The 115,343-nt window shown below is 40.7% G+C and carries 100 protein-coding genes and 2 tRNA genes (1 of these 102 running past the window's edge); 76 read left to right on the top strand and 26 right to left on the bottom strand.

All coding sequences use genetic code 11. The features are described from left to right. The 8 genes from cobU to L2735_RS07665 all read left to right on the top strand — a co-directional run. Window positions 1-28, top strand: partial view of a bifunctional adenosylcobinamide kinase/adenosylcobinamide-phosphate guanylyltransferase gene (gene cobU, locus L2735_RS07700; protein ID WP_248984142.1) — the final stretch only. It extends 524 nt beyond the left edge of the window; only the last 28 of its 552 coding nucleotides appear in the window; the start codon falls outside the window, past its left edge; the stop codon is at window positions 26-28. A gap of 200 nt (window positions 29-228) precedes the next feature. Further along, a complete protein-coding gene (locus L2735_RS07695) occupies window positions 229-1,746 on the top strand; it encodes a cobyric acid synthase (protein ID WP_248984180.1) in 1,518 nt (505 codons plus the stop codon). Beyond that, window positions 1,743-2,390, top strand: coding sequence for a cob(I)yrinic acid a,c-diamide adenosyltransferase (gene cobO, locus L2735_RS07690; protein ID WP_248984141.1), 648 nt, complete (start codon window positions 1,743-1,745; stop codon window positions 2,388-2,390). The genes L2735_RS07695 and cobO overlap by 4 nt, the downstream gene beginning before the upstream one ends. Before the next feature lie 199 nt (window positions 2,391-2,589). After that, window positions 2,590-2,727, top strand: coding sequence for a hypothetical protein (locus L2735_RS07685; RefSeq protein ID WP_248984140.1), 138 nt, complete (start codon window positions 2,590-2,592; stop codon window positions 2,725-2,727). A gap of 59 nt (window positions 2,728-2,786) precedes the next feature. Beyond that, a complete protein-coding gene (locus tag L2735_RS07680) occupies window positions 2,787-3,422 on the top strand; it encodes a Type 1 glutamine amidotransferase-like domain-containing protein (protein WP_248984139.1) in 636 nt (211 codons plus the stop codon). A gap of 338 nt (window positions 3,423-3,760) precedes the next feature. Further along, window positions 3,761-4,159: a VOC family protein gene (locus L2735_RS07675; protein ID WP_248984138.1), complete on the top strand. Its 399-nt coding sequence runs from the start codon at window positions 3,761-3,763 to the stop codon at window positions 4,157-4,159. After that, the gene (gene ybaK / locus L2735_RS07670) at window positions 4,156-4,623 is read left to right on the top strand and encodes a Cys-tRNA(Pro) deacylase (RefSeq protein ID WP_248984137.1); all 468 of its coding nucleotides are present in this window, start codon (window positions 4,156-4,158) and stop codon (window positions 4,621-4,623) included. Before L2735_RS07675 ends, ybaK begins: the two co-directional genes overlap by 4 nt. Window positions 4,624-4,933: 310 nt before the next feature. Then, complete coding sequence (locus L2735_RS07665) at window positions 4,934-5,215, top strand: hypothetical protein (protein WP_248984136.1); 282 nt, start codon at window positions 4,934-4,936, stop codon at window positions 5,213-5,215. A gap of 164 nt (window positions 5,216-5,379) precedes the next feature. On the opposite strand, the gene L2735_RS07660 is transcribed toward L2735_RS07665, so the two are convergent. The 11 genes from L2735_RS07660 to L2735_RS07610 all read right to left on the bottom strand — a co-directional run bounded on the left by L2735_RS07660 (window position 5,380) and on the right by L2735_RS07610 (window position 15,999). Beyond that, window positions 5,380-6,435, bottom strand: a complete 1,056-nt coding sequence (locus L2735_RS07660) for a DUF4339 domain-containing protein (protein WP_248984135.1) — start codon at window positions 6,433-6,435, stop codon at window positions 5,380-5,382. Window positions 6,436-6,516: 81 nt separating this feature from the next. After that, window positions 6,517-6,936, bottom strand: coding sequence for a GYF domain-containing protein (locus tag L2735_RS07655; RefSeq protein ID WP_102526131.1), 420 nt, complete (start codon window positions 6,934-6,936; stop codon window positions 6,517-6,519). Between the two features lie 262 nt (window positions 6,937-7,198). Then, entirely contained in the window at window positions 7,199-8,905 is a 1,707-nt protein-coding gene (locus tag L2735_RS07650) for an RluA family pseudouridine synthase (RefSeq protein WP_248984134.1), read from the bottom strand. Between the two features lie 251 nt (window positions 8,906-9,156). Continuing rightward, on the bottom strand, window positions 9,157-9,537 hold the full coding sequence (locus L2735_RS07645) for a VOC family protein (protein WP_248984133.1): 381 nt from the start codon (window positions 9,535-9,537) through the stop codon (window positions 9,157-9,159). Between the two features lie 180 nt (window positions 9,538-9,717). Then, window positions 9,718-10,557, bottom strand: a complete 840-nt coding sequence (bla, locus tag L2735_RS07640; RefSeq protein ID WP_248984132.1) for a subclass B1 metallo-beta-lactamase — start codon at window positions 10,555-10,557, stop codon at window positions 9,718-9,720. Between the two features lie 151 nt (window positions 10,558-10,708). Continuing rightward, window positions 10,709-12,016, bottom strand: a complete 1,308-nt coding sequence (locus L2735_RS07635; RefSeq protein WP_248984131.1) for an ABC1 kinase family protein — start codon at window positions 12,014-12,016, stop codon at window positions 10,709-10,711. 315 nt (window positions 12,017-12,331) lie between these two features. Continuing rightward, window positions 12,332-13,231, bottom strand: coding sequence for a cold adaptation protein AtcC (gene atcC / locus L2735_RS07630; protein ID WP_248984130.1), 900 nt, complete (start codon window positions 13,229-13,231; stop codon window positions 12,332-12,334). Window positions 13,232-13,243: 12 nt separating this feature from the next. Beyond that, window positions 13,244-14,005, bottom strand: a complete 762-nt coding sequence (gene atcB, locus L2735_RS07625) for a cold adaptation protein AtcB (RefSeq protein ID WP_248984129.1) — start codon at window positions 14,003-14,005, stop codon at window positions 13,244-13,246. After that, window positions 14,005-14,538, bottom strand: coding sequence for a cold adaptation protein AtcA (gene atcA, locus L2735_RS07620; protein ID WP_248984128.1), 534 nt, complete (start codon window positions 14,536-14,538; stop codon window positions 14,005-14,007). The genes atcB and atcA overlap by 1 nt, the downstream gene beginning before the upstream one ends. Window positions 14,539-14,545: 7 nt before the next feature. After that, a complete protein-coding gene (atcJ, locus tag L2735_RS07615; protein ID WP_248984127.1) occupies window positions 14,546-14,830 on the bottom strand; it encodes a cold adaptation protein ActJcold adaptation protein ActJ in 285 nt (94 codons plus the stop codon). A gap of 626 nt (window positions 14,831-15,456) precedes the next feature. Further along, window positions 15,457-15,999, bottom strand: coding sequence for a hydrolase (locus L2735_RS07610; protein WP_248984126.1), 543 nt, complete (start codon window positions 15,997-15,999; stop codon window positions 15,457-15,459). Between the two features lie 178 nt (window positions 16,000-16,177). Between L2735_RS07610 and L2735_RS07605 the strand changes: the two genes are divergently transcribed. From L2735_RS07605 to L2735_RS07560, 10 genes are all read left to right on the top strand, one after another. Then, a complete protein-coding gene (locus tag L2735_RS07605) occupies window positions 16,178-17,215 on the top strand; it encodes a T6SS phospholipase effector Tle1-like catalytic domain-containing protein (RefSeq protein WP_248984125.1) in 1,038 nt (345 codons plus the stop codon). A gap of 191 nt (window positions 17,216-17,406) precedes the next feature. After that, entirely contained in the window at window positions 17,407-18,231 is an 825-nt protein-coding gene (locus tag L2735_RS07600) for a cobalamin-binding protein (protein WP_248984179.1), read from the top strand. A 342-nt stretch (window positions 18,232-18,573) separates the two neighbouring features. After that, window positions 18,574-19,833 (top strand): efflux RND transporter periplasmic adaptor subunit, encoded by a 1,260-nt coding sequence (locus tag L2735_RS07595; RefSeq protein ID WP_248984124.1) that lies wholly within the window; start codon window positions 18,574-18,576, stop codon window positions 19,831-19,833. A gap of 46 nt (window positions 19,834-19,879) precedes the next feature. Then, a complete protein-coding gene (locus tag L2735_RS07590) occupies window positions 19,880-20,113 on the top strand; it encodes a hypothetical protein (RefSeq protein ID WP_248984123.1) in 234 nt (77 codons plus the stop codon). Between the two features lie 107 nt (window positions 20,114-20,220). Then, entirely contained in the window at window positions 20,221-20,970 is a 750-nt protein-coding gene (locus tag L2735_RS07585; RefSeq protein WP_248984122.1) for an ABC transporter ATP-binding protein, read from the top strand. A 20-nt stretch (window positions 20,971-20,990) separates the two neighbouring features. Continuing rightward, window positions 20,991-22,304, top strand: a complete 1,314-nt coding sequence (locus L2735_RS07580; protein ID WP_248984121.1) for an ABC transporter permease — start codon at window positions 20,991-20,993, stop codon at window positions 22,302-22,304. A 22-nt stretch (window positions 22,305-22,326) separates the two neighbouring features. Further along, window positions 22,327-23,535, top strand: coding sequence for an FtsX-like permease family protein (locus tag L2735_RS07575; RefSeq protein ID WP_248984120.1), 1,209 nt, complete (start codon window positions 22,327-22,329; stop codon window positions 23,533-23,535). Window positions 23,536-23,717: 182 nt separating this feature from the next. Further along, a complete protein-coding gene (locus L2735_RS07570) occupies window positions 23,718-25,178 on the top strand; it encodes a sigma-54-dependent transcriptional regulator (protein ID WP_248984119.1) in 1,461 nt (486 codons plus the stop codon). A gap of 83 nt (window positions 25,179-25,261) precedes the next feature. Next, window positions 25,262-26,602: an ATP-binding protein gene (locus L2735_RS07565; RefSeq protein WP_248984118.1), complete on the top strand. Its 1,341-nt coding sequence runs from the start codon at window positions 25,262-25,264 to the stop codon at window positions 26,600-26,602. 262 nt (window positions 26,603-26,864) lie between these two features. Further along, window positions 26,865-27,248 (top strand): MAPEG family protein, encoded by a 384-nt coding sequence (locus tag L2735_RS07560; protein WP_248984117.1) that lies wholly within the window; start codon window positions 26,865-26,867, stop codon window positions 27,246-27,248. A gap of 147 nt (window positions 27,249-27,395) precedes the next feature. Here the strand turns inward: L2735_RS07560 and L2735_RS07555 are convergent, their stop codons facing one another. From L2735_RS07555 to L2735_RS07540, 4 genes are all read right to left on the bottom strand, one after another. Next, window positions 27,396-28,484 carry an alkene reductase gene (locus L2735_RS07555; protein ID WP_248984116.1) on the bottom strand — a complete coding sequence of 363 codons (1,089 nt, stop codon included), beginning with the start codon at window positions 28,482-28,484 and terminating at the stop codon, window positions 27,396-27,398. Between the two features lie 86 nt (window positions 28,485-28,570). Next, on the bottom strand, window positions 28,571-29,665 hold the full coding sequence (locus tag L2735_RS07550; RefSeq protein WP_248984115.1) for an alkene reductase: 1,095 nt from the start codon (window positions 29,663-29,665) through the stop codon (window positions 28,571-28,573). 199 nt (window positions 29,666-29,864) lie between these two features. After that, complete coding sequence (locus L2735_RS07545; RefSeq protein ID WP_428848299.1) at window positions 29,865-30,569, bottom strand: TetR/AcrR family transcriptional regulator; 705 nt, start codon at window positions 30,567-30,569, stop codon at window positions 29,865-29,867. 172 nt (window positions 30,570-30,741) lie between these two features. Then, window positions 30,742-32,166 (bottom strand): coniferyl aldehyde dehydrogenase, encoded by a 1,425-nt coding sequence (locus L2735_RS07540; protein WP_248984114.1) that lies wholly within the window; start codon window positions 32,164-32,166, stop codon window positions 30,742-30,744. A gap of 489 nt (window positions 32,167-32,655) precedes the next feature. Here L2735_RS07540 and L2735_RS07535 point away from each other — a divergent pair, with 489 nt between their 5' ends. Further along, a complete protein-coding gene (locus L2735_RS07535) occupies window positions 32,656-33,087 on the top strand; it encodes a universal stress protein (protein WP_248984113.1) in 432 nt (143 codons plus the stop codon). Window positions 33,088-33,221: 134 nt separating this feature from the next. Here L2735_RS07535 and L2735_RS07530 read toward each other — a convergent pair whose 3' ends face one another. After that, the gene (locus tag L2735_RS07530; RefSeq protein ID WP_248984112.1) at window positions 33,222-34,823 is read right to left on the bottom strand and encodes a PH domain-containing protein; all 1,602 of its coding nucleotides are present in this window, start codon (window positions 34,821-34,823) and stop codon (window positions 33,222-33,224) included. Continuing rightward, window positions 34,816-35,625, bottom strand: coding sequence for a PH domain-containing protein (locus L2735_RS07525; RefSeq protein ID WP_248984111.1), 810 nt, complete (start codon window positions 35,623-35,625; stop codon window positions 34,816-34,818). Before L2735_RS07525 ends, L2735_RS07530 begins: the two co-directional genes overlap by 8 nt. 220 nt (window positions 35,626-35,845) lie before the next feature. Between L2735_RS07525 and L2735_RS07520 the strand changes: the two genes are divergently transcribed. Beyond that, window positions 35,846-36,187 (top strand): winged helix-turn-helix domain-containing protein, encoded by a 342-nt coding sequence (locus L2735_RS07520; RefSeq protein ID WP_248984110.1) that lies wholly within the window; start codon window positions 35,846-35,848, stop codon window positions 36,185-36,187. Between the two features lie 47 nt (window positions 36,188-36,234). Here L2735_RS07520 and L2735_RS07515 read toward each other — a convergent pair whose 3' ends face one another. Next, window positions 36,235-37,950, bottom strand: a complete 1,716-nt coding sequence (locus L2735_RS07515) for a sensor domain-containing diguanylate cyclase (RefSeq protein ID WP_248984109.1) — start codon at window positions 37,948-37,950, stop codon at window positions 36,235-36,237. A 225-nt stretch (window positions 37,951-38,175) separates the two neighbouring features. Between L2735_RS07515 and L2735_RS07510 the strand changes: the two genes are divergently transcribed. The 15 genes from L2735_RS07510 to dinB all read left to right on the top strand — a co-directional run bounded on the left by L2735_RS07510 (window position 38,176) and on the right by dinB (window position 52,864). Continuing rightward, complete coding sequence (locus tag L2735_RS07510) at window positions 38,176-38,814, top strand: alpha-ketoglutarate-dependent dioxygenase AlkB family protein (protein WP_248984108.1); 639 nt, start codon at window positions 38,176-38,178, stop codon at window positions 38,812-38,814. A gap of 152 nt (window positions 38,815-38,966) precedes the next feature. Then, on the top strand, window positions 38,967-39,266 hold the full coding sequence (locus tag L2735_RS07505) for a BolA family protein (RefSeq protein WP_153914452.1): 300 nt from the start codon (window positions 38,967-38,969) through the stop codon (window positions 39,264-39,266). Window positions 39,267-39,560: 294 nt separating this feature from the next. Then, window positions 39,561-40,070: an S-ribosylhomocysteine lyase gene (gene luxS / locus L2735_RS07500; protein ID WP_248984107.1), complete on the top strand. Its 510-nt coding sequence runs from the start codon at window positions 39,561-39,563 to the stop codon at window positions 40,068-40,070. A gap of 196 nt (window positions 40,071-40,266) precedes the next feature. After that, window positions 40,267-42,342: a TonB-dependent receptor gene (locus L2735_RS07495; protein ID WP_248984106.1), complete on the top strand. Its 2,076-nt coding sequence runs from the start codon at window positions 40,267-40,269 to the stop codon at window positions 42,340-42,342. A 430-nt stretch (window positions 42,343-42,772) separates the two neighbouring features. Next, window positions 42,773-44,107, top strand: a complete 1,335-nt coding sequence (locus L2735_RS07490; protein WP_248984105.1) for a Na(+)-translocating NADH-quinone reductase subunit A — start codon at window positions 42,773-42,775, stop codon at window positions 44,105-44,107. Further along, the gene (locus L2735_RS07485; RefSeq protein WP_220751768.1) at window positions 44,107-45,309 is read left to right on the top strand and encodes an NADH:ubiquinone reductase (Na(+)-transporting) subunit B; all 1,203 of its coding nucleotides are present in this window, start codon (window positions 44,107-44,109) and stop codon (window positions 45,307-45,309) included. The genes L2735_RS07490 and L2735_RS07485 overlap by 1 nt, the downstream gene beginning before the upstream one ends. Continuing rightward, window positions 45,299-46,093 carry a Na(+)-translocating NADH-quinone reductase subunit C gene (locus tag L2735_RS07480; RefSeq protein WP_248984104.1) on the top strand — a complete coding sequence of 265 codons (795 nt, stop codon included), beginning with the start codon at window positions 45,299-45,301 and terminating at the stop codon, window positions 46,091-46,093. The genes L2735_RS07485 and L2735_RS07480 overlap by 11 nt, the downstream gene beginning before the upstream one ends. Next, complete coding sequence (locus L2735_RS07475; protein WP_055023682.1) at window positions 46,093-46,725, top strand: NADH:ubiquinone reductase (Na(+)-transporting) subunit D; 633 nt, start codon at window positions 46,093-46,095, stop codon at window positions 46,723-46,725. The genes L2735_RS07480 and L2735_RS07475 overlap by 1 nt, the downstream gene beginning before the upstream one ends. A gap of 5 nt (window positions 46,726-46,730) precedes the next feature. Beyond that, the gene (gene nqrE, locus L2735_RS07470; protein WP_153916808.1) at window positions 46,731-47,339 is read left to right on the top strand and encodes an NADH:ubiquinone reductase (Na(+)-transporting) subunit E; all 609 of its coding nucleotides are present in this window, start codon (window positions 46,731-46,733) and stop codon (window positions 47,337-47,339) included. A gap of 46 nt (window positions 47,340-47,385) precedes the next feature. Continuing rightward, window positions 47,386-48,633, top strand: a complete 1,248-nt coding sequence (nqrF, locus tag L2735_RS07465) for an NADH:ubiquinone reductase (Na(+)-transporting) subunit F (RefSeq protein ID WP_153916807.1) — start codon at window positions 47,386-47,388, stop codon at window positions 48,631-48,633. A gap of 134 nt (window positions 48,634-48,767) precedes the next feature. Next, window positions 48,768-49,781, top strand: coding sequence for an FAD:protein FMN transferase (locus L2735_RS07460; RefSeq protein WP_248984103.1), 1,014 nt, complete (start codon window positions 48,768-48,770; stop codon window positions 49,779-49,781). 72 nt (window positions 49,782-49,853) lie between these two features. Next, on the top strand, window positions 49,854-50,075 hold the full coding sequence (gene nqrM, locus L2735_RS07455; protein WP_076542875.1) for a (Na+)-NQR maturation NqrM: 222 nt from the start codon (window positions 49,854-49,856) through the stop codon (window positions 50,073-50,075). 413 nt (window positions 50,076-50,488) lie between these two features. Further along, window positions 50,489-50,959: a bacterioferritin gene (bfr, locus tag L2735_RS07450; protein ID WP_248984102.1), complete on the top strand. Its 471-nt coding sequence runs from the start codon at window positions 50,489-50,491 to the stop codon at window positions 50,957-50,959. A gap of 12 nt (window positions 50,960-50,971) precedes the next feature. Beyond that, a complete protein-coding gene (bfr, locus tag L2735_RS07445; protein ID WP_248984101.1) occupies window positions 50,972-51,439 on the top strand; it encodes a bacterioferritin in 468 nt (155 codons plus the stop codon). Window positions 51,440-51,787: 348 nt separating this feature from the next. Beyond that, window positions 51,788-52,864 carry a DNA polymerase IV gene (gene dinB, locus L2735_RS07440; RefSeq protein ID WP_248984100.1) on the top strand — a complete coding sequence of 359 codons (1,077 nt, stop codon included), beginning with the start codon at window positions 51,788-51,790 and terminating at the stop codon, window positions 52,862-52,864. A 122-nt stretch (window positions 52,865-52,986) separates the two neighbouring features. Here the strand turns inward: dinB and L2735_RS07435 are convergent, their stop codons facing one another. Next, window positions 52,987-54,447, bottom strand: a complete 1,461-nt coding sequence (locus tag L2735_RS07435) for an aminoacyl-histidine dipeptidase (RefSeq protein ID WP_248984099.1) — start codon at window positions 54,445-54,447, stop codon at window positions 52,987-52,989. Window positions 54,448-54,760: 313 nt separating this feature from the next. Here L2735_RS07435 and L2735_RS07430 point away from each other — a divergent pair, with 313 nt between their 5' ends. The 4 genes from L2735_RS07430 (at window position 54,761) to L2735_RS07415 (ending at window position 61,072) form a co-directional block, all read left to right on the top strand. Further along, window positions 54,761-56,299 carry a M17 family metallopeptidase gene (locus L2735_RS07430; protein ID WP_248984098.1) on the top strand — a complete coding sequence of 513 codons (1,539 nt, stop codon included), beginning with the start codon at window positions 54,761-54,763 and terminating at the stop codon, window positions 56,297-56,299. An 841-nt stretch (window positions 56,300-57,140) separates the two neighbouring features. Then, window positions 57,141-58,430, top strand: a complete 1,290-nt coding sequence (locus L2735_RS07425; RefSeq protein WP_248984097.1) for an NCS2 family permease — start codon at window positions 57,141-57,143, stop codon at window positions 58,428-58,430. A 245-nt stretch (window positions 58,431-58,675) separates the two neighbouring features. Beyond that, entirely contained in the window at window positions 58,676-59,788 is a 1,113-nt protein-coding gene (gene proB, locus L2735_RS07420) for a glutamate 5-kinase (protein ID WP_248984096.1), read from the top strand. Window positions 59,789-59,803: 15 nt separating this feature from the next. Beyond that, window positions 59,804-61,072: a glutamate-5-semialdehyde dehydrogenase gene (locus L2735_RS07415; RefSeq protein WP_248984095.1), complete on the top strand. Its 1,269-nt coding sequence runs from the start codon at window positions 59,804-59,806 to the stop codon at window positions 61,070-61,072. Window positions 61,073-61,207: 135 nt separating this feature from the next. On the opposite strand, the gene L2735_RS07410 is transcribed toward L2735_RS07415, so the two are convergent. Continuing rightward, on the bottom strand, window positions 61,208-61,534 hold the full coding sequence (locus tag L2735_RS07410) for a hypothetical protein (RefSeq protein ID WP_248984094.1): 327 nt from the start codon (window positions 61,532-61,534) through the stop codon (window positions 61,208-61,210). Between the two features lie 179 nt (window positions 61,535-61,713). Next, a complete protein-coding gene (locus L2735_RS07405) occupies window positions 61,714-62,652 on the bottom strand; it encodes a DMT family transporter (protein WP_248984093.1) in 939 nt (312 codons plus the stop codon). A 273-nt stretch (window positions 62,653-62,925) separates the two neighbouring features. Between L2735_RS07405 and dnaK the strand changes: the two genes are divergently transcribed. The 9 genes from dnaK to greA all read left to right on the top strand — a co-directional run bounded on the left by dnaK (window position 62,926) and on the right by greA (window position 75,726). Continuing rightward, window positions 62,926-64,845, top strand: coding sequence for a molecular chaperone DnaK (gene dnaK, locus L2735_RS07400; protein ID WP_248984092.1), 1,920 nt, complete (start codon window positions 62,926-62,928; stop codon window positions 64,843-64,845). Window positions 64,846-64,932: 87 nt separating this feature from the next. Further along, window positions 64,933-66,066, top strand: coding sequence for a molecular chaperone DnaJ (gene dnaJ / locus L2735_RS07395; protein ID WP_248984091.1), 1,134 nt, complete (start codon window positions 64,933-64,935; stop codon window positions 66,064-66,066). Between the two features lie 207 nt (window positions 66,067-66,273). After that, window positions 66,274-67,527 carry a DEAD/DEAH box helicase gene (locus L2735_RS07390; protein ID WP_248984090.1) on the top strand — a complete coding sequence of 418 codons (1,254 nt, stop codon included), beginning with the start codon at window positions 66,274-66,276 and terminating at the stop codon, window positions 67,525-67,527. A 480-nt stretch (window positions 67,528-68,007) separates the two neighbouring features. Continuing rightward, complete coding sequence (locus tag L2735_RS07380) at window positions 68,008-68,811, top strand: M48 family metallopeptidase (RefSeq protein ID WP_248984089.1); 804 nt, start codon at window positions 68,008-68,010, stop codon at window positions 68,809-68,811. 101 nt (window positions 68,812-68,912) lie between these two features. Further along, a complete protein-coding gene (gene bamJ, locus L2735_RS07375; RefSeq protein WP_248984088.1) occupies window positions 68,913-69,527 on the top strand; it encodes a BamJ family beta-barrel-assembly machinery protein in 615 nt (204 codons plus the stop codon). 52 nt (window positions 69,528-69,579) lie between these two features. Beyond that, window positions 69,580-70,392 carry a 4-hydroxy-tetrahydrodipicolinate reductase gene (gene dapB, locus L2735_RS07370; RefSeq protein WP_220751735.1) on the top strand — a complete coding sequence of 271 codons (813 nt, stop codon included), beginning with the start codon at window positions 69,580-69,582 and terminating at the stop codon, window positions 70,390-70,392. Between the two features lie 181 nt (window positions 70,393-70,573). Next, a complete protein-coding gene (gene carA, locus L2735_RS07365; RefSeq protein ID WP_248984087.1) occupies window positions 70,574-71,731 on the top strand; it encodes a glutamine-hydrolyzing carbamoyl-phosphate synthase small subunit in 1,158 nt (385 codons plus the stop codon). 27 nt (window positions 71,732-71,758) lie between these two features. Next, window positions 71,759-74,983 carry a carbamoyl-phosphate synthase large subunit gene (carB, locus tag L2735_RS07360; RefSeq protein ID WP_248984086.1) on the top strand — a complete coding sequence of 1,075 codons (3,225 nt, stop codon included), beginning with the start codon at window positions 71,759-71,761 and terminating at the stop codon, window positions 74,981-74,983. Between the two features lie 266 nt (window positions 74,984-75,249). Beyond that, window positions 75,250-75,726, top strand: coding sequence for a transcription elongation factor GreA (gene greA / locus L2735_RS07355; RefSeq protein ID WP_248984085.1), 477 nt, complete (start codon window positions 75,250-75,252; stop codon window positions 75,724-75,726). Between the two features lie 153 nt (window positions 75,727-75,879). Here the strand turns inward: greA and yhbY are convergent, their stop codons facing one another. Further along, a complete protein-coding gene (gene yhbY / locus L2735_RS07350; protein ID WP_153915154.1) occupies window positions 75,880-76,179 on the bottom strand; it encodes a ribosome assembly RNA-binding protein YhbY in 300 nt (99 codons plus the stop codon). A 90-nt stretch (window positions 76,180-76,269) separates the two neighbouring features. Here yhbY and rlmE point away from each other — a divergent pair, with 90 nt between their 5' ends. From rlmE to rpsO, 14 genes are all read left to right on the top strand, one after another. Then, complete coding sequence (gene rlmE, locus L2735_RS07345) at window positions 76,270-76,899, top strand: 23S rRNA (uridine(2552)-2'-O)-methyltransferase RlmE (protein WP_102526889.1); 630 nt, start codon at window positions 76,270-76,272, stop codon at window positions 76,897-76,899. A gap of 54 nt (window positions 76,900-76,953) precedes the next feature. Then, on the top strand, window positions 76,954-78,912 hold the full coding sequence (gene ftsH, locus L2735_RS07340) for an ATP-dependent zinc metalloprotease FtsH (protein WP_248984084.1): 1,959 nt from the start codon (window positions 76,954-76,956) through the stop codon (window positions 78,910-78,912). A 124-nt stretch (window positions 78,913-79,036) separates the two neighbouring features. Next, window positions 79,037-79,876 carry a dihydropteroate synthase gene (gene folP / locus L2735_RS07335; RefSeq protein ID WP_248984083.1) on the top strand — a complete coding sequence of 280 codons (840 nt, stop codon included), beginning with the start codon at window positions 79,037-79,039 and terminating at the stop codon, window positions 79,874-79,876. Between the two features lie 68 nt (window positions 79,877-79,944). Beyond that, a complete protein-coding gene (gene glmM, locus L2735_RS07330; RefSeq protein ID WP_283104572.1) occupies window positions 79,945-81,390 on the top strand; it encodes a phosphoglucosamine mutase in 1,446 nt (481 codons plus the stop codon). Window positions 81,391-81,567: 177 nt separating this feature from the next. Continuing rightward, entirely contained in the window at window positions 81,568-82,350 is a 783-nt protein-coding gene (gene tpiA, locus L2735_RS07325) for a triose-phosphate isomerase (protein WP_153915162.1), read from the top strand. A 4-nt stretch (window positions 82,351-82,354) separates the two neighbouring features. Beyond that, a complete protein-coding gene (gene secG / locus L2735_RS07320; RefSeq protein WP_153915164.1) occupies window positions 82,355-82,687 on the top strand; it encodes a preprotein translocase subunit SecG in 333 nt (110 codons plus the stop codon). A 101-nt stretch (window positions 82,688-82,788) separates the two neighbouring features. Then, window positions 82,789-82,873, top strand: a tRNA-Leu gene (locus L2735_RS07315). A gap of 82 nt (window positions 82,874-82,955) precedes the next feature. Continuing rightward, window positions 82,956-83,032: transfer RNA gene (locus tag L2735_RS07310), tRNA-Met, on the top strand. A gap of 170 nt (window positions 83,033-83,202) precedes the next feature. Continuing rightward, the gene (gene rimP, locus L2735_RS07305) at window positions 83,203-83,658 is read left to right on the top strand and encodes a ribosome maturation factor RimP (protein WP_248984082.1); all 456 of its coding nucleotides are present in this window, start codon (window positions 83,203-83,205) and stop codon (window positions 83,656-83,658) included. A 27-nt stretch (window positions 83,659-83,685) separates the two neighbouring features. Then, window positions 83,686-85,185: a transcription termination factor NusA gene (gene nusA, locus L2735_RS07300; RefSeq protein ID WP_248984081.1), complete on the top strand. Its 1,500-nt coding sequence runs from the start codon at window positions 83,686-83,688 to the stop codon at window positions 85,183-85,185. Between the two features lie 25 nt (window positions 85,186-85,210). Continuing rightward, window positions 85,211-87,859, top strand: a complete 2,649-nt coding sequence (gene infB / locus L2735_RS07295) for a translation initiation factor IF-2 (RefSeq protein ID WP_248984080.1) — start codon at window positions 85,211-85,213, stop codon at window positions 87,857-87,859. 61 nt (window positions 87,860-87,920) lie between these two features. Next, a complete protein-coding gene (gene rbfA / locus L2735_RS07290) occupies window positions 87,921-88,361 on the top strand; it encodes a 30S ribosome-binding factor RbfA (protein ID WP_248984079.1) in 441 nt (146 codons plus the stop codon). Further along, window positions 88,361-89,305, top strand: a complete 945-nt coding sequence (gene truB, locus L2735_RS07285; RefSeq protein WP_248984078.1) for a tRNA pseudouridine(55) synthase TruB — start codon at window positions 88,361-88,363, stop codon at window positions 89,303-89,305. Before rbfA ends, truB begins: the two co-directional genes overlap by 1 nt. 126 nt (window positions 89,306-89,431) lie before the next feature. Then, window positions 89,432-89,701: a 30S ribosomal protein S15 gene (gene rpsO, locus L2735_RS07280; protein WP_055023715.1), complete on the top strand. Its 270-nt coding sequence runs from the start codon at window positions 89,432-89,434 to the stop codon at window positions 89,699-89,701. A gap of 140 nt (window positions 89,702-89,841) precedes the next feature. Here rpsO and L2735_RS07275 read toward each other — a convergent pair whose 3' ends face one another. Next, window positions 89,842-91,878, bottom strand: coding sequence for a putative bifunctional diguanylate cyclase/phosphodiesterase (locus L2735_RS07275; RefSeq protein ID WP_248984077.1), 2,037 nt, complete (start codon window positions 91,876-91,878; stop codon window positions 89,842-89,844). Window positions 91,879-92,267: 389 nt separating this feature from the next. Here L2735_RS07275 and pnp point away from each other — a divergent pair, with 389 nt between their 5' ends. The 10 genes from pnp to deoD all read left to right on the top strand — a co-directional run bounded on the left by pnp (window position 92,268) and on the right by deoD (window position 105,873). After that, window positions 92,268-94,370 carry a polyribonucleotide nucleotidyltransferase gene (gene pnp, locus L2735_RS07270; RefSeq protein ID WP_248984076.1) on the top strand — a complete coding sequence of 701 codons (2,103 nt, stop codon included), beginning with the start codon at window positions 92,268-92,270 and terminating at the stop codon, window positions 94,368-94,370. Window positions 94,371-94,822: 452 nt separating this feature from the next. Further along, entirely contained in the window at window positions 94,823-95,734 is a 912-nt protein-coding gene (nlpI, locus tag L2735_RS07265) for a lipoprotein NlpI (protein WP_248984075.1), read from the top strand. Between the two features lie 188 nt (window positions 95,735-95,922). Beyond that, window positions 95,923-97,506: a peptide chain release factor 3 gene (prfC, locus tag L2735_RS07260; RefSeq protein WP_248984074.1), complete on the top strand. Its 1,584-nt coding sequence runs from the start codon at window positions 95,923-95,925 to the stop codon at window positions 97,504-97,506. Window positions 97,507-97,635: 129 nt separating this feature from the next. Beyond that, window positions 97,636-98,397 carry a TatD family hydrolase gene (locus tag L2735_RS07255; RefSeq protein ID WP_248984073.1) on the top strand — a complete coding sequence of 254 codons (762 nt, stop codon included), beginning with the start codon at window positions 97,636-97,638 and terminating at the stop codon, window positions 98,395-98,397. 180 nt (window positions 98,398-98,577) lie between these two features. Further along, a complete protein-coding gene (locus tag L2735_RS07250; protein WP_248984072.1) occupies window positions 98,578-99,840 on the top strand; it encodes a NupC/NupG family nucleoside CNT transporter in 1,263 nt (420 codons plus the stop codon). 361 nt (window positions 99,841-100,201) lie between these two features. Then, on the top strand, window positions 100,202-101,074 hold the full coding sequence (locus L2735_RS07245; RefSeq protein ID WP_248984071.1) for a nucleoside-specific channel-forming Tsx family protein: 873 nt from the start codon (window positions 100,202-100,204) through the stop codon (window positions 101,072-101,074). Window positions 101,075-101,519: 445 nt separating this feature from the next. Next, a complete protein-coding gene (deoC, locus tag L2735_RS07240) occupies window positions 101,520-102,293 on the top strand; it encodes a deoxyribose-phosphate aldolase (RefSeq protein WP_248984070.1) in 774 nt (257 codons plus the stop codon). A 185-nt stretch (window positions 102,294-102,478) separates the two neighbouring features. Then, entirely contained in the window at window positions 102,479-103,810 is a 1,332-nt protein-coding gene (deoA, locus tag L2735_RS07235; RefSeq protein WP_248984069.1) for a thymidine phosphorylase, read from the top strand. An 11-nt stretch (window positions 103,811-103,821) separates the two neighbouring features. Then, window positions 103,822-105,036, top strand: a complete 1,215-nt coding sequence (locus tag L2735_RS07230) for a phosphopentomutase (protein ID WP_248984068.1) — start codon at window positions 103,822-103,824, stop codon at window positions 105,034-105,036. Between the two features lie 126 nt (window positions 105,037-105,162). Continuing rightward, window positions 105,163-105,873, top strand: coding sequence for a purine-nucleoside phosphorylase (gene deoD / locus L2735_RS07225; protein ID WP_248984067.1), 711 nt, complete (start codon window positions 105,163-105,165; stop codon window positions 105,871-105,873). A gap of 126 nt (window positions 105,874-105,999) precedes the next feature. On the opposite strand, the gene L2735_RS07220 is transcribed toward deoD, so the two are convergent. After that, window positions 106,000-106,818 (bottom strand): AhpA/YtjB family protein, encoded by an 819-nt coding sequence (locus tag L2735_RS07220; protein ID WP_248984066.1) that lies wholly within the window; start codon window positions 106,816-106,818, stop codon window positions 106,000-106,002. Between the two features lie 87 nt (window positions 106,819-106,905). Between L2735_RS07220 and serB the strand changes: the two genes are divergently transcribed. Both serB and L2735_RS07210 read left to right on the top strand, forming a co-directional pair. Then, window positions 106,906-107,892, top strand: a complete 987-nt coding sequence (gene serB, locus L2735_RS07215) for a phosphoserine phosphatase SerB (protein ID WP_248984065.1) — start codon at window positions 106,906-106,908, stop codon at window positions 107,890-107,892. Window positions 107,893-108,406: 514 nt separating this feature from the next. Then, window positions 108,407-109,309 (top strand): alpha/beta fold hydrolase, encoded by a 903-nt coding sequence (locus L2735_RS07210; protein ID WP_248984064.1) that lies wholly within the window; start codon window positions 108,407-108,409, stop codon window positions 109,307-109,309. Between the two features lie 175 nt (window positions 109,310-109,484). Here the strand turns inward: L2735_RS07210 and L2735_RS07205 are convergent, their stop codons facing one another. Next, the gene (locus L2735_RS07205) at window positions 109,485-111,875 is read right to left on the bottom strand and encodes a PilZ domain-containing protein (RefSeq protein ID WP_248984063.1); all 2,391 of its coding nucleotides are present in this window, start codon (window positions 111,873-111,875) and stop codon (window positions 109,485-109,487) included. 210 nt (window positions 111,876-112,085) lie between these two features. Here L2735_RS07205 and radA point away from each other — a divergent pair, with 210 nt between their 5' ends. Both radA and L2735_RS07195 read left to right on the top strand, forming a co-directional pair. Next, entirely contained in the window at window positions 112,086-113,459 is a 1,374-nt protein-coding gene (gene radA / locus L2735_RS07200; RefSeq protein ID WP_248984062.1) for a DNA repair protein RadA, read from the top strand. A gap of 236 nt (window positions 113,460-113,695) precedes the next feature. Then, on the top strand, window positions 113,696-114,556 hold the full coding sequence (locus L2735_RS07195; RefSeq protein WP_248984061.1) for a type 2 periplasmic-binding domain-containing protein: 861 nt from the start codon (window positions 113,696-113,698) through the stop codon (window positions 114,554-114,556). A gap of 75 nt (window positions 114,557-114,631) precedes the next feature. Here the strand turns inward: L2735_RS07195 and L2735_RS07190 are convergent, their stop codons facing one another. Further along, window positions 114,632-114,991 (bottom strand): PilZ domain-containing protein, encoded by a 360-nt coding sequence (locus L2735_RS07190; protein ID WP_248984176.1) that lies wholly within the window; start codon window positions 114,989-114,991, stop codon window positions 114,632-114,634. Window positions 114,992-115,343 lie beyond the last annotated feature (352 nt).

Below are 115,343 nucleotides of genomic sequence, written 5' to 3'. Positions count from 1 at the left end.
AGGCATTCCGTTATCGTTAAAAGGTTAATCTTTTACTCATCATTTGAACACTTCATTATTTCACTGATATAGATACAGAATTTCACTGATAAAGATACAGCAACATTTTAAGGACGATTGGCATTAATGAGCAATCAAGATAGATCTGATGATATTAATAGTGAGCTTGACTCTGTGCTGGCATTTGCAGAGCAACATCATTATCAAGCAGGTAAAGCCAAAACCTTGATGGTTCAGGGTACGACATCAGATGCAGGTAAAAGCACCTTAGTGGCTGGCTTATGCCGAGTTTTTGCAAGGCAAGGTAACAAGGTCGCCCCTTTTAAACCGCAAAATATGGCACTTAACAGTGCGGTGACTATCGACGGCGGCGAAATTGGTCGAGCGCAAGCATTGCAAGCAGTGGCCTGTAAGCTAGAGCCTCATACAGACTTTAACCCAGTGTTACTCAAACCAAGCTCTGATACAGGGTCGCAAATCATCATTCATGGCAAAGCGTTAACCTCACTTGAGGCACAAGCGTTTTTCGGGCCAGAAAGCCGTAACTATAAGTCTGTGGCAATGAACGCGGTGCTGCAGTCGTTTGAACGGCTAACTTCTCAGTATGAAATGGTGGTGGTTGAAGGAGCAGGGAGCCCTGCAGAAATTAATCTACGTGAAGGTGATATTGCCAATATGGGCTTTGCTGAAGCGGTAGATTGCCCAGTGATTATTATTGCCGACATTGATAAAGGTGGCGTATTTGCTCATTTGGTCGGCACGTTAGCTCTACTCAGTGTATCTGAGCAAAACCGCGTAAAAGGCTTTGTGATTAATCGTTTTCGCGGTGATATCAGCCTATTACAGTCAGGTATTGATTGGCTTGAAAGCTACACTAACAAGCCAGTTATAGGCGTTTTACCTTACCTGCATGATTTACACCTTGATGCTGAAGATGCGCTGGTGGATAACCCGCAAACTGCTAATCATAGTCTCAGCGAGAAACTTAAAGTGTTAGTACTGGTGTTTCCGCGGATCAGTAATCACACTGACTTTGACCCACTTCGTCTTAATCCTAATGTCGAATTTAATTATGTCAGTATGCAAACCCAATCTGGCAGTTCAGATTTCCCTATAGCCGACCTGATCATTTTACCAGGCAGTAAAAATGTCCGCGCCGATTTGGCGTTTATGCGTGAGCAAGGCTGGGATATCGAGGTCAATCGTCACCTTAGGTATGGTGGTAAAGTGATTGGCGTTTGCGGCGGATATCAAATGCTAGGTACTGAAATTAATGACCCCAATGGTATCGAAGACGTTGCTGGTAGCAGCAAAGGTTTAGGCCTGATTGAAATGACAACCGAGCTGACCGAGCACAAAACCTTGCAGCAAGTACAAGGACAGTTAACGCTGAATGAGCAACAAGCGACAGTTAACGGTTATGAGATTCATTGTGGTCAAAGTCGGCATTTACAAAAGCAAACACAAGGCCAGCCGTTATCTTTGTCTTTTGTTTTTCAGAATAATAAACCGACACACGAGAGTTTCGATGAAGGTTGCTTAACAGCCGACAATCAAATTCTGGGAACCTATGTCCACGGACTTTTCGACAGCCCTAATGCTTGTCAGTTGATATTAACCTGGGCAGGGTTAGAGCATGCTCAAACCGTGGATATCAATCAAATTAGAGAGCAGCAACTTGAACGATTAGCAGATGTGCTAGAAGCGCATCTAGATATGGAAAAACTAACAGGAAGTCTCGCATGACACAGTCAGAATCAGTGAATGGTACATCGTTGAATGATACATCAGTGAATGATACAAAAGCCGAGCGTCATAAAGCGCGCCAACAAAAAGTAAAAGAAGGCGTTGATGCAAAAATTGCCGCAGCCACTAAAGAGAAAGGCATTTTGTTGGTACTGACGGGTAACGGCAAAGGCAAATCCACTTCTGGTTTTGGCGCAGTAACACGCTGTGCAGGCCATGGACAAAAAGCCGCTGTAGTGCAGTTTATTAAAGGCGGCTGGGAGTGCGGTGAACGTAATTTACTTGAGAAAGTCGGCGTTGAATTCTTTGTTATGGGCACAGGTTTTACCTGGGAAACTCAAGACAGAGAAAAGGATGTCGCCGCTGCTGAATCTGCTTGGGAAGATGCTGAAAAGCTGCTTAAAGACGAGTCGATTAATTTAGTGCTATTGGATGAGCTTACTTATATGGTGACCTATAAGTACATCGAGTTAGAACGTGTTTTAGAGGCCCTTAAAAACCGTCCACCAATGCAACATGTGATCATCACCGGCCGAGCTTGTCATCGCGAAATCATCGAAATGGCAGATACGGTTAGCGAAGTACAACCGATAAAGCACGCTTTTAATGACGGCGTTAAAGCACAAATTGGATTTGATTATTGATTTGGTTTTTGTGTTTAGTGCCTAGGTTTAGTGCCTAGGTTTAGTGCATAGATTTAGCGCATAGCGTTAACTAACTTTTATCTGATATCTAGTAAAGAAGTACACTTCATCGAGTCAGCGATTTTAACGCTGACTCATTTTTGCCCCGAAATAGGTTTGTAAAATCACACGCTGTGTTCAGTTCTGCTAGTCCACTACAATGTTTCAGCAGCAAGAACCTGCACACATGAAGGTGATGGCTGAAATGTCGATCTTGAAGCAGCAACCCGGGGCGATGCAATCTTATATGGATGAAAAGCGTAAACAGTTTGATGCATTGCCTGACGATGAGCATTAGCTGTAAAGTAAGGGCTATTGATTGCGAACGATAGCTAAAGATAAGGACATCAAGTTTCAATGAACCTCGTGTTACTAAGTAATACCACTTCTGTAGCCTCCATAGACGCCATTTCTCTGCTAATTGAGAATTTATCTGCTGACATTTTGAAGCAGCCTGCGGTGTATATTGCCTCTGAGCCTGATCCACAAAGACAATATTTTGAGCCGATTAAGCAAATGTATCAAGCACTTGGATTTGAACAAGTGGAGTATATGGAGCTTGAGCAAGGGTTTGATGCTAATTCTAATCGATTGCTTAAACAAAGCGGCATGGTGCATTTATCGGGTGGCGATACTTATCGGTTTTTATATTGGCTTAAACAACGCGGAATAGATAAAACGCTGCGGTGTCTTGCTGATGAAGGTAAGCCCATTGTGGGTGTCAGTGCTGGAGCGATGATCATGACGCCTAGCATCGACTCTGCTGTCTTGTGTGGTGATCAAAACCAAGTTGGTTTAGCTGATACGGTTGGATTGAATTTGGTTAGCTTTTTAGTGGTGCCTCATGTGAGCTTCCCATTAAAAAATGAAGCTAAACTTAAGATGTTTCAACAGCAAAGCCAGTATGAGTTATTGCTATTAAGTGATGCGGATGCGGTAACAGTGTTAGGTAATAAGCAGCGAATATTCGGCAGCCCGCAATTGCTAAAATAACCCTCTATTTTGTAATAAAACCATCAGTTAACGCTATATTAAAGAAGAAAAACGGGGCTGATTAGCTGTACTGTTATGTATTCAGTTAATTAAGGCGACAGCTTGATTTAGCTTTAGAACTTAGTATTAAAATTTAGGTTTAGAGTTTAGAGTTTAGAGTTTAGAGTTTAGAGTTTAGAGCTTGAAATTAGAATTTAGGTTTAGAACCTAAAGTTAGAACTCATGCTAGAACGTTAGCGTATACTCGAAAGCAGCTTGGGCTTTACTGTTGCTAAACACTTCAATACCCTGTTTTATATTGTGCCTTTCAAACATCATGACAGCATTAAGGGATTTTTATGGCTAAGTTGGATCGCTTCGATCATATTCATATTTATGTGAAAAATAGAAGAGCGGCTGAGATCTGGTACCAACAGGTGTTGGGGTTCACTGCAGTTGAATCATTAGCTTTTTGGGCTGTGGGCAATGGACCATTAGTACTGAGTCATCAAGAGCTGCATTTAGCTTTATTTGAGTCGCAAGTTGAAAAGCGAACCACTGTCGCTTTTGGTGTTGATGGTGATAACTTCTTTTTGTGGCAGCAAAAACTCGCAGCGAATGAAGTCGCTTTTACGGTAAGTGATCATGAGGTCACCTGGTCAATCTATTTTAGCGATCCCGATGGAAACCCGTTTGAAATAACCAGTCTTGATTATGAAGCTATTAACGTAAAAATGAATCAAAAGGTCTTGTCATGACGCCAGCAATAAACCTAGCTAAACAGCGTCAAATTGCTCATGAAGTACTTGCTTATGAGCATGATGCAAGTGCTGACTCATATGGTGAGGAGGCCGTTTCTAAGCTTGGTTTACCGCCCGCAGAGGTGTTTAAAACCTTGGTTGTGATGGCTGATAATAAAGAGCTGGTTGTCGCTGTGATCCCTGTAAGTAAAAAGCTTAATCTTAAGCTTATGGCAAAAGCAGTCGCAGCTAAAAAATCTGCTATGGCAGATAAAGTATTAGTTGAGAAAACGACCGGTTATGTCTTAGGTGGAGTCAGCCCGCTAGGGCAAAAAAAGCCCTTACGTACTGTCATTGATAGTTCTGCCAAAGTATTGACCACAATGTATGTGAGTGCGGGGAAGAGAGGGCTTGATATCGGTTTATCGCCCAGCGACCTTTGCACGCTGACGAAAGCCAGCTTTGCTGACATTGCAGTGTAATGGCTTATACTTTCTAGCTTGGTAAATATCGTTTTTTATCTTTTACTATGGCTATCTCATTGTTGCTAAACCCGATAAGATGCTATCAGCCTCATCGATTATGAATGGTGTTTAAGATTGGTGATTAAGATTGGTGTTTAAGAGTAATGCGTTATTTAGGGTCTAGCACCTAGGTTATTACGCTCAGTTACTAACGCTCAGTTACTTGCACCTAGTTACTTGCACCTAGTTACTTACACCTAGTTACTTATACTTAGTTCTTGCACCAAATAGTGTAAACCATATTAAAGCTGTATCTCAGGAATGAAAAATGAATCTAGATAAGTCAAAGAAGAGAATTGCTAAAAAAGTGAAAGCTGGTTTTAAAGGTTACCCGCTAATTAATATTATTTACCAAGGCTCAACAGCTGATATTGCAGAAGAAGTCGTGGTTGAATTTGTATTGGAAGAGGGGGGAGAAGCTCAGCAGCAAAAATTTAAAAGCACAGCGGATGCCCGCACTGATGAGGTGATTCAAACAACCTTGATTAAAGTGATCGATAGAGCAGATGCTAAAACTGTGACTGAGTCAGAGTCGGTGGTGGTTCTTTAACTGCCCCAATGATAGAAAGGCATAAAAAAAGGCTTATCGAAAGATAAGCCTTTTTATTTAATCTATACATCAGTTTGAGCTATCAAACACAGATTTCTGCACGAGTACGATTATTACAACGTCTTAAGACGCTACTATGAAGAGATTATTAAGAGGCCCGTTTCTTAAGAAGCAATGTAATGAGTGCGTCTTCTACGACGTCTCATACGACCTTCTTTTTCCTCTTCAGTTTCTTCTGCTGTTCCATCATTTGCTGAATCAGCAGACTTTTCAGTGTTAGCTGAATTTTTCGCTTCGGTACTCGCCGCCAGTTGATCTAAATCATCCGGCGTTTCGGACTTTTTTTCATTTCTCTTGGTGTCCCCCTTGAAGACTGACTTGATGATGCTAGTAACACCTGTTAGGCCTGCATCAGCTTGTTTGTCTTCAGAGATATCTTCAGAGAACTCGATTTTATCAATTTTGGGCTTTGGTTTATTCGGCGCTACAGCGATTGGGTCAAGACTCTTAGTCGCGCTTACTGTTTTAGTTGCTGTAAGCTCAGCGGCTGCATTTGCAGCGTTGTCTTCTTCAGCAGACTTAAGCATGCTTTCTGCAAGCGCTTTTTGGATCTGATTACTGATTTCAGAAACATTATCAGGTGAGATGTTGTCATTATCTGCTTTAACAGGCGTTGGCGCCGCGACTGAAGCAACGATTGGTGCGCTAATGCTGTTAGTGTTTTCAGCATTTTGCTTTGCAACACGTTGATTGAAATCTGCGGTGACTTCATTCACTTCGGTTTTGGCAATCGATAACGCGGAAATTAATTCATCAAAAGAGCCTTTGAATGAATTGTATTTGTTCTCAAAAGAATTAATGTTTGATTTTACTTCATCTGTTAAATTTATCGTTAGCTTTTTGTATGTGTTTATTTCTTGTTCGAATTCAACCAGCACACCTTTAGTTGATAGTACGCTTTCTTCCATGCTAGCGACTTTAACTTGTAGTACTTTCTCTTTCGCCGCAAACTCTTCAATAAGCGCTTGAGGGATAAGTGCTGGTGATACCATCGCTGGTACAATGTGGGCAAATTCTTTAATGCAACTTACCGGCTTCCATTGTGTGAATGAAGGATGCCAACCGTAACAGTCACCATCTTTCAAGAGAAATTCTTTTGCTTCAACTTCGTTTAACGGCCCTGTTACTTGACCATTTTTGGAAAAATACCATTTTTTCATAGTCGTATTCTTTTTATTTAGTTAACAACAATTGTTATATGCTACTCAGATAATTGAGTTTTTAAGTCGGGTAAAACTTAATTAACCTACACCTGAAAGTGTTTTCTGCAGTGCAGCATATTGTTCATTAACGCTACGAAGCGTCGCTTCTACTTTTTCATTCAATTCTTTAGTCGTTACTTTATAACGGCTAGAGTCACGTCCAATATCAGACATTGAAGAATTTATCGTTTTAAGTGTGTTATCAATTCGACCAAGAGCAGAATTAAGTTCACGCTCTTTAGCAGTAAAACGTTCGATTAACTGCTGTGGGATCTCCGCAGGAGGCGGTGGCGGAGATACGATAATATCAAATTCTTCCACATGGCTTACTGGTACCCATTGTGCGTAAGAAGGGTGCCAAGCATAAACATCGGGATTTGATGCAATAAATTTATTGGAATCAGCTAAGCCTAAAGGTCCACTGATTTCACCATTATTTGAGAAATACCACTCTTTCATAGTCCACTCTTATCCTTAATAGTGTAGTAAGCTAATGTTTTTATGAATACAATCAACAGCTTTAGGTGATTTCAAAAATACAACGAAGGAAAACGTCAGCTCGCAGGGTTATTGTTTAAAAAACCGTATATCGTACGAACTGGTTACATTAACTCATAATGATTAACATATCTACTTGGGAATAGTTAATTTTATAAGTTTTTTCGCAGAGCAAGGGTAGCCATTTTTTTGACCATTTAAATAGTTGTTTTAAACGGCTGTATTATTCGAAGTCGGCGTTGACTTCAAACGTCATAGGCTGATTGGTGTGTGGGTGGTTAAAGGCTAAACGTTGGGCATGTAAATATAGACGATTTTCTGTTTTACCATACAAATCATCACCTAAAATTGGCATATGTAATCCGTCATGATGAGCACAATGAACTCTCAATTGATGAGTTCGGCCCGTTTTAGGATAAAGATGCACTAAACTGTAGCTGCTTTCGCTAGCCACTTTTTGCCAATATGTTTCAGCATGCTTACCGTATTCGTAGCAAACAAGTTGTTTAGGTCTGTCATCTAAGTCTACCCTTAGAGGTAAGCTAATCGTGCCACTCTCTTGGGTAAGAACACCGTCGATTTTAGCAATATACCGCTTTGTCACTGTTCGATTGATAAATTGCTGAACTAAGTGTTTATTCACTTCTTTTGACAAAGCAATGACCATGAGCCCAGATGTAGACATATCTAATCGGTGAACAATAAGCGGGCCGGTCGCATCTGGAAATTTTTTCTTCATGCGGCTGAAAACTGAATCGGTAATATTCTTACCCGGCACTGAGAGGAACTCTGCGGGTTTATTAACGATAACAATATACGGATCTTGATAAACAATAGGTAAATCTACGCCTTGTGCTGGGTTGGTTAACAGCGGGTTTTCATCGACCTCCATCCCTTCGAGCATATGGCCTAATATTGGACGGCACTTGCCATGACAAGCTGGATAATAGTTTTGATGCTGTTTAATTTCAGACTTAGGTGACACCCCCCACCAAAACTCAGCCATAACAATAGGGGTTAGTGCATTCTTAAAGGCGTATTGAAGTAACTTAGGCGCTGCGCATTCCCCCGCTGCTGCTGGTGGCTGATGATTAGGCGCATCATGAAAAATGTCGTTTAGATCGCGACATTCCCCTTTAATATTTAAAAAATCATACTGTGAGAATAATTTATTTTGGAGTGCATTCGACAACTGTTTACGTTGCTGTTTAACACTTTGTACTTGATTGGCTATCTCATCAAATAGTTGCTTAGCGTGTTCTACTTTTGCACCCCATTCTCGCTTCAACGTGCTTAGTTGGTGCTTATCTTCAACGCTCTGCCGACTCATCTCAATAGAGATGGTTGTTTGCTCTTCCTCTGACAGGCCTGCTAAATTATTTCGCTGCGCTTTACGGCTTTTTCTATTTTCAATCATCAGCTTACGATGTTCTGCAATTGCTTGCTCTGCAGCGTCAGTAACGGTAGTTAACGCTTGCTTAAGCTTCGCTAGTTCAGGGTGAGATTCTAATAACTTAAGCTTATGACTTAACTGATTTATTTCTTCGTATTCAAGTTTGAAAAAGCTGTCTTTGCTAAGCATGTCAAACACGGGAGGCACAAAATTAGGCAATATATTTTGGTCAGCGATTTTTCCAGAAAAAGCAGATAAATAGCCGATTTCACCTTGAGTATTTTTAACGACCAATACGCCAAACATTTTGCCAATGGGCTTAAGTTTTTGCGCCTGTTTGCAAGGTTTGGTTTGCTGTTCTAAACCAAAGTTGTGCTGCCAATCGGTTTGTTGGAGCAGATGTTGCTGTAGTTGCTCTGCAGCAAGCACAGCTAAAGGGTGAGGCTGATAATAGAAAGGGAAGGTAAACTTTTCCGGTAAGGGGATATCAGCAATCGATTCATTAAAAGGCGTAAAAAGTGGACCGAATTGTGACATGAAAGAAAGCCTTAAACTGTTTAGCTGAAACCGGAACTGAATCTAGATACGGGGGTTAATATAAAATGCTAACGGAAAATGACGCTTGAGTATGGCAAACTCATTCGTTATCGACTTTGTTTTCATCTTAAGTTTTTGTGGGCTAAGTTTACCTTGATTGGCGCTAAATGGCATGTAATTGAATTAAAAAAGCTGAGCGAACCCAGCTTATTTTGAATCGTTTTTTCTATCTATTACTGATTATTTATTGATTACTTAGGACGATAAAGTACACAAATCTTATTATCGGCAGGATCACGTAAATAGCCTAAAAATAATGGTCCCATTGGCGACTCACGGTAACCTGGTAATTCTTCACATGTGACGCCACCATTAGCGAGTCCTGCAGCATGCCAAGCCAATGCTTGTTCTTCACTTTTAGCAGCAAAGCCTACTGTGGTGCCATTTCCGTGACTGGCACTCTCGCCATTTATTGGTTTTGTTAACGCAAAAATACCCGTATCTGTGATGTAAAAACAGCGACCTTTAGGGTCTATATTGCCAGGTGCATGACCTAGTGTGGCTAATGTTGCATCATAAAACTTCTTTGATGTTTCGATGTCATTAGCACCGATCATAATATGGCTGAACATAGTTAACTCTCCGTGTGGGTATTTAAAATAAACCAAAATATAGCTGGGATATTTTAGCTAGAAATATGATTATTCACGTCTTAGTAGGACAGTGGATTGTCATTTTTTATTGCATAAGTTGTTTAGTTTCCATGGTGATTTGGGCTATTTGGGCTATTTGGGCTATTTGGGCTATTTGGGCTATTTGGACTGTGTGGCTGTTTTAGCTGCGTGTTGTTCCAGTAACCAAATAGTGTGGCTTAGTAGCTGTTGATCGCCCATTTTTCCGTGTCCTGGAAGTACTTGAACACTTTGACTAAATTGAGTTTGTAAATTGCTAATCGACTTTGGCCAAGCGTCTAAATCAGCTTCGCCGTAATAACCCAAACTCTTGCTGCCAAGGCTTTTGACTAAGCAGCCTCCATAAAGCAATTTTGATTGAGGAAACCACACTACGAGATTATCGACAGTATGCCCAGCTCCAACAAAGTGGACTTCAATTTTGTCTTCAACAAAGTCGAATTGCCCCTCTTTAAAGCTGTGGTTTGCTGTCGCTTTACCCGCTTGTTCAAGCAGTTTATTGGTGTGTTCAGAAGCGTAGGTAGCAACGCCAATGCGATTTAAATAATCTATTCCAGCAGTGCGATCGTCATGGGAGTGAGTTGAAACGCTAGCCTCTAATGAAAAGCCTTGCTGTTTAATCCATTCAACTAATTTTTCAGTATCAGTTTCGCTCCATGGTGTATCAATTAAATAGGCTTTGTTAGCATCAACGAGAATGAGGCCATTGGAGCCAACAAAACCATATTGTTGGGTTTGCATAAAAGATTCATGGACAAATAAAGTCTCTGATAATGGCGTAATGGTTAACTCACCCTTAACTGGCTGTTCCTGTGTTTGGACTAAATCTGAACTTGTACTTGAATCAGAAATTGAATTAGCGTTTGCTTGAGCAGGAATTAAAGAAGCGACAGCCGCGATGCTAATACAAACTAACTTAGTCAATAACTGAGTGGACTTTTTAATGAAGAAAGTGGACATATAAGAGTCTCGAATGATTAACCGCTGGCGAGCATAAGCATAGCAATAGCTTATTTTACTGAATTTCTATACTGCCATAACTCAGCCAGATTTAAACAATAACTGAGAAAGTTCAGGTTAATCTTTGTTGAGAAAGATAATCTTAGTGGCATTATTGATGGCTTAGAAAGAGCTTTTTAACGTCTACTTTGGCGTTTATTCGTGAAGCGAGAAGGTATATACCAGCTAGTTTTCGGTGCACAAAAATCGCATCTGTAGGTGGGGTGTGCCACTCATCTGGTTTAGTGCTCATCGATTTAGCTGCATCGGTAATGCGCTTTGCAAGATTACTGCTAGCAAAGTCATATTCAGCTTCACTTCTCAGCGGCTCACATGCTTGATAGAAAATATCGACGATGAGTTGTTGCTGTTCAGGAGTAATGTCTTTTTGAAAGAAGCCAATCTCGGAAGCGGCTTGTGTCATCAATGCTTTATCGCTAGTCATCGCCCCTTGCATCAATTTACGATAACCTGCCGAAAGTGTGTCAGAGATAGAACGAGTTGCGCCGAAGTCTAAAAGCACGATTTTGTCATTGCTTGCTTGATACATAAAGTTGGCGAAATTAGGGTCGGTCTGCACTAACTTAAATTCAAATAGTTCATCTAAAAATAAAGCTAACAATTGGGTTGCGACATTATCTCGGGTTTGTTGGTCGAGGCGAGCGACAGTTTCAATGGCTTCACCTTCAATAAACTCCATCACTAAAATACTATCAGTACTTAACGAGTCGTAAACTTTGGGGACGATGAATCTGTCATCGTTTGCTACCCATTGCTGATATTGCTTTAGTAGATTTGCTTCATATTCGTAGTCTGCTTCATGATGAAGCTGGGCTTTTGCTTCGTTGAGCAACTTATCAAACTGTACGTGGTCTGGGACAAGTTGAGCCACTTTTAGTAAGGTTGCGACATTATCAATATCGCTATCGATACTGTCTTTAATGCCAGGGTATTGAATTTTAACTGCCAGCTTTTCACCTGAGTCTAAATAAGCAAGATGTACTTGACCGATGGAGGCCGCAGCAAAAGGGCGCAGTTCAAATTGTGCAAAAGGGGCTAGCCAGTCCTGACCACATTGTTGCTTGAGGATCTCGACTAGTTGTTTGTGGGGCATTGCTTTAGCATCATCACGTAGCCTTGCCATAATTTCACTTAACTCGGCAGGAAGTAAGTCGCCAGTATCCATTGAAATCATTTGACCGACTTTCATTGCTGCGCCGCGAAGCTGGGCCAGTTTTTCAGCCACTTGAGAAATATTTTTAGGCGTCAGAACCAGCTCTTGAAGTTTTGGTGATTGGCCTTTACTGAGCTGCTTTGCGCCTTCAACCAATACATTTCCAGCTAATCGAGAGGCGAGACCACCCATTTTACTCAGTCTTGAAAAACGACTACTAGGTACTTTGGCTACTTCTTTACTCATAGTGACAACTCATTTTGAAGGAAAGTGAGGTACTGCTGAAGGCTCATTCTTCATCCATCTGCTTCAATAATACGGCTTATTAAGAATACGTGTTTAATTAGATTTAGATCAACCTGATAGTGAGTGAGATGTTTTCTGCAAAATGCGTAATAAAAAAGGACAACGAAGTTAGCTTCGTTGTCCTTAATATTTGACTCAGTCATTATCTGACTTCTGAAGTTAGCATTTGATAGCTAGAATTTAGTTCTTAAAACTCAATCTTTAAAACCCAGTCTTTAAAACTAGTCTCTAAATTCAGTTTCTAAAATTAAGCCTTTAAAACTCAATAGTATCTTGCCAACCTAGCAGCACACTCTGTAAACCATGTTTTTGCTCAAAGCGTTCTAGTTTTTCAGGGCTAGCATCATCAAGCGCTAGTTCGCGATACTTCTTAGCAAACTTAAGTGTACGCAATAATTCTTGATAGAAATGCTTACCTAGGTCTTCACGAATTGTTTGTGCCAGCGTTTCAGGTAAATGACTTAATGCACGTTCAGTATGGATGGTGATTGCATCTATACTGAACCAGTTTTCATCAAGTTCAATTTTGCGTAAGCGCTTTTTCATGTCTTCACGGACTCTGGCATCATCAAACATAATGCGGTACAACACAGCTTCTGCTAACACACTTTCAAGCCCAAGGCTGAATAATGGGTCAAGCTCGACTTTAGCGTAAAAAGTCTCCAGTAGAACTTTAGTGGCTTCTTGATTGTGATGATCTTTCAACGCTGTTTGGTAGTCTTGCCATCCTAGCCATTCTTCCGCATCCGGTGGCGTCGAGATTTTTTCTAACAACAATGGATTAATATCACCGTACAAGGAGTTTTCATTGCCATGCATATGCTTGCTGACTATCGTCAACATGCTCCAGCCCTTTTGAAAACACTTAAGCACGCCATCAGGCTGTTGCAAAAGAGCCACTGAGCCAGCCGGCTCTTGACCTGTTAGCGCAATTAATCCCAAGCTGACAACACCAATTACATCGTGGGCTGCGTGCTCAAGCAAATGCATTTTATGCTTGTTATAAAACTTATCTGCCAGTTTTAAACTCATTAAAATCGCTTTGGATTTTATTTGAGTGACATGTTCGTCGGTTAAAAGTTCTTCTATACGTCCATATTCAAGTACACGACTGAAATAGGGACCTTGGTTATTATCACGTAATGCTAATTGCATTAACTCGATTCCTTAATCAAGAAAAGTAAACATGTCATCGACTTCAGCGTATTCATCAGCCACTTCGTTTTTCTCTTTGGCCTGCAGTACAAGCTCATTAACGAACTTACCAATGATTTGCTCCCAACCAGAGCTTTCATTGCGGAGTAAATTCTTAATCGATGAAGCCACATCTGGTGTCAGCTGTTTAATCAGAGCGTATAAACTGCGTGGGTCGTCCATAGCTAAACTGTGAGCTTCTTCATCTGCTTGCCAGTTGCTATAACCTACGGTTTCACCATCATCTTCGTCATCAAAACTTTCGTAAATAGTATTGCCATCTTGCTCACCTGAAGGGGCGAGAATGAGCTCAATAAACGGAATTGAAAGGTAGAATAAGCCCGCTGGATCTTCAGCAATACATTCTAAAATAGCGGCTTGTTTTTCTTCAGTTCCTTGAATACGAATCAGGTAAGTCAAAAACTCAAAAGTATGATGCATCAATTCATCAGCATTGGTTTTGATTTGCTCTTCCCAATACAGTGGCTGCTGGCAGACGATGTCACGAATTTGCTCTGGCGACATCAACTCAGACATGATCGATGGGCAAGAGATATCGTGATGACTGTTAATTTGCGTCAAGGTCACAATATCCATGTGTTCGATAACATCAACAAGTTGATCGTCAGACATGGTATTAGCAATAATTTCGAAGCGCTTGCTAGCTTGTTGCGGCTCTACATCTGCAAGATCTTTAATCTCTGCAGCGGTAAGTTCAATAAGGTTGTTGCTCATTAGCGCTCCTCGTCATCATATTGATCGTAATAACCTTCTTCATCACTGTCGTCGTAATCACCATCGTCATTATATGGGTCATAACCGTCATCGCTCGCATCTGAATCAGAACTGCTGAATGACTTGCTTGGGGCGACGACGTTATCTTGAGTATTAAGCAAGTAAACGACGGCGCAGCTTTCTATCAGTAATTCTTCTGAATATTTGCGCACAGCAAGAACTAAAGGTACATCGTCATTATTAAATTGAATCGTAACTTTAAACTCATCCCACGACGGCATCGTCGAAGTATCTATCCATGTCGCCCACTTGGTTTTAGCGGCATCTGAAAAGCGAACGCGATTGAATAGGGCAACAGGCAAGTATTCTGGCACAGCTGCAAGCATCGACGGGTCGGCTAACAAAATCGCTTTCATTGAGTCAGTGAATTTAGCTAATGCTTCTGGGCTATCGGGATCGTTATACGACTCGATATTGTCATAGGCATTATTTTTTAACTCATTAATACGTGAGATATTAAGTGGTTTGCTCATGGGGTTCTCAAGAATAAAATTGGTCCCACAGCTCGGTCATTGCCGCTGTAGGATTGGTTACGATGACATTATTAAAATCTTTAATAAAGGCCGTTCTTAATTTCTTATCAGACAAAACATCATAGGCATCTTTTACTCGATGCAACTGCTGGGCTGCGAGATGTTTTTCTTCTTCTGAAGCATTAATCAGTTTATCGGGATGAAACTTATTTGATAAACGTTTATAGGCCTTCTTTATTTCGTCTTCTTTGGCACTGGCTTTAACGCCGAGGACTGTGAAGTGGTTAATCATATTTTTACCTATGGCATATGAACTTGGATAGACTGATGCTAATCCACTAAATTATGATTATTTGGTTGTAAATAATAACAGAAATACAATCATTTCCATAAAACTATCAACTAGTTTAGCTCATTACAAAATCCAGATGTTCAAATTGAACAAAAATAATACAAATTTAATAAAGCCACTGTCCACTTTAGGTGACACTGGCTTTATTAAAGCTCACTTTTTCACTAAAAATAAAAAAGAGCACCCAAGGCGCTCTTAGTTAAAAAATGTGCTTTTAGCTAAAAAGGTGTTCTTAGTAAAAACTAGGAGAGTAACTCCTCATCGTTTACTTCGGTATTAGCTTTTTTCTTTCTCGATTAAGGCTAAAAGTACTGGCACTAATTGATTAATTGCGCCAATACATAGACTTAATATTGCGATATGTTCCCATCCCATGACGTGCTCCTTTTAAATGACTGTAATGATCAAAGTCTTCAAACCGATGTGTTATGTCGATGGAATAAGTCTATTAAACTTGCCTTTTTGCGGTAAGTGAATATTGTCATTAGAGTCGATGACAATTGTCATGGTATGTTAAGTTATTAAATTAATTGATTTATTAATTGATTTATTAATTACTTTATTAATTACTTTATTAACTTTAGAAGAGACTTGAAACGCTCTCCACTGGCTTGATGTTGAAGCTCGAACAAACAAGACTCAGTGTTGGTTATCCTCGCGCCTAATTGGGTCATCATTTGGATCCCTAGCTGCTTATTTTCGCTGGTGCGTGACGATACAGCGTCGGCAACTAAGTGAACGTTATAACGATTAGCCAGTAAGTCTTGGCAGGTTTGATAAACACACACATGGGTTTCAATACCTGCAAGAATGATATTGCAGCGATTAAGTCTGGCCAGTTGCTGCTGAAAATCAGGGCTTTGCCAAGCACTGAAAAAAGATTTTGGGATGACCTGAGTCGTTTTACTTAACAGTTCTGCTAACTCAGCAGTGGTTCCGCCTAATTTATCAGGGAGCTGCTCCACCCATAAAATAGGCATATCAAATAACTGAGCTCCTTGAATCAAAATGCCGAGTTGCTTATGTAATTCAGGTGATTGTTGCATGACTTGAGCAAGCTTGCCTTGGACATCAATGATCACTAACACCGATTGTTCAGTTGTTAACATGGGCATTCCTTTTACTGCTTTAGCATTTAGTTATTCAGGATTAATCAGTAAACGATACTTTTGCAGGAATGACTATTGTCTAAAAGTCGAACAAAATGATTTTGGTAACATGTTGCCCATGTTGAAAGTGAACCTTATATAGCATTAGTTATCAGTTGTAAGCGACCAAGGAATAAAAATGAATAAACGGATTATTATTTGTGCTGATGGCACTTGGAATCGCCCTGAAGAAGACATTAATGAAGATCAGGCAACTAACGTGCTGAGACTCGCCAGAGCGATTAGCCCTGTAGCGACAGATGGTAAGCCACAGCAAGTATTTTACGACTGGGGAGTGGGTTCGTACTACGACAAAGTCATCGGCGGCGCGACAGGAAGAGGGCTGCATAAGAATATTCTAGATGGCTACCGTTATATAGTGCAGAACTATCAACCAGGCGATGAAATATATTTATTTGGCTTTAGCCGTGGTTCATACACTATGCGCTGCCTTTGTGGACTGATTAACAACTGCGGAATCGTAAAGCGTCCTGATGCAAAACTCATTCAACAAGCTTTTGAGCATTATAAAACCCAAGCTAAAAGCTATGCGCCAGAAGGTGCGAAGTCATTGGCGTTTAGGCAAGAATTTTCTCACCCATCACGTGACATTGAGTTCGTCGGAGTGTGGGATACTGTTGGCGCAATGGGGATCCCCAGCTCATTCTTAGGCTTATTTGAAGATAAAGATGAGTTCTATGACACTAAAATTGGCAGTAATGTCAAAGTGGCCCGTCATGCATTAGCTATTGATGAACATCGACAAGATTTTGAACCAACAATTTGGCAGCCAAGAGATACTATGGATATGAAGCAGGTCTGGTTTGCTGGTGCACACAGTAATATTGGTGGTAGTTATCAACCCGATAACCAAGGGCAGATGTTATCGGATAACGCGTTATTGTGGATGCTAGGCGAGGCTCAAGCTAAAAAGCTAACCATTGAGTCGCACTTGATTGATCAAGTATCAGCCGCGCCTTTAGCTAAATTGCATAATTCCCGCCGCAATTTTTATCGTATTAAACGCAAACTATATCGAGATATGGCGCCAATGGGCGAGCCAATGCTGATCCATCAATCAGTGAAACAACGTTGGGATAGTGATGAGAAATATCGTCCTAAAAACCTTCAAGATTTGGTGAATAAGTTTGGCTGGCCAACAGAGTTGGTTTTATAAGTCATTAAATTAAATCATTAAGTTAACTCATTAAACTAACTCATTAAGCTAAGGTAAAATTGTTAGAATAAGCACAATATGGTTTACAGTGTATTGTGCTCCTAATGATGAGCTTGCTACTCATATTCAAACTCAAATTTATAAAAGGTATTTCAGTGACTCACTCCGTTATTCGCTCTGTTTTATTAACTATCACTTTTACCCTATTTCTCACTTCATATTGTTCCCCTGTATCTGCTGAACCGACAGTTCCTGCAAAGCGAGTCATTGCTTTATCTCCTCATGCGGTTGAAATGCTTTATGCCATTGGCGCTGGCGAGACGATTGTTGCTACCACGGATCATGCAGACTTTCCTGAACAAGCTAAGAGTATCCCAAGTATTGGGGGTTATTATGGTATTCAAATGGAGAGAGTGATTGAGCTCAACCCTGATTTGATTGTGGTGTGGCAAAGCGGTAATAAAATGGAAGATATTAGCCAATTAACTCAGCTAGGTTTTAAGGTATTCAATAGCGACCCAAAAAGCTTAGATGATGTGGCAAAAGAGCTTGAGCAGCTAGGTGAGCTAACAGGTAACGAATTACAAGCCAAACAAGTTGCAGATGATTATCGCCAGCAATTATCTAGCATCCGCATGGAAAACCAGCAAAAATCTGCTGTAAAAGTGTTTTATCAGCTCTGGTCGACGCCATTAATGACAGTATCTAAAGGCAGTTGGATTGAGCATATTATCAGTGCTTGTCATGGGGATAATGTTTTTATTGATGCTGCCAGCGAGTATCCACAAATCAGTGTTGAAAATGTCCTGCTTACTGGTGCAGAAGTCATCTTACAAAGCCAAGATGAAGGTAATGTGATTGGTGTCGATTGGTCGAAGTGGCCAGAGTTGCCAGCGGTTAAAAATGAGCATATATATCAGTTAAATGCCGACTTACTGCATCGAGCATCACCGCGTGCGATTCTAGGTGTGCAAGCACTTTGCGAGTTGCTGGATAAGGTAAGGGCCACGCAGTAATCGCTACACAGTCATCACTAACCCAGCGTACACATTTTTACTCTAAACCCACTCAAAGTGTCCACTCGGACACTTTTTACTTTAAACCCATTCAAAGTGTCCATTCGGACACTTTTACAGGGTGTCCGCGGACACATTTCAATTGTTTATTACTTCCATAATTAACTTAAGTTTATGAAATTATTTGTATTTAATTAATTGGCACAGCCTGTGCTATATCAAGGTAACAATACAGATACAGCATGCTAGATGGGTTTAAACGGACATTATTTGCAACTAGGCAACCTTGTAAATATAAAACCCTATAAACAAAAAGCAGCTAGTGAGTTTCAAGGAACTGAGATGATTAAAGATACCAGCGGACAAGATACGGTCATTAAAGCAAGTGCATCTAAAAAACTGCGTATGCCCATCATTATTGGCACAGTTGGCTTGTTAATGAGCGCGTTAGTGTGGGCAAGTCTTGGCCATGATTCTTCGATTCGTTCTATTGAAGGTAAAGACTTACGTTTAGCTACTATCACCCGTGGCACCTTAGTCAGAGATATTGCTACAACGGGTAAAATTGTTGCCGCCAATGCGCCAATTTTATACAGCACTGAACAAGGTGTCGTGACACTACTCAGCCAACCTGGTGATGAAGTTGAACAAGACCAAGTGGTTGCCCAAATTGATAGCCCAAGATTACGTAGCAGCTTTCAGCAAGAGCAGTCAGTTTTTGCGGCAATGGAGAGTGATTTAGAGCGCGCCAAACTGGATGCTCGACGTGAACAATTGCGAGTGAGCCAAGTATTAGATATGGCCAAAGTTGATTTAGAAGCGGCAGACAGAGAGAGTCGCCGCGGCGATCAATTGATTCAAAACAGTCTTATTAGTCGAATTGATTTTGAAAAAGGCAAAGATGATCTCCATAAAGCCAAACTATTACACAAGCATGCCATTCAAGAAGTGGATTTGATGCGCGATACCTTAACTTTTGAGCTTAAAAACCGCGCATTAGAAGTTGATAGACAAGCCTTAGTCGTTACAGAGCTGGCACGTCAAATTGCGGCACTCGATATCAAGGCTCCCGTTAAAGGCATTATTGGTAATTGGTTAGTTGAACAAAAAGCGCGGATTGGTGCCAGCCTCCCCATCTTAACTGTGGTTGATTTAAGTGCCTTTGAAGCTGAGCTTGCCGTACCGGAATCTTATGCTGATGACTTAGGAATTGGAATGGATGTTGAACTGAGCTTTGGCAGCATCAATGTCATGGGGCATTTAGCGTCAATTTCACCAGAAGTGAGAAATCGCGAGGTGACAGCGCGAGTTCGTTTTAGCGCAGATAACACATTATCACTTCGTCAGAACCAACGTTTATCTGCACGTGTGTTACTGGAAAATCGCCCTAATGTATTAATGATAAAACGCGGTGACTTTTTAAATCGTGGGGGCTCAACAGCATTTGTAATGAATGATGATATGGCGATTAAAACCCCAGTTATCCTAGGTGCGAGAAGTATGAGCCAAGTGGAAGTGGTCGATGGCGGGAAAGAAGGCGATGTGTGGGTAGTTTCAGGCACGGAAGCTTTCAGAAACGATGAACAGATTCAAATTAGATAGATATTAACCCTAGTGGATTACGACTGAATTAAGTAAGGACACCACAATGAAATTACCTCAAACAAAACCAATGACTGGCTTTATCGCATTGATGTTACTGAGCCTAGCCGTGAGTTACCGAATTGATGAAACCTTTAATTGGTTGTCGTTTAGCTTTCAAATTATTGACCTCACAGACCAGCTGTCTGAACAAGTTAGCTACGGCTTAAGCAGTGACATGGTGCAAGTGTTATTTGAGTTAGATTTTGCCACTGCCATACACATTATTGTGCATTTCTAGTGCTGTAAGTAACCATTTAAATAACCAATTTACCGAATAAACAATTTACCGAATAACGAATGATAACTAGCGCTAGAGCATCAGCTAGTTAAACAAGGAAAGAACACATGTTATCAATGAAAAATATTAGCAAAGTATTTAAAACGGATTTAGTTGAAACCCATGCGTTACGTGATTTTAATCTGGAGGTTGAGGAAGGTGAGTTTGTTGCCGTCACTGGCCCGTCTGGCTCAGGTAAAACCACTTTTTTGAATATTGCCGGTTTGCTTGAAGGCTTTACCTCGGGTGAATTTAGCCTTGATGGAGTGAACGTATCTAACTTGAATGACAACCTGAGTGCAAAAGTAAGAAACGAGAAAATCGGTTTCATTTTCCAGGGCTTTAATCTTATCCCTGATTTAAACCTTGCTGAAAATGTTGAAGTACCACTGCGTTATCGTGGCTTTAATCGCGCTGAGCGTCAACGTCGAGTCGAATCTGCACTTGAGCAAGTGGGTCTAGCCGCAAGAATGAAGCATTTGCCAACTCAATTATCTGGTGGACAGCAGCAACGTGTAGCCATTGCCAGAGCGCTAGCGGGTGAACCACGCTTTTTACTGGCCGATGAGCCAACCGGTAATTTAGACAGCTTAATGGCGCGCCAAGTGATGGAGCTACTAGAGAATATTAACCAAACCGGTACCACGATTATTATGGTGACTCATGATGCAGAGCTTGCACGCCGCGCGCAGCGCAATATTCAAATTGTTGATGGTCAGGTGTGTGATTTTTCAATGTACCAAAAAGCCGACCAATCGCTCGTATCTGACTTAACACAAGCAGCAGGTTTACAAAAAGCCGCGAGTAGCGACTGTTAATTCAAGCAGGAGATAAGCTTATGTTTTTATATTATTGCGATCTTGCTTGGCGCAGCATCAAAAAGACGCCGATGTTATCTATGTTAATGGTATTGGCAATTTCGATTGGTATTGGCATTACTATTACGACTTTGAATGTGTATAAAACCATGTCCTATAACCCGGCTGGTGAACGAAGCGATAACATCAATTCAATCCAATTATGGAGTCAGGGTTTAGATACATGGGATGACTTTCAATCTAATATTACCTATACCGATGTGATTAACTTACGTAATAACAATGAACTGGGATTAAAAGCCGCGACATTTCGAACGGGCTTAGCAATGCAGTCAGATGATCCTAATATCGATCCGATCCTAGAAAGCGTGCGCGTCACCGACAGTGATTTTTTTAGCATCTTCGACGTGCCATTTTTGTACGGTAACGCTTGGGATAAAACAGTAGATAGCCAACCTGCTTATCAAGTCGTTATTGGTGAAAAGCTCAATCAAACCTTTTTTGATGGTCAAAACAGTGTGGGTAAAACGATTTACCTAAACCGTAAGCCTTATCAAATTGTAGGGGTGATTAAAGAGTGGAACCCGCAACCTAAATACTACGACCCGCTTAATGGCGCGTTTAACGATGCTGAAGAAATCTTTATTCCTTTCTTATTGGCAGAGCAAGAAGAGTTTGATGTGTGGGGCAACACCAGTGGCTGGAAATTTGAGCCGATGTTGACTTACCAAGACCGCTTAAATTCTGAAAAAACTTGGCTGCAGTTTTGGACTTTCCTTGAAAACGAAGACCAAAAGTCACAACTGGAATCTTGGTTAAGCCGTTATGTCGAGCAGCAAAGAAACTTTGGCCGCTTTACTGATACCGCCAAAACACCTGCTGAATCATTCCAAATCAGTAACATTGAATTATGGCTTGAAAATAATGATGTGGTCCCTGAGGACAACAAGGTGTTAGTGGGCTTGAGTGTGCTGTTTCTCAGTGTGTGTTTGGTCAATATTTTAGGATTATTGCTCACTAAGTTTTTAAAGCGAGCGCCAGAAGTCGGGGTACGCCGCGCGATTGGCGCTAGCCGTGCACAGATATTCAGTCAATATATGGTTGAAGTGGGCATTATTGGTTTTATTGGCGGCATTGTTGGCCTGTTATGGGCTTGGGGGGCACTGTCTATGTTACATGCTGAATTCAATATGAAAGAAAGCGTGACCGGGCTTGATGCCAGTATGTGGATCATCACACCACTTATTGCCATTTCTACCGCCATTATTGCCGGAATTTACCCTGCATGGGTCGTATGCCGTACTAAACCAAGTGTGTACTTAAAAGCGCAATAATGAACCCAGAAAGGAATTCGACATGTTACATATCAAACCTATTTTATCGAGTTTAATGCGCAGCAAAAGCGGCCCAGTATTACTGCTATTGCAGATTATTTTATCAGTGGCGATTGTAGCGAATGCGAGCTTTATTATTCACGAGCGCCTTACCATGATGCAGCGTGAGTCGGGTTTAATTGAAGAGCAGATTTTAAGCTTTAATGTGTACAACTTTGACCCAGCAATCGACAATGTGCAGCAAAATGTTATCGACCAACAGATATTACGTGGCTTGCCAAATGTGATTGCGGCAAGCTCCACCAATATGATGCCACTGAGTGGCAGTGGTTGGATGGACCGTTATGTGGACGGTCCTGATCAAGATACCGCTGAAAGTACACCTGGGTTTGCCTTGTATTTAGGTAACGAACATTTACTTGAAACCATGGGCGCAAAACTGGTTGAAGGGCGTAACTTCCGCCCAGAAGAAATTAACACTCAGTTAGATCAAAACGGCATGGTGGCGATGGTGTCTCAACCACTAGCAACCGCTTTTTGGGGAGATGAATCGCCAATCGGCAAGACCATGTATCAAGGTAAGCAAACTATCGAAATTATTGGTGTGATAGATAAGCTCCAAGGTGCATGGGTGAATCATTCAAACTTTGAATACAGTGTGATTCAAAATATCGATTTTGGTGGTGGCTTTAAAAACAAAACCTATATTGTTCGAGCATTGCCTGAACATATTCCGGCTTTGGAAGAGACCATTGTTAAAGCCTTCCTCGCAGAAAATCCTAATCGGGTGGTTGATGGCTTTTCATCGCTGATTGATATGAAAAAAGAGACTTATAACAATCACCGCTTAATGGCGACATTGCTCAGTATGATGGTGATTCTATTACTACTGATTACTGCGCTAGGTTTGACAGGAATGGTGATGTTTAACATTCAGCGCCGCACTAAACAGATAGGTACGCGACGTGCATTAGGGGCGAAAAAGCGCGATATAGTGAACTACTTTATGGTGGAAAACTATCTGATTTGTATTGCTGGTGGCATCATCGGTGGCTTACTGTCATTGCAACTAGGCCAGCAGCTGATGAGTTTATACAGTTTGCCTATGTTACCCATTAGCTATCCAATAGCGGCTATTGTAGGTTTGTTAGTGGTTACTACTTTGGCGGTCATAGTGCCAGCGATGAAGGCGGCCAAAATATCACCTGCGATGGCAACTCGCAGCGTGTAAAGCAAAGGTTATAATGATTTAAAACTTAGAGCTGGGATAAAGGTTACAAGTGAATTTTTATCTCAGCTTTATTAAATCGTCTCAGTTGTTCAGTCGTTACCTATTTACTCGTAAAATTTATCGTTTTACGGTAGCGTTATCTGAATAACTTAAGTTTACATTAATAGAGTACCTAGACACCCATGGACAGTATTTTAGTCGTTGATGACAACAGTGCCATTTGTAGTGCACTAACATTGATGTTGGACATTCATGGCTATAAGGCATTGAGTTGTGAAACCCCGCAACAGGCAATCGACATTGTCACTAAGCAAGATATTAGCTTAGTGATCCAAGACATGAACTTTACGCGCGACACCACTTCAGGTGAAGAGGGCAAGCAGCTGTTTTATACCTTACGTCAGCAACAGCCCAATTTACCGATTATTCTGATGACAGCCTGGACTCAATTAGAAACCGCCGTTGAGTTAGTTAAAGCGGGCGCTGCCGATTACATGGGCAAACCTTGGGATGACGCCAAGCTACTCACGAGCATTAATAATCTATTATCGATTTATCACCTTTCTAAGCAAAATAACCAACTGACAAGAGTCGACTCAGAGCGAATGAGTGCCATTAATGACGCAGATTTATGCGGGATGGTGTTTGGTAGTGGCGCGATGCAGCGCTGTATTGACCTGTCATTACAAGTGGCAAAATCCGATGTGTCAGTGATGATCACCGGTCCCAATGGTGCGGGTAAGGATAAGATTGCCGATATCGTTCAAGCTAATTCCTTATTAAAAGATAAGCCTTTCATTAAGGTCAATATTGGCGCTCTGCCAATGGATTTATTAGAAGCTGAACTGTTTGGCGCCGAAGCAGGCGCTTTCACTGGGGCGAATAAAGTCCGTATTGGTCGATTTGAAGCAGCTGATGGCGGTACCTTATTTTTAGATGAAATTGGCAACCTGCCGTTATCGGGACAAGTAAAGTTACTTAGAGTATTACAAACGGGTGAGTTTGAGCGTCTCGGTAGTCATCAAACCCGCAAAGTGAACGTACGGGTGATAAGTGCGACCAATGCCGATTTAGCTGATGACATTAATAACGGTAGTTTTCGAGAAGATTTGTTTTATCGTTTAAATGTCATTGAACTTGCTATAGCGCCGCTTAATCAGCGCGTTGATGATATTTTACCCTTAGCCCAATATTTTGTTGGCAATGAATTTAGCTTTGATAAACCAGCGCAGCAAGCACTGTTAAATCATGCTTGGTCGGGCAATGTCAGAGAGCTTGAAAATGTGTGTAAACGCGCCGTGTTATTAGCCAGCAATGCTTTACTGACTTTGGCCGATTTAGGCTTGTCGCCACAGACTCATCAAACACTTAATCAAGTGCGTGAACATAATCAAGAATCTAATCGAGAGCTTAGTCGCGAATCTAATCGCAAACCTAATCGCGAACTTAGTCGAGAAAAGCAATCTAGCGAAGAGCTCGCTGAAACTTTGCAACCAGCGCAACCAGTCGACCCTGATAAGCAGCAGATCGAGCAAGCATTGGTAGCCCATAATGGTGTAATCGCGAGAGTAGCAAAATCGTTAGGGTTAAGCCGCCAAGCGCTTTATCGGCGCATGGACAAATATGGCCTATCTTCCAAGTAGTATTAATCCTGACTCGTGACATTTAGAACCGTAAACTGGCTTAATAATAACGCTTAAATGACTAATAAAAGTGAATGAAACCCATGAGAAAAACGCTTCAATTACGCAGTAAGTTAGTACTTGGTAACTTGTTAAGCGTTGCTTTAAGTGGTCTATGTGGTTGGACGGTTTGGTTTAGTTTGGGGGAAGAACAGCTTTGGCTTGCTATTGTGGTTGCTGCTGGAGTCTGTTTCTTGTTGAGTATGTGGCTGACCCGAACTTTACATGACAGTTTACAAGCACTTGAAGTTGGTTTACTCAATTTTAAAGATAATGAGTTTAGTGTATCGCTTCATGGTTATGGCGAGCCACAACTCGACTCCCTTGCCGAACTCTATAACCAAGCATCCGCTAAACTGCGTAGTGAAAGGCAGTTTATCTATCAGCGAGAATTGATGTTAGATAAAGTCATTCAAAACTCACCTAACATTATGTTGCTGGTGGATGATAATCAGCGAATTATTTACGCCAACGATGCAGCGAGGCACCTATTTAATCAAGGCGTTCGTATTGAGGGAATGCTGCTGGGTGACTTAATCGCCGAACTGCCAAATGCGTTAAAAGAGGCGCTTAATAGTGAGCATGAAGGCTTATTTTCAATTAATACAACCAATGCGTCTAATACGACAACGGGTGCAGAAGAGTTGGAGTCATGGCATATTTCTCGGGGCAGTTTTAGCCAAAATAATCAACAGCATCATTTGATTCTACTCAAACAATTAACCAAAGAGCTCAACCGTCAAGAAGTGGCGGTATGGAAAAAAGTGATCAGAATTATCAGTCATGAATTGAATAACTCAGTCGCGCCTATTGCTTCTATGGTGAATTCAGGAAGGCTACTAACTAAAGATGTTGGCAACGACAAGTTAGGATTAATCTTTGATACGATTGAAAACAGAACCGCTCATTTAAGTCAGTTTATTTCTCACTATGCTCAATTTGCTAAATTGCCACTGCCACGAAAAGCTCCGGTTGATTGGGCTCAGTTAGTGAAGCAATTAGCTCAGCAATATCCTTTCAAGTTAACGTCTGAATTACCTAAGGTGTCACTTGAATTAGACTGTGTGCAGCTGGAACAAGTATTGATTAATTTGCTTAAAAATGCCCATGAATCTGGCTCAGAAACAGAGTTGGTCACTTTAGCTATGCAAGATGTGACACATCCAGTATCCGGCATTGTTATTATCATTGAAGATCATGGTATTGGGATGTCCAGCGAAGTCTTATCTCAAGCGTTATTACCTTTTTACTCAACTAAGCAGTCTGGCACAGGGATTGGTTTGCCGCTTTGTCGTGAAATTGTTGAAGCCCATGGCGGGCATATCACCATGCAAAATCGTGCAGAGGGTGGGCTGAGTGTCAAGCTTTGGTTACCTAAGTCATAGTCATAGTCATAGTCACAGCCAAAGCGACTGATTAAGTCTAAATAGTGAAGATCAATTTTACCTAATTGAAAACGATAAAGTGCTACTTCAGATTTGATACGCCTAAAGTGAAAGGTTTTGTCGATAACATTTAAAAAGTGAGTACTGATGCTGAGCAAACCATCGAGGTAAATATATTCGCGCCCGATTATTAAGCACTGTCTAATCGTTGAAAAAAATGCTTAACTGACGACTTATTATTTATCCAAGCTGGGAAGCATATATGCAAACTTTACTTATCTGTTTATTCATCGCGATGCTATTACCTTATTTAGCTAAAGGACCTGTGGCCGTTGCCATGGCAAAGCTAGGAGGCTATGACAATGCGCATCCAAGATCCCAACAAGCACAATTAACGGGTGCAGGAGCAAGAGCGTTGGCTGGACACCAAAATGCATTCGAATCTTTGCTTATTTTTGGTATCAGCTGCCTAGTGGTCATAGCAACAGATAAGGTCAGCCCATTAGTTTCTACCTTGGCGATTGTGCATGTTATTGCGCGGGTGAGTTATCACTTACTTTATTTGAAGGGGATTGCCACTATGCGCTCAATCGCATGGTTTGTGGGAATATTCAGTGCCTTGGGCATTTTCTTTCAAGCTTTTTAGTGCAGTTTTAATCTATAAAAAACGCTTATCGTAGCCAGTGCACGATAAGCGTTTTTGTTTGGTTTTGATGTAGACTTAAACTTAGACCAGCTTTAATAAAGCTGGATCCAAATAGATTGAACAGGATTGAATCAAAAAAAGCTGAGCTTAGGTTGCTGCAGGGTAGTCGGTATAACCTGTGGCATCACCACCATAAAGCGTTAATCTTGCATCAGCGTCAAACTCTGTCAGTGCAATATTATGTTTAAACCTTTCTACCAAATCTGGGTTGGTGACATAAGGAGTGCCAAATGCGACCAAGTCGGCATAACCTTTGTCGAGAAGCGCCTGGGCACTTTGTTGATTAAGTTTACCTGCTACCATAATTGGGTTTGGATAGATTTTACGAACTCGCTGTCTGAAACTATCAGTTGCTTCAGTATAATCACCAATATTTTCTGAAAAATGTACATAGGCAAGCTTCATAGGAGCAAGTTGTTTCAGTAGCAGCTCAGTGACTTCAATAATATCGCTATCAGTTTCTTTAAAGCCTTCACCCACTAATGGAGATAAACGGATAGCCACTCTATCTGCGCCAATAGCATCATTAACGGCATTGATCACTTCAAGTGGAAAACGCAGTCTATTTTGCTGGCTACCACCGTATTGATCTTGGCGTTGATTGCTAACTTCTCGGATGAACTGATCTATTAGGTAGCCATGGGCGCCATGTAATTCAACCCCATCAAATCCAGCTTCAATGGCATTTTTAGCCCCTTGAACAAAGTCTGCGATTGTTTTCTCAATATCCTCAATTGTCATGGCTCTTGGGATTGAGGTTTCAACCATCCCAAATCCGCCCTCGGGCAATGGACCATAAACTTGATCAGGCTGCTTTATTGCAGAAGGCGCAACGGGTTGTTCACCTGCAATATCGCTGTGGGAACGTCTACCCACATGCCATAGCTGCAGAAATATTTTTCCGCCTTGTTGGTGCACCGCATCGGTGGTTTTTTTCCAGCCATCAATATGGGCTTGAGTATAAATACCAGGGGTTAACGAATAGCCTCTGGCTACCGCAGAAACAGGTGTCCCCTCAGCAATAATAAGCCCAGCGGATGCACGTTGTTGATAATAAGATGCCATTAAATCATTAGGCACATCACCAGGTTGTGAGGTGCGCGAACGTGTCATGGGTGCCATTACAATTCGATTGGCTAGAGTGCTGCCTGCTAAGGGAAATTCTGAAAATAACATATTAATTCCTAACTTTTACCGAACTCTTTTGCTCAGGCAATATTAGTTCGTAATGATAATACTGATCTAAAGAGAGTGTGAGCTAATTACGAGAAAACCGGATAATCGGTTAATCCTTTTTCATCGCCGCCAAATAGGGTTTCAGGGTTATGTTTTGCCCAAGCCTGGCCATGTTTAATTCTGGCGGGCAAATCAGGATTAGCTACGAAAGCGCGCCCAAAAGCGATCATATCGGCAAGCCCAGATTCAATGGCAGAAACAGCCCTTTGGGTGGTGTATTTACCGGCATAAATCATTATTCCGTTAAATGCTTCCCTAAGCGCTTGTTTAAACTCTGTGCTCATCACTGGCGCATCATCCCAATCAGCCTCAGCGATATGGATATATGCGATATTGTGTTGATTAAGTAATTTAGCTGCAGCGGTATATGTGAGTTCTGGTGTCGCATCAACCGTGCCATTTAATGTGGTTAAAGGGGCTAAGCGAACGCCAATTTTGTCGCTACCAATGGCTTCAACCATTGCGCTGATCACTTCATCTAAAAAACGTAAACGATTGGTAAGTGAACCGCCGTACTCATCTGTTCTATGGTTAGATTCAGAATCAATAAATTGATTAATTAAGTAACCATTGGCAGCGTGTAATTCGATGCCATCAAAGCCAGCTTTAATGGCATTAAGCGAAGCTTGTTTAAATTGAGCGACTACTTGCTGTATATCTGCTTTAGTCATTTCACGGGGCTCAACCACATCAACAAAACCTGGGTTATTGTCCCCACCATCGACAAAGACTTTAACGTTGTCAGCTTTAATGGCAGATGAAGATATCGGTTGCTGACCATTAATATTATCTGGGTGAGTGACGCGACCCACATGCCAAAGTTGGGCAAACATAATACCGTTATTGGCATGTACTGCATCAGTCACCTTTTTCCATCCTGACAGCTGTTTATCCGAGTAAATGCCGGGTGTCCAAGCATATCCTTTCGCCATAGGTGATATTTGAGTACCTTCACCAATGACAAGGCCAGCGCTACTTCTCTGCGCATAGTAAGTGGCCATTATCTCGTTAGCATTATCATTTGGTTGACTGGCTCGAGAACGAGTCATTGGAGGCATTACGATTCTATTAGCCAGCGTTAATTGACCAAGTTTAATAGGATTAAAGAGTGCTGCTGTCATGATATTTACTCAATGAATTGCGAATTGAAGCTATCTTAACGGCAAACTTAACTATCAAAAATGGCAATTGTTACAAATGACTTTTGTTAAAAATGCAATAGTGTTTAATGGTAATGTTTGAGCGAATTATAATGTTCGAGCAAATTGACGTCGGCAGTGGTTGTTAATGCATTGCTCATTAGGAGAGGGGCTACAGTCTTTAGGCCTTCATGGAACGCCAAAACAATTCAAAGCTCGCATCACGATGACTCTTATCATGGCCCCATTGCGGATTATCAGTAAAGTAACGAATGGCAGCGAGATATTGTCCGTGACAGTTTTCTAGCATTAGTGCTAATGGGAAGTTAGCAACAATATTAAGCTGCTGACCTTTGGCAATAAGTTCAATGATAAAGTGCAAAATACTGTTCATGGCTTGGGAGCGGATCTTTGCATCAATTTCTGATGACAGTGAAAACTGTAAGAAAAATCTCTGTTTAATAGGGTGAAGCAACGCCCAGTCGATAGCATGCTGCCATAAACGCTTAGCGCTGTATTTTAGCATTGCTGCATTCTCTACATGATAAGAATTAACGTCAGCTGAAAGAGATTGACTGGCATTCAATTCAGTTGAGCCTGTAATAGTGTCATCATTTAATTGAATGGCCACTTCATCAACTGCTGGTTCGGCCATTGAAGCAGTAATTGAGTCGGCAAACTCTTGCTTAACGGCTACGAATAAATGATTTAATAACGCTTCTTTAGTGGGGAAATGATGAAACAAGGTGCCTGTGGCAACCCCTGACTTTTTAGCAATAGAGGCAGTAGAAGTACCGTGGAAACCTTGCTCAACAAAAAGTATCAATGCGGCATCGAGTATCGCCTGTTTTTTGTCCGTTTTGGTTAACTTCATTGTATTTGCCATAGGTTTTCCTAATTTTTGTTCTAAAGATTGTTCTGCTGATTGTTTTAAGGGTCCTCAAAGTTTGGAGAAGCATCACTTGTAATGCATTCTCCATTTTTTGAGACAATAAGCCATTGATGGATAGATTGAATCCACAGCTTATTGAATCAAGAGGCAATCTATTGAAAATGGCTTATCGTAAAAACATCTTCATTAATAATGCTTGGATTTTTGTGCCGTAAGGTGGGTGCACAAATATACCAGAGTTGAATTTACCGCTTTTTAAGACTGTTTTAGCATGGCTGAACGTTAAGAAGCCTTCTTTGCCATGATAATGACCCATACCTGATGGACCAATACCACCAAATGGCGCGTCATCAGCAGCAACATGGAATACTGTCTCATTAATACAAACACCACCTGAATGGGTGTTTTGAATAATGTGTTGCTGTGTCGCACTATCGAAACTCATGATGTAAAGCGCTAGAGGACGCTCATTTTGGTTAATGTGGTCAATGGCTTTATCGATATTTTGATAACTGATGATCGGCAGTAATGGGCCAAATATTTCTTCCTGCATCACAGTCATGTCATCGCTGGTGGCTGTGATTAATTGTGTCGGTAATTTACGAACATTAGCATCAATATTGTATTCGGTCGCAGAGTGGATCACCGCACCTTTTTGTTTAGCATCTTCCAATACAGCTAATAAACGCGAATATTGGCGTTCATTAATGACATTGCCGTAATCAGGGTTAGAGGCAAAGTCAGGGTACATCTTATTGAAGCGCTTTTGATATTCACTGATGAGTTCATCAACCTTATCTTCTGGGCATAAAATGTAATCAGGTGCGACACAGATTTGGCCAGCATTTAAACACTTACCATAGATGAGTCGCTCGACTGCTGTGGCAATATCAATATCTGGCGCTATAACAACAGGTGATTTACCACCTAGTTCTAGTGTCACTGGTGTTAAATTATCAGCAGCTGCACGCATAACGTGGCGCCCAACAGTGGTTGAGCCAGTAAACAACATATGATCGAACGGCAGCGCCGAAAACTGAGCGGCAATATCAGCTTCACCTTCAATAACAGCCACTTCATCTTGATTAAATATTTCTGCAAGTAAAGTCGTGAGTACTTGGTTAGTGGCTGGGGTGAACTCTGACATTTTAAGCATGGCGCGATTACCCGCAGCAATCGCGGTAATCAAAGGGCCTACAGCCAACATTACCGGAAAATTCCAAGGCACAATAATGCCTACTACGCCGAGTGGTTGGTAGTGAACCGTTACAGAAGAGGGTGCAAGTAATAAACCCGCATGACGCTTGTCAGGCTTCATCCATGATTTAAGTTTCTTTGTGGTGTAATTAATATTATTAATACACGGCATGATGTCTGAAATCATGGTGTCGTTACTTGAGCGATGGCCGTAATCAGCCGCTAATGCATTGACGAATTGATCGCTGTATTTAAGTAGTCTAGCTTTTAGCTTATTCAGTTTATCGATTCGGCTGTGGTAACTAGGAGCTGGCATTGAAAGGTACGCATTGCGTTGCTGTTCAAGTAGCTGCTGCAATGCCGTTTGCTGATTTTCACTGACTGCCATATTCATAAGATCTCCTAGCATTAAACCTAAAGCGGATAATGGCTAAATTGTAATGGTTAAAAGTAAACCGACTGATTAGTCGGTTTACTATGGCTCACTATTGAGGAAATGGCAAGTTGTTTAAAATTAGAGCAGCATTTTGCGCTACATCAAAGCGGTATTTTAAGAATTACACTACACTTTTAATAACGGGGAATTAACAAGAAAGGCCACTCAATCTGTTGTGATAGTTCGACTTTACAAAGACTTAACTAAAGGTAAATCGACACGTATCGATTTTGTAAGGGTAATGATTAAGCGTATTTAAAAAAACCTTGGTATATTCATATTTGGTACATTCAAATTTGGTACATTCAAATTTGGTACATTCATATAGAGTATCGTTAACCTGTTATAGGTTTAATCAATCTCGGTGACGATAAGGATAACGATGACTTATCTGAACAATATAGGTAAATCATTTATCTGTCTTTCAATCTGCAGGAGGGAATCACTATGCGTTCACGTAATATTTTATGGCCGACAGACTTTTCTGAAACCGCATCACATGCTTTACGTTATGCCATAGAAATGGCCAATTTATATCAAGTTGGGATCCGCATATTACATGTAGTCGATCAGCCTCTAGGTGATGAGAACTATATGATCTTGGCAATAACGCCGGAAGAGCTCGCTAAAAGCATGGAAGAGGCAGCAGCTGAAAAAATGCGCAGCCTACTATCTGAGTTGCAAACAGATCTCTCAATTGAAACCCTCATTAGACGCGGTGATGCAATTGAAGAGATTGTAGCAGAAGCCAATAGTGGTGATATCGGCATGGTTGTTATTGCAAGCCATGGCAGAACCGGTCTTGCACATTTCTTACATGACAATGTGGCTGAAGAAGTGGCTAATCAAGCTGATTGCCCTGTGTTAGTGGTTAAGTAGGTATAAGCTTTTTACAGCTGTAAACCACAAAATATCCTGTTAGTGAAGGCTTGAGCTACTTAAATCTAGTAGCTCAAATGCTTATTACTCTTTGGTGCCTGTAACTTATCACTAAGCTTTAGCTTTATAGTAAGTTAAATCCAATTACTCGAATCAAGTTTGGTGCGTATCATGGCTTTTTCCGCGATGAGATGCGCATCTTGTTGGTTGATATAGGGCAGGGTTAAGCTCCCGCTAGCAAGCCCTAAAGTGAGATAGGCATAGCCTTTGCTCTTTTGCCCCTTTGTTTGAGTGATCGATACATGCTGCACCTTACTAAAAGGAATTCTTTTCCAGTTGCGACTTAAAAGGCCTGTGTGTTGCCAGACAGCATCAGCTTCAATGACATAACCCCACTGCTTGTATCGTAAAAACGTTAATCCCATTATGATTAAAGCCGCTAACCAAATGGCGAGTGTAACTACCGTTACTCCTTCAGCTATAGTGAGTAAAACGGCAGGTAAAAAAGCGATACAGCCACGTCTTGTAAACCATGCTAAAGCAATGCTTTGGTAGCTTTTAGGAATGCCCTGATTTCCTACAGCCAGCTCAGGGATTTTATTCAATGTAGCTGCGATTTCTGCTGTTTTAACGGTAGGCAATAGCATATGTTGCGCTGCTTTTTGTTCTACCTCTTGGCCTTTTACTTGTTTTAAGTAAAGGGTCCATACCCCAAAAATCCGCGCAAGCACTGGCTGACAAAAATGCAGTAATTGAACTCGTTTAATCGCTAATGCATCTTGTTGGTGAGATATCACTCCGCCGCTGCGCTGTAAGGTTTGCTGTCTTTTTTCTAAACGGTAGGGATAGTATTTTAATACCGCAGCGAGAATCGATATTAGTGAGAATAGACAGTAAATGAACACAAATAGCAGCGCGCCACTGGCAACTTGCAAGGCGATGCTTTCACCGCTAAAACTCACTATCCTTGTCCAAATTTGCTGGATAACGGGTATTTCAGCAATCTCCTCCCAGTTTACTTGACCTATTATTGGCCCTGCGATAACAGCTAACCAGATTAGATTATTTTGATAAAACCCGAATTGAACTAATTGCTTTAAATCACGTTTAAAAACCAGCGTGATACTAGGGGAGTTTGTCTGCCCCTTAGCGTGACTTTCAACTTCACTGTCATCTGCTGATTGACTATTTGTGCTGAGTGTTTGATTTAAATCTGACTGATTAGCATCAGGCGTTAATTGTAATAACTGCTGTTTGATTAACGCCGCATCCTTGGCATTAAGGGCGGCTAAATGCGCTTCATCATCTTTAGAACCAGCAGTCTCAATCACTAAAGTGCCTAGCTTAAGCGGCTTAAAATAAAAAGGTTGTTCAAAACGGATATTTTGAATTTTGTTAAACGGGATCTCATCTTTACGAGTAAACAGTAATCCACGCTTTATATTGAGTTGTTGTGTATTAAGCTTAAAGCGATATTTACGCCATTGGATGAAGGCAAAGATACTCAATAGCGTCATCATGATTAAGGCGGCAATAACACCAAGTTGCAGGTTAAATCCATTTTGCCAGCCAGCAAAAAAAATAGGAATGAGCGCGTAACCATTGGTTAAAATTGCTTTTGTCGCTCCAAAACTAAAGCTGAGCATTGACCAAGGGGAAAGGGACTGCCACTGACTAAAGCTCTTTTTAGCATCGACTTGTTGAGAGGGCGATAGTGGAGTGTTTGGCTTAGTCATCTTTTGGGTCACTCTCAGTCAACTCTGAAGGAACACTGGTTTTGTTGCTATTTGTATTAACCGTTTTTGTTTGAATATCGGTATCTTGTTCTGCTTGGCTAGAGTTCCCTGACGCAGATTGATGGGACCCTGATTGATCTGAAGCGGATTGATGAATTGTCGCTTTATTCAATAAATGCTGTCTGAGGTGTTCTGCAGTATTAAATAGTAATCCAGGTAAGTAAATTTCTGCCGCGCCGCTACCGGCACTAAAGCACTTTAACGTTGCAAGTGAAAACCGTCTTTGTAGTGGGTTTTGTGACAGACTGACATGCTGTAATCGAGTAAACGGCAGTGTAGTTGTAGATATCCACCAAAGCCCTTTTCGAACCACAAGTTCATGCTCTAGCACGCCGTAACACAGGTTCTTTGCCGCTTTATATTGTAGATAAACCGCAATAAAACCAAATAATCCAATTACTGAAATTACTTTTAATGAAACAGTTAAACCTGCTTGCTCTTTTATGTTCATGATGAACATTACAGCAGTAATAATGATGAACACTAATCCTGCTGTTTGCAGTGCAATTTGCTTGGGGTAATTTTTATCAACCGCTTGAAGTATTAAATCGGTATAAGGCGTCCACTCTGAAGTGTCAATTAACTGTTTATCGTTTGGCTTCTGAAACTGCAACGGATCTTGTTTGGACTCCTCTTGCACTTTCTTTTGTTGTGGATCCAGCTCCGATACCTCTGGCGCTTGAGAGTCTTTGGCCGTGGACAACTCGGGGGAAGAAGTAGGTAAGTCTGACTTTGAAGTCATTGATTGTCCTTATCGTGTTTTTGTTTAGCTATGTCTGGATTTTTGTAAACTTTAGAGCACTATCTATGAACAGAGCACTATTTATGGTTTAGAGTACTATTTATGGTTAGAGAATGTGCGCCAATACAGAGGCTATTCTAAATAATTAAATCTAAAAACTGCTTTCTAATCAAAGTGCAATCTATTACTTTGTTTATATCTAAACATGGAAATAGTATTTATGGAATCTTCTCACTCTTTAAGTGTTGCTCAAGCGATCGCTCCCCAACCGATTTCAAAGGCTCATAAAGCCTTTTTGCGAAAAATTTTCTTGTGCCACTTAATTCATCAGCAGCAGCACAATTTATTATCCTTACATCAATTAACTAAAATGCCACGAAGAACCATTCAAGATACATTAGCAGCCATGTTAGATATTGGAGTGGAAATAAAGTTTGTTCAAGATGGTGAACGTCATAATGCTGGCTACTATCAACTCATTGATTGGGGGCCGATTAACCCGCAATGGATAGAGTTAAATCTCGAAGATATTTGCGTTAGTCTCGACATCGAAATAGCTTAGCGTCGAGTGTGTGACATCTTAGTCTAGCAAGTTAGCAAGTTAGCAAGTTAGCTGGTTATGCTATTAGGCTCTGAAACACGGCCTGCACAAATTTGATTTCGACCAGAACGTTTTGCTTGATATAGATGTTTATCTGCTACTTCAATCAACATCGACAGTTGATTGATGGCGCTGCAACTGGTCACGATCCCAATGCTGGCAGTAACATTCACTTTATGCTGCATTTGGCTAAAAGGCAGCTTAGCGATATTTTCACAGAGCCTAGCAGCGAGAGTATTGGCTTCTTGCTCTTGTGTGTGGGGTAAGAAAATTATGAACTCTTCACCGCCCCAGCGTGCTAATACATCATCTTTGCGTAATGTATCTCTAATTAGAGCTGCAATTTTCACTAATACCGCATCACCAAAATTATGTCCATAATTGTCATTAATGGCTTTAAAGCGATCAATATCAATCATTAATATAGAAGCAGATTTTTGTATTTTTTCTTCTGTAAATAAAGGTTCGACGAGTTGATAGAATGCTCGGCGGTTATTCAAACGGGTTAGAGGATCCATATTCGCCATTTTCTCAGCAATCGTCTTCTCATTCTCAACTCGTCTAAATCGTTCAGTTAATGCAAGTGCCAGTAGTAATACATCGATAAAAAATCCAACTTCTGCGGCGCGGTAGGTAAAATTATTAAAGGGGATATAACCCCAAACAGCTAAGCAAGTAAGTGCTACACCCAACATTGATGAAATAGAGGCTATGAGGAAAAACCTAGCTGAGATATTGCCAAAGTTTAGCGATAACACACCTAACACAATCATCAAGCCGCTAAATAGCAGCATAAGATCGAAAGCAAAAATAAGTCCGAGCACTCTATCTTGCAGTAACACAGCCACTAGCATTAACGCAGGAAAAATAATACATAAGCTTTTTAAGATACGATTGAGGGTTGGCAGCTGATATTTAAGTCGTAAAAAATGGCAGGCAAATAATATTCCACTAGTGCAAAAGGTGACCATGAGTAGCGGGATTGACCATTGTTGCCATATCGGGGAGTTAGGCCAAATCCACAATGAACCGTGGCCACTGTAGGCAAAGTGGAGAAGTAAAAAATTAAATAAATACAGACTATAAAATAAATAGCTTTTTAGCCTAAGACCAATAAAGAGGATGAAGTTATAAATTAATAACGCAGTAATTGCGCCATAGAGGAATCCATAACTGTAATGATTAAATGCGCTTTTTTGTGCCATTTCTGCTTGGTTGAACAAGTAAACGGGGATCACCATGGCATCAGGTGTTTGCACTCTAATGAGTACATTTGTTTTACCTTGAGGATATTGATAATTAAAATTAAAGCTCGGTTGCATGGTGGTTTGCTGGTAAAAAAGCGATAAGTCACCTTGGTGTTCAAAATGCGCTATTTTGTCATCATTAAACCAAAACACACTAACCTCATCGAGCCAATAATTATCAATATGGAGTATTCTATTAACGGGCTCTATGGCATCACTTTCAATGGTCAGGCTAAGCCAAATGGGTTTAGCGTTAATGCCGTAGTTACTGATACTTTGATTAACAGGAGAGAAGTGGCCTTTTTTGTAAATTTCATAGGCTTGGGAAGCGTTGAGTCTTTCTTGTTCAACAAATTGTGAAAGTGAATAACCAATTGGAGCTGGATGATTTTCGGATAAATGCACTACTTCAGCCTGAACTTGATAAGAGTTCAACCAACAGAAAAAGCCGATAGCTAGGATACGTATCCAATTCATAAATGCGATAAAATACCATTATCAATTTTGTTCACACTTCAACTCCCTTTTTAGCCAATATGACATTGTTAACGCCTCAGTAGCATCATTGAATTTAGGTTCTCATAATATATCGAGGCTGAATATTAAAAACATGTAAAAATGTTTATTTGTATACTAAAGAATTAGTCACAATAGTGAGATTGTCAAAATTCAAACATATTATAAATCAACAGGTAATCATATATGAGGCAACTTGGCTTAGGTCTCTTGTCAGATAAAGAAGATAAAAACCTCAGTCCTAAGCATGAGGAATTAACTGCGCCTGTTACTTTTATAAAGGGCTTTATAGGCATAGAGCAACAACAAGCATTACTCAAAGAGTCGCTAAATTATCCGTTCGAGCAACCTGAGATAACTGTGTTTGGTAAACAGCACCCAATACCACGCAGCCAAGTGTGGTTTGCAGATAAGGGGTGCGCATATCGTTATTCCTCATTATTGGTGACACCAACCCCTTGGCCAGAAGGTTTAGCGGTTCTGAGACGGCAATTACTGGATCAATTTGGTATCGATACAAATGGCGTGTTGGTGAACCGTTATCAAAATGGCCTTGATAGCATGGGCTGGCATAGTGATGATGAAGCCGAAATCGAACCAAACACTGACATAGTGTCTATTAGTTTAGGGGCAACACGGACCTTTGTATTAAGGCACAAGCTAACTAAAAAGAAGCAAAGCTTTGAATTAGCGTCAGGCGATTTGCTTATCATGCATGGCGGTATGCAACAGAATTGGCAACATAGTGTTCCTAGACGGATGAAAGTTAGTCAGCCTAGGCTAAATTATACTTTTCGAAAGTTAATCAAAGGGTTTCATGATTAGTTTTCATGTTGAAAAATTGGACTAAAAAGTGAGCAAGTTTGCGTTGTAACAACTTTTTGCCAAACAGCTCTTATTGAATTAATGCAGGTTTGATTTTTGAAACGTTAAGCAGTAGTCTTCACCCTTTCAGATGTAGATAAAAAGAGTTTGTTATGTCAGTTGAACAAGTGATAACCCAAAAACTGAACCAGTCTTTTAGCCCCATCCATCTAGACGTGTTGAATGAAAGTAATCGTCATCACGTACCACCTAACTCAGAAACACACTTTAAAGTGGTTGTTGTGAGTGATGAGTTTGAGTCGCAACGTCTCATCTCCCGCCATCGCGCTGTCAATGGTGTTTTAGCCGAAGAATTGGCTAATGGTGTTCACGCTTTATCAATAAATGCTTACACTAAAGAAGAGTGGCAAGCGCTTGAAGCTGTGCCTAAAACACCCAACTGTAAAGGCTAATTGTATCGGCGACTAAAACGCTGATAAAAATAAGCTTGTCCCTTAAACCTCATCTTTGCATGAGGTTTTTTATTGCTTAGTTTTAGCTTTCATTCTGCTGAAGACTCTCCAATTATTAGCGCTTACTTATCGTCAAATTAGCCCAAATTATTTTGCCTTTTTAATATGCTTGTCATGGTTCTGTCATTTCTAGCTGGTAACCATGAAGCTCCGTAGACTTTTGCTTAGCTGTTCACTTTTAATTTTGATGCTATGATGCCAAGCAGAATTTTTACCAACCTTAAGGAATGTGTAATGCCTTTACTTGATAGTTTTACCGTTGATCATACACGTATGGAAGCGCCTGCAGTGCGTGTAGCTAAGCACATGAGTACACCTAAGGGCGATACCATCACAGTATTTGACTTACGGTTTTGTGCACCTAATAAAGACATCTTGAGTGAACGTGGTATTCATACACTAGAACACTTATTTGCTGGATTTATGCGTGATCATTTAAATGGTGACAGTGTTGAGATTATTGATATCTCGCCAATGGGTTGTCGTACAGGTTTTTACATGAGCTTAATCGGTGTGCCGTCTGAGCGAACTGTTGCAGATGCTTGGTTAGCTGCTATGGAAGATGTGTTAAACGTGGTTGAGCAAACAGAAATTCCAGAATTAAATGAGTACCAATGTGGCACGTTTGAAATGCACTCGCTTGAGCAAGCGCAAGATATTGCTCGTGCGATTATCGCTGCAGGTGTAAGCGTCAATCGTAATGATGACCTTAAGCTAAGCGAAGACATATTAGGTACACTTTAAAGCATCAATGAGTGAGCAAGATATAGTGTAATAAAAAGCGGCTTCGGTCGCTTTGTTTTTAAGTGGTTAATTATTTATTAAAATACTGTTCTTATTTGTGTGAAAACGTTATTGTTATCAGTTGATAATAGGATGTTATTCATAACAATAAAGCATCGAATTAAACGATGCTGGTGATGTATTTTGGGAGTTAATCATGTCTAAAAGTCAATTCAGCTTGTCTGTAATTGCTTCTGCTGTGCTTTTTGTTTGTCATTCAGGTTCAAGCTTTGCAGCAACCTCAGTTACAGCCTCAATGGATGAAGCAAACAATACAGTTGTGCTAGCCCAGCCGCAGACGGCTCCACTACATTACCGAGATAGTACCATCCCCTTAGCGTTTTCTGGTATGACTGTTTTACCAAGTAGTCATGGTCAAACCACAGAAGTAGTACATCGCGGCGCAATGAACGGAGTTACTATTACACAAGACCGTGTTAGTTTTTCTCCTTCTCCTTACGCTGCCCCTCATTTGGTGCTGCAACCGAATTTAGCCCTGCAAAGTAAAATTTCGACATTGAGCTTAACGGATGTGACTAAAGGTGGCATGGGATCATTTGGTCATGTTAATTACACCAGTGCGCAAATTGCTTCTGAAGAACTTAGCGGTCGAGCTAATATTGAAGTGAATGAAAATGGCGATGGCCATGTTGGTGCTATAGCCAGTGGTTTGAATAAAGAATACGGCATGATGTTAGCGGTGGATTATCAAAATACCGCAGAAGAAGCTGGGTTTGTTAGTGGCTTTGATAACGAGCAAACTCAAACAGACATCATGTTTAAGATTAATGCTGACAGTTTAGTCGGGGCCCGCAACCCTCAACAAACCGAGTTTATGTATCAGTATACTAACGCTGACAGTGGATATTCTAACGTTGGTTTAACAGCGCAAGATTGGGCAGCAAGCCCTGGCACACGATACTCAGCAACTCAAAATGACAAGCAAGAAGGTAAACGTCATAAGTATCAAGTGAGTCATGTGGTCGATTTGACTGGTGGCACGCAAATGGTGTCTGACTTTTACTATCAATCTTACGATGAGAAAAAAGCCCAGCTTAATGCTTTAGATGGCAGCTTTATTGGTCTTAGTGAGTTACAAGCCATTGCAGATTTTGATGCAAACCCCGTTGGAACCAGTAACCTTTCTTCAATGTTAGAAGACAATCATTACGCTGGTTATGGATTACAAACGGAAGGTACGAGCCATTACGGAGAGCATCAAGTGACTTACGGTGCACTTTTTCATTCGGATAAAGCTGAAATGAAGTTTGGTCAGCAAGATTGGTTATGGAGTGAGGATAGAAGCCTGTCTAGCATTAATGTAGATAAAGCAGTGCTTGCGTATGTTGATGACGTCAACGTATTCACGACCACTGCGGATGCAAAGTTAAATTATGGCGCTTTGTCATTTAACTTAGGGCTTGCCTTTGAAAACGTCAGCACTACTCGTGAAGTGAGTACTGAAGCTTACGGAATTGAAGCCGCAGATTTTTCCGATGATGGTTGGATCCCATCACTTGAAATTGCTTATACCACAGGATCTTGGAAAGCGGCATTAGCAGCTAAGCAAGCTTGGAGTGCCGCAGCTGCGGGTAATGCCACAAGACAAGCTCAAGAGTCGATGCATTATCAGTTAGGCTTAACTTACCAAACGGATAAGCTAAACCTTGGCGTGAACGTTTATATGCAAGATTTTGATAATCAGCATATCAGCTGTATGTGGAGCATGGCGTGTGATTATTCACAGCGCTACGTTCAAGAAAACATAGAAGACGTGACAGTGAATGGCGTTGATTTTTCAGCGGACTACCAGTTTACCTTTGATAGCTTTGCCATTCCGATTTCTGTTCAATATCAATATAGCCAAGCAGAGTTTGGTGAGTCAGGGATTAATGACTTAATTGGACTTTATGTGGAAGGCGAACAGTTACCTTGGGTGCCTGAACAGCAACTAGCGTTAAGTAGTGGTGTGATCTTTGGTTCATTTAGTTTTATGGCGCAAGGCTTATATCAATCTGAACTAGGTTATGCGACCGCTTTTAATGGTGGTGAGCAAATTGATGGCCAATGGAAAGTCGATATTGCAGCTAATTATCATCTTTCGGAAGTTCATGAAATTTATGTTCGCGTTGAAAATGTATTAGATGAAGATTTAGTGAGCCAGCAATCGACGTTAGGGATCAGTTCTCAAGGTGAAATGTTGAGCTACATTGGCTATCAGGGCCGTTTTTAAAATAATACAATCTCGTCAACTTTACCTACCTTACTGTTTTAAAAGTGCTTTAGCATAGGCTGTTTTAGCCTATGCTAATTGCTACATTTGTTAACAAAATGATAAACCACTTCTTGTATTATTTCTTTTAAAATTAATGCTATAGTGCTCATGTTACTGAGTTATTGCATCGTTTCGCTTAATATCAGTCTTTTCCACACCCTAAATAGGTGCAATTGTTTAAAAGTGAACAATCATAAATTTCAATCACCTATTATTTTCGTGGCGATAGCGCACATTTTGGGGTAAAATGCGCGCGACCAGCGTGATTGCGATCGCATTTCCGTGATAAATCTGCGCTAGCTCAACACTGAAGTGTTTGTTAACACTTTGTTTTTTTTGGGTAGGAACGCGGCGCATTGTCTTTCCTTCAAACGTAGTGCTTGTGGATATGATTACAATAAAGAAAGGATTGGAACTACCTCTAGCAGGTGGCCCAGAGCAAGTTATCCATAATGGCCCAGCCATTAAGAATGTCGCCACTTTGGGTGAAGAGTATATTGGCTTACGTCCAACGATGAAAATCAAGGTTGGCGAAAAAGTTAAGAAAGGCCAGGTTATTTTTGAAGATAAAAAAAACCTAGGCGTAAAATATACTGCTTTAGCTAGTGGGACTGTATTAGAAATTAACCGGGGTGCGAAACGTGTACTTCAGTCAGTTGTAATTGAAGTGGAAGGTGACGACAAAGTCAGCTTTACTCAATACAGTGCTGACGCTTTAAACACGTTAGATGCAGCTGTTGTCAAAGAGAACTTGATTGAATCAGGTCTATGGACAGCTTTGCGTACTCGCCCTTTCAGTAAAGTACCTGCAGTCGACTCTGTCGCCGCTGGTATTTTCGTCACCGCAATAGATACCCAACCACTAGCTGCAGATCCTGCAATTGTGATTGCTGAGCATAAAGAAGATTTCGCAAATGGTTTAACCCTGCTTGCAAAATTAACTGAAGGCAAAGTATTCCTTGCAAAGGCACCTGGTGCAGACATTCCTTCTGGGAATGCTCAAGTTGAAGAGTTCGCTGGTATACATCCAGCTGGCTTAGTGGGTACTCATATTCATCACTTACTTCCTGCATCTGCAACACGCACTGTGTGGCATGTTGGCTATCAAGATGTGATTGCAATCGGTCAGCTATTTACTCAAGGCGAACTTAACACTCAACGTGTTATCGCTATTGGTGGCCCAGAAGCTAAGAACCCACGTTTAATTCGTACGGTTCTAGGTGCAAGCACTACTGAACTTACTGCTGGTGAAGTTGAAGGTAATACAGTTCGTGTTATCTCAGGTTCGGTTTTAAGTGGTCGTCAAGCAGCAGGTCCTCACGCTTTCCTTGGTCGTTATCATCAACAAATTAGTTTGTTGCTTGAAGGGACTGAAAAAGAATTATTCGGTTGGGCAATGCCTGGCAGCGATAAGTTCTCTATCACTCGTGCTTTCTTAGGTCACTTAAACCGTACAGGTCTGTTCAACATGACTACAAGTACTGGTGGTTCTGACCGTGCAATGGTACCGATTGGTAACTATGAACGTGTTGTTCCGTTAGACATCTTACCGACAATGTTACTTCGTGATTTAGTTTCTGGTGATTACGATGGTGCAGCAGCACTGGGTGCATTAGAACTAGACGAAGAAGACTTGGCATTATGTACCTTCGTATGTCCAGGCAAGTATGACTACGGTACATACCTGCGTGATTGTTTAGATACGATCGAGAGGGAAGGCTAATGAGCTTGAAAGATTTTATCGAGCGTATTGAACCGCAATTTGAAAAAGGCGGTAAGTACGAAAAGTGGTATGCCCTTTATGAAGCGGCTGCGACTGTTTTTTACACTCCAGGTAAAGTAAACAAAGGTAGCACTCACGTGCGTGATAACCTTGACCTTAAGCGTATGATGATTACGGTTTGGGCGTGTACTTTCCCTGCGATGTTCTTTGGTATGTACAACGTTGGCTTACAAGCTCAAGATGCGCTTATTGCTGGTTTTGCTACTCCTGATGTATGGCAAGTCAGCCTATTTAGCTTATTCGGTACTGAGCTAACAGCAGACTCTGGCATAGCGGCCTTGATGTGGTACGGCGCCTGTTGGTTCTTACCTATCTATGCTGTGACCTTTGCAGTTGGTGGTTTCTGGGAAGTATTATTCGCTTCTGTACGTGGCCATGAAGTTAACGAAGGTTTCTTCGTTACCTCAATTCTGTTTGCATTAACGCTGCCAGCAACAATTCCATTATGGATGGTTGCACTCGGTATTACCTTCGGTGTCGTTGTTGCTAAAGAAGTGTTTGGTGGTACAGGTCGTAACTTCCTAAACCCTGCACTAGCCGGTCGTGCTTTCCTATTCTTTGCTTACCCACTAAACATGTCTGGTGACACGTCTTGGGTTGTGGCTGACGGTTACTCTGGTGCAACTGCACTGAGCCAAGCTGCACAGGGCACACTAGAATACGGTATCACTCAAGATTGGTGGGATGCATTCTTTGGCTTCATTCCAGGTTCTGTCGGTGAAGTGTCTACGTTCGCTATCCTATTAGGCGGCGCGGTTATCGTTTATACCCGTATTGCTTCTTGGCGCATTATTGCTGGTGTTTTACTGGGTATGATTGCAGTTTCAACTCTGCTTAATCTTATCGGTAGTGATACTAATGCAATGTTTGCTACGCCTTGGTATTGGCATCTAGTTTTAGGTGGCTTTGCATTCGGTATGATGTTTATGGCGACTGACCCAGTTTCTGCGTCATTCACTAATAATGCGAAATGGGCTTACGGTCTTCTGATTGGTGCCATGGCAGTGTTTATTCGTGTTATTAACCCAGCATTCCCAGAAGGCATGATGTTAGCAATTCTATTCGCTAACTTATTCGCACCTTTATTTGACCATTTTGTGGTTCAAGCAAATGTTAAGCGGAGGATTTCACGTGGCCAGTAATAAAGAATCAATCGGCAAAACATTATTTGTTGTTGTTGGTCTTTGCTTTGTTTGCTCAATGTTTGTTTCGACAGCAGCAGTGTTATTAAAGCCGACTCAACAGCAAAATAAATTGCTAGATAAGCAAAAGTACATTCTTGAAGCAGCAGGCTTAGTGGATACTAAAGCCGGCAAAGTAGAGAAAGAAGTTATCATTGAAACATACAATAAGTATGTTGAAGCTCGCCTAGTCGATTTAAAGACCGGTGACTTCGTTGATGGCGATGCTGATACTTTTGATGTTGAAAAAGCAGCGCGTACTCCAGCGACATCTTTCAAGCCTGAAAATGATATTGCATCAGTTAAGCGTGTGGCAAACAAAGGTGTTATTTACCTGGTTAAAGATGACAACAGTGAACTACAAACTGTCATTATTCCTGTTAAAGGATACGGTTTATGGTCAACCATGTTTGCATTCTTAGCTGTTGAACCTGATATGAATACTATTCGTAGCTTAGTGTATTACGACTTCACTGGTTCTGGTGAAACACCAGGTCTAGGTGGTGAAGTTCAAAATCCACAATGGGTTGCTAAGTGGCAAGGTAAGAAACTTTATGACGACAATGGCGAGTTAGCTATTCAGGTCACTAAGATCCCAACTATTGCTTCTTCAGTTCATGGTGTTGATGCTTTATCTGGCGCAACACTGACAAGTAATGGTGTTCAGCATTCACTGACGTTCTGGTTAGGTGAAGAAGGTTTTGCACGCTTTATCGAAAAAGCACGCAATGGAGGACTGAGCTAATGGCTGATGCTAAAGAACTTAAACAGGTTTTAACTGGACCTATCATTAACAACAACCCAATTGCTCTGCAAATTCTGGGTGTATGTAGTGCGCTAGCTGTGACCGCTAAAATGGAAACAGCCATCGTAATGACATTAGCATTGACTGCGGTTACGGCATTTTCGAACTTATTTATTTCGATTTTACGTAATCACATTCCAAGTAGTGTTCGTATTATTGTGCAAATGACCATCATTGCTTCATTAGTAATTGTGGTAGACCAAGTATTGCAAGCTTACGCCTATGACGTAGCGAAGCAATTATCAGTATTTGTTGGTTTGATTATTACTAACTGTATTGTAATGGGTCGTGCAGAAGCCTATGCGATGAAAACACCTCCTTTAATGAGCTTTATGGACGGTATAGGTAACGGCTTAGGCTACGGTGCAATCCTACTATCAGTTGGCTTCTTCCGTGAGCTATTTGGTAACGGTTCATTATTTGGCGTTGAAATCCTAAGCAAAGTCTCTGACGGTGGTTGGTACCAGCCAAATGGTTTGTTACTTCTTCCTCCAAGTGCGTTCTTCTTGATCGGTATGTTGATCTGGATTATCCGTACTTATAAGCCAGAGCAAGTAGAAGCAAAAGGGTAAGCGCAATGGAACATTATATTAGTCTGTTAATTCGTTCGATATTCATTGAGAATATGGCGTTAGCCTTCTTCTTGGGTATGTGTACTTTCTTAGCTGTGTCTAAGAAAGTCACCACAGCGATGGGCCTTGGTGTAGCAGTAATTGTGGTTCTTGCCATTGCTGTACCAGTTAACCAAATCATCTACCAAGGATTATTAGCACCAGGCGCGCTAGCTTGGGCTGGTGTTCCTGATGCAGATTTGAGCTTCTTGAAGTTCATTACCTTCATCGGTGTTATCGCTGCTTTAGTACAAATTTTGGAAATGGCGTTAGATAAGTATTTCCCACCTTTGTATAACGCGTTAGGTATTTTCTTACCATTGATCACCGTAAACTGTGCAATTTTTGGTGCAGTTTCATTCATGGTTGAGCGTGATTACAACCTTGGCGAGAGTTTAGTATTCGGTATTGGCTCTGGTATTGGTTGGGCATTAGCAATTGTATTGTTAGCTGGTCTACGCGAGAAAATGAAGTATTCTGATGTACCAAAAGGCTTACGTGGTTTAGGTATTACCTTCATCACTTCTGGCTTAATGGCGCTAGGTTTCATGTCGTTCTCAGGTGTATCTCTTTAAGAGAGACCTTACGACGTATTAATTTGAACCTTAAAGGATAAAGTTAATGGATATTCTTAACGCTACTCCAATAGATGTTTATCTAGGTGTGAGTATGTTTACTGCCATCGTACTGATTTTAGTTTTAGTGATTTTATTCGCTAAATCTAAGTTAGTCGCTAGCGGTGATATCACTATCTCAATCAATGATGATAGCGATAAAGCAATTAAAACGGGTGCGGGTAATAAACTATTAGGTGCGTTAGCAGATAATGGTATTTTCGTATCAAGTGCCTGTGGTGGCGGTGGCTCATGTGGTCAGTGTCGAGTTAATATTAAGTCTGGCGGTGGTGATATTCTACCTACCGAACTTGATCATATTAGCAAAGGCGAAGCTCGTCAGGGTTGTCGTTTAGCCTGTCAGGTTAACGTTAAAACTGATATGGACATCGAACTTGATGAAGAAATTTTCGGCATCAAGAAATGGGAATGTGAAGTTATCTCTAACGATAACAAAGCTACGTTCATTAAAGAACTTAAGCTTCAAATCCCTGGTGAAGAGTCTGTACCTTTCCGTGCGGGTGGTTATATTCAAATTGAAGCACCAGCTCATCATGTTAAATATGCAGATTTTGATGTACCTGCAGAATACCGTGGGGACTGGGAGCACTTTGGTTTCTTCAACTTAGAGTCAAAAGTTGATGAAGAAACAATTCGTGCATATTCAATGGCAAACTATCCAGAAGAATTTGGTATCATTATGTTGAACGTGCGTATTGCTACGCCACCGCCACGTAATTTGACCTTGCCTTGTGGTAAAATGTCATCGTACATCTGGAGTCTTAAAGAAGGTGATAAAGTCACCATCTCTGGCCCATTCGGTGAGTTCTTCGCTAAAGAAACTGATGCGGAAATGGTATTTGTTGGTGGTGGTGCAGGTATGGCACCAATGCGCTCACATATCTTTGACCAACTTAAGCGTCTTAACTCTAAGCGTAAGATGAGTTTCTGGTACGGTGCCCGTTCTAAACGTGAAATGTTCTATGTAGAAGATTTTGACGGTTTAGCGTCTACCAATGAAAACTTTGAGTGGCATGTTGCGTTATCTGATCCGCAAGAAGAAGATAACTGGACTGGCTATACTGGTTTCATTCATAACGTATTGTATGAAAACTACCTACGCGACCATGATGCACCAGAAGATTGTGAGTTCTACATGTGTGGACCTCCAATGATGAATGCAGCCGTAATTGGTATGCTTAAAGACTTAGGTGTTGAAGATGAAAACATCTTACTCGATGACTTTGGTGGCTAATGCGTTAATCCAATAAGATTAGCAATTACCCAAAAGGCATTGAACGTCATAAATTGCAGCTCGCTGACACGGAGGTCACTCTAGTCAGTAAGCTGCAATTTTTTATTTTAGATAACACTAATTTGAAGTTTGAGATGATAAAGATTTCTATAAAATCTATTACTGTATCCCTGGTTTTATTATTACTAACGGCTTGTGGAACTGAAGATAAAATAGTGTCACTTGCTGGCAATACTATGGGCACGACTTACCATATCAAGGTAGTTAGAAACGAACGTTTGCCGACGACTCAATTGCTGCAAGCTGAAATTGATATTGCGCTTGAGCTAGTTAACGACCAAATGTCGACTTATAGAGCAAATTCTGAATTATCTAAATTTAACCAACTTGGCATTAATCAAAGTATCACTGTTTCTGAAGATACAATTAAAGTCTTTAAAGAAGGGGTAAGGTTATACGACGTTACAGATGGCGCGCTTGATATTACCTTAGGCCCTCTGATTAACTTATGGGGCTTTGGGCCGGATAAAAGACCTACTGATATCCCAACTAAAGAAACCATCGATAAAGTAAAAGCCAAAGCCAATATCAACGGTTTTACGATTAATGGCTTAAAACTGACAAAAACCAACCCAGATTTATATGTGGATTTATCATCTTTAGCTAAAGGCTATGGTGTTGATAAAATAGCTAATTTGCTCAACAAATACCAAGTTGAGGGATATTTGGTTGAGATTGGCGGTGAAATCAGCGTAAAAGGTGTAAAAGATGACGGTGCTCCGTGGCGTATCGCTGTTGAAAAACCATCAACTGAAGGCGCTGCGATTCAACAAGTTGTTGAACCAGGTAATATGGCGCTGGCTACATCAGGCGATTACCGCATATATTATGAAGAAGATGGTGAGCGTTTCTCACATATCATTGACCCGCGTACTGGCTATCCGATTAAACATAAATTAGCCTCAGTAACTGTATTGCACCCAAGTAGCATGACAGCAGATGCTTATGCGACAGCTATGATGGTGTTAGGTACTGAAGCATCTTTAGCGTTAGCTCACGAACAGAATTTACCTGTGATGCTGATTGAGAAAGATGGTGATGATTATGATGTGTTTTACAGTGAAGCATATGCACCTTATATTCAATAAATACGATATAATTGAAACAGTTTGATCCACTAAGCGATATTTCCAGATTAGAAGTAAACGTTGGAGAACATTATGAGTACCTTTATTGCAGCGTTCGTTGTGTTGTTATTATTTTTTCTATTGATGTCGGTAGGCTATATCGTTAAAAGAAAAGCGGTTGAAGGTAGCTGCGGTGGTTTAGGTGTACTAGGTATTGAAAAAGCCTGCGACTGTGATGACCCATGTGATAAGCGTAAACGCCGTATGGCGGAAGCTGAGCGAGAAGCAAAGCTGAATCAAAACCGTATTATTTAATCACTCGAACTCGTTTGACAGTCAGTGACGTAACATTTTTCTTTAACAAGAGAGTGTCAAATTGAAGTCCAGATAAACAGCCGTTTATCTGGATTTTTTTATGCCAGTAAAAATGTGTATTCGTCATGGTTACAATATTTACAAAACTATTTTTTTACCCTTTGAGTTATCATTTCTGCTAAATTTTGTGATTTTTAGCACGCTTAAATATTTAGCTTTAGCTGTAGAAGCGTGATTCTATTGAAGATACTGAAACAGGCGAATTTTTAAACCTAGTTAATAACCTAAGTTATAATGATAATGATTATCAATAATTAAGCTTATGATTTTAAAGGGTATTTGTGTTTTGTGAGCGTATGTACTATTCTGTTGGAAATTGATCCAGATCAATCTTGCATTTAAAGGACAAAATCATGAAAGGCCATCCAAAAGTAATTAGTCAGTTGAACCGTGTACTGACTTGTGAGTTAACTGCGATTAACCAGTATTTCTTACATGCTCGTATGTTTAAGCATTGGGGTTTAGAAAACCTAAACGAGAAAGAATACAAAAAGTCGATACAAGACATGAAGCATGCCGACAAGTTAATTGAGCGTGTACTGTTTTTGGAAGGCTTACCGAATCTTCAACAATTGGATAAGTTACGTATTGGTGAGCACTGCGAAGAAATGCTTGATTGTGATGAACAAGCGTTGACTGAGCAATTAGTCGTGCTACGCGAAACGATCAAGTTGTGTGAAGCAGAACGTGATTACGTTAGCCGCGATTTATTAGAAGACTTACTTGAAGATGAAGAAGAACACTTAGATTGGATTGAGTCTCAAAAAGAACTGATCGTTCAAACTGGTATTCAAAACTACCTTCAATCACAAATTAAAGATTAATAGGAACTTATCATGAAAGGTAACTCAGAAGTCATCGCAGCGCTTAACTCACTATTAACAGGTGAATTGTCGGCTATGGACCAGTATTTTGTACATGCTCACATGTATGAAGACTGGGGATTTGATGAATTATATACTCGTATTCTTCATGAATCAGATGACGAAAAAGCTCATGCTGCAAAACTTGTGCAACGTATCTTATTCCTTGAAGGCACACCAGATGTTGCAAGCCGTGAAGCTTTAAACATCGGTAAAGATGTAGAAGAAATGCTTAAAAATGACCTTAACTACGAATACGCAGTTGCAGATCATTTACGCGAAGTGATTGCTCTGTGTGAAGCGAAAGAAGATTATCAAACTCGCGAAATCTTAGAAGTATTACTAGACGATACAGAATCAGATCACATGTATTGGTTAGAAAAACAAATTCGCTTGATTGACCGTGTAGGCTTACAAAACTACCTACAAACTAAAATGTAATTTGTTTTACACATTTTAATGCCAAAGCCCAACTGTTTATAACAGCTTGGGCTTTTTTATTTTTGATTGTTTTGCTTTCTCAGCGTTCTGCCTAATTATTAAAGCCAATCAATAAACAATAGCTTAAAAGGCAGTTGCTCATGCTTAAACTAATCTCAGAGATAAGTATTAACACTGGCACTGTTTTTATATACAGTATTTTGTGTACATGGTTTTCTGTTTTAGTTATTATTTAGAAATAACCTCCTAACTTAAACTGCAACAGATGTCAGTGATGCCTTTTGTAATCATGTTGTCTGGACTGAATAACTCACTCACCTTTGAAGCTGATTAACAATGACCTCTAGTATGCGAAAAATTATTCATATCGACATGGATTGTTATTTTGCTGCAGTGGAAATGCGAGATTTTCCAGAACTGCGCGGTAAGCCGCTTGCTGTGGGCGGTCGAAGCGATCGCAGAGGTGTTATTAGTACCTGTAACTATGAAGCACGTGAATTTGGGGTTCGCTCAGCGATGTCGAGCTATCACGCTCTTAAACTTTGCCCCGATCTCACCTTAGTTCCCGGTCGAATGGATGTATATAAATCCGTTTCTGTTCAAATTCGAGAAATTTTTCATCGTTATACGGATTTGGTTGAGCCCTTGTCGTTAGATGAAGCCTACCTTGATGTCACCGATTGTGATGAGTGCAAGGGGAGTGCGACTTTGATTGCAAAGGCTATTCGGCAAGAGATTTTTGAAGTCACAGGTCTAACAGCATCTGCAGGGGTAGCGCCTATCAAATTTTTAGCCAAAATAGCATCAGATTTGAATAAACCTAATGGCCAGTATGTGATCCCGCCTGATGCTATCGCAGATTTTGTAAAGCCTCTGACATTAAATAAAATTCCAGGTGTGGGCAAAGTTACCTCGGCTAAATTGGCAGCATTAGGGTTGAATACGTGCGGTGATGTGCAGCAGTACCCAAATGATAAGTTAATTGGAGCATTTGGTAAGTTTGGCCGCGTGTTAATCGAGCGTTCACAAGGTATTGATAATCGATTGATTAGCCCAAATAGAATTCGTAAATCAGTGGGTGTTGAAACGACACTTGCACAAGACATTTTTACCCTAGAGCAATGTAATACTGTCATGCCACAACTTATTCAAGAGCTGATTGCTAGGGTTCTCCGAAGTGCTAAAGACAGACAGATCCATAAACAAGTGGTGAAGCTAAAGTTTAACGATTTTAAACAAACTACCATAGAGCATCGCAGTGATGAGATAGCCATTAATTTGTTTCAGGAGTTGTTGGCTCAAGCATTAGAGCGAGCCAATGGTCGCGGAATAAGATTGGTGGGTGTATCGGTAGGTTTAGCGGATATCACACAGGAAACTACAGAATCGTCCCAACATAATGAGCAATTAGATTTAAACTTTTAATCCAGATACAAAATAAAAATCAAAACTCAAATTCGAAATAGCAAACATCATTGCCCAACAATAAAAAAGCTGCCAGATGGCAGCTTTTTGTCAGATAAAGACGAGTTTCTAAATTTCAAAAATTAGTCTTTAGCTGGAATACGCTCAAGAACCGCTAACAACAGCTCCCAGTATTGACCAACGGTAGTGATGTTGACCATTTCATCAGGACTGTGTGGGAAGCGAATGGTTGGGCCGATAGAAACCATATCCATTGTTGGGTAAGGCTCTTTAAATAATCCACACTCAAGACCAGCATGGATCACCATGATTGTTGGGTCTTTTTTATAGATATCATTGTAAGTGTCACGAACAATGGCCATAACTGGTGAGTTATTATCTGGTTTCCAGCCTGGGTAAGCACCCGATAAACCAATACTTGCTCCCGAAAGGTTAGCAAGCGCTGTTAGCTGGGTTTCAATCTCAACACGACCTGAGTCGATTAATGAACGAATCAGACATAAGACTTCAACAGATTCATTTTCAGTGTTGATGACACCTACGTTTAATGATGTTTCAGTCACACCTTCGACTTCATCACTCATGCGCATAACGCCATTCGGACATGCATGGAGTAAATCAACTAAGGTATTTTGCGCATCTTCACTCATGACTTTTTCTGGCACATCCACAGTTGCTAATGTGAGCAACATATCTGGATCGGCAATCGATAACTCTGCACGTACAATTGCTTGGAACTCAGCAATAGCTTGTTCAAGTTTGGCTTTGTTGTCACTGGGTAGCATAAAGCTGATGCTAGCTTCACGAGGAATTGCGTTACGCAGTGAGCCACCAGTAAAGTTAACTAGCTCTAGCGCAAGTTCGTCTGCATAGCTAAATAAGAAACGCGCCAGTAGTTTGTTGGCATTGCCACGACCTAAATGAATGTTAACCCCTGAATGGCCGCCTTTAAGGCCAGATAGGGTTAGGCTGAAACTTGCGTTAGTTTGCTCAGGAGCTTGCCACGACATAGGTACGCTTAGCTGTGCATCTACACCGCCAGCACAGCCCATATAAATTTCGCCTTCTTGCTCAGAGTCGGTATTAATTAAAATGTCTGCATCTAACATGCCTGCTTCAAGGCCAAAAGCACCTGTCATTCCTGCTTCTTCATCAATGGTCAACAACACTTCTAATGGACCATGTTTGATGTCATTTGCACCTAACACAGCCAATGCTGACGCCATACCAATGCCATTATCAGCGCCCAGTGTGGTGCCATTAGCTTTTACCCATTCACCATCGATATAGGCTTCAATTGGATCCTTTTCAAAATCATGTTCTTTGTCTGCATTTTTTTGCGGCACCATATCGATATGGGCTTGCAATACCACAACTTTGCGATCTTCCATACCAGGAAAAGCAGGCTTCTTAATGATGAGGTTGCCAACGCTATCTTCTTCAACGCTTAAGCTTTTTGACTTTGCCCACTGCTGGATATGTTCACTTAATGCTTGTTCGAACTTTGAAGGATGAGGAATAGAACAAATCTGTTCAAACCATTGCCATAGCGGCTGAGGATATAATTGATTAATCGCTGTCACGAAGACTCCCTTGTTTATTTTGAAGTGGGAATAGATGGCCACCAGTTTAGCATATCAAGCTAGATAGACCGTGATCTGTGACGATTTGATTGTCTGTTCTGTAGCAAATATATGTAAATAAATATTAACTCCCGATAAGTTTGAATTTTATATACTTTGATGATGCTTAGTGGCTATTATTTATTACTTAATTTTAAATGGTTTAAATGCTAACTCGTTAGTTTCAGAAGTCTTAGTTTTAAGCTAGTTAGTTTCAAACGATAGAATGACAAGTTGTTCATACCTTAATAAAAAATACTAAAAAGGAAGGCTCATGTTTCAAGTGAATTTAGTCGATGTTCAAAATGATGAAGCTATTTTTGAAGGTCATGGTTGGGATGCCGTGATTGTTATTGCCTCAGACTTAGACTCAATCGCCCAAGATGAAATCAAGTTGTTAGCTAATCATGCAAAACAAATCGATCAACGAATTGGTCATAGCGCGACATTATTACTAGCCCCAGGTTTAGCGGGCGGTCGTTTAATTGTGTCACCAGTGGTTAATGCTGAAAACGAATATAGTGATGTTAACGTATTTGCCAAAGCTGCTCGCGAAGGTATCGCTATCGCAAAAGCTGCAGGCGCAGTGAAGCCTTTATTAGTGGTGAGTGATAATAGTGATGTCCGTTATCAGTATGCAAAACAAGTTGCAGCATTAGCGTGTGGCCAAGAGTTATGGCAATCACTTGAATATCGTGAAGCTGAACAAGCTGTACCTTCAATGTTAGCGATTGGATTATTAGTTTCAGAGTCTTGTTCAGATTTACTTAACGCGGTTGAATCTGGAAAAGTTCTTGCCAGAGACTTATGTGGAACAGAACCTGAAAGAATGGCAGCACCAGCATTTGCTGACTACTGTGTTGCAGCATTTGAAGGCAGCGGCTTAACTGTTTCAGTGGTTGAAGAACAAGAAGAGTTGGAACGTGACTACCCCTTACTTTGCGCTGTAGGACGGGCATCTTTTTGTGTTCCACGTCATCAGCCTCGTGTGGTTAAAATTGAGTATGTTGCAGAAGGTGATATTGAACAAACCTTCTTATTCGCAGGCAAAGGCGTGATTTATGATACTGGCGGCGCGGATATAAAAGTGGCTGGCGGTATGGCAGGCATGAGCCGCGATAAAGGCGGCGCAGCAGCGGTTGCTGGACTGATGAAAACCTTATCGATATTAAAGCCTAAAGGTATTCGAGTTATTGCTGAGTTAGGTTTAGTGAGAAACAGCATTGGCAGCGATGCTTTTGTACCTGATGAAATAATTAATAGTCATGCTGGAGTGCGAGTTAGAATTGGAAACACTGATGCAGAAGGGCGCTTAGTGTTAGCCGATTTATTATCGCATCTACGTATTAAAGCTGAATCAGCTGTTAAACCTCAGCTGTTTTCTGTCGCTACATTAACTGGACATGTGGTCCGTTGTTACGGTGGCTATACAGCTGTTGTTGAGAATGCGGTTTCTAAAAATATGGGTATTGGTAGTGGTATTGCTGAAATAGCTGATCTATGGGGTGAGTCTTTTGAGCTGTCTCGTCTGCGTCATGACGATTTTGCCAAGGTAGACAATATTTCTGGCCAAGGTGAGTTACTGTCTTCAAATAACGGTCCTTCTGCTATTACGGCGCGTGGCCATCAATATCCTGCTGCATTCTTGATTAATGCATCTGGCTTAAGTGCACATGGTTCTCAATCAGCAAAACCATTGCCTTTTGCTCATATTGATATCGCAGGCAGTGCTACAGAAGGTCATCCCTTATACGGAAAGCCAACAGCTTCCCCCTTGGTAACTTTATTACAAAATGCAATAAAGTCGATTTAGTAGTTCATATTTTAATCTAGTACTACATATAGTGGCTTTGTTGCGAAAGTAACAAAGCCATTTGTCTTTATATAGTCATGCAAATGTAATTTAGTTACTTTTTGGGCTGTTTTTAATTTATTCTCAAATAATACTTGTAATAAAATTACATTTTGGTATTATTAATCTCGTTGAAGAGCACGGTGCTTTTCAATTCTAGTTAATCCAGGATGGATAAAGTCTCCAAGGAATCGAGTAAGAAAGTTGTCTCAATGGATTGAGTAAATGTAAGTTCCAAGGAACCGAGCCCAGCAAGACTAGGTTTTAAACAACTTTATTTGGAGTATTTACTATGTCTTATACAGGCAATCAATATATTTATTGGCAAAACACTTGGTTAAGCACTAATGCTTTAGCAGGTGGTTTATATGCCATGACATTCAAGGGCTAACCCATCCTTGAATGATAGTTTTACCCGTATCAACCCTTTTTTCTGTCACCTTACGGTGATCTTAGACAAACGTAAGCTAGTTCTCTATTGCTAGTTTATTTTTAAGTTTTATCACTTTATTGTGATTCAGTTTTCCCATCCCCATACCGGAAAACTTTAAAACTTGTCAGCCTACTCATTGAGTAGGCTTTTTTTTGTCTTCAATTTTATATTCTGCTTCAAATCAGCTAATTAAATTGTCTTTTTAGCGAATATGAGTGTTTATATTGTGAATATGGCTATGAGCTATATAAATACCTATAATCCTTGTCATTAAAATGTCACCTTTTATTCATTCATCACATATTGTGAATGAACTAAATAAGAGTTAACTCCACTCGTTCAATTCCCTTTTTCAAGGATTTAAGTTTCATGTTAGAGAAACTGTTCAAACTCAAAGAAAACCAGTCAAATTTAAAGCAAGAAGTTATCGCGGGCATCACGACCTTTTTAACCATGGCATATATTATTTTTGTTAACCCAATGATGCTCGCAGATGCTGGAATGGATCAAGGGGCTGTGTTTGTTGCTACCTGTTTAGCTGCTGCTGTGGGTTGTTTAGTGATGGGGTTAGTGGCTAATTATCCTATCGCTTTAGCACCAGGAATGGGGCTAAATGCTTTTTTTACGTATACCGTTGTTGGAGAGATGGGCTATAGCTGGGAAACGGCTTTAGGTGCAGTATTTATGTCTGGTGTTTGTTTTCTTATTTTGTCTTTAATCAAAATTAGGGAATGGATTGTTAATAGCATTCCGATGAGTTTACGCCTTGGTATTGCCGCTGGTATTGGACTGTTTTTGGCCTTTATTGGTTTAAAGGCTGCAGGTATTGTGGTCGCGAGCCCTGCAACACTGGTCACAATGGGGGATATTACTTCATTCCCAGCAGTGATGGCTGCACTAGGTTTTTTCTTAATTATTGCTATGGTGCAACGAGGCCTGAAAGCTTCAGTTATTTTAAGTATCTTTATTGTTACTGCATTAGGGTTGGCATTTGGTGATGTAACTTATAATGGCATTGTATCTATGCCACCCTCTGTTGCACCGACTTTCATGAAAATGGATTTATCGAGTGTGCTTGAAATTAGCATGATTTCAGTCATTTTTGCCTTTTTGTTTGTCGACCTATTCGATACCTCTGGTACATTAGTTGCTGTTGCTCAACGAGGTGGGTTCCTTGATGAAAAAGGCCGCTTACCAAGAGTTAAACGAGCACTGAGTGCTGATAGTTTAGCGACTATTGCGGGCGCGAGTTTAGGGACTTCAACAACAACGAGTTATATCGAAAGTACTGCAGGTGTGAGTGCTGGCGGAAGAACGGGCTTAACTGCCGTGGTTGTGGGTATTTTATTTATTCTTGCGTTATTTTTTGCTCCCCTTGCTGGCATGGTACCGGCCTATGCCACCAGTGGCGCGCTATTTTATGTAGCAATTTTAATGATGTCTGGTTTGGTTAATGTTGAGTGGGAAGATTTAACTGAAGCTGCACCAGTGGTGATTGTTTGTTTATTAATGCCGTTAACCTTTTCAATTGCAAATGCGATTGGCTTTGGTTTTATCTCTTATGCGGTGATTAAAGTGCTGACAGGCCGCTTCAAAGATTTGAACCTTGGCATTGTATTTATTGCTGCTTTATTTTTAGTGAAATTTGTATTTGGCTAAACATTTAAGCTGTTTGGGAATAGATTAGTGTAAGTCTTTTTAGAGACTTAGCTTCTGATATTTTTAAACCAGAAAATGTCATTTATTGATTTTTTTGTTAAGGGTTATGCAATGCATAGCCCTTTTTTGTGTAAGATCGTAAATTATGTCGTGAAATTACTTTAACATCCTAAAGCATTGCTATTATTCTTTAGCTTTTTTAGGTATAAAAATCTTCCCTCAGTGTTTAGTTTGGAAAGGTACCAATGTCTTACCAGCGTGTTGTAATAAAATTAGGCACCAGCGTGCTGACATCAGGCAGTAATAAGCTTGATAAAGCGCATATGGTGGAACTAGCTAGGCAAATGTCATTGTTAGTGCGTTCTGGCATTGAAGTTGTGCTATGTACTTCTGGTGCAATTGCTGCAGGTAGAGAGCATCTTCAGTACCCTGAACTTTCAGATAGTATGCCTAATAAACAACTGCTTGCTGCTGTCGGGCAGAGTCAACTAATTCTTGCTTGGACTGAGTTCTTTAGTATTTATGGCTTACATGTCGGCCAGCTCTTACTGACTCGAGCAGACTTACACGACAGAGAGCGCTATTTAAATGCGAGAGATACCATTAATGCGCTACTGGAAAATAATATAATTCCTATCATTAATGAAAATGATGCAGTCGCGACCAATGAGATTAAAGTCGGTGATAATGACAATTTATCTGCTCGCGCGGCATTATTATGTGATGCTGATTTACTTGTTTTACTAACAGACCAAAAAGGCTTATTTGATGCCGATCCCCGCAGTAACCCTAATGCTAAGCTCATTGTTTCTGTAGACTGTATTGATGACAAGTTACGCTTGCTTGCTGGCGGAGCGGTTTCTGGTTTAGGTACTGGCGGAATGGCGACAAAACTAGAGGCTGCGGATATTGCTAGGCGCTCTGGCGTGGAAGTGATTATTGCTTCTGGTCATCACCCTGAAGTGATTACTAAATTGGCAAATAAAGAATCTGTTGGTACTCATTTTAGTGTAATAGAATCACCGCTTGAGAGCCGCAAACAATGGATTCTTGCAGGTCCTGCTACTGAAGGTAAATTAATTTTAGATAATGGTGCTCGTAAAGCTGTGATATCTGGAGGAAGTAGCTTATTACCCAAAGGTATCTTAAGTATCGAAGGCAACTTTGAGCGAGGGGCTACAGTTCAAATAACGGATACTTCAGGACGGATCTTTGCTAAAGGTATGAGCCGCTATTGCTCAAGAGCGTTGACACTTATTGCAGGAAAACACTCAAATCAAGTTGAAGAACTACTGGGCTATAACAATGGTGTTGCCGTGGTACATCGTAATGACATGGTCGTTTTAGAGAGTGAATAATTTAAGGATAAAAACATGCCTCATAAAGAATATTTACACACATTAGGCAAGCAGGCAAAAGCTGCAAGCTTTGCGTTGGCCAATCTATCTAGCCAGAAAAAATCTGAGTTGTTGCATTGTATTAGTGAACAACTAACACTTAATAGTGAAGCTATTCTTGCTGCGAATGCAAAAGATGTTGCCGCGGCTAAAGAAAATGGTTTAACAGGTGCCATGATTGATCGCCTGTTATTAGATAACGAAAGGTTAAGCGGCATCATCGCAGATATTGATAACGTGATTAACCTTGCCGATCCTGTTGGTAGCGAATCAAGCAGTCAGTTATTGGATAACGGATTACGTTTAACCCAGCGCCGAGTACCGTTAGGGGTTGTTGGGGTGATTTATGAAGCTCGCCCAAACGTGACTGTTGATATTGCAGTGCTTGCATTAAAAACGGGTAATGCGGTAATTCTACGTGGCGGCAAAGAAACACTGACTTCTAACCAAGTATTAAGTGATGTTATTCGTAAAGCATTAACCCTTCAAGGTTTGCCTGAAAATGCCGTTCAGTTAATCAATTCAACAGATAGAGAGCTGGTAACTGGATTACTTACCTTAGATCAGTATGTTGATATGATTATTCCACGAGGCGGGCAAACGCTGCAGCGTTTATGTGCAGAAAAAGCCAGTATACCTGTCATTTTGGGTGGTATTGGTATTTGTCATTTATACCTTGATAAAATGGCTGATCTTAGCCGCAGCGCCGAAGTGATTATTAATGCTAAAGTGCAGCGCCCAACAGTATGTAATGCCTTAGATACTTTATTGGTTCACGAAACTGTAGCGGCTGAGTTCTTACCAAAACTATTTGCGCAAATGTCGGCACTTGGTGTTAGCTTCTATACCTGTGAAAAAACCAAAGCTTTGGTGGATACTGAAGCTTTTGAAATCCATTCAGCCACAGATGAAAGTTACTCAACGGAATGGTTATCGCTGACATTAGGTGTGAAGGTGGTAGAAGAGATTGATGAAGCAATCGCGCATATCCGTAAACATTCAAGTGGTCACTCTGAAGCGATTTTATCTGATGATATAAATGCGACTTGTCACTTTATGAATCAAGTCGACTCAGCTGCTGTATATGTTAATGCAAGTACTCGATTTACTGATGGTTCGCAGTTCGGTTTAGGTGCCGAAGTAGCAGTTAGTACTCAGAAGTTACATGCTCGTGGGCCGATGGCTCTTGATGCGTTAACCACATATAAATGGTTAGCAACAGGTGATTACACTGCACGCGGTTAACTTAGTTTTGTACACTGACAGTTAGCAATAATAAAAGCACTTCGGTGCTTTTTTGCTTTTTAGCATTGTAGTTTTAAGAGGGGTTATACTTTATATTTGAATAGTACAGGGTGTAAATTACTGACTTAACACTTACTAACTTAAGATTAAGTGATTTGGCATGGGAGGAATAGATAAACGTAAATATGTGGCATAACACCAAACCCCAAAACTACTTAGCGTCATAATAATGGCTGCAATCCTCGTAGCTTGTACATACTCTTTCATATGCGGAAAATACTTTGTTTGAATACGATTGGTAAAATAGACGGCAGGAAAAACGAAAACACAGATATACATAGCAGGGTACTGAGTGGAGATATCGCCACTTAAATACTCAAAAATCATGATGCATACCGTAATTAATAAACTGGTAATACGGATCCTTGTTTCCACAGCATCACTAAAATTCCATCGAGGCATTCCCATTGCCATTTTCTCCATCACTTTTATTTGCTTGCAACATATTAATAACAACTAATGAGCTAGCTGACAACTAACTTGCTAACGTTAAGTGCTGGCGGTCAACCCTTATAATGTTGATGGGTAATTTTTTAACTCAAATTTTCGTAATAATTATTTTACTCATAGGGTTTCGAAAGTTATTCATTGGTATATTGAGTTTTCGTTTTCCGCATCAACTTAGGTAAAAGTTTAGGTAACGTTTTCGGGAGGACTTTCTGAAGCATTAATCCCGTTAAAATAAAGCATAAACCAATATATGTACTAAGGGATATTTGCTCTTTTAAAATGACTGATATTAACCCAACTGACAGCACGGGGGTTAAAAATACCAGTGTAGTGATATTAGAGGTTTTGTTGGTGGTTTTAAGTGCCATTAACCATAGTACAAACGTCAATCCCATTTCAAAAAGCCCAACATACATTCCTGCTGCAAGTGCAGACCAGCTTATAAATTCAATAGGTTGATGGAGTATCATGGCAACCGTTACAAAGGGTAAGCCTATTAAAAAACTCAGCAGCAAACTGACAATGGCATCGCCATCATCTTTAGTATTAATGACCCAATAAAAGCACCAGATCACGGTACTACTTAACACAAAAGCGATGCCTGTTGGGCTGTCAAAGTTGAAGTTGGTTAGGTTACCGCCGCTCGCAATCACATATACACCGCTATAAGCAATGATGGCAGCCAGTACGTCAGTCTTTGTTAGTTTATGCCCCAGTAAAGGCACTGCCAGAATAGGCAGCAAGATTGCCCAAGTGTAATTGAGTGATAACGCTTGCTGGGCTGGCAATAAGTCATACGCTTCGAATAGCACGTAATAGTATAAAAACGGATTAAGTAACCCTGTGAGCAAATAAAAAAAGGGTCGATGAATAAACTGTTTTGCGATTAACCCAAATTTTCTTTGAGCAACGACAATCATGCCTAACGCAAAAATAGACGTGATAACGGCAACAAAAACGAGTTGCAGCGGGGTGAAGTAGCCTAATGCAATTTTAAATGCAGTCGCAACAGTCGACCACAGTAATACTGCCAACAGCCCATATATGTAAGCTAGAGAAGCGTTTGACAATGTCTTTCCTATTTGAAAATAAAATACAGGCTTAATAATTGTCAGGATTGTATGCAATATGCAAAGTGGGCGCACTATTTATTTTCTATTTGCTTAAGATATTTTTAATAAAATTTACGATCTAGCCCTTGTAATTAAGATCGCTGTCCCAATATATGCATTAAGGCTGATATGAGAGGCAAAAAATTAGGACTTGAAATTACAAATCCTGACCCCATATCAACAACCATAAGCAAATTTAGAAACACTAAAATTTTATATTCGGAGATCCTCATGGGCAAAATTATTGGTATTGACTTAGGCACAACAAACTCTTGTGTTGCTGTCCTTGATGGCGGCAAAGCTCGCGTAATTGAGAACGCTGAAGGCGAACGTACTACTGCATCTATCATCGCATACACAGAAGATGAAACATTGGTAGGTTCACCAGCTAAACGTCAAGCGGTTACTAATCCGACTAACACTTTCTTCGCAATTAAGCGTCTAATCGGTCGTCGTTTTAAAGATGACGAAGTTCAACGTGACGTTGACATCATGCCTTTCAAAATCATTGGTACTGACAATGGTGATGCATGGGTTGAAGCGCACGGTAAGAAAATGGCTCCACCACAAGTTTCTGCTGAAATCTTGAAAAAGATGAAAAAGACTGCAGAAGACTTTTTAGGTGAAGAAGTAACAGAAGCCGTTATTACTGTTCCTGCTTACTTTAACGATTCACAACGCCAAGCTACTAAAGATGCTGGCCGTATTGCTGGTCTTGATGTTAAACGTATCATCAATGAACCAACTGCTGCTGCATTAGCTTACGGTATCGATAAGAAGCAAGGCGACAATGTTGTTGCTGTTTACGATTTAGGTGGTGGTACTTTCGATATTTCAATCATTGAAATCGATAGCAATGACGGTGACCAAACTTTTGAAGTACTTGCGACTAACGGTGACACTCACTTAGGTGGTGAAGATTTTGATAACCGTTTAATCAACTACTTAGCTGATGAATTCAAGAAAGAGCAAGGTCTAGATTTACGTAATGACCCGCTAGCAATGCAACGTGTTAAAGAAGCTGCAGAAAAAGCGAAAATTGAACTTTCTAGCACTACTCAAACTGAAGTTAACCTGCCTTACATCACTGCTGATGCAACAGGTCCTAAGCATTTAGTGGTTAAAATCACTCGTGCTAAGTTAGAGTCTTTAGTAGATGACTTAATTCAACGTTCTTTAGAGCCACTTAAAGTTGCTCTAGCTGATGCTGACTTATCAGTTTCTGATATCAACGAAGTGATTCTTGTTGGTGGTCAAACTCGTATGCCTAAAGTACAGGCTGCAGTAACTGATTTCTTCGGTAAAGAGCCGCGTAAAGACGTTAACCCTGATGAAGCTGTAGCGGTAGGCGCGGCAATTCAAGCTGGCGTACTTTCTGGTGATGTGAAAGATGTATTGTTACTTGACGTAACACCGCTTTCTTTCGGTATCGAAACTATGGGTAGTGTAATGACTCGTCTAATCGAGAAAAACACCACTATCCCTACTAAAGCACAGCAAGTTTTCTCAACTGCTGACGACAACCAAAGTGCAGTGACCATTCACGTACTTCAAGGTGAGCGTAAGCAAGCGAGCTACAACAAGTCTTTAGGTCAGTTCAACCTTGAAGGTATTGAGCCTGCTCCACGTGGCCAACCTCAAATTGAAGTTGCATTTGATATCGATGCCGATGGTATCTTAAACGTATCAGCAACTGATAAGAAAACAGGTAAAGCACAAAACATCACCATTAAAGCTAACTCTGGTCTAAGCGACGAAGAAGTAGAGCAAATGGTACGTGATGCTGAAGCGCATGCTGATGAAGATGCTAAATTCGAAGAGGTTGTTCAAGCACGTAACCAAGCTGATGGCATGGTTCACGCGACTAAGAAGCAAATCGAAGAAGCTGGCGATGCATTACCAAGCGACGAAAAAGAGAAAATTGAAGCTGCAATGGCTGAAGTTGATACCGCAACTCAAGGTAACGACAAAGAAGCTATTGATAAAGCAACTCAAGCATTAATGGAAGCGTCAGCTAAGTTAATGGAAATTGCTCAAGCGAAAGCACAAGCGCAACAAGGTGAAGCTCCAGCACAAGATGCTCAAGAAGCTAAGCCTGAAGATGACGTTGTTGATGCTGAGTTTGAAGAAGTAAAAGACGACAAAAAGTAAGCTAAATAGTTAGTTAACTTTCAGGCGGGCGTTGAGAGAAATCTTTAACGCCCGTTCGTACAATACCTGCTTGAGAAAACTGAGATTATGTCAAAGCGAGATTATTACGAAGTTCTTGGTGTCGGTCGTGACGCTAGTGAACGAGAAGTCAAAAAAGCCTATAAACGTTTGGCGATGAAGTTTCACCCGGATCGCAACCCGGGCGATGAAGAAGCTGAAGCAAGCTTTAAAGAAGTTAAAGAAGCTTACGAAATTCTAACAGATGCCAATAAAAAAGCGGCTTATGACCAATTTGGTCATGCTGGTGTTGATCCTAATCGCGGCGGCGGTGGTCATGGTGGCGCTGGTGATTTCGGTGATATCTTCGGTGACGTGTTTGGTGATATTTTTGGTGGTGGTCGCCGTGGCGGCGGTCAACGTCAAGCGGCTCGTGGTAGTGACTTACGTTACAACCTTGAGTTATCGCTCGAAGAAGCTGTTCGTGGCTTATCAAAAGAGTTACGTATACCAACACTAGCATCATGTGATACCTGTGATGGAAGTGGCGCTAAGAAGGGCACTTCGGCTACAACATGTGGTACCTGTCATGGCCAAGGCCAAGTGCAAATGCGTCAAGGCTTCTTTGCGGTTCAGCAAGCGTGTCCAACGTGTCATGGTCGCGGTAAGATCATTAAAGATCCATGTAACAAATGTCATGGTGAAGGTCGCGTTGAGAAGAGCAAAACCTTATCAGTTAAAATTCCTGCTGGTGTTGATACGGGTGACCGTATTCGCTTATCTGGCGAAGGTGAAGCTGGCGAGTTTGGTGCACCTCCAGGTGACTTATATGTTCAAGTTAGCGTTCGTGAGCACGCTATCTTTACTCGTGATGGCAACAACTTGTACTGTGAAGTGCCTATTTCATTCAGTAAAGCTGCCCTTGGTGGCGAGATTGAAGTACCAACACTTGACGGTAAAGTAAATCTTAAAATCCCTGCAGAGACTCAAACTGGCCGTATGTTCCGTATGCGCGGAAAAGGCGTTAAGTCAGTGCGCAGTCATGCAGTAGGTGATTTGCTTTGTAAGGTTGTGATGGAAACTCCTGTTAACCTTAATGACAAGCAAAAAGAATTGTTGCGTGAGTTTGAAGCGACATTAACCGGTGAGTCAAAGAAACACAGCCCAAAAGCTGAAGGCTTCTTCGACGGCGTTAAAAAATTCTTTCACGATTTAAATAGCTAATTATTACAATAGTCATAAATCGTCACTGATAATTGAAAGGCTGATTACTTTGGTAAGCAGCCTTTTTTATTGCCAGTATTTCAAGTTCAGTAGCATTTCAAGTTCAGTAACATTTTACGTTTAAGTATTAACTGCTTTCGTATTTTAGTTTGAATACTTAACGTATTGATATTTAGAATTAATTTTTATCTTATTTAGGCCCAGCCCATGTCGTTTGCAACTTTCTTACTCAACCCTAAATTAATCGATGCTTTGCCCGCCTCTATTGATAGTGCCACCGATATTCAGGCACGTGCTATTCCCGCTATTTTGAGTGGAAAGGATGTGATAGCGCTGGCGCAAACCGGTAGTGGAAAAACCTATGCTTTTGGTTTGCCTATTTTGCACAGTATTGGTCAAAATAAATCACAGAAAAAAATAGCGTCGTCATCTGAATCTATCTCAGGTTTAATTATCGTGCCGACAAGGGAGTTAGCCAAACAAGTGGCTGATGACTTAGCAAAAGTCTCTGCAGGTCTAGATGTCCGTGTTGATGCTTTGTGTGGTGGTGAAGATATAGAGTTGCAAGTTAAACGATTATCATCACCTGCTAGTGTAATCGTTGCAACTCCAGGGAGGTTACTTGCGTTAGTGAAACAAGGCTCAGTGTCGCTTAATGAGATAAAGCATTTAGTGCTTGATGAAGCGGATCGCTTATTAGACATGGGATTCATTGCAGATATTAATGCGCTTATCGCTCTGATGCCTGAAAGGCAGACAATGCTGTTTTCTGCAACCATGCCTGGGCCTTTAGATAAACTAACACAACAGATATTATCTGCAGAAAGCGTGCGGATTGAGACAAATGTGGTTAATTCTGCTGTAGAAGATATTGCGCAAACTATTTATCACGTTAATAAAGGCAGCAAGGCTAAGGCCTTAATTGAGTTGATTAAGCACAATGCTTGGTCTCAAGTTGTAGTGTTTGTTAATGGCAAAGCCAATGCAGATGGCTTGTGTAAAAAACTCATTAAAGCAAAAATAAATGCCGCAGCGCTCCATGGTGATAAAGAACAAGCAATGCGCGCTCAGACACTTCAAAATTTTAAAACAAAACAGCTTAATGTACTAGTGGCTACAGATGTTCTAGCGCGCGGTATCCATATTGATGCTTTACCCGTTGTGATCAATTTCGATTTGCCTGAACAAGCAGCAGTGTATGTTCACCGTATAGGCCGCACGGCAAGAGCGGGACTCAGTGGCATTGCCATATCGCTTATTAGTCATGCCGAAATGCAAAACTTAGCCGCTATTCGAGCGCTTACTGGTCTAGCACTACCTTTACACGAACTTGAGAATTTTCCTGTGACCGATAAACCTGTTGATCCCAATAGCAAAAGGCCGCCTAAGGACAAACAAGCGAATAGACGCACGGCTAAAAAGCGCAGTATTCGTGATTTTTCTAAAACCAGAAAAAGCTAACTCAACTTAAGCTAGCTGAACTAATACTAACTCAGCTAAAACTAGCTGAACTAAAACTATTCTGAGCTAAAACTATTCTGAGCTGTATCAGCTGATTCAGAATTCATCATCTGATCTTAATTAGGCTCGGTCTTTTAGTGTTACCGAATGCAGCAATAGTTTAAAATAGTCGCAAATAGATAGGGATATAAGGGCCTGTTGATCTTTAAAGGTTGTTTTTGCAGCGAATTGTTGGCCATTTATACAAGGTAGAGACTTTGTGGTGTAGTTATTCTACATAAAAAGTCGATAACGCAGTAAAAATGGACCAACAAACGCTGCCCAAAGGGTTCGACTAAAAGCGTTTTACTCTTTGTTGGATGAAGCTTGCTTAGATGACTAGGCATCAATCCATCCGCCTCAATTAAAACGCTTTTATTTCGAACAAAACTTAACCAGCAAAGATCAGCAGGCCCTAGTAACAAGTCATGATTTTAAGGGATGAAAATGAACAAACTGGCGTTGATATTAGCTGTCTCTGTATTGCTGGCGGGTTGTGCTACGACTAAGTCGCCAACAGGGCGAAGTCAGGTGCTGTTATTTGATAAAAATCAAATGACAGAAATGGGCGCACAGTCTTTTACTGCTATGAAAAAAGAGCAAAAGATTAGTAGTAATAAACAAAAGACTGCCTATGTAAATTGTGTGGCTAATCGAATTACTGCGGTACTGCCAGACAAGTCTTTGCAATGGGAAGTTGTGCTGTTTGATTCAGAGCAAATTAATGCCTTTGCTTTGCCTGGAGGACATATTGGGGTGTATACCGGATTACTGACCGTGGCAAACGATCCTGATCAACTTGCAACCGTAATAGGGCATGAAGTAGCGCATGTATTAGCAAGACACGGCAATGAACAGGTTTCTCGTGCACAACTCACTAATACAGGTATGCAACTCGCTGATGTGGCGTTAGGCGCTGGTGGCGTATCAAATAAAGATATGTATATGGCTGGTTTAGGTTTGGGGGCTCAAGTGGGTATTTTGCTTCCTTTTGGACGAGATCAAGAAAGCGAAGCTGACGAGCTGGGTTTAGAGCTGATGGCGAAAGCGGGTTTTAATCCTGCAAAAAGCGTCACTTTGTGGCAAAACATGGCGAAAGCAGGGGGAGAACAAGGGCCTGAATTGTTTTCTACTCACCCGTCACACTCTACTCGAATTTCTGATTTAAAGGGGTTACAAACTAAGGTCACGCCTTTATATCAAGCGGCAAAAAAACAAGCCTTAAACCAATGCCACCAAGGCTAATGAAAAATAGTCATAATCACCGCAGATTAACGCCCATCACACTATAAAGTGTGCTAAACTGCCCCGCAAATTTTAACTGATGAATTGAGAGTATAAAAGTTATGTCAGAGTTCAACACAATGGAACAGCAAGCAAGTTACGGTGTAGGTCGTCAAATGGGTGAGCAACTAGCTGCTAACTCTTTCGAAGGTATCGATATCCCTGCTGTACAAGCTGGTCTTGCTGATGCATTTGCTGGTAAAGAAAGCGCTGTTGCAATGGAAGACTTACAAGTGGCTTTCACTGAAATCAGCCGTCGTCTTCAAGCTGCTCAAGAAGAAGCTGCTGCAGCTGCTTCTGCAGAAGGCGAAAACTTCTTAGCTGAAAATGCTAAACGTGAAGGCATCACAGTAACTGAATCTGGTCTTCAGTATGAAGTTATTACTCAAGGTGAAGGTGAAAAACCAACTCTTGATTCAACTATTCGTGCTCACTACCACGGTACTTTCATCAACGGTGAAGTATTCGATAGCTCTGTAGCTCGTGGCGAGCCTGCAGAATTCCCAGTTTCTGGCGTTATCGCTGGTTGGACTGAAGCATTACAACTAATGCCAGTTGGTACTAAGCTTAAATTATTCGTTCCACAACACTTAGCTTACGGCGAACGTGGTGCTGGTGCTTCAATTCCGCCATTCTCGGCGTTGGTATTTGAAGTAGAATTATTAGAAATCGTTTAATGATTAACGCCTAAGTAAGACTTAGGCGTTTTTGTATCACTGGGAGAAAGACATGACTGCAAAAGTAAGAATCGCTGTTGTTGGTGCCAGTGGCCGAATGGGTCGCACATTGATTGAAGCTGCTAAGCAACATGAAATGATTTATTTAGGTGCTGCTGTTGAGCGTACCGGTTCTACCCTGATTGGTGTAGATGCTGGTGAGCTAGCCGGTGTAGGTACCATGAATGTCGCGATTACAGATTCATTAGACATTGCATCAGAACACTTTGATGTATTAATTGATTTTACCTCTCCAGAGTCGTCACTTGTTCACCTTGATTGGTGTTCAAAAAATAATAAGGCGATTGTGATTGGTACAACAGGGTTTAATCATGCTCAAAAAGAGATGATTAATGCGTTTGCTGAACTGACTCCTGTTGTGTTTGCACCTAATATGTCTGTTGGCGTTAATTTAACCCTAAAACTATTAGAGCTGACGGCTAAAGTCATGGGCGATTACACAGATATCGAGATTACAGAAGGGCATCATCGTTATAAGAAAGATGCACCATCTGGGACTGCATTAAAAATGGGTGAAGTGATTGCTGATACCCTTGGCCGCGATCTTGAAGAGTGTGCTGTTTATGGTCGTGAAGGTATGACTGGTGAGCGTGATAGAAATACCATTGGTTTTTCTACTATACGTGCTGGTGATATTGTTGGCGATCATACAGTGATGTTTGCCGATATCGGCGAGCGAGTCGAAATAACCCATAAAGCCACCAGTCGAATGACATTTGCAAATGGTGCAATGCGTGCAGCCTATTGGTTATCCGATCAGGATTCAGGCTTATACGACATGCAGCAAGTGTTAGGTCTCAATTAATATTTAAAAAAACCACCTTCGGTGGTTTTTTTTTGGAAATAAATTTTCCCAAAATAAAATAACTAAGCATAGACGCTTTAAGTTAATTCATATAAAATCGCTGGAATTTGCCAAAATTTCGTAAATTGGTAGGTTTGTAAAAATAAAATAGCCATAATTTCAGTGGCTTGGCTCTTTTTTTTTGGAGGTCGCGTTGACACAGTCTGCCTTACTCGTACTCGAAGACGGAACCGTATTCTCTGGCACAGCAATTGGTGCCGATGGACTCACTGTTGGTGAAGTAGTTTTTAACACTTCAATGACAGGCTATCAAGAGATTTTAACGGATCCGTCATATTCTCGCCAGATCGTAACTTTAACTTACCCTCATATTGGTAATACCGGCACAAACGATGAAGATACAGAATCTGATTCAGTTCATGCTTGCGGTCTTATCATTAGGGATCTACCTCTATTAGCCAGCAACTTTCGTAACCAACAATCATTAAGCGATTATTTAAAATCGAATAATGTTGTGGGTATTGCGGATATTGATACACGTAAATTAACGCGTATTTTACGTGAAAAAGGTTCGCAAGCCGGCTGTATTATGGTTGGCGATATCGACGAAGCTAAAGCATTAGCTGCAGCCAAGGCATTCCCTGGTTTAAAAGGCATGGATTTAGCCAAAGAAGTCACGACTGAGTCTACTTATCAATGGCGTAAAGCTAGCTGGCGTTTAGTTGGCGGTTTACCTGATGAGACTCCAGAGTCAGAACTTAAATATAAAGTTGTCGCTTTTGATTACGGCATCAAACGTAACATCTTACGTATGTTAGTTGACCGTGGTTGTGATGTGACAGTAGTACCTGCGCAAACTTCTGCTGCAGAAGTATTAGCAATGAATCCAGATGGGGTTTTCCTATCAAATGGTCCTGGCGATCCAGAGCCGTGTGACTACGCTATTACGGCTATTCAAGAGATTCTAAAGACTGATATTCCAGTGTTTGGTATTTGTCTTGGTCACCAGTTGCTAGCATTAGCATCAGGGGCTAAAACCTTGAAAATGAAGTTTGGTCACCATGGTGCTAACCACCCTGTGAGCAATATTGAAAAAGGTAATGTGATGATTACCAGCCAAAACCATGGTTTTGCTGCTGATGAAACCACACTGCCTGCGAACATCAAAGTGACTCATAAGTCATTATTTGATGGTTCACTTCAAGGTATTCACCTTACTGATAAGCCAGCGTTTAGTTTCCAAGGCCACCCAGAAGCGAGCCCTGGACCGACAGATGCGTCACCACTGTTTGATCACTTTATTGATTTGATTGAGCAATTTCGCCAAAACGCTAAATAGTTAGGTCACTCGGAGAAGATAGAAGCAATGCCAAAACGTACTGATATTAAAAGTATTCTAATCCTAGGCGCTGGACCAATTGTTATTGGTCAAGCGTGTGAATTTGACTATTCAGGTGCTCAAGCGTGTAAAGCGCTACGTGAAGAAGGTTATCGAGTTATCTTAGTTAACTCTAACCCTGCCACCATTATGACCGATCCTGAAATGGCCGATGCTACTTATATCGAGCCGATTCATTGGGAAGTAGTTCGTAATATTATCGCTAAAGAAAAGCCTGACGCGATTTTACCGACTATGGGTGGTCAGACTGCACTTAACTGTGCTCTTCAACTTGAAGCTGAAGGCGTACTGAAAGAATTTAACGTTGAAATGATTGGCGCGACGGCTGATGCAATTGATAAAGCTGAAGACCGCAGTCGTTTTGATACCGCAATGAAAGCCATTGGTCTTGAATGTCCTCGTGCTGGTATTGCTCATACAATGGAAGAAGCTCACGGTGTATTAGACCAAGTAGGCTTCCCATGTATTATCCGTCCTTCTTTCACCATGGGTGGCAGTGGCGGTGGTATCGCATACAACAAAGAAGAGTTTGAAGACATTTGTTCTCAAGGTCTTGAGCTTTCGCCAACCAGCGAGTTATTGATTGATGAATCATTAATCGGTTGGAAAGAGTATGAAATGGAAGTGGTTCGTGACCGCAACGATAACTGTATTATCGTTTGTGCTATCGAAAACTTCGATGCGATGGGTGTGCATACTGGTGATTCAATCACAGTTGCTCCAGCGCAAACATTAACCGATAAAGAATATCAATTAATGCGTAATGCTTCTTTAGCAGTACTGCGTGAAATTGGTGTGGAAACCGGTGGTTCTAACGTTCAGTTTGGTATTTGTCCAAATACTGGCCGTATGGTTATCATCGAGATGAACCCACGTGTATCTCGTTCATCTGCATTAGCCTCTAAAGCAACAGGTTTCCCAATTGCTAAGATTGCGGCAAAACTTGCTGTAGGCTTCACTCTTGATGAATTAATGAATGATATTACTGGTGGTCGTACTCCAGCATCATTCGAACCTGCTATTGACTACGTTGTGACTAAGGTTCCTCGCTTTAACTTCGAGAAGTTTGCTGGTGCCAATGACCGTCTAACGACGCAAATGAAGTCAGTAGGTGAAGTGATGGCGATTGGCCGTACTTTCCAAGAGTCACTGCAAAAAGCATTACGTGGCTTAGAAGTCGGTCGTAATGGTTTTGATTCTGTTATCGACATTACGCTTCCAGAAAGCATGCAGCAAATTCGTCATGAGTTGAAAGAGCCAGGTTGTGATCGCATTTGGTATATCGCTGATGCATTCCGTGCAGGCCTTAGCCGTGATGAAATTTTCAGACTGACTAATGTTGACCATTGGTTCTTAGTTCAAATTGAAGACTTAATTGCTCAAGAAGCAAAAGTTTCTGAAGTAGGTATGTCTGGTCTTAACCAAGAATTCTTACTTAAGCTTAAACGTAAAGGTTTTGCTGACTCTCGTTTAGCTGAAATCTTAGGTGTAAGCGAAACCGAAGTTCGTAAAATTCGTGATAGCTATGATATGCACCCTGTTTACAAGCGTGTTGATACTTGTGCAGCAGAATTTGCGACTGATACTGCTTACATGTACTCAACGTACGAAGAAGAATGTGAAGCTGCGCCATCAACGCGCGATAAAATCATGATTCTTGGCGGTGGCCCTAACCGTATTGGTCAAGGTATTGAGTTTGATTACTGTTGTGTTCACGCAGCATTAGCATTGCGTGAAGATGGTTACGAAACCATTATGGTTAACTGTAACCCTGAAACAGTATCAACTGATTACGATACATCTGACCGCTTATACTTTGAGCCAGTTACGTTTGAAGACGTACTTGAAATTGTGCGTATTGAAAAGCCAAAAGGCGTTATCGTTCAATACGGTGGTCAAACTCCACTTAAACTAGCTCGTGCACTTGAAGCTGCTGGTGTACCAATTATTGGTACAAGCCCTGATTCAATTGACCGCGCAGAAGACAGAGAGCGTTTCCAACAAGCGATTCAACGTCTTGAAATGAAGCAACCTGAAAATGATACTGTTACAACAGTAGAAGGTGCGGTTATTTCAGCTGAGCGTATCGGTTATCCGTTAGTTGTTCGTCCATCATATGTACTGGGCGGCCGCGCGATGGAAATCGTTTATGACGAGCAAGACTTACGTCGTTACTTTAACGAAGCTGTTAGCGTATCTAACTCATCTCCAGTATTGCTTGATCGCTTCTTAGACAATGCGATTGAAATTGATATTGATGCAGTTTGTGATGGTGAAATTGTGGTTGTGGGTTCTATCATGGAACACATCGAGCAAGCTGGAGTTCACTCAGGTGACTCAGGTTGTTCATTACCACCATATAGCTTAAGCGAAGATGTGCAAAACCGTATGCGTGAGCAAGTTGCTAAATTAGCAATGGAGTTACGTGTAATTGGTTTGATGAATGTTCAGTTTGCGGTTAAAGATGACGAAATCTACATGATTGAAGTTAACCCGCGTGCTGCCCGTACTGTCCCGTTTGTCTCTAAAGCGACAGGTATTCCATTAGCGAAGATTGCAGCGCGTGTGATGGCCGGTCAGAGCCTAACATCGCAGAACTTTACTAAAGAAGTGATTCCACCTTATTTCTCTGTGAAAGAAGTGGTATTGCCATTTAACAAGTTCCCTGGCGTTGACCCAATGCTTGGCCCAGAAATGCGCTCAACAGGCGAAGTCATGGGAGTCGGTGAAACGTTCGCTGAAGCTTATGCTAAAGCACAACTTGGTGCGACAGCTGAAGTGCCAAAATCAGGTCGAGCATTAATCTCAGTTCGTAACAGTGATAAAGCACGTGTAGCAGAACTTGCAGCACAGTTGATTAAACTTGGCTACCAAATCGATGCTACACACGGTACCGCTGTAGTACTTGGTGAAGCGGGGATCAATCCACGCTTAGTTAACAAGGTGCATGAAGGGCGTCCTCACATTCTTGACCGTATTAAGAATGATGAATACACCTACATTGTTAATACGACAGAAGGTCGTCAAGCAATTGAGGATTCTCGTCAAATTAGACGTGGTGCACTGCGCTATAAAGTGAATTACACTACAACGCTAAATGCTGCTTTTGCTACTTGTTTAGCACACTCTGCAGATGACAGAAATAATGTGAATTCAGTACAAGAATTACATGAGCGAATCGCAAAAAATTAATTTTGTTTAATTAATTGCTGATTTGATTAAAAAGGCTGCATTCGTGTAGCCTTTTTTATTACTATTTTTTGACAGTCACTAGTAACTAAACTCAAGCTTATGTAAGCTTAGGGCATCATCATTAGATGCATCCTCAACGCAAGACACCGCATCATTTAGACTTTTTGTTATAAAGATCGTGCGCTATGCGAATTAATCGAGATTTAACTGTGTTGGTTTTACACCAGCACGGGGTGCTTTTGTTTTTAAAGGAGACATAAGACATTATGAATACCGTCCCTATGACGATTATCGGAGCCGAGCAGCTTCGCAAAGAACTAGACGAGTTGAAATTTGAACGTCGCCCTAGCATTACTTCAGCAATTGCCGAAGCGCGTGAGTTAGGTGACTTAAAAGAAAACGCTGAATATCATGCAGCACGTGAAGAACAAGGTATTTGTGAAGCGCGTATTCGTGATATTGAAGGCAAATTGTCTAATGCACAAATTATTGATGTGACAGCAATGCCAAACTCTGGTCGCGTTATATTCGGTACCACAGTGACGATTTTAAATGTTGATACCGACGCAGAGTCGACTTACCGCATTGTGGGTGATGATGAAGCAAACATTAAAGAGAATTTAATTTCAGTTAACTCTCCTATTGCTCGTGGCTTGATTGGTAAAAGTATCGATGATGAAGTGGCTATCACCACTCCTGGTGGCACAGCAGAGTACGAAATTACTGCCGTTGAATATATCTAGTCGTAATTACTACTAATATTAATTACTACTTAAGATTGATATTCTATAGTCATAAAAAAACCACTGCATGGCAGTGGTTTTTTTAGGTCAGAATGAACATTTGAATCGTATTGACTGCAAGATGAACACAAGACCCTAAGTTGTTTGACGAAATTATTTTGCTTTTGGAATGGCAACTTTCATTTCAGCAGACTGACGGAAAATAACTAAGGTGTGTCCGATAAGCTGTACTTTGGTTGATTGAGTTTCGCGAATAATCGCGTCAACGACAGCATTTTTAAGCTCTCTATCAGAAGAGCCTACTTTCACTTTTATTAGTTCATGATGAGTGAGTGCACTATCAATTTCAGCCAGCACACCTTCGGTCAAACCATTAGCACCAAGCAGCACTACTGGCTTTAAGTTATGCGCCAGGCCTTTTAAATGCTGTTTTTGTTTGGTTGTTAAGTTCATTTGTACCAACTTTTTGAATGTTACTGTTGAAAAACGGCTATTCTACCCTTATATAAGCTTTATGTAACTCCAAATCGTTACGGAATTTAAATGGCAACGAAAAAACGTTCGGCTAGTTCAAGCCGATGGATGCAAGAACATTTTGACGATCACTACGTTAAATTGTCTCAAAAGCGAGGTTTACGTTCTCGTGCAGCATTTAAGTTGGAAGAAATCCAACAGAAAGATAAACTAATCAAACAAGGCATGACTGTTGTTGATTTAGGCGCTGCGCCTGGCGGATGGTCACAAATTGCTGTTAAATTGGTTGGAGAAAAAGGCAAATTGGTAGCATGTGATATTTTACCAATGGATCCGATCGTGGGAGTCGACTTTTTACAAGGTGATTTCCGCGAAGAGAAAGTACTTGATGCTTTACTTGACCGTGTTGGTGAGGATAAAGTGGATGTAGTGCTTTCAGATATGGCGCCAAATATGAGTGGTTCAGATGGTGTGGACCAACCTAGGGCGATGTATCTCGTAGAATTAGCATTAGATATGTGTCATCAAGTTTTGGCCCCTAATGGTAGTTTTGCTGTTAAAGTCTTTCAGGGGGAGGGCTTTGACGAATATATGAAAGCGGTTCGACAAGCTTTCACTACAGTTAAAACACGAAAACCAGATTCATCGCGACCACGTTCACGTGAAGTGTATATAGTGGCGACTGGTTACAAGTTATAGTAGTCTAACGATTAATTATCGTGGGTCTTCAAGAGGTCTAGAAATTTGAGTGACATGGCAAAAAATTTAATTCTCTGGGTTGTCATCGCCGTTGTGCTGATGTCAGTTTTTCAGGGTTACTCCCCCTCTTCTTCGTCATCGCAGAAGATGGACTATTCCGTATTTTTAGATAGTGTCCGAAATGGCAATATCAATTCGGTTGAAATCAAAAGTGACCAGCGAACTATTGAAGGAATCAAACGTTCTGGAGAGAAGTTCACCACTATTATGCCAATGTATGACCAAGATTTAATTAATGATCTTGATCGTAAAGGGATTTCAATGAAAGGGCAGGAAGCTGAAGAATCTAGCTTCTTAACCCAGATATTTATCTCTTGGTTCCCAATGCTACTGCTTATTGGTGTATGGATATTCTTCATGCGTCAGATGCAAGGTGGCGGTGGTAAAGGCGCTATGTCGTTTGGTAAGAGTAAAGCCAAATTGATGAGCGAAGACCAAATTAAAACCACTTTTGCAGATGTTGCTGGTTGTGATGAAGCAAAAGAAGACGTTAAAGAATTAGTTGATTACCTAAAAGAGCCAACTCGATTCCAAAAACTAGGTGGTCGTATCCCTACTGGTGTTTTACTTGTAGGCCCACCGGGCACCGGTAAGACCCTAATCGCAAAAGCGATTGCTGGTGAAGCAAAAGTGCCGTTTTTTACAATTTCAGGTTCTGACTTTGTTGAAATGTTTGTCGGTGTTGGTGCATCTCGTGTACGTGATATGTTCGAACAAGCTAAAAAGTCTGCACCTTGTATCATCTTTATCGATGAAATCGATGCTGTAGGTCGTCAGCGTGGCGCTGGTGTAGGTGGTGGTCATGATGAGCGTGAGCAAACACTAAACCAAATGCTGGTTGAAATGGACGGTTTCGAAGGTAATGAAGGCGTGATTGTCATTGCTGCGACAAACAGACCTGATGTGTTAGATGCTGCATTACTTCGTCCAGGTCGTTTTGACCGTCAAGTGGTTGTTGGTTTACCGGATGTTCGTGGTCGTGAACAAATTCTTAAAGTGCATATGCGTAAAGTGCCTTTAGGTGACGGTGTTAAAGCCAGCGTTATTGCTCGTGGTACGCCTGGTTTCTCAGGTGCAGACCTTGCTAACTTAGTTAACGAAGCTGCTTTATTCGCTGCTCGTGGCAATCGCCGCGTAGTAGGAATGGAAGAGTTTGAAAGTGCTAAAGATAAAATCATGATGGGTGCTGAGCGCCGCACTATGGTGATGTCTGAGGAAGAAAAAGAAATGACCGCTTATCATGAAGCAGGTCATGCTATTGTGGGTTGTTTAGTGCCAGAGCACGATCCAGTTCATAAGGTAACAATTATTCCTCGTGGCCGAGCGTTAGGTGTGACTTTCTTCTTACCTGAAGCTGATGCGATTAGCCAAAGTCGACGTAAACTTGAAAGCCAAATTTCAGTTGCTTATGGCGGCCGTTTAGCGGAAGAGTTGATTTACGGTGGCGAGAAAGTTTCTACTGGTGCATCACAAGACATTAAATATGCAACATCGATTGCACGTAACATGGTTACGCAATGGGGCTTCTCTGAAAAATTAGGTCCTGTTCTGTACGCTGAAGATGAAGGCGAAGTATTCTTAGGGCGCAGCATGGCGAAATCTAAGAATATGTCTGATGAAACAGCAGGCATGATTGATCAAGAAGTGAAGCACTTAATCGATAGCAACTATGAACGTGCTAATAAGTACTTAACTGAAAATATGGATATTCTTCATTCAATGAAAGATGCATTGATGAAGTATGAAACCATTGATTCAGAGCAAATTGATGATCTAATGAATCGCCGTGAAGTCCGTCAACCTGCTGATTGGCAAGCTGATGACTCCATGGATGATCAAGATAAAGGTAACCCGGTAACACCTGAAGCAAAATCAACTGAGGAAACCTCAGAAGAACCTTCAGTTGATAAGCCTGATACCGAGCCTAAAACGGATGAATCGCCAGCTAAATAAGTTGCTGATTTTAAAGTTTGAAAAAACCCCGAAAGGGGTTTTTTTATATTTGTTGAACTAGTGTCATATTTAAGTCATATTTCTATAAAGATACTTTTTAAAAGATCTATTTAAGTGAGGTTGTGTGTTTCAAATTAAGTCTGGTGATAAAACGTTATCGCTAACTAGTCCTGTCGTTATGGCCATTATTAATGTCACTCCAGATTCTTTCTCTGATGGTGGTCAACATGCAACTGTCGAAAAAGCTTGCGCCCATGTAGATAAAGTCATAGCTGAAGGGGCACTCATTGTTGATATCGGTGGCGAGTCGACAAGGCCCGGTGCAGATGCTGTATCTGTTGAACAGGAATTAGCCCGAGTTATCCCTGTTATTGAGTATGTGGCTAAACATCATGATGTTTGGATTTCTATCGATACCAGTAAACCTGAAGTCATGGAAAAAGCTGTTGCTGCAGGAGCACACATTATTAATGATGTACGTGCACTACAAGAGCCTGGCGCGGTTGCGATGGCAACAAGTTTAGATGTCCCTGTGTGCTTGATGCATATGCAAGGGCAACCCAAAGATATGCAAGATGCTCCTCAATATGAAGATGTGATGCAACAAGTGAGCGAGTTTTTAGAATTGCGTGTTGATTATTGCTTAGCTGCGGGTATGCCTCGCGAAAATATCATCTTAGACCCTGGTTTTGGCTTTGGTAAAACCTTAGAGCATAACTATCAATTGCTGGCAAAGCTGCCTGAGCTACACAGTTTACATTTACCAGTATTAGTTGGCTTATCTAGAAAAAGCATGATTGGTGATTTACTGCAGCGTGATGTAGATGACCGCTTAGCAGGAAGTTTAGCTGGAGCAATGATCGCTGCTCAGCAAGGAGCACAGATTTTACGTGTTCATGATGTGAAGGAAACGGTAGATGCTTTGACTGTCATGTCAGCAACTATGGCGAGTTTGCATCAGTAATTAGTCGTTTTAGAGTCTGCTATTTTAACGGATTGAATTAGTGTGAATTCACTTAATGTGAGGTACTAATGCAGGACCATGATCAGCAAGGTAAAAAACAGCAAGAGAGAGAACAGCAAGATAAAAAACAGCAAGATAAAAAACAGCAAGATAACAAGCTACTCAATAAAGAACAGCAACAAAGAACTCTGTTTGGCACCGATGGTATAAGAGGTAAAGTCGGTGCCGGATTAATGACACCAGAACTTGCCTTGAAGTTAGGGTGGGCTGCTGGGCGTGTACTCTCACGCAGTGGCACTCAAAAAGTTATTATAGGAAAAGATACCCGTATTTCAGGGTATCTTTTTGAGTCAGCGCTTGAAGCTGGGTTATCTGCAGCAGGGCTGAATGTATTACTTGTAGGTCCTATGCCAACACCTGCTATTGCATACCTCACTCGCACTTTTAGAGCTGAAGCAGGCATTGTCATCAGTGCATCCCACAATCCATATTACGATAACGGCATTAAATTCTTTTCTGCTGATGGCAGTAAGCTTGATGACGAACTTGAGCTTGAAATCGAAAATGAACTCTCTAAGCAGCTGGTTTGTGTCGAATCTCATTTACTCGGCAAGGCGGCAAGGATTGACGATGCCGCGGGCCGTTATATTGAATACTGCAAGGGGCATTTCCCGGCAGAGCTGACGTTAAATGGGCTAAAGCTCGTTGTCGACTGCGCTCATGGCGCTACTTATCATATTGCTCCAAGTGTATTCAAAGAATTAGGCGCTGAGGTGATTACCATTGGTGATAAACCTAATGGCTTAAACATCAATGAAAATGTAGGCGCAACATCGATGCAAGTAATTTGCGCTGAAGTCATAAAACATCAAGCGCATGCAGGCATTGCATTAGATGGTGATGGCGATCGAATCATGATGGTTGATCATCAAGGAAAAGTGATTGATGGCGACCAAATATTGTATATTCTCGCTTGTGATGCGATTAGTAAAAATGAGTTCAAAGGTGGTGTGGTCGGGACATTAATGTCCAATCTTGGTTTAGAGTTGGCACTTGCAGAGTTGAATGTACCTTTTGTACGTTCAAACGTTGGCGACCGTTATGTCATGGAACTGATGCGACAACATGATTGGCGTATTGGCGGTGAAAACTCAGGACATATTTTATATTTAGATCACGGCACAACAGGTGATGGTATCGTTGCAGGCATCTTAGTCCTTGCAGCAATGCAACATCAGCAAAAATCGTTGGCTACTTTGGTTAAACCATTAGCTATGTTGCCTCAAATTTTGGTTAACGTTCGATTTGAAGGAGACTCTAATCCGTTAACTTCAAAAGCTGTTCAATCAGTAAAACAGGAAGTTGAATCTAAACTGGGTAAAACAGGCCGTGTTTTACTAAGGAAATCGGGAACTGAGCCTTTAATTAGAGTGATGGTAGAAGGCCAAGACATTGACCTTGTCACAACCTTTGCTAATCAAATCGCAGATGTGATTAAAAAGGTAGGTTTGTAACAAAGTTGAATATACAATCAACTGCAGTTTTATTTAATATTTGGTTATTTATTAATATCTAAAGTCAGCGCGTAAAAAAGCAACATTCTGTCATCTTATGACAAATATTCCTGACTTAGCTATTGTAACTTGTTTGGCGGTTCGTTATTATTCACGCCGCTTTCAAAGGAGACAGTAATGGCACTCAGACGTCCTATGGTAGCTGGCAACTGGAAAATGAATGGTAGTGCGCCTCTAGCGCAAGAGTTATTCAGCAAGTTTGCTACGAAGCTCCAAAATGATTCTGCAGAAGTAGTTTTATGTCCACCTTCAATTTATCTTGAAAGTGTTAGACAACTGCTTGAAGCAAATAAGCAAACCCTAGATGGTGCGCTTGTAAGAATGGGCGCACAGAACCTGAGTCAACATGACTTTGGTGCCTATACTGGTGAAATTTCCGGTAAAATGCTAAAAGATTCAGGATGTCGATATGTGATTATCGGCCATTCCGAGCGTCGTCGTATGTACGGCGAAACAAGTAATATCGTTGCAGAGAAATTCGCTGCAGCACAAAAACATGGTTTAACGCCGATTCTTTGTGTTGGTGAATCAGGTCCAGCTCGTGAAGCAAGAAGAACTTTTGAAGTGATTGCTGAAGAGTTAGACATTGTGATCGAAAAGAATGGCACCATGGCTTTTGATAATGCCATTATCGCTTACGAGCCTTTATGGGCTGTAGGTACTGGTAAAAGTGCAACTCCAGAGCAAGCGCAAGAAGTACATGCGTTTATTCGTAATAGACTCTCTGAAGTGTCTCCATTTATTGGAGAAAATATTCGCATTCTTTATGGTGGTAGTGTTACTCCATCAAATGCTGCTGATATATTTGCCCAACCAGATGTCGATGGTGGATTGATTGGCGGAGCTAGCTTAAACTCTAGCGAGTTTTTAAGTTTATGTTCCATTGCGATGAGCGCTTAATATTATGTATGAAGTTTTAATTGTTGTTTACTTGGTTGTAGCAATTGGTCTTGTTGGACTGATTTTAATTCAACAAGGTAAAGGAGCTGACATGGGGTCTTCATTTGGTGCTGGCGCATCAGGGACGCTATTCGGTTCAGACGGTGCAGGTAATTTCCTAACCCGAAGCACGGCTGTTTTTGCCATTGCGTTTTTCGCTTTAAGTCTTACTTTAGGTAACTTGAGCGCGAATCATTCAAAGCAGGATGATGCATGGAACGATTTAGGTTCTGCAGTAGAGCAAGTTGAACAAGCTCCTACTCAGGCTGAAACATCAGAGACTAAAATCCCTGATTAATTTGCCTCTTTAATAGAAGCAAATAATGTAAGACCGCAGTCATAGAGTTATCTTAATTTCCTCAATTAAATATGATAACGACTGTAAAAATTTAGTAGTAAGCGGATGTGGCGGAATTGGTAGACGCGCCAGCTTGAGGGGTTGGTGACTTAGGTCGTGTGGGTTCAAGTCCCACCATCCGCACCACTAAATTTTATTAATCATTTTTAACTTAAATTGATTAATTATTGCAAGCGAAGACGTAAGTTAATATAATTGCGCAAGTTGTCGCGGGGTGGAGCAGTTTGGTAGCTCGTCGGGCTCATAACCCGAAGGTCGTCGGTTCAAATCCGGCCCCCGCAACCAGCTTATTGTTTTTACTTATTTGCAGTACTGCAATGTAAATACAATTAAAAGGTTCTATATTTAAGACCTCGTTATTACGGGGTTTTCTGTTATATGGAGCTTAGTAACTCCGTGATTTTACGGACTTTTCGAGGGCTATTTGCCCTTTTTTTCGTTTTTGGGGGTCATTTTTGGCAACATTAGAAACTAAACTGACAGAAATGCTGACAGTACCTGTTGAAGCACTAGGTTTTCAACTTTGGGGTATTGAGTTTGTCCATGCAGGGCGTCATTCAATATTACGTGTATTTATTGATGGTGAAAGTGGGATCAATATTGAAGATTGTGCTGAAGCCAGCCGCCAAGTTAGTGCTGTTCTAGATGTTGAAGACCCAATCTCGACAGAATACACACTAGAAGTTTCATCGCCAGGTGTAGATAGACCATTATTTACGGCTGAGCAATACGCTGCTTATATCGGCGAAGATGCAAAAGTACAGTTAACGATGCCTGTTGCAGGGAGTCGTAATTTAAAAGGTGCTATCACGGCAATCGAAGGGCAAATGCTAACGATGACCGTAGATGGTGAAGATTTGATTGTGGCTTTAGATAATGTCCGTAAAGGCAACGTTATTGCAAAGTTTTGATGGTTTCAAGGTGAACGAGGCAACACAATGAATAAAGAGATTCTGCTAGTCGCAGAGGCGGTATCAAATGAAAAAGCCGTCCCACGCGAAAAAATATTCGAAGCGCTAGAAATTGCTCTAGCCACAGCAACAAAGAAAAAATACGAAGGCGAAATTGAAGTTCGCGTAGCTATCGACCGTAAAACTGGCCACTACGACACTTTCCGTCGTTGGATGGTAATCGATGATAAAGGCGAAGCTTTAGAAAATCCTTACAGCGAAATCACGCTTGAGGCTGCTCAATTTGAAAACCCAGAGATTCAACCTGGTGAGTTCATCGAAGACGAAATCGATTCAGTGGTTTTTGACCGTATTACGACGCAAACAGCCAAGCAAGTTATTGTGCAAAAGGTACGTGAAGCTGAACGCGCACAAATCGTAGAACAGTTCATCGAGCGTGAAGGTGAGATTGTCACTGGTGTTGTTAAGAAAAGCACCCGCGAAAGTGTTGTTGTTGATTTAGGTAATAACGCTGATGGTGTTATTTACAAAGAAGACATCATTAGCCGTGAATCTTTCCGCCCAGGTGACCGTGTTCGTGCATTACTTTATGCCGTGCGTCCTGAAGCGAAAGGTGCTCAGTTATTTTTGACTCGAAGTAAGCCTGAAATGATCATCGAATTGTTCAGAGTAGAAGTACCTGAAATTTTAGATGAAATGATTGAAATCATGGGCGCTGCTCGTGATCCAGGTGCACGCGCTAAAATCGCTGTAAAAACTAATGATAAGCGTATCGACCCAATCGGTGCTTGTGTTGGTATGCGTGGCGCACGTGTACAAGCTGTATCAAACGAGTTAAGTGGTGAGCGTGTTGACATCGTAATGTGGGATGACAATCCAGCACAATACGTCATCAATGCAATGGCTCCTGCTGATGTTGCTTCTATCATCGTTGATGAAGACAACCACTCAATGGATATTGCTGTTGAAGCTGACAGCTTAGCTCAAGCTATTGGCCGTAACGGTCAAAACGTTCGTTTGGCAACTCAGTTAACGGGTTGGGAACTAAACGTAATGACGGTTGAAGAGCTTAATGCGAAGCATCAAGCTGAAAGCGCTAAAGTTGTTAACTTATTTGTTGAAACTTTAGACGTAGATGAAGATTTCGCGACTGTTCTAGCTGAAGAAGGTTTTACTTCGTTAGAAGAGATTGCATATGTACCAGAATCAGAACTGTTAGAAGTTGATGGTTTTGATGAAGATATTGTTGCTGCATTGCGCGAACGTGCAAAAGCGGCGATTTCGACTAGAGCATTAGCGACAGAAGAAGCACTTGATGGTGCTGAACCTGCTGCTGACTTATTAGCGTTAGATGGTTTAGAAAAGCATTTAGCATATGTTCTTGCAAGTAAAGGTGTGTCGACCTTAGAAGACTTAGCAGAACAAGGTATTGACGATTTAATCGATATTGAAGAATTGACAGAAGAAAAAGCAGGTGAGCTCATCATGGCTGCCCGTAATATCTGTTGGTTTGGCGAAGAAGCATAAGTCGATCAACAGGGGGATTTAATTGATGGCAGATACAAGTATAGATAAATTGGCCGCGGAAGTGGGCAAGAATGTTGACAGACTGATTGAACAGTTTGCCGAAGCAGGCATTAAGAAAAGTAAAGCTGACAGCGTTTCTGAAACAGAGAAACAAACCTTGCTAGATCACTTGAAGAAGCAACACGGTGCGGATAAAGAGCCTCAAAAAATGACGCTGCAACGCAAAACTGTTTCTACTTTAAGTGTTAATGCAGGTGGCGGACAATCTAAAGACGTTAAAGTTGAAGTACGTAAGAAACGTACTTTCGTTAAGCGTGATGACAGTGAGTTAGCCGCAGAAGCTGAGCAACAAGCTAAACAGCAACAAGAAGCAGAAGCCGCAGCGAAAGCTGCAGCAGAAGCAAAAGCTGTTGAAGATAAAGCTAAAGCTGAAGCCAAGGCTAATGCAGATGCTGAAACTAAAGCGAAGAAAGAAGCCGATGCGAAAGCAAAAGCCGAAGCTAAGCCAGCTAAAGCAGAAGACCCAGAGTCTGCTGCCGCAAAAGCTGAAGCTGACCGCATTAAAACTGCGCAAGAAGAAGCAATGACTAAAAAGCAGAAAGAAGAAGCTGCACAAGCTGCTGAAACTGCTCGTAAGCTTGCTGAAGAAAACTCAAAGCGTTGGGCTGAAGAAGAGCGTCAACGTATTGAAGCTGAGAAAAACAGTGATCACCATATCACGACTTCAAAAGCTGCTCGTGCTGCTGAAGATACCTCAGATGCTGCAGAAGAGAAACGCGGTCGTCGTACTCGCAACAAAAATGCTAACAAGAAACGTGGTGGCAAAGGCGGTCGTGATAACCGTTCTAGAGGTGCTCGTAATCAAAGCACTGCTCCAGAATCAATGGCGCATGGTTTTAACAAGCCAGTTGCAGTAGTTAAAGGTGAAATCCGCATCGGTGAAACCGTTTCTGTTGCAGAACTTGCTTCGCGTATGTCTATTAAAGCCACTGAAATCATCAAGCAAATGATGAAGATGGGCTCAATGGTTACGATTAACCAAATTTTGGACCAAGAAACAGCACAAATGGTTGCTGAAGAAATGGGCCATAAAGTGGTACTACTTCGTGAAAACGAATTAGAGCATCAAGTACTTGGTGATCGTGATGAAGATGATGTTGTACTAGAGACTCGTGCTCCAGTTGTTACCATTATGGGTCACGTTGACCATGGTAAAACCTCATTACTTGATTACATTCGTCGTGCAAAAGTTGCTGATGGTGAAGCGGGTGGTATTACCCAGCACATCGGTGCATACCACGTTGAAACTGATAATGGCATGATCACTTTCTTAGATACTCCTGGTCACGCGGCGTTTACGTCAATGCGTGCTCGTGGTGCTAAGGCTACCGATATTGTTGTATTGGTTGTTGCTGCTGATGATGGCGCTATGCCACAAACGATTGAAGCAATCCAACATGCTAAAGCGGGTAACGTTCCGTTAATTATCGCTGTTAACAAAATGGATAAGCCAGAAGCTGATCCTGAGCGCGTTAAGAGTGAACTAGCTCAACACGGTGTGATGTCTGAAGATTGGGGCGGCGAACATATGTTCGTAAACGTTTCAGCTAAAGCGGGTACCGGTATTGATGAATTACTTGAAGGCATTCTTTTACAAGCTGAAGTTTTAGAGCTTCAAGCTGTTCGTGAAGGTATGGCTGCTGGTGTTGTTATTGAATCTAAATTGGATAAAGGTCGTGGCCCAGTTGCTACTGTTCTTGTTCAAGAAGGTACTTTACGCCAAGGTGATATCGTTCTTTGTGGTCTTGAGTACGGTAAAATCCGTGCAATGAAAGATGAAAACGGTAAGAGCATCACTGAAGCCGGTCCTTCAATTCCAGTTGAGATTTTAGGTCTGTCAGGTGTGCCATCTGCAGGTGATGAAGCGACAGTTGTACGTGATGAACGTAAAGCTCGTGAAGTTGCACTTTACCGTCAAGGTAAGTTCCGTGATGTTAAACTTGCTCGTCAGCAGAAGTCTAAGCTTGAGAACATGTTTGCCAACATGACTGAAGGCGAAGTACAAGAGCTAAACATTGTACTTAAAGCGGATGTTCAAGGTTCACTTGAAGCAATTTGTGATTCATTAACTAAACTGTCTACTGACGAAGTTAAAGTTAGCATTATTGCTCGTGGCGTTGGTGCATTAACTGAAACTGATGCGACACTTGCTGCAGCATCAAATGCAATCATGGTTGGTTTCAACGTTCGTGCTGATGCACAAGCGCGTAAGACTATTGAAGCTGAAAGTGTTGATTTACGCTACTACAGCGTTATCTACGACTTGATTGATGAAGTTAAAGCGGCAATGACGGGCATGTTAGCTCCTGAATTTAAGCAACAAATCATTGGTCTTGCTGAAGTACGTGATGTATTTAAGTCACCTAAGATTGGTGCTATTGCGGGTTGTATGGTTACTGAAGGTACTATCAAACGCAGTGCTCCTATTCGTGTTCTACGTGAAAACGTGGTTATTTACGAAGGTGAACTTGAATCGCTACGTCGCTTCAAAGATGACGTTAACGATGTTCGTAACGGCATGGAATGTGGTATCGGTGTGAAGAACTACAATGACGTCAAAGTTGGCGATCAGATTGAGGTCTTCGAGACGGTCGAGGTGGCCAGAACGCTGTAACACAGAAAGGGCGGCGTTAGCCGCCTTTTTTATTTATATAAAGCTATAAGGTATTAATGTTATGGCAAAAGAATTTAGTCGTACACGACGTATTGCACAGCAACTCCAACAAGAGTTAGCGATGATTTTACAACGTGATATGAAAGATCCACGCATTGGCTTTGTGACGGTAAACGATGTTGATGTGTCTCGTGATTTAAGCTTTGCGAAAGTCTTTGTGACTTTCTTCGAAGAAGATCAAGAGTTAGTCGATCAAAAAATTGAAGCACTTACAGCTGCAGCACCATATGTAAGAACACTGGTTGCAAGCAGAATGAAGTTGCGTGTTATGCCTGAGCTTCGTTTTGTTTATGATAGCTCGCTTGTTGAAGGTATGCGCATGTCTAACCTTGTTAGCCAAGTGATTACTCAAGACAAAGCTAAGCAAGATAAAGCTAGACAAGAAGAATTTGGTTCTGAAGAGGCTGATGCTTCTGAAGAAAAGCCTGAGGATAAAGATTAATGGCTCGTCGTCGCAAAGGTCGTTTTATTAATGGCATTGTCCTTTTAGATAAAGGTACTGGCATCAGTTCTAACCATGCTTTGCAACGGGTCAAACGTCTTTATAATGCCAACAAAGCAGGTCATACAGGTGCGTTAGATCCTTTAGCTACAGGTATGCTGCCGGTTTGTTTAGGTGAAGCGACTAAGTTCTCTCAGCATCTTCTTGACGCTGATAAACGTTATTTAGTAACGGCTAAATTGGGTGAGCGAACAGATACTAGTGATTCTGACGGTGAAGTTGTTCAAATTAGACCAGTCAAGTTTGAGCAGAAATTGCTAGAGGATTCATTAGAGCATTTTCGTGGTGATACCATGCAAGTGCCTTCAATGTTTTCAGCGTTAAAGCACCAAGGCCAGCCGCTATATAAGTATGCTCGTGAAGGTATTGAAGTACCACGAGAAGCAAGACCAATAACTGTTTTTGAACTGCTATTTGTGAGCCTTGAAGGTGATGACTTAACCCTTGATATTCATTGTTCTAAAGGCACCTATATTCGCACCATCATTGACGACTTAGGTGAAATGCTTGGCTGTGGCGCCCATGTCACTATGCTAAGACGTACTCAAGTTGCTGAATATCCATATGCGAAAATGGTGACTCTTGAACAGCTGATTGAACTTGCTGAAGGGACTGACAAAGAAGACGAATCATCTTTTGCAGTACTCGATGAGTTGCTTTTACCAATGGATACAGCCGTTGCCAATTTCCCAGAGGTGAATTTACCTGAGGCAAGTGGGCAATACATTATGCAAGGTCAGCCGGTGCAAGCATCAGGTTTAGTTGCTGATGTATTGGTGCGAATGACGCTGGGTGAAGGGCGCCAATTCATTGGTATTGGTACTATGAATGATGATGGTCTATTGGCTCCAAAACGTTTGGTTGTCGACCATAGCGGTGAGTAGCTTAAGGCTTTTGTAGACGGAACTGCATTTTTTATTGCGATAGAGACTGAATATAGTTAGAATATCGCCCCCTCTGGCTGAGTTAGTGATTGGCTAGAGTTAATTTAATTTTTTCTGGAGATAAATATGTCACTAAGTAATGAACAAAAAGCTGCTATCGTAGCTGAATATAGCCGTGGCGAAAACGACACTGGTTCTACTGAAGTACAAGTAGCTTTATTGACTGCGCAGATTAACCATCTACAAGGTCACTTCAAAGAGCACATCCATGATCACCATTCACGTCGTGGTCTATTACGTATGGTTAGCGCACGTCGTAAACTTACTGCTTACTTAAAGCGTAAAGACGTAGCTCGTTATACTGCTCTTATCCAGAAGTTAGGTTTACGTCGTTAATAACGACGTTTAATTTGAATATGGTTTCATGTTCAAATTCAAACCGTGAAAAAGGAGGCTTATGCCTCCTTTTTTATTGAGTGAAATAAAACAAACGTTTAATGCATGACTCAGCAGCGTGATTATCTTATCTAAATTGGTTAAACATGCTCTAAAGGTATCGGCATTTCGACTAAGTATTTTGCTTCAAATTCTTCAAGGGGTAATGGCTTGCTGAAAAAGAAGCCCTGACCAATTTGACAGTTGTGATGCTGCAGCCATTCAAGTTGTTCCTCATTCTCAATACCTTCAGCCACAATATCTAAATTCAACTGCTGTCCAAGCATAAGAATTGTGGATGCGATTGCTGCGTCATGAGGCAAGTCGGAAACAAAACCACGATCAATTTTCATGGTTGTTATCGGTAAATGACGTAAATAAGATAGTGAGGAATAACCCGTTCCAAAATCGTCTACAGCAATACCAAATCCAGCGCTCTTTAGCTGCTCTAGCTTGGCAATGGCTTGGTCTACATCATTCATCAATGATGTCTCAGTTATTTCAATCTCGAGTAATTCAGGGCGAATTTGATAGCGCAAAGCTAACTGTTTAATGTCTGATACCAAGCTGGCATCTGCAAACTGCTGTGAAGCGACATTAACAGCAATAGGAATAGCGTAATTGTATTTCTTTTCCCACTCGCGGATAACTTTACAGCTTTGCTCAATGACCCATCTGCCAATCGGGATGATAATCCCAGTTTCTTCAGCAATTGGGATAAATGACAGTGGTGAGATAAGCTCTCCATTTTTTTGCCATCTGATCAGTGCCTCGCAGCCAATAACTTGATTAGTTCTTAAGTCTAATTTGGGCTGAAAGTAGAGTAGGAATTCATTGTTTTTAAGTGCATTATGCAGTGATGCTTCGGTTTTAAGCCTAACTGCGGCATTTTCTGTCATTTGCTGTTTAAAGAATGCCCATTGATTTGAGCCTGCAGCTTTTGCACTGTACATGGCAATATCGGCATGGCGAATTAAATCTTCTGCACCTGGGCCATCTTCAGGATAAATTGATATCCCAATAGATGCGGCAGGGTGAATTGCATGTTCATTCAGTTGAACTGGCGCATTGAGGTGTTGCTGCATACGAGCAACAAAGTCAGCCGCTTGATCTGGTGTCTCAATGTCATCTGCGACAATAACAAATTCATCACCACCTAATCGTGCCACGCTGCCTCTATCTCCTACAACGGTTTCTAGAATGCGAGCAATGCGAGCGAGAAATTGGTCACCAATAGCATGGCCTAGTGAATCATTCACATTTTTGAAGCGATCTAAATCGATAAACAATAATGCGAAGTGCCTTTTGTGTACTCTAGCTCTTTGAATGGTTACGTTAAGAGTTTCAAGTAATAAAGTACGGTTAGGTAGGCTTGTTAAAGGATCTCGAGTAGCCATTTTACGAAGTTTATTCTGAGTTTGGCTAAACTGTAATAAAATTTGATTAAACTTGGAGGTTACCAGACCCAGTTCATCGTCTTTGTGAGCAGCTGAAATAGGCAGTAGGTTTTCATCAGGCAAATCTGGATCAATTTTATCAATAGCTTCACTGATCCTCGCAATAGGCTGAGTGAGAAAGCGATGGAATACAATAGTTAATACTAGTGTTAGTAATAATGCGCGAGCAAGGGTTGCAATAAATCCCAATTGAAGCTGATTAAACAGGTTGTTGGTCATTTCTTGTGTATCGTAAAAGATAGTTAAGGTACCAATAAGTTGCTGTTTTTTATTACCTTCGAAGTAAAATGGTCTGTAAAGTAGCCGTGATATTTCATTTAAATCATTGAAAAGGAAGTGGCTTAAATTTTCATAGCTATCTGAGAAGTGTGACGGTGTATTACTAGCTGTAACGAATAAGCTACCGTCATCAAGGGTAATCACTGCGGAGCTGATATTATCAATTTTGATAATACCTTCTAGAGTTTGTTCGGTTTGTTTGTCATCTAATGCCCAAACAGCATTAGCTGCAGTTTGTTCAACAGAATTGAGTAGCTCTTGTTGTGATGCGGTTAGTTGCTGTTTGGTAGTCACGACAACTAGTGCGATCTCGACGACAAAAATAGCAATCGCAAAAAACAAAGCTGTAAAGACAACTAAGTTAGTTTGTTTCCATGTCAGAGACTTAAACCTTTGCGTCATTAAAACGATTCCATTTGCTTTAGTATAAATATATAGCTTTGATGCGTATTTGATGCATTTATCATGTTGTACTCATTTAATTATTTGATAGTTATTCTTATTTTGTTACAACAATAATTAACTTTAGACAAAATTGTATGAAAAGTCATTAATTATAGCTTCGACAAGTGATATCAACTCTGCAATTTCGAACAGTGAAAATAATGTATTCTGCGGTTGATAGTGGGTAGGTTATCTATGCCATTGCTGATTAGTCATTTTATCGGCAAACTGAAGATTAATTTTAATTATTTTTTTGCGTGTATTTTGCGATGCGCTTTAACTATTGTAATAAATTGCAGTATACTTGTGCGCGTAATTTAAAGGTAAATAATTAAGGAATGGGTCAAGTGAATCCAATAGTAAAGAGTTTTGAGTATGGTCAACATACCGTCACCTTAGAAACAGGTGTTATTGCACGTCAAGCAGACGCTGCAGTTCTAGCGAGCATGGGCGATACAACTGTATTAGTTACAGTTGTTGGTAAAAAAGCAGCTGATCCTAGCCGTGACTTTTTCCCATTAACAGTTAACTACCAAGAAAAGACCTACGCAGCAGGTAAAATTCCTGGTGGTTTCTTCAAGCGTGAAGGCCGTCCTTCTGAAGATGAAACACTGATTGCTCGTTTAATCGACCGTCCAATTCGTCCTTTATTTCCTAACGGTTTTAAAAACGAAGTTCAAGTGATCATCACAGTTGTTTCTGTCGATCCTCAAATTGAACCTGATATGGTTGCAATGATTGGTACATCAGCTGCACTATCTATTTCAGGTCTTCCATTTAATGGTCCTATCGGCGCAGCTCGCGTTGGTTACATTGATGGCGAATATTTATTAAACCCAACTGTAGATCAAATTGCTGAAAGTGATCTTGATTTAGTTGTTGCTGGTACAGAATCAGCAGTACTTATGGTTGAGTCAGAAGCTAAATCATTAGCTGAAGAAATCATGCTTGGCGCTGTGACTTACGGTCATGACCAACAACAAATTGTTGTACAAGCTATTGCTGAATTCAAAGCAGAAGCTGGCAAGCCTGCATGGGATTGGACTGCTCCAGTTCAAGACCAAGACTTAGTAGCTCAAATTAAAGAGTTAGCTGAAGAAGGTATGACTGCTGCTTACCAAATCGAAGTTAAGCAAGATCGTTACGCTCAAGTAGGTGTTGTTAAAGCTGCTGCTAAAGAAGCATTAATTGCAAACAACCCTGATGTTGATACTCGCGAAGTTGATGGTTTACTTGGCAGTCTTGAGAAAAAAGTTGTTCGTGGTCGTATCATCAGTGGCAAGCCACGTATCGATGGCCGTGAACCAGACATGATCCGTGCTCTAAATGTTCTAGCTGGTGTACTTCCACGTACTCACGGTAGTTCATTGTTCACTCGTGGTGAAACTCAAGCACTAGTAACTTGTACTTTAGGTACTGAACGTGATGCACAAAAGATTGATAGCATCATGGGCGAGCGCACTAACCGCTTTATGCTTCACTATAACTTCCCTCCTTACTCTGTTGGTGAAACAGGTATGGTTGGTTCACCTAAGCGTCGTGAAATCGGCCATGGTAAGTTAGCTTGGCGTGGTATGGCTGCTGTTATGCCATCAGCTGAAGAATTCCCATACAGTGTTCGTGTAGTATCTGAAATTACTGAATCAAACGGTTCAAGCTCTATGGCTTCTGTTTGTGGTACTTCATTAGCATTAATGGATGCGGGTGTACCAATCAAGACTTCAGTTGCAGGTATTGCAATGGGTCTAGTTAAAGAAGGCGACGACTTTGTTGTACTTTCTGACATCTTAGGTGATGAAGATCATTTAGGTGACATGGACTTTAAAGTTGCTGGTACTCGTGACGGTATTACTGCTCTTCAGATGGATATCAAGATCGAAGGTATCACTAAAGAGATTATGGATATCGCACTGCAACAAGCATACGGCGCACGTGTTCATATCCTAAACGTAATGGATCAAGCAATTGCTGGCCCACGTGAAGATATCTCTGACCATGCTCCACGTATCACGACTATCAAGATTAACCCTGAGAAAATCCGTGATGTTATTGGTAAAGGTGGCGCTACAATTCGTGCACTTACCGAAGAAACGGGTACGACTATCGAGCTTGATGATAATGGTGTGGTTAAGATTGCATCTTCAAATGGCGAAGCAACGAAAGAAGCTATCCGTCGTATCGAAGAAATCACTGCTGAAGTTGAAGTGGGTCGTATCTACAAAGGTAAAGTTATCCGTATCGTTGATTTCGGTGCGTTTGTTAACATCCTACCTGGTAAAGATGGCTTAGTTCATATTTCACAAATCAGTGAAGAGCGTGTTGCTAACGTTTCTGACCATCTTGAAATGAATCAAGAAGTCGACGTTAAAGTGATGGAAGTTGACCGTCAAGGTCGCGTAAGACTTTCTATCAAAGAAGCTAACGCTAAAGAAGAAACTGCGGCAGAATAATTTCTGACAATAATTTCTGATTGAATAAAGGAGATCTTCGGGTCTCCTTTTTTGTGCCTAAAAATTAGAGTCGGAGTACAATACCAATCAGCATAAGAATATGATTATTCTTACTGGTTAAAATCGCTTATAACTTCGTTAGAATTTTGTATGAAGAGCAACTAGCTGGCTGCAATTCCTGCCTTGTTCTAAGCGATTTTTCCAACGCAATTTCTGAACACTTATTTATCCCGATTAGTATAAACTCTCACTTTCTGCAATATTATTGAACTGTTCTTTAGACTGAATAGTCTGAGCAAAGAATCTAGAATTTGAGGATGTCGAACTCTCAAGCCGATAAGCCTCTTTTTAGATTACTATTTGTAAATGAAAAATTATTAGCATCTCCATAGCCCTAATGGGTATTGGTTGTTATGATGCAAAGTAATTATAGAACCTGATAAGGTATTTAAATGGAACAGAAATTACGTACCACAGTCGTCGCATTATGTGTGGGGGCCAGTTTGTTATTGTCAGGTTGTGCTTCTTTATCAGGTGGTGCAGATAGTGCCGCAGCTGGAAAAGTGATGGTCGCACCAAATGTACCTGACTATAAATTAGAAGTGACTTTGGCAAAGCTCAATGAAATACTGGGCTCAATGGAGTTAACTTCAGAACAGCGTGCTCGCTTTCATTATGATCGTGGTGTGATTTATGACAGTGTTGGTTTGCGTTTGCTTGCACGAATCGATTTTCATCAAGCTATCAAACTACAACCAAACCTTGCTGATGCTTACAATTTCTTAGGAATTTACTATACCCAAGAAGGCGAGTTTGAAAGTGCATATGAATCCTTTGATGGTGTATTAGAGTTATCTCCTGAATATGATTATGCGTATTTAAATCGTGGTATAGCATTATATTATGGCGAGCGTTACGAACTTGCAGCTCAAGATATGCAAGACTTTTTAACTAAAGAACCATCAGATGGTTACCGTGCTTTATGGTTGTATTTAGTTGACTCTCCAAGAAGTGCTGAAAACGCGCAATTAGCCTTGATTGAAAATAGAAAATCACTCAATGAGCAGGCTTGGTCAACAGTGTTAGTTGATTACTATTTAGGGACGTTAACTAAAGAGCAAGTATTTGAAGCGGCGAAAGAGAACCTAAGTCAGCCAAAAGAATACTCAGAGCGCTTATGTGAGACCTATTTTTACCTAGCGAAAAAAGCGGTGGAGCAGCAAGATTATGAATTAGCAATTGATTACTATCGTCTTACGCTAGCAACTAACATTTATGATTTTGTCGAACATCGCTATGCACGTATAGAGCTTGCTAAAGCGCAGCAAAAGCTGAGTGAACAAGAAATGGCAACAACAGAGTAGTTCATATTCAAGAATTCATTAAAGGCTAACGATAAAGTGTTAGCCTTTTTATTACTTATTTAGCACTTCAAATATCCTTCAGGCCGCTTAGTTATTTGTTATAGCAATCTTGAAGACTTTACCTAGCCAACTATCCTCGGAAAAGCTATAATTTGCGCCATTTTTATCATGCTAGGGCAAAGTAACTCATGTCAGCTCACACAGTCGAGGTCGATAAACGTCGTACCTTCGCGATTATTTCGCATCCAGATGCCGGTAAGACCACCATTACCGAAAAGGTTCTTTTATTCGGACAAGCTATTCAAACTGCTGGTACCGTTAAAGGCCGTGGCTCTAAGCAACATGCTAAGTCAGACTGGATGGAAATGGAGAAAGATCGTGGTATTTCTATCACCACATCAGTCATGCAGTTCCCTTACAGTGATTGCCTAGTCAACTTACTTGATACTCCTGGTCACGAAGATTTCTCAGAAGATACTTATCGTACCTTAACCGCTGTTGATTCATGTTTGATGGTAATCGACTCGGCAAAAGGTGTGGAAGACCGTACCCGTAAGCTGATGGAAGTGACTCGTTTACGTGATACGCCTATTGTGACATTCATGAACAAGTGTGACCGTGATATTCGCGATCCTATGGAAGTCATGGATGAAGTAGAGAATGAGTTAAAAATTGCCTGTGCTCCAATTACATGGCCGATTGGTTGTGGTAAATCTTTCAAAGGTATTTACCATATTCACCGTGATGAAGCTGTTTTGTATCAGTCTGGTCAAGGTCACACTATTCAAGAAGTGCGTACCGTTAAAGGTATCGATAACCCTGAGTTAGATGTTGCGATTGGTAGCGAGCTTGCTGAAATCTTACGTGAAGAGTTAGAACTTGTTGTCGGTGCTTCTCATGAATTTGATTTAGATGCATTCTTAAGTGGTAAGTTATCACCTGTTTTCTTTGGTACTGCATTAGGTAACTTTGGTGTTGACCATGTATTAGATGGGTTAACAGAGTGGGCTCCAAAACCACAACCACGTGCAACTGAAGCAAAAGAAATTCAAGCTGAAGATGAGAAGTTCAGTGGTTTTGTATTTAAAATTCAAGCCAATATGGATCCAAAACATCGTGACCGTGTTGCGTTCATGCGTATTGTATCGGGTAAGTACCAAAAAGGTATGAAGATGCATCACGTTCGAGTTGGCAAAGATGTGCGAATTTCAGATGCACTGACCTTTGTTGCTGGTGACCGTGAGCAAGTTGAAGAAGCTTACCCAGGTGACATTATTGGTTTACATAATCACGGTACGATTCAAATTGGTGACACTTTCTCACAAGGTGAGAAGCTTAAGTTTACCGGTATTCCCAACTTCGCACCTGAAATGTTCCGCCGTATTCGTTTAAAAGACCCTTTGAAGCAAAAGCAATTGCTTAAAGGTTTAGTTCAGTTAGCTGAAGAAGGCGCTGTGCAAGTATTTAGACCACTTGATACCAATGATTTAATTGTAGGCGCAGTTGGTGTGCTCCAGTTTGAAGTCGTTGTTGGTCGCTTGAAGAGTGAATATAACGTTGAAGCAATCTACGAAGGCATTAGCGTATCTACTGCTCGCTGGGTTTATTGTAAGGATGAACGTAAGTTAGAAGAGTTCCGCCGTAAATGTAGTGCAAACCTTGCACTTGATGGCGGTGATAATTTGACTTATATTGCACCAACCATGGTAAATCTAAATTTATCAATGGAACGTTATCCTGACGTTGAGTTTGCTAAGACTCGTGAGAACTAAGCAATAGTTCAAATTCAGTGTTAATCTTAAAGGCGGGTAACCGCCTTTTTTATTGCCTGAATTTTATAGTTAATTGTTCATCAATTAAAGGTTAATTAGCTGCAATTCCTCTAAATGAAAGGGTTAGAAATGATTGATACTCATGCACATCTTGATTTAGACGATTTTGATCATGACCGTCATGCGCTGTTTAAGGAGATGCATGAGCTAGGTATTACCAGTGCAATTATCCCAGGTATTAGTGAGCACCAATGGCAAAGACAAATTGCAATCGCAACAGAGTTTAATTGTTATTTTGCACTAGGGATCCATCCTTGGTATCTCCCTCAGAATATTGAAGATTCGTTAACCTTATTAGAACAAAAAATCTCAGAACAACAAGGATACACACATTTTGTGGCCTTAGGTGAATGTGGTTTAGATAAGTTAAAGCCTAATTTCACTATGCAATTAGAGTTACTTTCAGGCCAATTAAAGTTAGCTAACCAGTTTAATCTTCCTGTCATATTACATGCGGTAAAATGCCATCAAGAATTATGTGATTTACTCGCTAAACATCCCAATCCCAAAGGTGGTGTTATTCATGGCTTTTATGGTGGACCTGAGCTAGCACAACGTTATATCAATTTAGGCTATAAATTAGGTATTGGCGGATTGGTGATGAACCCTGATGCTAAAAAGTTGCGAAAAACGATTACTGAATTAGATATTAAATACTTCTTAATTGAAACTGACTCACCCAGTATGACTCCCTCTTATGTAACAGAAAAACGAAATACTCCACTTCATTTACCAAAGTTCGTCTCAGAAATTGCAGATTTACAGAAAAAAACAACTGTTTTTATATTAGAACAGCTGAATAGAAATGCAGTCCAACTGTTTGAGCTGTAATTCTTTTTTTTTAAACATAGTTATTAATTAATGTTAATGTTGCATAAGATCCTGAAATTAAACTCTAAAAGTATGATCTAATCCACGATTTTCATCTGCTCCTCAGTTATAATCATTAACGGAAAATAGGTGAGTTAACAACAAATATACAAATCGTTAACATAATAAGGGTGATGATTAATGGATATACTAATGAGTCTAGTAGGTGTGGTTACCATACTAGCAATCGGTTATGCACTATCAAATAATAGAAAAGCAATTAATGTTCGTACAGTTGGTGGCGCTCTAGCTATCCAGGCGTTCTTTGCTGGTTTTGTTCTATATGTTCCAGTGGGTAAAGACATCTTAAAAGGTGTTTCAGATGCGGTATCTAGCGTTATTGGTTACGCACAAAGTGGTATTAACTTCTTATTCGGTGATTTAGCCCAATTCAAAGTTGGTTTCATTTTCGCGGTTAACGTTTTACCGGTTATCGTATTCTTCTCTTCTTTAATTGCAGTTCTATACTACTTAGGCATTATGCAGTGGATCATCCGTATTATCGGTGGTGGTTTACAAAAAGCATTAGGCACTAGTCGTACAGAATCAATGTCTGCAACTGCTAACATCTTCGTTGGTCAAACAGAAGCACCTCTAGTAGTACGTCCGTTTATTGCAACGATGACTAACTCTGAATTATTCGCAATCATGGTTGGTGGTCTTGCATCAATCGCGGGTTCAGTATTAGCGGGTTACGCGCAGATGGGTGTACCTATTGAGTACTTAGTTGCTGCATCATTCATGGCTGCTCCTGGTGGTCTTATGATGGCTAAACTAATGCATCCTGAAACTGAAGAAGCTAAGAATGAAATGTCTGAGCTTCCTGAAGACCCTGATAAGCCAGCTAACGTGTTAGACGCTGCTGCTGCAGGTGCTTCTTCTGGTATGCACTTAGCTCTTAACGTTGGTGCAATGTTGATTGCATTCGTTGGTCTAATCGCAATGATCAACGGCATTATCGGTGGTGTCACTGGTTGGTTCGGTCTTGAAGGTATTACTTTAGAACTGATCCTTGGTTACATCTTCATGCCTTTAGCATTCTTAATCGGTGTACCTTGGAACGAAGCTCTTGTAGCAGGTTCTTTCATCGGTCAGAAGATCGTAGTTAACGAATTCGTAGCGTATCTTAACTTTGCTCCTTACTTACTTGATGCTTCAGCTGAAGGTTATCAAGTAGTAGCAGAGACAGGCATGATGATGAGTGACAGAACCAAAGCGATTATCTCTTTCGCACTTTGTGGTTTTGCTAACTTATCTTCAATTGCGATTTTGTTAGGTGGTTTAGGTGCTATGGCTCCTGAGCGTCGCCATGACTTAGCTAGACTAGGTATCCGTGCTGTTATCGCCGGTTCACTAGCTAACTTAATGAGTGCAACTCTAGCCGGTTTATTCTTAGCAATTTAATTCTAAGAGTACTGACTATGAGTTAAAAGAGGGCTGTTATTACTTAGGTAATAATGGCCCTTTTTTTTTAGGTTTTATCGATTGTAATCAAAGTTTAATCTGTTGGCTTCTTTGTATGGCATGTGGATTGCTCCAGCCTTTTGGTAGTGATTTATATTGGTTTGGACAAGTAATGCAGTTTATTAGATATAAATGCTTCAAGTTGTTAGTGAAAAGTAGAGATATTGTTCACGTTTTGGGATTAAGTATTCGTATTTCTGCTAATTCTTATTGAGCTTTTATTTAATCGATGTACAATGCGAACGTTTAAAAAAAATCGCCACCCACGTAGGTGGTAATAAATATATCAATGGGGTTGATAATGAAAAATGTTAAAACTTTAGCTGTTGCAGCTACACTAGCGACTATGTCTGCTTCAGCAGTTGCTGCTGACCGTACAAATTTGCGTGAAGGCGATTACAGCTGGATGCAGTTCAATGCAATGTACGCAGTAAACGAATTACCACGTGATGGTTCTACTGATAACGGTCATGATTACCTAGAAATGGAATTTGGCGGCCGCGCTGGTATCGTTGATTTATACGGTTATGTTGATGTATTCAACATTACTAACCAGAATTATGGTGACAAAGGCGCTGGCGCAAGCAAGATGTTCATGAAGTTCAATCCACGTTTTTCTCTTGATGCAATGACGGGTAAAGACCTTTCATTTGGCCCTGTTCAAGAACTTTACATCTCAACTTTATTTAACTGGGGTGGCGGTGCTATCTCTGGTGTTGATAAAAATGGCAATGAATACGCCGGCGATGTAAACAACGCTTCAGTGGGTATTGGTGCTGATGTTATGGTTCCATGGTTAGGTAAAACTGGCATGAACTTATATGGCTTCTACGACATAAATGCTAAAGATTGGAATGGTTACCAATTCTCTATGAACTGGTTCAAGCCAGTTGTTAACTTTGATAATGGCACTTTCATTTCATTCCAAGGTTACCTTGATTATCAGTTTGGTGCTGATGAAGTAACTGCTACAGACGATAATGATATTACAACTACGACCTTTACTTCTAATGGCGGTGCAGCATACTTTGGTCTTCATTGGCATTCAGACAACTACGCACTAGGTTACGGTCTTAAGGCTTACCAAGATGTTTACCTTCTTAAAGATGAAGGCACATTTGGTTTAGAAACTACAGGTTTCGCACATTACTTTACTGCTACTTATAAGTTCTAAAGCTAACTTGTAAGCATTTGGAGCCACATAAATGTGGCTCCAAATTTTTATTAAAATATGTTAGTATTTACTTAAGTACATAGAAAAATTTGATAGTATGTATTTAGATAAATATTTACATCCAGACAGTGTTTTATTGAACTAATATATGATGATTCAGTCTTAAATAGTTCAAGATAAATAGTTCAAGATAAATAGTTTGGATTGATTTGCGCGCTAAAAGGGAATTTTCGCGGAATGGATGGAGCAATAATCATTGTTTCACCTCTTCCGGTCTTCAAGGATTCAAGTCGTGGTACTCGTTATCAGATTGAATACTTAGTTCAGTAATTTATTCACTAATTTACTGGCAATGCTCGAAGGCCCGGCCTCACAACTTAACTACTGCCAGCTTTATGCATTGCCAAAACAATATTTTATTAGTTTTTTGTTTCGGAGAGCAAACATGAGTGATTTAAAAAAAGCAGCACAACTTGGCATCTCGTTAATGGATTTAACCACATTAAACGACGATGATACTGATCAGAAAGTCATCGATCTATGCCATAAAGCGAACACTGCTGCTGGCCATACTGCTGCCATCTGTATTTACCCGCGTTTTATTCCAATTGCTCGTAAAACATTAAACGAGCTTAATTGTGAAGACATTAAAATTGCTACAGTGACTAACTTCCCGCACGGTAATGATGATATTGCCATTGCAGTATTAGAAACGCGTGCAGCTGTTGCCTATGGCGCAGATGAAGTTGATGTCGTATTCCCTTACCGTTCACTAATGGCAGGTAATGAATCTTTAGGTTTTGAACTTGTTAAAGCTTGTAAAGAAGCCTGTGGCGATGAAGCTATTTTAAAAGTCATTATCGAATCAGGTGAATTAAAAGATCCTGTGTTAATTCGTAAAGCGTCAGAGCTATCAATTGATGCTGGTGCTGACTTTATCAAGACATCAACAGGTAAAGTACCGGTTAATGCCACACTTGAAGCGGCAGAAATCATGTTAACCGTGATTAGCGAAAAGAACAGCAATGTTGGTTTTAAACCTGCCGGTGGTGTACGTGACGCGGCTAAAACTGCCGAGTTTTTAGGTTTGGCTGAACGCATTCTAGGTGCTGACTGGGTAACTCCTGCACACTTTAGATTCGGTGCTTCAAGCTTATTAACAAGCTTATTGCACACTCTTGAGCTTTCTGATGCTCCTCAGGGTGCACAGGGCTACTAATAAAGCGTGGCTAATTAAAGACTGCTAAATGATTTAGTATCATCATTAGTTAGCCAAACTTGTTTTAACGGTTTTAATTGATAGCATTAATCACCTCTGCATTCTTGTGATTGGTGCCATCTTGTTAAGGTGGAGTGTACGGGCTCTAAGTCATTAGAGTTTTACATGATGCTGGAGGAAATAGTATGTTTCTCGCTCAAGAAATTATTCGTAAAAAACGTAATGGTGAAGCTCTCAGCAATGCTGAAATACAATTTTTTGTAGATGGTATTACTCAAAATACTGTCTCAGAAGGCCAAATTGCCGCTTTCGGTATGGCTGTTTATTTTCAAGATATGAACATGGATGAGCGTATTGCCTTAACTACAGGTATGCGTGATTCTGGTACCGTGCTTAATTGGGATTCTTTGTCACTCGACGGCCCAATTATTGATAAGCACAGCACTGGTGGTGTGGGTGATGTTATCAGCCTGATGCTTGGCCCTATGGCTGCAGCATGTGGCGGTTATGTTCCTATGATTTCCGGTCGTGGATTAGGCCATACTGGCGGTACACTAGATAAGTTCGACGCTATTCCTGGTTACCAAACCGAACCTTCAAGTGAATTATTCCGTAAAGTTGTTAAAGAAGCCGGAGTGGCTATTATTGGGCAAACTGGTGATTTAGTGCCTGCCGATAAACGCTTTTATTCCATTCGAGACAATACTGCGACGGTTGAATCTATCTCGCTGATCACAGCTTCAATTCTCTCTAAAAAGCTGGCTGCTGGCCTAGATGCATTAGCGATGGACGTTAAAGTCGGTAGTGGTGCATTCATGCCAACTTATGAAGCATCTGAAGAACTGGCTCGCAGTATCACAGCGGTTGCTAATGGTGCCGGCACTAAAACAACAGCGTTATTGACTGACATGAACCAAGTGTTGGCATCGTGTGCGGGTAATGCTGTTGAGGTTCGTGAAGCGATTAACTTCTTAACCGGTCAATACCGTAATCCACGTCTATATGAAGTCACCATGGGTTTATGTGCTGAGATGCTAGTTTTGGGCGGTATTGCGCAAAATGATGCGGACGCTCGTAATAAGTTAAATACCGTTTTAGATAATGGTAAAGCTGCTGAAATTTTTGGCCGTATGGTTTCTGGCCTTGGCGGACCGACTGACTTTGTCGAATCATATGATAAATATTTACCTCATTCACAGATAATCCGTCCTGTGTACGCTGCTAAACAAGGTTATGCTCATAGTATGGACACCCGTGAATTAGGATTAGCTGTTGTCACTCTAGGTGGTGGTCGTAGAAAACCTGGTGATAAATTAGACTACAGTGTTGGCTTAACTGATGTGTGTGCCTTAGGTGATTTTGTTTCTAATGACAAACCTATTGCGATGGTGCATGCACAATCTGAAGCGGCGTTTGAAGAAGCCTCTGCGGCGGTTCAACAAGCGATAAAAATTGAAGATTCGGCACCTGAAAAAACGCCTGAAATCTATCGTTATATTCGCGCTTCGGATCTATAAGGAGACTCGTTATGAAACGTACATTTATTATGATGCTGGATTCGTTCGGTGTAGGTGCTGCCACCGACGCTGATAAATTTGGCGATGTGGGTTCTGATACATTCGGTCATATTGCTAAAGCATGTGCAGAAGGTAAAGCTGACATTGGTCGACAAGGCCCGTTAAATCTACCTAACTTAGCTAAACTAGGTTTAGGTCACACAGGTTTTGAAAGCACGGGTAAATTCGCTGAAGGTTTTGGCGATAACGTAGAAGTTATCGGCGCCTATGGTCATGCTGATGAACTGAGCTCTGGTAAAGATACACCGAGTGGTCATTGGGAAATGGCGGGTGTTCCGGTTCTTTACGAATGGGGTTACTTTTCTGATTTAACAAACTCATTCCCAAAAGAATTAACTGACAAAATTTTAGCTCGTGCCGGTTTAACTGAGTTTTTAGGTAATTGCCACGCATCAGGTACTACAATACTTGAAGAGCTTGGTGAAGAACACATGCGTTCTGGTAAGCCTATTTTTTACACTTCTGCTGATTCGGTATTTCAAATTGCCTGTCATGAAGAGACTTTTGGCTTGGAAAACCTTTATCGTTTGTGTGAAATCACTCGTGAAGAGTTAGAGCCTTATAACATTGGCCGTGTTATTGCGCGCCCATTTGTAGGTACTGGCCCTGATGATTTCGCTAGAACAGGTAATCGCCATGACTATGCAGTATTACCGCCAGCGCCAACCGTATTAGATAAACTGAAAGATGCCGGTGGTGAAGTGGTGAGTATTGGTAAAATTGCCGATATCTATGCCAACAGCGGCATTACTCAAAAGTTTAAAGCAACAGGGCTTGAAGAATTATTTGATGCAACACTTGAACAAGTGAAACGTGCAGGTGATAACACTATTGTGTTTACCAACTTCGTTGATTTTGACTCTCATTATGGTCATCGCCGTGACATTGCAGGCTATGCTAAAGCGTTAGAGTATTTTGACCAACGTTTACCAGAGCTGTTGGCATTATTAAGTCCAGAAGATTTAATTGTGTTCACTGCTGATCATGGTTGTGATCCAAGTTGGCAAGGTACAGAGCATACCCGTGAGAGAGTGCCTGTATTGGCATTAGGCGCTGGTTTAGCTGCTGGTTCTTTAGGTCGTCGTAATAGTTTTGCTGATATTGGTCAGTCAATTGCTAGTTACTTTGAACTTGAGCCAATGGAATATGGTGAATCTTTCATTTAACAATGAAACATTACTATCTTCTAACGATATTATTGTGAATAAATATAGTAGAATCGCATTTGGTAATTAAGGGGATGACTTAATTACCAAAATTAAAGATTTAAGATAAAAATATAGGGGTTTTTCATGGCTACACCACATATTAATGCTGTTGACGGCGCTTTCGGCGAAACAGTTTTATTCCCAGGCGATCCATTACGTGCAAAATACATTGCTGAAACGTTCTTAGAAAACGTTGAGCTAGTGACTGATGTACGTAACATGTTCGGCTACACTGGTACTTATAAAGGGACTCGTATCTCTGTTATGGGTTCAGGTATGGGTATTCCTTCTTGTTCAATTTACGCTCACGAGCTTATCAAAGATTACGGTGTTAAAAACCTGATCCGTGTTGGCACTTGTGGCGCAATCAGCACCGACGTTAAAGTACGTGACGTTATTATCGGTATGGGTGCTTGTACTGACTCACAAGCAAACCGTTTACGTTTTAAAGGTCAAGACTTTGCTGCTATTGCAGATTACGGCCTATTGAGTGCAGTAGTTGATTCAGCTAAAGCTCACGGTACTAACATCCGCGTTGGTAACGTATTCTCTGCTGATTTATTCTACACTCCAGATCCTTCAATGTTTGACACTATGGAAAAAATGGGTGTTTTAGGCGTCGAAATGGAAGCTGCAGGTCTTTATGGCGTAGCACACGAATTAGGTGCTAAAGCATTATGTGTAGTTACTGTTTCTGACCACATCAGAACGGGTGAAAAAACATCTTCTGATGAGCGTCAAACTACATTCAATGACATGATTGTTATGACATTAGATGCGGCAATTACTCTTTAATATAGAGCTAATTTGCTAAGCAAGAAAAAGGGATAACTTAAGCGTTATCCCTTTTTTAATGTCTGTAATAATATTATTAGGTAATATCTTAGTTTTTAGCCTTAGCCTTAGCCTTAATCTTTAAGCTTAGTCTTTTGTTTTCGCCTTCTTCACTGGCTGACTATCTTCTGGCTCAAGCTCTTCTTCTTTCATACTTGAAAGCTCTTGATATTCAATGTCATCCCTTTCACTATGACTCAATTCATCACCATTTTGCTCATTGGTGTCTATTTCACTTTCCTCTAGTGAGGCGTCATCATCTTCGACTGCATTTTTCTGTAATAGGTTACTATTTTTTCGCCCTTGTTTAGCGCGTGTTTTACGGCGATCAAAATCAGCTCGTTTAAACGATAACGCTCTGGAAAGCAGTAAACCAATGATGCCCGCGACGATGAGCATGGTTTGCTGTAGCTTCATATTTTCTTGATATAATGTTTTTATTTCATCAAAGAAAATGCGTAAGTTGAGTCGAACTTCAATATAGCCTAAGTTATTTTCGCCTTGGAGTACGTTTTCTATCATCGGTGGGTAAGGCGATAGAAGTTGCTTCAACTCTTGGTCATCAGCATCAAGCTCATCTTTAGATACCGATTGAGCAAAAGCCAGCCTGACCCCCTGAGCGTCGTAAATATTAACCGACATTACTTTGGGGTCATCAATCAAAGCATTTGCAAGCCACTGAAGTTGTTCATCATTTTGTAAAAACATAGCTGGCGCAGCACCATTTGCGGCCTGCTGAGCTAATAATCTCGCCATTATCTGTGTTTGAGAATTAAGCAATTGTTGGCCATTGTTAAGGCTTGATTTCCACAAATGTGTTAGCCCAAACAGTAATATAACCGCCAAGACGATTTGAATGATCCTGCTGATTTTCTGACTTTTCTTAAGACCTTTAACAAAAATCACTTTAATCCTTGGTATTTTTTCTATTTAATTAATACTAATCGAAATAAATCATAGTAGATAGTCGCAATCATTGGGGAAATGCAGTCGATGGAAAGTCAGAAAAATAAACAAGCTTTAACATGGTTATTCTCAGGGTTTGATGCGTCTTTTACTTCTGGTTCTAATACCCTTACTCGTTATTTTGAAGATGAGTTTATTAATAATATTCAAGTTAAACAGCCGCATCGATTTAGGGTGATATTTGATGAGTCGGCATTTGATAGTATTAGTCAGTGGTTTGAAGGTTTAGAGCAAGATTGTTCAATTGCAGTATTAATGCGACATAACGATTTAAAAGGGATGGAAATCGCATCTTCAACAAGATTAGGTGATTTTATTGAGCTATTCCCTAAAGACATCGATGCAGAACTATTGGAAGTGACCCAAGCCTTACCAAGCTTTTTTAAGCCAGGTTTACTGGTGATGGATATGGATTCGACGGCTATTCAAATTGAATGTATTGATGAGTTAGCTGCGATGGCTGGCGTGGGTGAGGCTGTGTCTGAAGTCACTGAAAGAGCTATGCAAGGTGAACTTGATTTCGAAGAAAGCCTTCGTTTACGTGTGAGCAAATTAGCTGGTGCAAATGAAGATATAATTGACAGCTTATGCGAGAAATTACCTTTAATGCCTGGACTTGAAAGCCTAGTGGCAGAGCTTAAACCAAACGATTGGAAGTTAGTGCTAGCGTCTGGCGGCTTCACTCCGTTTGTGGGGCATTTAAAAGACCTTTTAAAGCTTGATGCTGCTTATGCCAATGAGCTTGTGATAGATGATGGTAAGTTAACGGGTGAAGTCACTGGCGAAGTTGTTGATGCACAATACAAAGCCGATGTTATCGATAAAAGTAGTGCCGCTTGGCAAATTGCAATAGGTCAACGTATGGCAATAGGTGATGGGGCTAATGATATTCCTATGGTCAAAGCTGCTGACTTTGGCATTGCTTTTCATGCAAAACCTAAGTTACTTGCTGCTGCGGATGCGAGTATTCAAAAGCTTGATTTACGTTGTTTGGTGTTTTATTTACAAGGCTAGTTTTAAGCCTAATAAACTCTGCGAAAGATTGTAAGTGGTAAGGGCGTGTTGATCCTTTAAGGTTGTTTTTGCAGCGAATTGTTGGCCATTTATACAAGGCAGAGACTTTATGGTGTAGTTATTCTACATAAAAAGTCGATAACGCAGTAAAAATGGCCAACAAACGTTGCCCAAAGGGTTCGGCTAAAAGTGTTTTAATCTTTGTTGGATGCTTCTTTTTAAAAAGAAGTGCTTAGATGACTAGGCATCAATCCACCCGCCTCAATTAAAACACTTTTATCTCGAACAAAATTTAACCAGCAAAGATCAACACGCCCAAGTAATTGAAACCATTTTTAAACGGTTATAGTGATTTATTATTGGTTAAACAGGTAAGTTGTCGTGCTTATTAGTTTATACAACTTGTTGAGTAGAAATTACTTATCATTAGATTTTTTACTCTAATTAACTTGAAATTAACACACGCTGTGTTTAACGTGGTTATATTCATGATGTCGGATATAGCCAAATTTTTATGCAGCAATCTCATTACCTTCCTTATCGAGACGGGAAGCTTCATCTTCGTCATATTAAAGCGCAGACTTTATCAAATACCGAAAATATCGTTCGTGCACCTATTTTGATGCTTCATGGTGCAATGTCTAATGGCCGGGTGTTTTATAGCCCTTCAGGGAGAGGCTTAGGCTGCTATTTAGCAGAGCAGGGATATGATGTTTATGTGTTAGACACTGCAGGAAGAGGCACAAGCGAGCCATTAATTGGTGCTGATTATCAGATGGGACAAACAGAAGTTATCCTCGAGCAACTCCCTTTAGCCCATGAGTTTGTATTGAATCACACTAACGCTGAAAAGGTACATTGGTGCGCTCACTCATGGGGAGGCGTCTTGATGGCAAGTAGCTATATCCGTCTGGCTCATTTACGTCATCAGGTCGCTTCGTTCGTTACTTTCGGCAGTAAAAGAACGATTAAAGTGAAATCATTTCGTAAAACGATGATGGTGGATTTATTTTGGAATAGACTTGCGCCATTGATGAGCAAATATCAAGGTTACTTGGCTGCAGATAAATATCGTTTAGGAATGGATAATGAAAGTCGTTTATCGCTGCTACAGACCATTGATTGGATCAGAGGCGACTGGATAGATGCGGATGATAAGTTTAATTACTCCGAAGCTGTGCAAAATGTCGATTGGCCTAAAAGCTGGTTTATTGCAGGTAAGAAAGATTTTGTACTCGGTAACCCATCTGATGTGAAAGATATGATGAGTGAGTGTTGTTTGAAAGATGCTGAATATACATTACTGGCTAAACGCAAAGGCTTTAAACGCGATTACACTCATGCTGGAATGCTAACTGACAAATTAGCTGTGACAGATCATTTTCCATTGGTAAGTGATTGGTACAACCGCTTTTAACTCAAGTCAATTGACAGCTGACGTTTTAATGCCTTCAAAATCCTTCAAAATAGAACGCCTTCGAAGGCTTAATGACTGTTCGAAGTGCTTTAGTGCTTAGTTTCTAAGCTTCTATTTCTAACTATTTAGATCTAAAAATCATTATGAAGTTTAAGCCAAAGTATCATTATGAAGTTTAGGCAGAAGTATTAATGTGAAGCTCAGGAAACCTGACTTCCACTTCGGCGGTAATATCCAGTAACTCTCCGCTGCCGATAATCTGCCATAATCGCTCTTCAAGTTGTTTTGCTCGATGACTTGCATGAATCGTAATGTATTCCATTTCTCGGCGTATATAGCTCATATCAGGCTTTTCTGTCGCACCAAAATAAACTCTTAGTGCCATAAAACGGCCAACAGCTTGGGCATGGCTAATAAACTTTATTTGTGCAGTACGGCTATTAAATTCATTCATTAATTGAGTTTGGATATTTATTGCGCCTCTTCCTTGCCGTGATATTTGCATAAACACTTCAAAGTATTGCGCGCCATCAATGGATTTCATATTGCGTATAGGGTCGATGATGAGCTGTTTAAACTGAGCTTCGTCAAATAATGGCGTTAGGTTAAAGTTGAGAGGTTTAGTAGAGCCTGCTGCAAACAAATGACTAATCTCATCTGTTTTAGTACCTACCCCAATACAGGCAAGTTGCGCTGATTTTTTGGTTTTTTCAACAAAATAGGGTACACCAACTAACTGTCTTAGTAGTAAGTTCTTCATCCCGTCTGCTAACTCTTTAAGCTCGCCCTCGTCATCAGATAACTGCTCAAATTTGTCTCGGTTATGGTTGATCAGCTTATTGATAAATTCGACCCCAGTATGAGGTTCATGACCAACGATGGCAGATAAATGCAATGTTTGGTGATTATTTCGGCTTCTAATGAGTTGATAAGGAAGCTTTTTAAGTTCAGTTTTACCTGCAATAGCTTGTAGCTTTGGAAAGCTTAAACTCACTTCTGCAGGGGAGGTGAACTTAGTGTGATCCTCAAGAGTAAATTGCATACCACGAGTTGAAATATCATGTGAAATACCGCGGCTTTTTTTTCCTGCTTGCTCTATTTCAATGATGGTTTTAAAAGCGAAACGAGCCTCTCTTCTTCGTTCACTAAAGGGCATTGATAGACGTTTAATGATATTTTTCTTAAGCTTTGCTTGATTAAAGAGCTTTAGTTCATTGACGTTATCGCCTTCATTGAACCAAGCGCGGTAGTTAGGTCTTACATCTTCATTTGTTAGATCGATGAGCTGCAAAATATAACTGAACCTCGCTAACTGCTGTTCAGTTAGTGCTGAGTATTGGTCTTCATCACCAGGAAGTGTCGAGGTTTTGTAATTTAATTTGTGATTCACTTTTTGTTGGCTCACTTTAAAAATTCGCCAACTGGTTTTTGCTGCGCCAAAGCCAAAAAACAACTGCATCGCATTGTTTTGTTTTAGCTCATGGAGTGAGGCAGAGAAATACTGAGTTACGCCTTTAGCTTGATGGGTAAAACAAAAAAATAAACCATGATCCGCTTCATTGGGATACTTGATAAGGTTAACTAAGCGATTGTTGGTTAACATACTAGGAAGCTGGTTAACTTCTTTCTCGTCAATAAAATATTGCAATATAGGTTGATTGCCACGGCTTAATAATTGATGACTGATGAAAGGTTTACCGTCTGCAACCGATATATACAAAGGCATATGGGCTAGCATCGGCAAATAATGACGTTCAAAGCCTAAACCTGTGGCATTAACGATGACATCGTTTACATCGACTTTATAGCGAAACTTATAGCCTCGGATCAGTTGGGTGAGCACTTTATCAAGTTCAACGCTATCTCCAAGTCTGCGCAGGCGCATAATGGCATTATCATCTTTAGTCTGAATATCAACTATTTGATAATCAACCCCGTTCTGTAAGTCCTCAAAAAAGAATTCTTCGTTAAGTTCTAATAACTTCACTCGTAGTGGTTTATCTTGTTCAAAACGGTGTTTAGCAGGAAGGCGGACTCTTGCTCCCCCGACAGAAAGGTCAAGGCTTGCGCCAATTACTTCTGCGCCGCCATTTTGTGAAGCAGAGATGCGAATGGAGTAATTCATTCGCTCTTCACTACGATGAAAGTAACTGCCCATGACTACACCAGGTACGATTAACTCTGATGTCTCTATTACGGGTTCTTGTTTATTTTTACGTAATTTATCTTTTCGCTGTCGATGCTCATTGAGTACATGCTCATAAACACCAATGGTGTATTTATTGCGAAAGAGCTGCAGTGCTTGAGCTAATGACGTTTTTGACGGTTCATCAAGGAAGTGGCGTTGTTTGGCTATGTTAACTTCTTCGCACTCTAGCTCTGTTTTATCACGTAAATCAATAATACGGGTGCATATTGCTGAAAGGCGGTTAAGCTCCATTTTGAGAAGAAATCGAGTCGAATTAGATTCGTCGACAGTCAGTTTTTCAAAGACATCTTTAAAGTCTGGCTCCATCAGTAGCGGCTTGAGTTGTTCTATCAGCTGACTATGGTCTTCTATGCTCATTGGTTCTTTTCAGTTTTGGTGCGATAACAAGGTGCTAATTATAAGCCTGACTGGTAATCTTATCGGCTCACGACATACTTACTTTATACAAATTTAATTTATGTGTCTGTTAAAGCAAGTAATATAACAATTTAAATACAATAATAATGCAAGCCGAATAATTATTAATCATTTATTCGTCAATAGCGTTTAACTTAATGACAGTGAAGCATGGCAAAGAATAAAACAGCGTTTGTGTGTAATGAATGTGGACAAGATTTTCCTCGCTGGCAAGGGCAATGTAGTGCCTGCCAAGAATGGAATACGATCTCTGAAGTCCGTATTGCTGCGGTAAAATCTTCAACTGCATCCGTTGCTGGTTATGCCGGCTCTGTTGGCGGCGGCTCTAAAAAACTTGGCGATGTTGAAGAGTTCGAAGCGCAAAAGCACCTCACTGGTATTGGTGAGCTGGATAGAGTGTTATGCGGTGGGCTGACCACAGGTTCGGTGAACATCATTTCGGGTGATCCTGGCGCAGGTAAAACTACCTTGTTGTCTGATTTAATTGCCCGTATGTCGCAAGACATGCCGTCACTCTACTGTACTGCTGAAGAGTCCTTATCTCAGTTTAAAAACCGTGTGAACCGCTTAAAGCTCAATTACAATGAAGACAACTTATATTTAATGGCTGAAACGAATGTAGAAGCCATTATTGCTGAGCTTGATGCCAAGAAAATTAAGTTTGCTGTTATCGACTCAATTCAGGCCGTAGTATCTGATTTAGCTAATGGTAGTCCAGGTTCGCCTTCTCAAGTCAAAAGCAGTGCCCAAGCATTAACTCAGTATTGTAAACAAAACAACGTGACCATGTTTTTGGTCGCTCATGTAAACAAAAATAATGAAACCGCGGGCCCGCAAACCTTGATCCATATTGTGGATTGTTTAACCCATATTGAATGTAACGATGGTCAAATAAGAACATTAAGAGCCAACAAAAACCGTTTTGGTGATGTAGATACCGTGGGTATCTTTAAAATGACTGAGCGCGGCATGATAAGTGTCGATAACCCAAGTGAAATTTTCCTCTCTGGTTCTACCACTGAGTCTCCTGGCGCTGCAATTACTTGCATTCGCAAAGGTAACCGTAATTTATTACTTGAAATTCAATGTTTGACGACTGAAACCGAGGGAGAGTTTCCTCAGCGAGTGTGTGTCGGCCTTAATATGAATCGGATTAAAATGCTGACAGGAGTCCTTCGTAAGCATACTCGTACTAAGATATTTCACGACACCTACTTTAATTTAGTGGGTGGTCTTAAAATTGATGAGTCTGAAACGTGCATTGATCTGGCTTTGGTTACAGCACTATTAAGTAGTTTGAATGATTTTGTGGTTCCTCGAACGACTTGTATTATGGGAGAGCTTAGCCTAAATGGAGATGTTAGGCCGATTGATAGTGGGGTGCCAAGAGTTAAAGAAGCTGTACAACACGGCTTTACTGAAGTGTACATACCACACCGAAACTACCATAAATCTATGGAAGGGTTAGGGGCGAAAATTCATCCTATTAAAACAATTCATGAGTTACTAGAATTGATTAATTAGTCCGTTTTTGGAAAGACTAGCTTAAGAAGTCTGTAGCGTTGAGGCATTCATCTGCTACGATCATACACTTGTTTAAATTATTACTAGGCAAGTGTATCCCAAAAAAGATATTATGCGCTTGTTGTAATTCTTAGCCTGAGAGTTTAATAATTTCTAGCTACTTTTGACACTTTATCTGAATAGTGACCATAAGTTGATAATATAAAAATAAGTTTTAAAGGGTGATATAACTAAGCATGACGCGGTACAATTGTTTTAAAGCCTCATTGATTGCTTTTGTTTGCCTTTTCATTGCTGACGTCTCAGCAAAGCCTACTTCCACACAAGTATTACGCTTATATCAAACCGATTTTCAATTTGAGTATCATATCGAACTGCTTAAAATTGCACTTGATAAAACTGCAGCTGATTATCCTGACACAAAATTACAATTCACCGAACAAGTGACTCCTGGTCGCGGATTAAAAATGCTTGAGCAGGGTGAGGTCGATATTGCCTTTTTAGCATCCAGCAAAGAGCGTGAGCAAAACTTTATTCCAATTAAAATTCCGTTGCTTAAAGGCTTACTTGGATACCGCTTATTACTCATACACCAAGACAACTTAGAAAAGTTTCAGCAAGTAACAAATACAAAAGACCTTGGCGACTCGTTTGTTGCTGGCTTTGGTAGCCATTGGGCTGATATTGAAGTCTTGAGACATAATAATTTGCCGACCCAAGAAGTGGGTACAGTAACCAGTTTATATCGGATGTTACATGCAAAACGGTTTGATTACTTCCCTCGCGGGGTTAATGAAATTTGGGAAGAGAAACAACGCTTAAAAGGGCAATTACCTGATTTAATGATTGAGCCTAATATTGCCCTTGTTTATAACTTGCCAGTCTATGTTTTTGTAAATAAAGACTTGCCTGAGCTAGCAGCAAGAATAGAAAAAGGCCTCAATATAGCCACTGATGATTTGTCTTTTCAAGAATTGTTTTTGAAGTATTACAATGACTCAATTCTGAAGGCGAGATTGTCAGAACGTAACATTATTCATCTTCAAAATGATGATTACCCAATGACTTCAACTATCGACACAAGTTGGTGGTTATAGTGAGTATTAAGAACTAAATACTAAGTAAATTTAGCAATGCTTAATGCGCTAATCTCTCACTTCTTACGCTAGCTACTATAGGCTGATAAGCTGACCCAGCTCTCTTTGTAGTAAGTCATTATCACCGATATTGAGCTCTATAATGCGCTTTAAGTGACTAATACTGTCTAGATCTATGTGCTGACACTCTAAACCTAGATGATTTACTTCTTTATGAACAAGAACAGTGTCCATGCTTAATACAATATCGGATTCAGGTAATAAGAAGCTTAATGCAACGTTTTGTCCTTCCTCTGCCTCAAGTCCCTCAGGTGTTGAAACTAAGGCACCGTTGATACTCAAATCTAAAATATCCGTGCGATAGGTTTTATCTTCGACGTTAACAGAAGCTGTTGCAGCAAAAAGAGTACGAGTGAACTTTCTTCTTTCATCCATAAATATGATATCCACTTATTGATGCTAGTGAGTAATAACTTCTGCTTAGAACTAGAGTCTAGGGCTTAGCATTAGTATTAATATTAGCATTAGTATTAGCGTTGCTTCTTTAAAGAATACGCTATATAAAAATGAATGCCAATAAAGGCTTAGTCAATTCCTTAAGTGACGAAATTACAATAGTCCTTAGTGAAATAGTTGTTGAGGAATTAAAGATATAAAAAAGGAGCCTTAGGCTCCTTTCAGATTAATGACAAACCCCCACTTTTTTTAAAGTGGGGGTTTTATTTTATTGGTTTATACGCATTTCACGACGTTTATTTAAAAACACATCTTGAGCAATATTGTTGGT

The organism is Shewanella olleyana (assembly GCF_023283825.1).
Lineage (GTDB): Bacteria > Pseudomonadota > Gammaproteobacteria > Enterobacterales > Shewanellaceae > Shewanella > Shewanella olleyana.
This window is presented reverse-complemented; position numbering and strand designations above follow the sequence as displayed.

What these genes read in the sequence shown, in the direction of transcription:
- atcC (WP_248984130.1), bottom strand. Translation starts at nt 13,231, where the DNA reads ATGCAATTAGCATTACGTGATAATAACCAAGGTCCCTATTTCAGTCGT.
- L2735_RS07415 (WP_248984095.1), top strand. Translation starts at nt 59,804, where the DNA reads ATGCCTCATAAAGAATATTTACACACATTAGGCAAGCAGGCAAAAGCT.
- rbfA (WP_248984079.1), top strand. Translation starts at nt 87,921, where the DNA reads ATGGCAAAAGAATTTAGTCGTACACGACGTATTGCACAGCAACTCCAA.
- L2735_RS07535 (WP_248984113.1), top strand. Translation starts at nt 32,656, where the DNA reads ATGCGTTCACGTAATATTTTATGGCCGACAGACTTTTCTGAAACCGCA.
- dinB (WP_248984100.1), top strand. Translation starts at nt 51,788, where the DNA reads ATGCGAAAAATTATTCATATCGACATGGATTGTTATTTTGCTGCAGTG.
- truB (WP_248984078.1), top strand. Translation starts at nt 88,361, where the DNA reads ATGGCTCGTCGTCGCAAAGGTCGTTTTATTAATGGCATTGTCCTTTTA.
- L2735_RS07650 (WP_248984134.1), bottom strand. Translation starts at nt 8,905, where the DNA reads ATGTCACAATTCGGTCCACTTTTTACGCCTTTTAATGAATCGATTGCT.
- nqrM (WP_076542875.1), top strand. Translation starts at nt 49,854, where the DNA reads ATGAGTACCTTTATTGCAGCGTTCGTTGTGTTGTTATTATTTTTTCTA.
- L2735_RS07570 (WP_248984119.1), top strand. Translation starts at nt 23,718, where the DNA reads ATGGACAGTATTTTAGTCGTTGATGACAACAGTGCCATTTGTAGTGCA.
- carB (WP_248984086.1), top strand. Translation starts at nt 71,759, where the DNA reads ATGCCAAAACGTACTGATATTAAAAGTATTCTAATCCTAGGCGCTGGA.
- tpiA (WP_153915162.1), top strand. Translation starts at nt 81,568, where the DNA reads ATGGCACTCAGACGTCCTATGGTAGCTGGCAACTGGAAAATGAATGGT.
- dnaJ (WP_248984091.1), top strand. Translation starts at nt 64,933, where the DNA reads ATGTCAAAGCGAGATTATTACGAAGTTCTTGGTGTCGGTCGTGACGCT.
- L2735_RS07250 (WP_248984072.1), top strand. Translation starts at nt 98,578, where the DNA reads ATGGATATACTAATGAGTCTAGTAGGTGTGGTTACCATACTAGCAATC.
- nlpI (WP_248984075.1), top strand. Translation starts at nt 94,823, where the DNA reads ATGGAACAGAAATTACGTACCACAGTCGTCGCATTATGTGTGGGGGCC.
- L2735_RS07510 (WP_248984108.1), top strand. Translation starts at nt 38,176, where the DNA reads ATGAGGCAACTTGGCTTAGGTCTCTTGTCAGATAAAGAAGATAAAAAC.
- deoA (WP_248984069.1), top strand. Translation starts at nt 102,479, where the DNA reads ATGTTTCTCGCTCAAGAAATTATTCGTAAAAAACGTAATGGTGAAGCT.
- L2735_RS07550 (WP_248984115.1), bottom strand. Translation starts at nt 29,665, where the DNA reads ATGACAGCAGCACTCTTTAATCCTATTAAACTTGGTCAATTAACGCTG.
- L2735_RS07540 (WP_248984114.1), bottom strand. Translation starts at nt 32,166, where the DNA reads ATGAATATGGCAGTCAGTGAAAATCAGCAAACGGCATTGCAGCAGCTA.
- L2735_RS07665 (WP_248984136.1), top strand. Translation starts at nt 4,934, where the DNA reads ATGAATCTAGATAAGTCAAAGAAGAGAATTGCTAAAAAAGTGAAAGCT.
- deoC (WP_248984070.1), top strand. Translation starts at nt 101,520, where the DNA reads ATGAGTGATTTAAAAAAAGCAGCACAACTTGGCATCTCGTTAATGGAT.
- L2735_RS07590 (WP_248984123.1), top strand. Translation starts at nt 19,880, where the DNA reads ATGAAATTACCTCAAACAAAACCAATGACTGGCTTTATCGCATTGATG.
- L2735_RS07490 (WP_248984105.1), top strand. Translation starts at nt 42,773, where the DNA reads ATGATTACAATAAAGAAAGGATTGGAACTACCTCTAGCAGGTGGCCCA.
- L2735_RS07645 (WP_248984133.1), bottom strand. Translation starts at nt 9,537, where the DNA reads ATGTTCAGCCATATTATGATCGGTGCTAATGACATCGAAACATCAAAG.
- yhbY (WP_153915154.1), bottom strand. Translation starts at nt 76,179, where the DNA reads ATGAACTTAACAACCAAACAAAAACAGCATTTAAAAGGCCTGGCGCAT.
- L2735_RS07675 (WP_248984138.1), top strand. Translation starts at nt 3,761, where the DNA reads ATGGCTAAGTTGGATCGCTTCGATCATATTCATATTTATGTGAAAAAT.
- L2735_RS07195 (WP_248984061.1), top strand. Translation starts at nt 113,696, where the DNA reads ATGACGCGGTACAATTGTTTTAAAGCCTCATTGATTGCTTTTGTTTGC.
- L2735_RS07530 (WP_248984112.1), bottom strand. Translation starts at nt 34,823, where the DNA reads ATGACTAAGCCAAACACTCCACTATCGCCCTCTCAACAAGTCGATGCT.
- nqrF (WP_153916807.1), top strand. Translation starts at nt 47,386, where the DNA reads ATGGATATTCTTAACGCTACTCCAATAGATGTTTATCTAGGTGTGAGT.
- atcJ (WP_248984127.1), bottom strand. Translation starts at nt 14,830, where the DNA reads ATGATTAACCACTTCACAGTCCTCGGCGTTAAAGCCAGTGCCAAAGAA.
- L2735_RS07495 (WP_248984106.1), top strand. Translation starts at nt 40,267, where the DNA reads ATGTCTAAAAGTCAATTCAGCTTGTCTGTAATTGCTTCTGCTGTGCTT.
- atcB (WP_248984129.1), bottom strand. Translation starts at nt 14,005, where the DNA reads ATGAGCAACAACCTTATTGAACTTACCGCTGCAGAGATTAAAGATCTT.
- infB (WP_248984080.1), top strand. Translation starts at nt 85,211, where the DNA reads ATGGCAGATACAAGTATAGATAAATTGGCCGCGGAAGTGGGCAAGAAT.
- bla (WP_248984132.1), bottom strand. Translation starts at nt 10,557, where the DNA reads ATGTCCACTTTCTTCATTAAAAAGTCCACTCAGTTATTGACTAAGTTA.
- L2735_RS07390 (WP_248984090.1), top strand. Translation starts at nt 66,274, where the DNA reads ATGTCGTTTGCAACTTTCTTACTCAACCCTAAATTAATCGATGCTTTG.
- luxS (WP_248984107.1), top strand. Translation starts at nt 39,561, where the DNA reads ATGCCTTTACTTGATAGTTTTACCGTTGATCATACACGTATGGAAGCG.
- serB (WP_248984065.1), top strand. Translation starts at nt 106,906, where the DNA reads ATGGAAAGTCAGAAAAATAAACAAGCTTTAACATGGTTATTCTCAGGG.
- L2735_RS07545 (WP_428848299.1), bottom strand. Translation starts at nt 30,569, where the DNA reads ATGGCAAATACAATGAAGTTAACCAAAACGGACAAAAAACAGGCGATA.
- prfC (WP_248984074.1), top strand. Translation starts at nt 95,923, where the DNA reads ATGTCAGCTCACACAGTCGAGGTCGATAAACGTCGTACCTTCGCGATT.
- L2735_RS07605 (WP_248984125.1), top strand. Translation starts at nt 16,178, where the DNA reads ATGAATAAACGGATTATTATTTGTGCTGATGGCACTTGGAATCGCCCT.
- L2735_RS07475 (WP_055023682.1), top strand. Translation starts at nt 46,093, where the DNA reads ATGGCTGATGCTAAAGAACTTAAACAGGTTTTAACTGGACCTATCATT.
- L2735_RS07610 (WP_248984126.1), bottom strand. Translation starts at nt 15,999, where the DNA reads ATGTTAACAACTGAACAATCGGTGTTAGTGATCATTGATGTCCAAGGC.
- L2735_RS07580 (WP_248984121.1), top strand. Translation starts at nt 20,991, where the DNA reads ATGTTTTTATATTATTGCGATCTTGCTTGGCGCAGCATCAAAAAGACG.
- greA (WP_248984085.1), top strand. Translation starts at nt 75,250, where the DNA reads ATGAATACCGTCCCTATGACGATTATCGGAGCCGAGCAGCTTCGCAAA.
- dnaK (WP_248984092.1), top strand. Translation starts at nt 62,926, where the DNA reads ATGGGCAAAATTATTGGTATTGACTTAGGCACAACAAACTCTTGTGTT.
- nqrE (WP_153916808.1), top strand. Translation starts at nt 46,731, where the DNA reads ATGGAACATTATATTAGTCTGTTAATTCGTTCGATATTCATTGAGAAT.
- L2735_RS07515 (WP_248984109.1), bottom strand. Translation starts at nt 37,950, where the DNA reads ATGAATTGGATACGTATCCTAGCTATCGGCTTTTTCTGTTGGTTGAAC.
- rlmE (WP_102526889.1), top strand. Translation starts at nt 76,270, where the DNA reads ATGGCAACGAAAAAACGTTCGGCTAGTTCAAGCCGATGGATGCAAGAA.
- L2735_RS07505 (WP_153914452.1), top strand. Translation starts at nt 38,967, where the DNA reads ATGTCAGTTGAACAAGTGATAACCCAAAAACTGAACCAGTCTTTTAGC.
- L2735_RS07635 (WP_248984131.1), bottom strand. Translation starts at nt 12,016, where the DNA reads ATGAGTAAAGAAGTAGCCAAAGTACCTAGTAGTCGTTTTTCAAGACTG.
- bamJ (WP_248984088.1), top strand. Translation starts at nt 68,913, where the DNA reads ATGTCAGAGTTCAACACAATGGAACAGCAAGCAAGTTACGGTGTAGGT.
- L2735_RS07255 (WP_248984073.1), top strand. Translation starts at nt 97,636, where the DNA reads ATGATTGATACTCATGCACATCTTGATTTAGACGATTTTGATCATGAC.
- ftsH (WP_248984084.1), top strand. Translation starts at nt 76,954, where the DNA reads ATGGCAAAAAATTTAATTCTCTGGGTTGTCATCGCCGTTGTGCTGATG.
- L2735_RS07205 (WP_248984063.1), bottom strand. Translation starts at nt 111,875, where the DNA reads ATGAGCATAGAAGACCATAGTCAGCTGATAGAACAACTCAAGCCGCTA.
- L2735_RS07575 (WP_248984120.1), top strand. Translation starts at nt 22,327, where the DNA reads ATGTTACATATCAAACCTATTTTATCGAGTTTAATGCGCAGCAAAAGC.
- cobO (WP_248984141.1), top strand. Translation starts at nt 1,743, where the DNA reads ATGACACAGTCAGAATCAGTGAATGGTACATCGTTGAATGATACATCA.
- L2735_RS07660 (WP_248984135.1), bottom strand. Translation starts at nt 6,435, where the DNA reads ATGAAAAAATGGTATTTTTCCAAAAATGGTCAAGTAACAGGGCCGTTA.
- L2735_RS07425 (WP_248984097.1), top strand. Translation starts at nt 57,141, where the DNA reads ATGTTAGAGAAACTGTTCAAACTCAAAGAAAACCAGTCAAATTTAAAG.
- L2735_RS07380 (WP_248984089.1), top strand. Translation starts at nt 68,008, where the DNA reads ATGAAAATGAACAAACTGGCGTTGATATTAGCTGTCTCTGTATTGCTG.
- L2735_RS07655 (WP_102526131.1), bottom strand. Translation starts at nt 6,936, where the DNA reads ATGAAAGAGTGGTATTTCTCAAATAATGGTGAAATCAGTGGACCTTTA.
- glmM (WP_283104572.1), top strand. Translation starts at nt 79,945, where the DNA reads ATGCAGGACCATGATCAGCAAGGTAAAAAACAGCAAGAGAGAGAACAG.
- deoD (WP_248984067.1), top strand. Translation starts at nt 105,163, where the DNA reads ATGGCTACACCACATATTAATGCTGTTGACGGCGCTTTCGGCGAAACA.
- L2735_RS07560 (WP_248984117.1), top strand. Translation starts at nt 26,865, where the DNA reads ATGCAAACTTTACTTATCTGTTTATTCATCGCGATGCTATTACCTTAT.
- radA (WP_248984062.1), top strand. Translation starts at nt 112,086, where the DNA reads ATGGCAAAGAATAAAACAGCGTTTGTGTGTAATGAATGTGGACAAGAT.
- L2735_RS07525 (WP_248984111.1), bottom strand. Translation starts at nt 35,625, where the DNA reads ATGACTTCAAAGTCAGACTTACCTACTTCTTCCCCCGAGTTGTCCACG.
- proB (WP_248984096.1), top strand. Translation starts at nt 58,676, where the DNA reads ATGTCTTACCAGCGTGTTGTAATAAAATTAGGCACCAGCGTGCTGACA.
- L2735_RS07520 (WP_248984110.1), top strand. Translation starts at nt 35,846, where the DNA reads ATGGAATCTTCTCACTCTTTAAGTGTTGCTCAAGCGATCGCTCCCCAA.
- L2735_RS07410 (WP_248984094.1), bottom strand. Translation starts at nt 61,534, where the DNA reads ATGCCTCGATGGAATTTTAGTGATGCTGTGGAAACAAGGATCCGTATT.
- L2735_RS07585 (WP_248984122.1), top strand. Translation starts at nt 20,221, where the DNA reads ATGTTATCAATGAAAAATATTAGCAAAGTATTTAAAACGGATTTAGTT.
- L2735_RS07680 (WP_248984139.1), top strand. Translation starts at nt 2,787, where the DNA reads ATGAACCTCGTGTTACTAAGTAATACCACTTCTGTAGCCTCCATAGAC.
- L2735_RS07210 (WP_248984064.1), top strand. Translation starts at nt 108,407, where the DNA reads ATGCAGCAATCTCATTACCTTCCTTATCGAGACGGGAAGCTTCATCTT.
- nusA (WP_248984081.1), top strand. Translation starts at nt 83,686, where the DNA reads ATGAATAAAGAGATTCTGCTAGTCGCAGAGGCGGTATCAAATGAAAAA.
- L2735_RS07460 (WP_248984103.1), top strand. Translation starts at nt 48,768, where the DNA reads ATGATAAAGATTTCTATAAAATCTATTACTGTATCCCTGGTTTTATTA.
- L2735_RS07685 (WP_248984140.1), top strand. Translation starts at nt 2,590, where the DNA reads ATGTTTCAGCAGCAAGAACCTGCACACATGAAGGTGATGGCTGAAATG.
- bfr (WP_248984102.1), top strand. Translation starts at nt 50,489, where the DNA reads ATGAAAGGCCATCCAAAAGTAATTAGTCAGTTGAACCGTGTACTGACT.
- rpsO (WP_055023715.1), top strand. Translation starts at nt 89,432, where the DNA reads ATGTCACTAAGTAATGAACAAAAAGCTGCTATCGTAGCTGAATATAGC.
- atcA (WP_248984128.1), bottom strand. Translation starts at nt 14,538, where the DNA reads ATGAGCAAACCACTTAATATCTCACGTATTAATGAGTTAAAAAATAAT.
- L2735_RS07245 (WP_248984071.1), top strand. Translation starts at nt 100,202, where the DNA reads ATGAAAAATGTTAAAACTTTAGCTGTTGCAGCTACACTAGCGACTATG.
- L2735_RS07565 (WP_248984118.1), top strand. Translation starts at nt 25,262, where the DNA reads ATGAGAAAAACGCTTCAATTACGCAGTAAGTTAGTACTTGGTAACTTG.
- L2735_RS07485 (WP_220751768.1), top strand. Translation starts at nt 44,107, where the DNA reads ATGAGCTTGAAAGATTTTATCGAGCGTATTGAACCGCAATTTGAAAAA.
- bfr (WP_248984101.1), top strand. Translation starts at nt 50,972, where the DNA reads ATGAAAGGTAACTCAGAAGTCATCGCAGCGCTTAACTCACTATTAACA.
- L2735_RS07595 (WP_248984124.1), top strand. Translation starts at nt 18,574, where the DNA reads ATGATTAAAGATACCAGCGGACAAGATACGGTCATTAAAGCAAGTGCA.
- L2735_RS07230 (WP_248984068.1), top strand. Translation starts at nt 103,822, where the DNA reads ATGAAACGTACATTTATTATGATGCTGGATTCGTTCGGTGTAGGTGCT.
- ybaK (WP_248984137.1), top strand. Translation starts at nt 4,156, where the DNA reads ATGACGCCAGCAATAAACCTAGCTAAACAGCGTCAAATTGCTCATGAA.
- L2735_RS07555 (WP_248984116.1), bottom strand. Translation starts at nt 28,484, where the DNA reads ATGTTATTTTCAGAATTTCCCTTAGCAGGCAGCACTCTAGCCAATCGA.
- L2735_RS07275 (WP_248984077.1), bottom strand. Translation starts at nt 91,878, where the DNA reads ATGACGCAAAGGTTTAAGTCTCTGACATGGAAACAAACTAACTTAGTT.
- L2735_RS07190 (WP_248984176.1), bottom strand. Translation starts at nt 114,991, where the DNA reads ATGGATGAAAGAAGAAAGTTCACTCGTACTCTTTTTGCTGCAACAGCT.
- L2735_RS07430 (WP_248984098.1), top strand. Translation starts at nt 54,761, where the DNA reads ATGTTTCAAGTGAATTTAGTCGATGTTCAAAATGATGAAGCTATTTTT.
- L2735_RS07695 (WP_248984180.1), top strand. Translation starts at nt 229, where the DNA reads ATGGTTCAGGGTACGACATCAGATGCAGGTAAAAGCACCTTAGTGGCT.
- secG (WP_153915164.1), top strand. Translation starts at nt 82,355, where the DNA reads ATGTATGAAGTTTTAATTGTTGTTTACTTGGTTGTAGCAATTGGTCTT.
- dapB (WP_220751735.1), top strand. Translation starts at nt 69,580, where the DNA reads ATGACTGCAAAAGTAAGAATCGCTGTTGTTGGTGCCAGTGGCCGAATG.